A 112,883-nucleotide genomic window follows, 5' to 3' on the forward strand; every position below is an offset into this window, starting at 1 on the left:
TGGATCGCGCCTTGCAGGCTGCGCCGGCTCAAGGCGTGGCCCGTGGCGCCGGCTTTGCCGTGCAGGGCGATAAGCGTGCCACGTTGGAGCTTGCGCTGGCCCACCTGATAGAGCAGGCGGCGCTGCGCCCCGAGGTGATCGCGCTGCCCGCCGTCGGCTCACCGCTGGGTGCGTTGACCATTGACAAAGCCGCCTGCACCATGTGCCTTGGCTGCATCAATGCCTGCCCGGCCGCGGCCTTGCAGGACAACCCGCAAGCGCTGCAGCTGAAGTTCATCGAAAAGAATTGTGTGCAGTGCGGCCTGTGCGCCCAGACCTGTCCTGAGCAGGCCATCACACTCGTGCCGCAGCTGAATCTGACCCCGCAGCGGCGCGAGGCGGTGGTGATCAACGAGATGCAGCCCTATGCCTGCGTGCGCTGCGCCAAGCCCTTTGGCACGTTGAAGGCCATCGAGACCATGCTGGGCAGGCTGGCCGGCCACAGCATGTTCCAGGGGGCCGCACTCGAACGCTTGAAGATGTGCGGCGATTGCCGCGTCATCGACATCTATTCGTCAGACAGCGAAACCAGGATCACGGACCTGTAGTCACCATGGCCATTCCCTTGACCACCGCGCTGGACGAAGAAACCGCCCGGGCCGAACTGTACGGGCTGCTGGCCCTGCTGTATTACGCGGCGCCGTCTGCCGACCTGATGGCGCAGTTGCGCGTGGCAGTTACCGATGCACCCGCTGCCGGTGCCTTTCTGGAGGAGCCCTGGCGCAATCTGGTGGCCGTGGCGCGCGACATGGACGACGCCCAGGTGGTGCAGGAGTACAACACCTTGTTCGGCGGCATGGGCAAGCCCGAGGTGTATTTGTACGGCTCGCATTTCCTCAGCGGCTTTCTGAACGAGCGCCCGCTGGCCGCGCTGCGCAACGATCTGGCCAGACTGGGCCTGCAGCGCGATGAGGCCATGCCGGAAACCGAGGACCACATCGCCTACCTGTGCGAGGTGATGCGCTTTCTGATTGCAGGCGACGACGTTGCCGTGGCCAACCTGACGCGCCAGCGCCAGTTCTTCGCCGCGCACTTGCAGCCCTGGGTGCAGACGCTGTGCGACGACATCACGCGCCATCCCAAGGCCAGGTTCTATGCGGCGCTGGCTGGTTTGACGCAGGGTTTCATGCAGGTCGAAGTGCAGGGCTTTGACATGCTGGCTTAGCGCCCGGGCACGCCCCGCCAGCACGGTTTGCCTAAGCGTTTACCCTAGGCTTTCCGATGCCTTGGTGCCAACTACGCATTGCAGTGCGGGCTGGATTCCAATACAGTTGGCAGGGAATTTGTAACCAGCCGTGCAGTGCCCCCCTTTGTGGAGACCGATATGCAGGACCAGCCAACCCAAGCTTCTCGCCGTGGATTCTTCCTGGCCGCCGGTGTGACCGGGGCCGCAGCCGCCTCGGCAGCCATGCTGGCCAAAGCGCCGGTACTCAACACGCCCGCCGTTGAAGCCTTGCCGCCCCCGCCCGACAAGGGCGGCGGCTACACCTTGAGCGAGCACGTCAAACGGTATTACAAGACCACCCTGGTCTGAACCTTTGCCACCAGCACTCTCCCGTACCTGGAGCGCACCATGTTGTTGACGAGAAAATCAGCTTCCACCGGCCACGCGGCCCAATCGGCCAAATCGCCGTTCGTGCACAGCCTGCACCGCGGCCTGTCGCAGGCCCTGCCCACCATGGACCGTCGCGCCTTCCTGCGCCGCTCCGGCCTGGGTGTGGGTGCCGGGCTGGCGGCTTCGCAGCTCACGCTGGTGAAGAAAGCCAAGGCGGCTGACGGCCCGGCCATAGGCGACGGCAAGATCGAAGTGAAACGCACCGTGTGCACCCACTGCTCGGTGGGCTGCGCGGTGGACGCGGTGGTGGAAAACGGCGTCTGGGTGCGCCAGGAGCCGGTGTTTGATTCGCCCATCAACCTGGGCGCCCATTGCGCCAAGGGCGCCGCGCTGCGCGAGCACGGGCACGGCGAGTTCCGCCTGCGTTACCCGATGAAGCTGGTCAACGGCAAGTACGAGCGCATCAGCTGGGATGTGGCCCTGAACGAGATCACGGCCAAGCTGAACGATTTGCGCAAGGCCAGCGGGCCGGATTCCGTGTATTGGGTGGGCTCCTCCAAGCACAACAACGAGCAGGCCTACCTGCTGCGCAAGTTCGTCAGCTTCTGGGGCAGCAACAACTGCGACCACCAGGCGCGCATCTGCCACTCCACCACGGTGGCCGGCGTGGCCAACACCTGGGGCTACGGTGCGATGACCAATTCGTACAACGACATGCAAAACAGCAAGGTCGCCCTGTACATTGGCTCCAACGCGGCCGAAGCCCATCCGGTGAGCCTGCTGCACATGCTGCATGCGAAGGAAAACGGCACCAAGATGATCGTGGTGGACCCGCGCTTCACCCGCACCGCGGCCAAGGCCGACGAGTACGTCCGCATACGCTCCGGCTCCGACATTCCCTTCCTGTTCGGCCTGCTGTACCACATCTTCAAGAACGGCTGGGAAGACAAGCAGTACATCAACGACCGCGTCTACGGCATGGACAAGGTCAAGGAAGACGTGATGGCCAAGTGGACGCCCGACAAGGTGGAAGAAGCCTGTGGCGTCAAGGAAGCGCAGATGGTCAAGGTGGCCACCTGGCTCAACGAAAACCGCCCAGGCACCATCGTCTGGTGCATGGGCCAGACCCAGCACACCATCGGCAACGCCATGGTTCGCGCCTCCTGCATCTTGCAGCTGGCCCTGGGCAATGTGGGCAAATCTGGCGGCGGCACCAACATCTTCCGCGGCCACGACAACGTGCAGGGCGCCACCGACGTCGGCCCCAACCCCGATTCTCTCCCCGGCTACTACGGCATCGTCGAAGGCTCCTGGAAGCACTTCGCCAAGACCTGGGGCGTGGACTTCGAATGGATCAAGGGCCGCTTTTCCGCGCCGGCCATGATGTCCAAGCCTGGCATCACCGTGTCGCGCTGGATCGACGGCGTGCTGGAAAAGAACGAGCTGATCGACCAGGATTCCAACCTGCGCGGTGTCTTCTTCTGGGGCCACGCGCCCAACTCGCAAACCCGTGGCCTGGAAATGAAACGCGCCATGGACAAGCTGGACTTGCTGGTGGTGGTGGATCCTTACCCATCGGCGACCGCCGCCATGGCGGCCATGCCCGGCAAGCCCGAAGACCTGAATGCCAACCGCGCGGTGTACCTGCTGCCGGCGGCCACCCAGTTCGAGACCAGCGGCTCGGTGACGGCCTCCAACCGCTCGCTGCAATGGCGTGAAAAGGTGATAGACCCGCTGTGGGAAAGCCGCAGTGACCACATGATCATGCACCAATTGGCCGACAAGCTGGGCTTTGGCAAGGAGCTGTCCAAGAACTACAAGATGCAGAAGGTCAAGGGCATGGACGAGCCGGTGCCCGAGGACATCCTGCGGGAGATCAACAAGTGCGTGTGGACCATTGGTTACACCGGCCAGAGCCCCGAGCGGCTGAAGGCGCACATGCGCAACATGAACGTGTTCGACGTCAAGACGCTGAAGGCCACGGCCGGCGCCAAGGACAAGGAAACCGGCTACGACTTCACCGGCGACTATTTCGGCCTGCCCTGGCCTTGCTACGGCACGCCCGAACTCAAACACCCGGGCACGGCCAACCTGTACGACACCTCGCGCCACGTGATGGATGGCGGCGGCAACTTCCGCGCCAATTTCGGCGTCGAGCGCGAAGGCAAGAACCTGTTGGCTGAGGACGGCTCGCATTCGCTGGGCGCCGACATCACCACCGGCTACCCGGAGTTCGACCATGTGCTGTTGAAGAAGCTGGGCTGGTGGGACGACCTGACCGATGCCGAGAAGACCGCCGCCGAAGGCAAGAACTGGAAGACCGACCCGTCGGGCGGCATCATCCGCGTGACCATGAAAGTGCACGGCTGCCACATCTTCGGCAACGCCAAGGCGCGCGCGCTGGTGTGGAATTTCCCCGACGCCATCCCGCAGCACCGCGAGCCGCTGTACGGCAACCGGCCGGACCTGATGGCCAAGTACCCCACCCATGCGGACAAGAAGGCGTTCTGGCGCATGCCCACGCTGTACAAGACGGTGCAGGACAAGAACCTGGCCGACAAGCTGCACGAAAAATTCCCGCTCATCATGACCTCGGGCCGCCTGGTCGAGTACGAGGGCGGTGGTGAGGAAACCCGCTCCAACCCCTGGCTGGCCGAGCTGCAGCAAGAGATGTTCGTGGAAATCAACCCCAAGGTGGCGGCCGAGAAGGGCATACGCAACGGTGAGCGCGCCTGGGTCTCCACCCCCACCGGCGCGCGCCTGAACGTGCAGGCGCTGGTGACCGAGCGCGTGGGGCCGGACACGGTATTCATGCCGTTCCACTTCTCCGGGCGCTGGCAGGGCGCCGACATGCTGGCCTACTACCCGAATGGCGCGGCACCGGTGGTGCGCGGCGAGGCCATCAACACCGCCACCACCTATGGTTACGACAGCGTGACGATGATGCAGGAAACCAAGACGACGATCTGCAACGTCGAAAAGGCATAAGGGGAACACCATGGCAAGAATGAAGTTTGTTTGCGATGCCGAGCGCTGCATCGAATGCAATGGCTGCGTCACCGCCTGCAAAAACGAGCACGAGGTGCCCTGGGGCGTCAACCGCCGCCGTGTGGTGACGCTGAACGACGGCGTGCCGGGCGAGAAATCGATCTCGGTGGCCTGCATGCATTGCAGCGACGCGCCCTGCATGGCAGTCTGCCCGGTCAACTGCTTTTACCGCACCGACGAAGGCGTGGTGCTGCACGACAAGGACGTGTGCATTGGCTGTGGCTACTGCTCCTATGCCTGCCCGTTTGGCGCGCCGCAGTTCCCTTCGCAGGGCACCTTCGGCGTGCGCGGCAAGATGGACAAATGCACCTTCTGCGCCGGCGGCCCCGAGGCCAACGGCAGCCAGGCCGAGTTCGAGAAATACGGCCGCAACCGCCTGGCCGAAGGCAAGCTGCCGGTGTGTGCCGAGATGTGCTCCACCAAGGCGCTGATCGCCGGTGACGGCGATGTGGTGGCCGACATTTTCCGCAACCGCGTGGTCAAGCGCGGCAAGGGGGCCGAGGTGTGGGGCTGGGGCACCGCCTACGGCTCCAAGCAGGCCGGCCAGCCGGGCGTCACGGCGCCGGAGGGCAAGAAGCTATGAAGACCACTGCTGTGTACACGGCCGGCGCTCTGGTGCTGGCGGTTTTGTTGGCAGGTTGCGGCGAACGGGCCCAGACCCTGGGCGCCGGCAGCAAGGATGCGGCACCCAGCACCGGCACCGGCAAACCCTATGCGGTGGCGGGCTGGAAGCCCGGCGACAAGGCCAGTTGGGAGTCGCAGCTGAAGGCGCGCGCGCAGCAGGGCCAGAACGACTACGTTCGCATGAACTGAGCACAGGAGCCGGTGATGAAGCACAAAGCGCTTGCAGTGGTGGTGTTGGCCATGGCCTGCGCGGGCGCGCTGGCCCAGAGCCAGCCCAAGGGTTTGCCGCCTGCCGCTGCGCCGGCCGTCGCCCCGCAACAGCCGCCCGCTGTTGCTGCTGCGCCGGGGGCCATCCAGAGCCAGAACATCATGGACGTCAAGCCGGACGCCGCCAACGACCCCGGTTATGCCGCCCAGAGCAATGCCGAGCGCGCCAAGGTGCAGCCCGGCAACAACGCGCCCATGTGGCGCCAGGTGGGCCAGGGGGTGACCGGTTACAGCAGCCTGCCGGCGATCGAGGCCGGCAACCTGATTCAACCCTTTGTGCAATACCCTGGTTCGCGCCTGACCAACGCCGGCGAAGCCTGGCGCCAGGTCCGCAACGACTGGATCATTCCCTATGGCGGCTCGCTGCTGCTGATCGTGCTGGGTGCCATCGCCCTGTTTTACTGGCGCAAAGGGCCGTTGGGTGCGCATGAGGGCAGACCCACCGGGCGCCGGATAGAGCGCTTCACGCCGTTTGAGCGTTCCGCGCATTGGGCCAACGCGATCGCGTTCTCCATCCTGGCCATCTCCGGCCTGGTGATGGCCTTTGGCAAGTTCTTCTTGCTGCCGGTGATGGGCGCCACGCTGTTTGGCTGGTTGACCTATCTGCTGAAGAATGCCCACAACTTCGCCGGACCGCTGTTCGCGGTGTCGCTGGTGGTGGTGATCGTCACCTTCATCAAGGACAACTTGCCTGGCAAGGGAGACCTCACCTGGATGTTCAAGGCCGGCGGCATGTTCTCGGGCCACGAGGTACCCTCGCACCGCTTCAACGCCGGCGAGAAGGTGGTGTTCTGGGGCGGTGTGCTGTTCCTGGGCCTGATTGTGGTGGCCTCCGGGCTGGTGATGGACAAGCTGATCCCCGGCCTGCTGTACGACCGCGCCACCATGCAGGTCACCCACATGTTCCATGCGGTGGCTGCCATGCTGATGATGGCCATGTTCCTGGGCCACATCTACATGGGCACCATTGGCATGAAGGGCGCCTACCAGGCCATGCGCACCGGCTATGTGGATGAGAGCTGGGCCAAGGAACACCATGAACTGTGGTACGACGACGTCAAGGCCGGCAAGATCCCGGCCCAGCGCAGCGAAACCGAATCCGCCGCCGGCAAACCTGTGGCCCAAGCTTGAGAGGTGATGCCATGAAAAAAACAGTGACCTTGTTGGCTGCCTGCCTGCTGGCTGGCGCCGCCTTTGCCAAACTGCCCGCGTTGAGCGACGAAGCCAAGGCCAAGGCGGCCGAAGCCGCGGCCAAGACCGCCTGGAGCGGCAAGGTCGACACCTACCTGCTGTGCAAGGCCCAGGACAAGGTGGCCGCCGCCTATTTCAAAATGGCCAAGGCCGCCGGCAATGCCACCAAGCCAGCCGCCGCCACGCCGCCCTGCGCCGATCCGGGCGCTTTCGTCTACACCCCCGCACCGCCGCCGGATGCCAAGCCGCTGGAGGCCGCCGGCGCGCATTCGCCGGCCACCACGGCCGCCAGCCCACCCAGTGGCAAGCAGCCGGACGCGGTGGTCAACCCCGCTGGCAAGAAACCCTGATGGGTAATGCGAAACCGGCCCCTTGGGGCCGGTTCTGTTTCGGCGCGCCGGTCAGAGGCGCTTTTCTTCTATCGCCTGCAGTTCCGCCAGCGTGTTGGCGTTGAGGAAGGCGTTGGCGTCGTCCTGCGGGGCGTCAAACGGCACCAGCACGGTCTTGTGCTGGGCGGTCCAGGCGTCTATCTTGCGCCCGCCTGATTGGGTGAAGCGCGTCAGGCTTTCCAGCAGGTCGGCGCGCAGCAGGCAGAACACGGGTTGGGCGCGCACGGCCATGCTGCCGTCGGCACCGGTCTCCGGCGCGGCCACCATGGCGATGTCGGCGTCCTCGTGCGCCAGCGCCTGCGCCAGGCGTGCCACCAAGTCCTGCGGGAACAGCGGTGTGTCACAAGGCACCGTCACCAGATACGGGGTCTCGCAGCGTTCCAGCCCGGTCAGAAAGCCCGCCAAGGGCCCGGCGTAGTCGGCCAGGCCGTCGGGCCACACCGGCGCGCCGAACGACTCGTAGGCCGCCAGGTTGCGGTTGGCGTTGACCATCAGCTGCCCCACCTGGGGTTGCAGCCGCAGCAGCGTGTGCAAGGCCAGCGGCACGCCGTGAAAGCTTTGCAGCCCCTTGTCCACGCCGCCCATGCGCGAGCCCCGGCCGCCAGCCAGGATCAGGCCGGTGATGTCGTGCGGGCCAATCGGCTCGAAAGAGTCGTCATTCATGGTCATCCTCAATGGGCGGCTGCCAGCGGCAGGTTCAGCAGCAGGTTCTGCGGTTTGATTCTGACGCCATTGTCTGCCGTCATGGCCAGCCCCAGGTAGACCGGTTTGCCGCGCACGTCGGCGCGCATGTCCTGCGGCTCTCTGAACTCCAGCCGGAACAGGCTGAGCAGCCTGTGCAGGCGCTCGGGCTCCACCGGCAGGTCCTGGTACAAATCGTTCAGCAAGGCGCTGGCCTGGGCGTCCAGGCCGATGTGCCAGCGCCAGCCGGTGTCGCTCACGTTTTGTTCCGGGCGCACCGTCACGGTCACGCCCATCATGTGCGCCACCCATTTTTCCAGCACGCGCGCCAGCGCCTTCAGGCCCGAGCGCGCATGCGTGAGCTTGAACTGCAGGCCGTGGCCCAGCTCCTGGGTCAGCCCATGGGTCAGGTCCAGCAGGAAGTTGAAGCGCGTGCCCGACGCCAGGTAGCGATCGGCATTGGCATCGCTCAGCACCTGCAGGTTGACGGCGTGCATGGGCGCATTGGCCTGCACCAGCAGGCGGCCGATGTCGCCCAGGCCGCCGGTGTCGCGCATCAGGTCCACCTGCTGCTGATCGCCAGCCAGCACCTGGCCGTCCTGGATGGCGATGCGCTGCGGGCGAAACAGCATTTCGGCAGCTCGCACCTCGTAGGGATCGGGCGCATCGCTCAGCAGGTTGTGCAGGATGGCCTGGACCAGCAGGTCGATGAACAGCGGCGGAATGCTGATGTCGCCACCGCGGAACAGGCGCAGGTAGCAGCCTTCCAGCGTGCCGGCCGCCAGCAGCACGTCGCGGAAAGCCAGGAACATGCGGTAGTTGTCGCGCGCGTCGGGGTCGGTAAGCGTGGCGATGCGCTCGCTCGCCACCGCCAGGGCGGGCGATTGCTGCAATGCATTGTGCAGGCGCCGCTCGGCCGGGCAGGACTCCGGCACCAGGGCCAGCTCAGGTCGCGCCAGCAACAGGCGCAGGTAGTCGTCGCCGGGTTGCAGCCAACCGCGGGCGTCGCGGCGCAGTTGCTGCAAGCCGCTGTCGGGCCAGAAGGTGGGTGGGCTGGCCATCAGCGCGTCAGGGCAGGGGCTGCTTGCGGCATGGTCGTTCTCAGCCCCGCCAGGCGCTGCGGTAGCGCGCCATGGTCAGGCCGTCCATGGCGATGTCCGGCTTGCGGCCCGAGATCAGGTCGGCAATCACCCGGCCGGTGCCGGCGGCCATGGTCCAGCCCAACGTGCCGTGGCCGGTGGCCAGCATCAGGTTGGCATAGGGCGTGGGGCCGATGATGGGGGTGCCGTCCGGCGTCATGGGCCGCAGGCCGCACCAGAAGCTGGCTTGTGACACATCGCCCCCCTTGGGGAACAGGTCGGTCACCACGTGGTTCAGCGTCTCGCGGCGCGGCTCGCGCAGCGCCAGGCTGAAGCCGGCCAGCTCGGCCGTGCCACCGACGCGGATGCGGTCGCCCAGGCGCGTGACCGCCACCTTGTGGGTTTCGTCCATGATGGTGGACTCGGGCGCGAACTGCGCGTCGGTGATGGGCACGGTGATGGAGTAACCCTTCACCGGGTACACCGGGATGTGGATGCCCAGCGGCTTCACCAGCTGCGGCGTGAAGCTGCCGAGTGCCGCCACATAGTGGTCGGCCTGCAGCAGACCGCCGGCAGTGCGCACGCCGGTGATCTTGCCACCGGCAAAGTCCAGGCCGTCAATCTGGGTGTTGAAGTGAAAGCGCACGCCCAGTTCGGTGGCCATCTCGGCCAGCTGGTTGGTGAACTTGAAGCAGTCGCCGGTCTCGTCCCCGGGCAGGCGCAGGGCGCCGACGAACTTGTCTTGCGTCAGCTTCAAGGCCGGCTCCACCTTGGTGAAGCCTTCGCGGTCCAGCACCTCGAAAGGCACCTTGTACTGCTGCAACACCTCCACGTCCTTGGCGATGCCGTCCAGCTGCGCCTGGGTGCGAAACAGCTGCAGCGTGCCCTGGGCACGGTCGTCGTAGGCGATGCGGGTGTCCGCGCGCAGTTGCTTCAGGCAGTCGCGGCTGTATTCGGCGATGGGCACCATGCGGCTCTTGTTCAGCGCATAGGCTTTTTGCGTGCAGTTGGCCAGCATGGCCGCGCCCCAGCGCCACATGGCCGGGTCCAGCAGCGGCCAGATCACCAGCGGGCTGTGCGTCATCATCATCCACTTGATGGCCTTCACCGGCACGCCCGGCCCAGCCCAGGGCGATGAATAACCAGGCGACACCTCGCCGGCATTGCCGAAGCTGGTTTCCAGCGCCGGGCCGCTCTGGCGCTCCAGCACCTCCACCTCGTGGCCCGCCTTGGCCAGGTAGTAGGCGATGGATGTGCCGATGACGCCGCTGCCAAGCACCAGTACTTTCATGTGTGGGGACTCCTGGGGTTGATGGTTCCATGAGGTCATCGGCGCAGCCAACCCCTTGTGCGGGCGGGCCGCCGGTGCCTCTGGCAGAACTTTAACCGGTCCCGGGGTTATGCCCGCCAACCCTGCATTCATGGGGACTTGCGGCTTGCCCGGATAATGGCCGCATGAGCTCAAGCACCGTCACCTTGCCGCCCCTGCCCCTGCTGACGCAGGCGCGCGCGCCGCTGACCTGCGATATCACCGCCATCAACGAGCTGGGCCAGCCGCAGGCGGTGGCCATCCCCGCCGAGCGCGCGCTCACCGTCTACCTGGACAAGCGCGAGCTGGTCACGCTGATGACGCTGGGCGCCGCGCCCGAGCTGCTGGTGCTGGGCTTCCTGCGCAACCAGCGGCTAGTGGGCTCGGCGCACGACATCGCCTCCATCACCGTGGACTGGGAAGTCGGCGCCGCCGCCGTGCGGACGCACGCCGGCGTGGCCGATCTGCAAGCGCGCACCGCCAAGCGCGTGGTCACCACCGGCTGCGGCCAGGGCAGCGTGTTTGGCGACCTGATGGAGGACATCGACAACATCCGCCTGCCACCCAACACGCTGACGCAGGCGCAACTGTATGGCATCGTCAACGCCATGCGGGTCCAGGAAAGCACCTACAAATCGTCCGGCTCGGTGCATGGCTGCGCGCTGTTCCAGGGAGAGCGCATGCTGATGTTTGTGGAAGATGTCGGCCGCCACAACGCCATCGACACCATCGCCGGCTGGTTGTGGATGCAGCAGCCTGATGTGGCCACCGGGGCCGACAAGGTGTTCTACACCACCGGCCGCCTGACCAGTGAGATGGTCATCAAATCGGCGCAGATGGGCGTGCCCATCGTGGTGTCGCGCAGCGGCATCACCCAGATGGGGCGGGAGATCGCCCAGCGCGTGGGCCTGTGCACGGTGGGGCGGGCACTGAACAAACGCTTCCTGTGCTACAGCGCACCTCAGCGGCTGCAATGGCAGCCCGAGCTGGCCGGCGCGCCTGTGGCCAGCAGCGCGGCATGAACACATTCAAGGTGGACTGATGGCGATTTCTCCATGGCTTTTGGGTTGGCGCACGCTGCTGCGCGACCTGCGCTCGGGCGAGTTGCGCCTGCTGGTGGTGGCCGTGGTGCTGGCCGTCGCCGCATTGACGGCCGTGGGCTTCTTCGCCGACCGGCTCAAGGGCGGCCTGCAGCGCGACGCCCGCCAGCTGCTGGGTGGCGACGCCGTGCTGGCCAGCGACAACCCGCCTGCCTCGACGCTGGTGGACCAGGCACGCGCGCTGGGCTTGGCCACGGCCACCACCACGGTGTTTCCCACCATGGCGCGGGCGAAAGAGGAGCAAGGCGGCGCCAGCAAACTGGTGGCGCTGAAGGTGGTGCCCGCCGGTTACCCGCTGCGCGGCAGCCTGACGGTGGCCGCCCAGCCCGGCGGCGCCCAGGGCCTGACGCGCGAGGTGCCGGCCCGGGGTGAAGCCTGGGTGGACGCCGCGCTGCTGGGCGCCCTGGGCCTGCGCATGGGCGACCGCTTGTTGCTGGGTGACAGCGCCTTGCGCATCAGCAAGGTCATCGTCATCGAGCCGGACCGGGGGGCGGGCTTTTTGAATTTCTCGCCGCGCGTGATGATCAACCAGGCCGACGTGGAGGCCACCCACCTGGTGCAACCCGCCAGCCGGCTGACCTACCGGCTGGCAGTGGCCGGCAGCGATGCGGCGGTGACGGCCTTTGTGAAGTCGGCGCAGCAGCAGGTGCAGCAGGGCCAGGTGCGCGGTCTGCGCATCGAATCGCTGGAGGGTGGCCGGCCTGAGATGAGCCAGACCATGGCGCGGGCCGACAAGTTCCTGAGCCTGGTGGCGCTGCTGGCCGCGCTGCTCAGCGCCGTGGCCGTCGCCCTGGCCGCGCGCGGCTTTGCCGCCAACCACCTGGACGACTGCGCCATGCTGCGCGTGCTGGGCCTGAGCCAGCGCAGCATTGCCCTGGCCTACAGCACCGAGTTCACGCTGATCGGCCTGTTTGCCAGCGCCACCGGCGTGCTGCTGGGCTTCGTGGTGCACTACATTTTCGTGCTGCTGTTGGCCGGCCTGGTGGACGCCAGCCTGCCCATGCCCACGCTGTGGCCGGTGGCCTTCGGCATGGGCATGGGGCTGACATTGCTGCTGGCCTTTGGCCTGCCGCCCGTGCTGCAACTGGCGCGCGTGCCACCGCTGCGCGTGATACGCCGCGATGTCGGTGGCCTGAAGCCCGCCAGCCTGGGTGTGCTGGGCGTGGGCGTGGCCGGTTTTGCTGCGCTGTTGCTGGCTGCCAGCAGTGATGTGATGCTGGGGCTGATTGCGGTGGGTGGCTTTGCCGCCGCTGTGCTGCTGTTTGCCGCACTCAGCTGGTTGGCGGTGAAGCTGCTGCGCCTGAGCGTGAACGAGACCACGGCGCCGCGCTGGCTGGTACTGGCCACGCGGCAGATCTCGGCCCGGCCGGCCTATGCGGTGGTGCAGGTCAGCGCGCTGGCGGTGGGCCTGCTGGCGCTGGTGCTGCTGGTGCTGCTGCGCACCGACCTGATAGGCAGCTGGCGCAGCGCCACGCCACCGGACGCACCCAACCGCTTCGTCATCAACATCATGCCCGAGCAGGCCCAGGCTTTCCGCCAGGTGCTGGCCAGCGGTGGCGTGGCCAAGTACGACTGGTTCCCCATGATCCGCGGCCGCCTGGTGGCGGTGAACGGTCAGCCCCGCAGCGCCACCGACTACCCCGATGAGCGGGCCAAGCGTCTTATAGACCGCGAGTTCAACCTGTCGCACAGCGCCACGCTGCCGGCCAACAATGTACTCACCGCTGGCCGCTGGGCCGACAACGAGGCCGGCGCCATCAGCATGGAAGAGGGCATTGCCAAGACGTTGGGCCTGAAGCTGGGTGACCAGCTGCGCTTTGACATTGGCGGCACGTCGGCGGACGCCAAGATCACGTCGCTGCGCAAGGTGGACTGGGGCTCCATGCGGGCCAATTTCTACGCCATGTTCCCGGTGGCCGAGATGGCCGACCTGCCGGCCACCTACATGACGGCCTTCAAGGCGCCGGACACCGCCGGTTTCGACAATGCGCTGGTGCGCCAGTTCCCCAACATCACGGCGGTGGACGCCAGCAGCACGCTGCTGCAGGTGCAGCGCGTGCTGGACCAGGTGGTCAGCGCGGTGGAATTCTTGTTTGGCTTCACGCTGGCGGCCGGCCTGGTGGTGCTGTTTGCCGCCGTCACGGCCACGCGCGAAGAGCGCGCGCGCGAATACGCCATCATGCGCGCGGTGGGGGCCAAAGGCAGCCTGTTGCGTCAGGTGCAGCGCGCCGAGCTGGCTGGCGTCGGCATGCTGGCGGGTTTTTTGGCATCCGCCGTGGCGGCCGTGATTGGTTGGGCGCTGGCCAGCCAGGTGTTTGAGTTCCCCTGGACCATGTCCATCTGGGTGCTGCCGGCCGGTGCCGTGGCCGGCGCCGTGCTGGCGCTGGCCGCCGGCTGGTGGGGCCTGCGGGAGGTGCTGAACCGCCCGGTGGTGCAGACGCTGCGCCGCGCGGCAGAGTGACGCGTGCATGTTTTTGAAGAGGTGAGTTTGCGGCCATGCAGATAGAAGAAAAGTCGGAGCACGCCACGCCGTTTGAGTGGATCGGTGGCGAGGCCCGCGTGAAGGCGCTGGTGGAGCGCTTTTATGACCTGATGGATTTGGAGCCCGGCTACACCGCGCTGCGCGCCGCCCATGGCAACACGCTGCAGGACGCACGCGACAAGCTGTTCTGGTTCCTGTGCGGCTGGCTGGGCGGGCCCAACCACTACACCGACCGTTTCGGCCACCCGATGCTGCGGGCGCGTCACCTGCCGTTCAAGATCGGCATCCTGGAGCGCGACCAGTGGCTGGCGTGCATGGCGCAGGCGATGGTGGAGACCGGTGTACCCGAGGATTTGCAGGCGCGGTTGAAGGCGTCATTTTTTCAGACGGCGGATTGGATGCGCAACCAGGGTGGATGATGCGGCTGGCGCGGCCGTACGGCGCGCGTGCGCGAACCACCCTGTCAATGCGAAGCGACGACCTCAATCCCCCGAATCTGCCCCGCCTTGGCCGCTGACGCCGGCCTGGCATAGCGCTGCGGTGCAAAGCGGTGCAGCAGCTCCGCTTCGCGCGCACGCGCCAGCGCCAGATTGGCGATCTTCACGTGGCCGAAGCCGCGTATGCGCTGGGGCAGCGCGGCGATCTGCGCGGCCAGCAGCTGGTTGTCGGGCGTCAGCTCGGCGGCCAGCTCGTCCAGCCGGGCCTCGAACTCGGCGATTAGCGCGCGCTCCAGCCGGCGCTCCTGGGTGTGGCCGAACAGGTCCAGCACGGTGCCGCGCAGCGCCTTGCCACGCGCCAGCAGCCGCATGGCGGGCATCAGCCAGGGGCCCAGGCGCATCTTGGCGGGGGCCTGGCCGTTCTTGGGGCGGGCCAGCAAGGGCGGCGCCATGTGGAAGCCCAGCTTCAACTCGCCTTCAAACTGCTCGGCCAGCCGGGCGGCGAAGCTGCCGTCGGTGTACAGGCGCGCCACTTCGTACTCATCCTTGTAGCTCATCAGCTTCAGCAGGCTGCGCGCGGCGCTGGTGCTGAAGGGCAGGGCGGGGTCGCCGCCGCCCAATGCGGCTTCCTGGCGCTGGATGGCGCGCAGGCGGCGCTCGAACTGCTGGGCCCAGGCGGAGTTCTGGTACGCGGTCAGGTGGGCCATGCCGCGGGCGATCAGGGCGTCCAGTGACTCGTCTTGCGGCGGTGCGCTGCGCGCGGCGCGCAGCTGCTCCAGCGCTTCGGGGCGCCAGGCGGCCAGGCGGCCCAGGGCCAGCGCCGTGTGGTTGGCCTGCACCGCCACGCCGTTGAGCTCGATGGCACGCGTCAGCGCGGCCAGGCTGACCGGCACCAGGCCAAGCTGCCAGGCGTAGCCCAGTGCCAGGATGTTGGCGCCCACGGTGTCGCCCATGAATTGCTCGCACAGCGCCTGGGCGTCGAAGGTCTGCACCTGCGCGTCGCCGGCCACGAAACGCAGCTTGTGCAGCAGCAGCTCCACCTTCAGGTCGGCATCCGGGTTGCGCATGGACTCGGCCACCGGGTTTTCGTGCAGGTTGGCCAGGATGCGGGTGCGGCCGTGGCGCACGGTTTGCAGCGCCTCGGGCGACGCGCCCACCACGATGTCGCAGGCCAGCACGGCGTCGGCCTGCTGCGTGTCTATGCGCACCTGGTTCAGGCGCTGCGGGGTGTCGGCCAGGCGCACGAAGCTCAGCACCGAGCCGCCCTTTTGCGCAAACCCCATGAAGTCCAGCACGCTGGCGGACTTGCCCTCCAGGTGCGCCGCCATGGCCACCAGCGCGCCCACGGTCACCACGCCGGTGCCGCCGACACCGGTCACCAGCAGGTCATACGGCCCGGTCCAGGTGTGGGCGGCGGGCGTGGGCAATTGCGCTACCAGTTGGTTGAACGCATCCATGCCACCGGCGTCACCTGCGAGGGCGCCCAGTTTTTTGCGCAGGCGCGCGCCGCTGACGCTGACAAAGCTGGGGCAAAAGCCCTTGGCACAGGAGTAGTCCTTGTTGCAGCCGGTCTGGTCGATCTTGCGCTTGCGGCCCAGCGGGGTCTCCTGCGGCAACACGGCCACGCAGTTGCTCTGCACGGTGCAGTCGCCACAGCCTTCGCACACGGCTTCGTTGATGAACATGCGCGTGTCCGGATCGGGCAACAGGCCCTTCTTGCGCCGGCGGCGCTTCTCGGCGGCGCAGGTCTGCTCGTAGATCAGCACGGTCACGCCCTTGATCTCGCGCAACTGGCGCTGCACGGCGTCCAGCTCGGCCCGGTCGTGGAACTCGGTGCCGGCGGGGAAGCGGTTTCGGATGCTGTCGTACTTGTCGATGTCGTCGCTCACCACCACCACCCGCACCACGCCTTCGGACTCCACCTGGCGTGCGATGGCGTCCACGCTGATCACGCCGTCCACCGGCTGGCCGCCTGTCATGGCCACCGCGTCATTGAACAGGATCTTGTAGGTCAGGGTGGCCTTGGCCGCCACCGCCTGGCGTATCGCCAGGTAGCCCGAGTGGTAGTAGGTACCGTCGCCCAGGTTCTGGAACACGTGCGGCGTGCGCGTGAACATGGAGTGCGACACCCAGTCCACCCCTTCGCCGCCCATCTGTATCAGCCCGGCCGTGCTGCGGTCCATCCAGTTGGCCATGAAGTGGCAGCCAATGCCGGCGCGCGCCGTGGAGCCCTCGGGCACCTTGGTGCTGGTGTTGTGCGGGCAGCCGGCGCAGAAGTAGGGCAGGCGCTTGACCGAGTCGCTGGCATTGGCCAGCAGCTCGGGCGGCGTGAAATCGCGCACGTGCTGAAAGTGGTTGTTGAAAGCGGTGTTGCCGGGGAAGTGCTCGCCCAGCCAGTGCGCCACCAGCTCGATCAGGCGCGAGGGCCGCAACTCACCCAGCGCGGACACCAGCGGCTGGCGCGCGCGGTCTTGCTTGCCGACCAGCGCGGGGCGGGTATGGGCCGGCAGGTTGTAGAACAGGTCGCGCATCTGCGCTTCCACCACCGAGCCTTTTTCTTCCACCACCAGGATTTCGCGCAGCCCGGTGGCAAAGCTTTCCATGCGCGTTTGCTCCAGCGGAAAGCTCAGGCCCACCTTGTACAGGCGCACGCCCACGCGCTCCAGGTCTTCCACCGTGATCTCCAGCCGGCGCAGCACCTCCATCAGGTCGTAGTGGGCCTTGCCGCAGGTGACGATGCCCACGCTGGCCTGCGGGCTGGGGATGACCAGGCGGTCCACACTGTTGACGCTGGCAAATGCGGCCACGGCGTTGAGCTTGTCGGTCAGGCGCGATTCGATGCGCAGCGAGGGCAGGTCCGGCCAGCGGTAATGCAGCCCGTCGGCCGGGGCGGTGTAGCCGGTTCTGGCCTGCACCAGCTCGGCGTCGGCCCAGGCGGCGGTGCGGTGGTGGATGGCGTCCAGGTCCACCGTGCTGGCGCTTTCCACCACTTCTGACAGCGCCGCCATGCCCACCCAGGCGCCGCTGAAGCGCGACAACGCGTAGCCATACAGGCCGAACTCCAGGTATTCCGCCACGCTGGCAGGCTGCAGCACCGGCATGCCCCAGGCCATGAAGGCGTGGTCGCTCTGGTGCGGCATGCTGGACGACACGCAGCCATGGTCGTCCCCCGCCACCACCAGCACGCCGCCGTGGGGCGACGAGCCATAGGCATTGCCATGCTTCAGCGCATCGCCCGCGCGGTCCACACCGGGGCCTTTGCCGTACCACATGGCAAACACACCCTCCACCGTGCGCTCGGGGTCGCTCTCCACCCGCTGCGTGCCCAGCACCTGCGTGGCGGCCAGTTCCTCGTTGATGGCCGGCACGAACTTGATGCCGGCATCAAGAAAGCGCGGCCCGGCCTTCCAGATCGCCTGGTCCACCATGCCCAGGGGTGAGCCGCGGTAACCGCTGACAAAGCCCTGCGTGGCCAGGCCACGCTCGCCGTCACGCTGGCGCTGCATCAGCATCAAACGCACCAGCGCCTGGGTGCCAGTGATGTACACCACGCCGCTGGTCGCCCATAAGTTGTCGGCCAGTTGGTAGTCGGGGCGGGCCAGTTTCACAGCGTCGGGCAGCATGATCATGCTTGCATTTTCATTCCGCTTCAGAAGTAAATGATTCCTCTCTATACTGGTGAAACCCCCATTTACCGGAATGCTGTACTCAAAAATGGCCTCAAACGAAGAAACTGTTTCTCTGGATAGTTACTCGCTGCAAATCCTCTTTGAACTGCAGCGCGATTCGCGCCAGACTGTGCAGCAGATCGCCGATGCGGTGGGTCTGTCGGCCACGCCGTGCTGGCGCCGCATCAAGGAGATGGAGGCCGCCGGCGTCATCCGCGGCTACACCGTGGTGGTGGACCGTGAGAAGGTGGGGCTGAACCTGGCCGCTGTGGTCGAGGTCAACATCGACCGCCACAGCGAGTCCCAGGTGCGCGAGTTCGAGCGGGCGGTGGCGGCTTCGCCGCAGATCGTCCAATGCGTGTCGGCCACCGGGCCGTCAGATTACATCCTCACCGTGCTGGTGCCGGACATCAAGCATTACGAGGCTTTCTTGCACGCCACGCTGTTCCAGCTGACGGGTGTCACGCATGTGCGCTCGGCCATTGTGCTGCGGGATGTGAAGGTGGCGTCCACGCTGCCCATTGGGCCGGCGGCTACAGCAACCGCCAAGCGGCCGAAGGCGACGCGGCGGCGCTAGTTCAGCAGGTCAAAACCCCACGGCGGCGCCATCCCGGCGCGGGTCGCTGGCAGCCACATAGCCCTGTGTGCCCGCATCCCCAAGGCGCCAGATGAACTGGCCGGCGCCAAAGTCCTGGTAGCTGTCGCGTATCAGATCCAGGTGGTGCCCACGCGCGCGCAAGCCTTCCACCGTGGCTGCAGGCATGTGCGGCTCGACGTTGATGGTGAGCCCCGTGTCGTAGCGCCAGCGCGGCGCATCGCAGGCGGCCTGCGGGTTCTGGTCGTAGCACAGCATGCGCACCAGGGTCTGCATGTGTCCCTGTGGCTGCATGTTGGCACCCATCACGCCCAAGGCCATCACCGGCTGGCCTTGCTGCGTCAGGAAGCCCGGGATGATGGTGTGGAAAGGCCGCTTGCCCGGTGCCACCACATTGGGGTGGCCGGGGTCCAGCGAGAAGGCGTGGCCGCGGTTCTGCAGGCTCACGCCATAGCCCGGCAATACGACGCCCGAGCCGAAGCCCATGTAGTTGCTCTGGATGAAGCTCACCATCATGCCTTGTTCGTCCGCCGCCGCCAGGTAGATGGTGCCGCCCTTGGCCGGGTTGCCGTGGCCGAACACCTGGGCACGCTGCGGGTTCACCAGGCGGGCGCGCGTGGCCAAGTAGGCGTCGTCCAGCAACTGTTCGGCGTCCAGCGCCATCGCGTGTGGCGCGGCGACGTGTCGGTACACGTCGGCAAATGCCAGCTTCATGGCCTCGATCTGCAGGTGCACCGACTCGGCGCTGTCCGGCCCATGGCGCTTGAAATCCAGCTTTTCCAGAATACCCAGCGCCATCTGCGCAGCCATTCCTTGTCCGTTGGGTGGGATCTCGTGCAGTGTATGGCCGAAGACGTCCTTGGCCAGCGGCACCACCCACTCGCAGTGGTAGGCGGCCAGGTCGGCCTCGGTGAGCGCGCCGCCGTTCGCTGCTGAAAAGCGCGCCAGCGCCGACGCGATCTCGCCGCGGTAAAAGCTCTCGCCCCGGGTCTCGGCAATCAGCCGCAGGCTGTGCGCCGCGTCGGGAAACTTGAACAGTTCGCCCACGGCCGGCGCCCGGCCGTTGGGCAGAAAGGCCTGTGCGAAGCCGGGTTGCGTGGTCAGCTCCTGCAGCACCACAGCCTGCGCCCACTTGCCCTGCACGATGGGCGGCACGGCGTAGCCGCGCTCGGCCATCTCGATGGCAGGTTGCATCAAATCTGCGAACGGCAGCTTGCCAAAGCGTGCGCTCAAGCCCGCCCAGGCGCTGACGGCGCCCGGCACCGTGACCGAGCCCCAGCCGCGCCGGGGGATGTCCTGTGCGCCAAAGTAGCCCGGCGTCCACGCGCCGGGCGCCGTGCCCGAGGCGTTCAGGCCGTGCAGTTGCTGCCCGTCCCACAAGATGCAGAAGGCGTCTGAGCCCAGGCCGTTGCTGCAGGGCTCCACCACTGCCATGCAGGCGGCAGCGGCCACGGCGGCGTCCACCGCGTTGCCGCCCGCGGCCAGCATGCGCAGGCCGGCTTGTGCGGCCAAGGGGTGGGAGGTGGCGACGACGTTGCGCGCGAACAGCGGGCTGCGCAGGCTGGTGTAGCCCGCCTGCCAATTGAAAGGGTTGGCCAAGGTGTGCAAAGGGATGTGCCGCGTGGTGCGCGGCGTTTCAAGTGATGAGGGCCTGCACTTCCACCTCGACCCGCGCGCCGGCATACAGCACCGCCTGCACGCAGGACCGGGCCGGCAGCGCATCGGCCGCAAAGTAAGCGGCGTATTCCTCGTTGAAGGCGGCGAAGTCAGCGAAGTCGGCCAGCCAGACGGTGGCGCGCACCACCTGGTCCAGGCGGGCGCCGCACTCGGCCAGCGTGGCACTGATGCGCTCCAGGACGACCCGGGTCTGCACCCGGATGTCGCCCTCGACGATCTTGAACTGCGCGTCGATGGCCAGCACGCCCGACAGGAACAGGTGCGGCCCGGCGCGCACGGCCTTGGAGAACGGCACCGCCAGCGGTGTCGGGTAGCGGGTGATCATGCGCCAAGCTGGTCCGGAGTCAGAACCGACGCATCACGCTGACCGTTACCGTTCGCGGAGCGCCGCTGGGAGCGGACGGAACCAGGCCGTTGGCGGCGCGTAGCACGAAGTAGTCGCGGTTCTGCACGTTCTTTACCAGCAACTGCGTGTTCCACAGGCCGTCCGCTGAGTCGTAGCCGACCGACAGGTTCAGCAGCCCGTAGCCCGGTTCGCGCAGGATGGCGGCATTGCTGGGGTCGAAGTTGGCGTCGCTCTGGTGGAAGTAGTCGGCCGTCACATAACCTTCGCCGCTGCCTATCGGCATGCCGTAGCGCGCCGACAGCACATAGGTCAACTGCGGCGCGTTGTTGAGCCGGTTACCCGAGGCGTCGTAGGTGTTGACGCCGGCGGTGAAGCGCGGGTCACCGGTGACGAAGGGCACCAGCGCGTTGGGCACCAGCGCGCCGCGGAAGCTGTTGTACTTAGCATCCAGCCAGGTCGCCTTGGCCGACAGCGTGAAGCGCGGGGTCACCTTGGCCTCGGTCTCCAGTTCCAGCCCGCGCACGGTGGCCGTGGCGGCGTTGGCGATCTGCACGTTGCCGGGCGAGATCGCCTGCTGCACCTGCAGGTCGGTGTAATCGTAGTCAAAGGCCGTCAGGTTCAGCAGCAGCTTGCGATCCAGCCACTGGGTCTTGAAGCCGGCTTCCAAGCTCTTCAACTTTTCCGGGTTGAAGCTGATGCCGGCGGCGTTGCTGGCGGCGTAGTTGAAGCCACCGCTCTTGAAACCTTCGGCGTAGGTGGCGTACAGCAGCGCCTGCGGCGAGGCCTTCCAGTTGATGCCCACCTTGGGCGTGAAGGCCGACCAGTCGCGCTCACGTGGATCGGCCGGCCCCGGGTAGATGAACGGAAAGCCCGGCAGCGACGCGCCCAGCGCCGGTGCCGCGCTGTAGTCGTTGCTTGTGTAGCTCTGCTTGAAGCGTTTGGTGTCCTGTGTGTAGCGGCCACCGAACTCCAGGCTGACGCCGTTGTCGAAGTGGTACGAGCCTTGCGCGAACACCGCCTTGGAATTGGCTTCCAAATCGGGTGCGATGTGGTTGTAGACCCGGGTGGTGTACACGGCCGACACGTTGTCGGTGATGTTGTGCTCGCTGATGTAGTAGAGGCCGGCCACGCCATCGAACTGCTTGGAGTTGTAGGTCAGGTTGAACTCCTGACTGAACTGCTTGGCCTTCTCGGCCTGGTAGATCTCCGCGCCCCGGAACTCGCTGGCGTCGGCATCCAGTGACAGCGCGTATTGCGTGTCGCGGTAGGCGGTGATCGAGCGCAGGGTCAGGTTGTCGCTCAGCTTGAACAACACGTCTTGCGCGATGCCGCCGCCGTAGCTGGAGAGGTGGCCCGGAAAGTCCAGCGCCACCTTGTGGTAGCTGCCGATCAGCGAGTTGGTCACTGCAAATACCGGTGGAAAAGGCGGCGTGCGGTAGGGCGCCAGGATGTGGTCGTAGCTCTGCATCGCCTGGTCGATGTTGTAGTAGTCCAGGCGCGTGGTTGCCTCAACGGTGCTGTTGGGTGTCCAGCGGAGTTGCGCGCGCAGGCCCTGGCGGTGTGCGTCGGCCACGCCGGACTTGCCGGCCACCACGTTGTCCTCATACGCGTTGCGGGCCTCGCGGTTGACTGCAATGCTGGCGGCCAAGGTGCCATCCACCAGTGGGCCGCTGGCGAAACCCTCGGTGCGCACCAGGCCGTAGTTGCCAAACGATTGCTTGAACCGCCCCTCGAAATTGGCGCCGGGCGTGATCGAGATGATGTTGACGACGCCGCCCACGGCGTTGCGCCCAAAGGTGGTGCCCTGCGGACCGCGCAGCACCTCGACGCGGTCGACGTCGAAGAAGTCGGAGTATTGCTGGAACGGCCGCGCCAGGTAGACGCCATCCAGCAGCATGGAGACATTGGGGTCGGAGCCGTTGAACACGTTGTTGGTGCCCACGCCGCGTATGTAGATCGACGGACTGGCCGTAACTTCGCCAACCTTCAGACTGGGCGAACTTTGGGCCAGGGCTTGGATGTTGTTGGTGCCGGCCGCGTTGAGCTTGTCGCCGGAAAACACGGAGACCGCGATCGGCGTCGACTGCACCGCCGTGCGGCCCGTCTTGGTCGCGGTGACGTAGACCGTGTCCAGGTTCGCGGGCGCGGCGGGGTCCGGCGTGGCTTGGGCGGTTGCGCCGGCTGCGGCCGCCGATGCGGGCGGCGTGACGACCGCATTGGCCGGACTGCTCTGCGACCAGGCGCCGCCAGGCAGAAAAATGAGGGGGACGGCGAGCAAGGCGAATTTGCCGCGAGAGGGGGTCTTCATCAGTCTTTCCTTTTTGAACATGTCAGAGCGCATGGGGTTTGTGTGTGGCTGGACCATCTGTTTGGGGAATTTATCGACTAAGCATGATCATACATATTTTTGTCACATAGGCAAATTATTTTCCAATTGACTCTAAATTGATCATTGACGTTCTGTCTGGCGCAGCAACGTGGCTGCAACCTCGGGTGCTGCCCTGGTGCTTTGTGGCGCGTTGGGTCTGCGCCGTAGGGTGCTGCTGTTGTAGGGCGTGGCGCGCGGTGGGGGCGGGTCTGGCGGGCGTGGACTGGGATGTTTCCGCCCATTGACCGGTGGTGGGGAACGGGAAACGCTTTACGATGGTGCTTGCGGACGGGTGTTGCGGTTACGCCAAGCAACAGCGCGTCCCCAGGGAGTGAGGTCTCTTTGATACCATTTCTTTTCAATTGAGAGAATAATTTGGCGTACAGGAATTTTTTGGAGTACAATACGAAAATGGGCACTGCGATAACAAACGACTCGACCACTCTGGGGCAGCGTCTCCGGGCGATCAGAAAAGAAAATGGCTGGAAGATTGCTGACGTGGCTCAGATGACTGGCCTGGCCGTGTCCACCATCTCCAAGGTGGAGAACGGGCGGATGTCCCTGACCTACGACAAGCTGACGCAGCTGGCCAGTGGTCTGGGGATGGACCTGGCCGATGTGTTGGCACCCCGTTCGCGCCCCGCGGTGGCGGCGCCGCTGATGGTCACCGGGCGCAGCAGCGTCACCCGCCCCAAGGACTACTACCACATCTCGGCGCGCGACTACGACTACTGGTACCTGAACAGCGATCTGACGCAAAAGGCCATCATCCCCATCCTGGGCGAGACCCGCGCCAAATCCATCGAGGAGTTCGGTGAACTGATCCGCCACGAGGGCGAGGAGTTCCTGTTCGTCCTTGAGGGCAGCGTGCTGGTCTACACGGAGTTCTACAGCCCGGTGCGCCTGGATGTTGGCGACTGCATTTACATCGACAGCACGATGGGGCATGCCTACATCGCGGTGGATTGCGACAAGGCGCGATTCCTTTGCGGTTGCTCCAAGGACGACAAGAGCCACATGGTGCGCACACCTCGGGTCGAGGGGCCTGAGGGCGTTTCCGATGAGGCCCCGAGCGGGCGCAAGCGGGCTGCGCCCGCCCGTGCCAAATCGGCCACGGTGAAGCGCAGGTAGCCGACCGTCGGCAGCTGCAAACACTGGCTTTGCTTCCGAGTTGAGTTTCGTCCGGCAGTGCGTCTTCTTGCGTCATTTCAACGACTTGATCCCATGACCCACTGAATACGGAAGCCGGTGTGAATAACTCAAGATTCGATATGGCCATTGTCGGCGCGGGGATTGCGGGCGCCTCGATGGCGGCCCATCTGCCACCGGCGCTCAAGGTGCTGATTCTCGAAGCCGAGGACGCGCCAGGCTTCCATTCGACCGGCCGTTCGGCCGCGATTTATTCGGGGATCTACGGCAACCAGCTGGTGCGCACGCTGTCGCGCGCCAGCTTCCCGTTCCTGGCTGCACCGTCGGCCGGTTTTTGCGATGTCCCGCTGGTCTCGCCGCGTGGCTTGCTGTTCACGGCCCGTGCCGATCAGATGGGGGCGTTCGAACAGATGCGTGCGCAGCCAGATGTGCGCGCCGCCACCACTGCGCTCACCGGCGAGCAGGTCTGCGCCTTGTGCCCGCGCCTGAAGCCAGGCTATGCCATCCAGGCGCTGTACGAGCGCGGCGGGTACGACATCGATGTGGGCGCGCTGCATGGGGGCTTGCTGCGACAGGCCAGGCGCAATGGCGCACAGTTGATCATGCGCGCCACGGTGACCGCCTTGGTCGCCACCCGGGACAGCTGGCGCATTGCCACGTCGGCCGGAGACTTCGAGGCCACCATTGTGGTCAACGCTGCCGGTGCCTGGGCCGACAAGGTGGCCGGGCTGGCGGGGGCTGCGGCTTGCCGGCTGGAGGCCCGGCAGCGCACCATGGTGCTGATGGACGTGGCCGGCGAACCGCTGCCGCATGACAGCCCGATGGTGGTGGACGTGGAGGAGCAGTTCTATTTCAAACCCGAGTCCGGCGGTGTCTTGCTGTCGCCGGCGGACGAGACGCCGGTGCCACCGGGCGATGTGCAGCCGGAAGAGCTCGCAGTGGCCACCGCCATCGACCGTGTGGAGACCGCCACCACGTTCGCGTTTCGCCGCATGCGCAGTGCCTGGGCGGGCATTCGCTGCTTTGCGCCGGACCGTTCTCCCGTGGTTGGCTTCGATCCTGACGTGCCACGGTTCTTTTGGCTCGCGGGGCAGGGGGGCTATGGCATCCAGACCGCACCAGCGCTGGGCAGGCTGTCCGCGGCCCTGGTGACCGGAGACGCATTGCCCACTGATCTGATGGATGGCGGTGTCACCGTGGGCGAGTTGTCGCCAGCGCGAGCAGAACTTCAAGCCAGGGTTGAAGCGCCATGCTGAGGGTCTTTGCCGCCGGTCTGCAGTGCGAGACCAATACCTACTCGCCGTTTGTTGCTGGCCTGCACGCCTTTGAGGAGGGCGGCATGCTGCGTGGCGCCGAGGCGTTGGCCGGCCAGGGGGCGGACCATGCCGCGGCCCGGCAATGGCAGGTGATGAGCGAACGCGATGGCCATGTTTTCACGCCCAGCTTGTTTGCGCTGGCGCACCCCTCTGGCCCGACAGTCCACGCCACCTACGAGGTCTTGCGCGACGAAATCCTGCGCGATCTGCGGGCCGCCGGCGGTGCGGATGTGGTCTTGCTGTTCCTTCACGGGGCCATGGTGACCACCGAGTGGGTCGATTGCCAGGTGGACCTGGCGTGCCATGTGCGGCGGGTGGTCGGGGATGATGCTGTCATCGGCATCGAGCTGGACCCGCACTGCTACCTGGAGCAGGCGCTGTTGGACGCCGCCGATGTGGTGCTGCTGATGAAGGAGTATCCGCACGATGATTTCGTGGCCACCGCGCAAGACCTGTACCGCATCTGCATCGCAGCCCGGCATGGCGCGGTGAAGCCGGTCTCCGCGCTGTTTGACTGCCGCATGGTGGGCTTCTATCCCACCACGGCCGAGCCCATGGCTAGCTTGGTGGCCGCCATGCGCGCTGCGGAGCAGGAGCCCGGCATGTTGTCGGTCAGCTTCGTGCACGGTTTTCCCTGGGGGGACATGCCTAGTGCCGGCTCGCGGGTGCTGGCGATTGCGGATGGCGATGCCGAGCTGGCCACCGCCACCGCGCGGCGCATCGGCCTGGAGATTTATGGGCACCGGCATGCGCTGCTGCCCAACATCCCGTCGGCGGACGACGCGCTGACCGAAGCGCTGGCGACGCCCGGCCTGGTCGTGATTGCCGACATGGGCGACAACCCCGGCGGCGGTGCGCCGGGGGACAACGTGGCACTGTTGCGCCGCATGCGCGAGCGTGGCATCACCTCGGGCGCCGTGGGTGGCGTGTGGGACCCGATGGTGGCGCAGATGTGCGCCGAGGCGGGTGCGGGCACCAGCCTGCAGTTGCGCCTTGGCGGCAAGACCGGGGCCGCGTCGGGAGAGCCACTGGACGTGCGCGCGATCGTGCGTAGCGTATCCGCCGGACACACGCAGCTGGGACTGGGCGGTTCGACCGTGGCGCTGGGCATGTCTGCCTGGATCGAGGTGGATGACATCCATGTGGTGGTGGTGAGCGTGCGTACGCAGACCTTCGACCCCAGCTTGTTCACGCGGCTCGGTTTGGACCTCAGCGACAGAAAGATCGTCGTTGTCAAATCCAGCCAGCATTTTTATACCCGTTTCCAGCCCATCGCAGCGCGCATTGTCCGGGCGGCGACGCCTGGTGCGTTGAACATGGACTTCGCCCGCCTGGACTACGTACGCAAGCGAGACCAGGGCTACTTCCCCCGCCAACCTGACCCACTGCAAGCGGGGGAAGGTCCCTTTACCTCCTGAACCCTTCAACCGAGAGACAACACAACCATGGACAGCGCGACGGTTCAACCCTCAGAACTCCAGCAGCATTGGCGCCTGCTGGTGGCGGCCACGGTGGGCATGGCATTGGGCATGCCCACGTTGGCGTTGTTCAGCATCGGCATCTTCGCGCCCATATTCTCCAAGGAGTTCGGCTGGCCTTTCGCCGCCATCATGGGGGGGCTGATGTTCGCCTCGGTGCTGATCCTGGCGGTGGGCCCGTGGGTCGGGCGCGTCATCGACAAGCGCGGCGCGCGGTCCGTTGCCGTGTTGTCGCTCGGCGGCCTGGGCCTGGGCTACATGACGTTCGGGCTGGCCAGCGGGTCGCTGGTGCAGTATTACCTGAGCTGGCTGCTGTTTGCCGTGCTGGGCATGGGTGCGACCGCCATCTCGTTTTCCCACGCCATCAACGAGCGCTTCTCCAGGCAACGCGGCATCGCGCTGGGCATCACCCTGGCGGGCTCGGGCATCTACGCCGTGCTGGTGAAGGTGTTGGGTACCTGGCTGATTGCTGCGATCGGCTGGCGCATGACCATGGGCGCGATCGGCGCGCTGCCGCTGCTGGTTGGTATACCGCTGGTGCTGTGGGGGTTCCCCCGCCGTGGGGCGGTGGCGGCTGCGGCCCGCCAAGGCGGCCGGGGCGAAGCCGGCATCGAGCACACTGGCCTGTCGGCGCGGTCGGCCTTCCGCAACCGTGCCTTCTGGTTGATCGCCCTGGCATTTGTGCCCATCGCATTGGCCAATGGCGCGCCCCTGCCCAACATGGAGAACATCCTCAAGACGCTGCGCATCGGCGCGGCCGAGGTGGTCCAGGTCACGTCGCTGATCGGCTTGTCCATCCTGGTTGGGCGGGTGGCGGGGGGCTGGCTGATCGACCATTTCTGGGCCCCGGCTGTGGCCAGCATCCTGCTGGTCTGCGCCGCCGGTGGATGCCTGATCCTGGCGCAGGACCATGTCAGCATGGCGCAGGCCGCGCTGGCCGTGGTGCTGCTGTGCGTGGCAGCCGGCATGGAGTTTGACCTGCTGGCCTTCCTGATCGCGCGCTACATCGGCGTGCGCAGCTACGGCACGGTCTACAGCGTGCTGTTCGGCATGTTCGCCATCGGCGCCGGCGGCGGCCCGGCCCTTCTGGCCCGTGCATTCGACGTCACGGGGAGCTACGCCTCGGGCCTGGTGGCATGTGGTGCGGGCCTGGCCTTGGCGACCATCCCCTTGCTGCTGCTGGGTGCCTACCCCCAGTTCACCGGCGCAACCGGTGCAACCGGCGACCGCCATTCTTGAGCGCTGCCGTCGTGGCAGATGGCCTGAATTTCCAAGGAGTTGACATGACACAGACGCATGGCCGGCTGGCCGGCAAGAATGCATTGATCACTGGCGCATCACGCGGCATCGGCCGCGCGATCGCCGTTGCCTTTGGCCGCGAGGGCGCCAACGTGGCCGTGAACTACGTCAGCGACCAGGCTGCCGCCGACGCCGTGGTCGGCGCGGTGCGGCAAGCCGGCAGCGAAGCTGTGGCGCTGCAGGCCGATACGGTGGACCCCCAAGCACTGCGGCAATTGTTTGCCGACGCTGAGCAGGCCTTTGGCGGCCTGGACATTGTTGTCGTCAACGCCCACCCCGGCTGGGGTGAGGGCGCGCCGACGAAGGTTTCCGAAGCAGACATCGACCAGCAACTGGCCGTGCTGAAGAGCTACATTGTGGCGCTGCAAGAGGCTGGCCGGCGCGTGCGCGACGGCGGTGTAGTGATCTGCATCTCCTCCGGCACCACGCGGCTGGCGGTGCCTCAGCACTGCCTGTATGCGTCCACCAAGCTGGCCATCGAGCAGATGGCGCGGGCGCTGTCGCGCGAGGTGGCGCCGCGCGGCGTGCGCTCGGTGTCGCTGGCGCCGGGTCTGACCAAGACGGACCGCATTGCCGGCTTGAATGTCGGCCCCACAGGCTCGGCACCCGCGCCCAGCGTGGCCACGCCCTTCACCCGCCCGGGCGAGCCGGAAGAGGTGGCGGACGCCGCCGTGTTCCTGGCCTCGGCCGAGGCGCGTTGGGTCAACACCACCACCGTGTACGTCAACGGCGGCGCGGTCTACGCCCAATAACCTTTCACCCCAGCCTGCACACCCGCCCGTTACCCAATGCCCCCATCGCTTGACCTCGCCCCGCTGCTGGATGCGCCCGTTCCCCCGGGCCAGAAGGGTCTGCCGGTGGCGGCCGCCGGCTTGCCGCTGCGTGCCGTAGGACAGCAGGGCTGGCACCTGTTCGATGGCGGTGTTCTGTTTCCGGCTTGCGTCATCCAGCGCAGCGCGCTGGCACACAACCGCGCCACCATGGGCCGCTTTGCCGCAGAGGCGGGTATGCGCCTGGCGCCGCACGGCAAGACCACCATGGCGCCGCAACTGTTTGATCTGCAATTCCAGGATGGCATCTGGGGCCTGACGGCCGCCACGCCGGCGCACCTGATGGTGTACCGCCGCTATGGCGTGCAGCGTATCCTGTATGCGAACCAGCTGGTGGACCCGGTTGGCATCGCCTTTGTGCTGGACGAGATGGCGCACGACCCCGCTTTCGAGTTCATCTGCCTGGTGGACAGCGTGGCCGGCGCGCGCCAGCTGCACGATGCCGTGGCCCAACGCCCCGCAGCGCGCCCGCTGGACGTGTTGATCGAGGTCGGCGTGCAGGGCGCCCGCTGCGGCGTGCGCACCGAGCAGCAGGCTGTGGCGCTGATCGCGGAGGTGGGCCGTATGGCGCCGCACCTCAGGTTGCGGGGTGTGGAGGCGTTCGAAGGGGTGGTTTCCACCGACGCCAGGGGAGCGCAACAGGTGCGCGAACAGTTGGCGGTTGTCCGGGTAGCGGCTGAGACGCTCACCAGCATGCCTTCAGCGGCCGGTGCCGCGCCGCGCCTCATCATCTCTGCCGGCGGGTCGGCCTTCTTGCAACTCGTCGCCAGCGAGCTGGCGACTTGGCCACTGGATGCCGATTACATCCTGCGCAGCGGCTGCTACATCACCAATGACCACGGCATGTACGCCCGGGCGCAGGCGGACCCGGCGCTGCGCGGTGCGGTGTGCCTGGCAGAGGGCTTCAGGCCTGCCCTGGAAGTGTGGGGACAGGTGCTGTCGCGCCCCGAACCGGACCGTATCATTGTCAATGTGGGCAAGCGCGACGTGTCGCACGACATCGAGTTGCCGCGTGCCTTGCACTGGGTACCGGACGGCCAGCGCGTGCCTCTGCCGCTGTCGGGTGCCGAAGTGGTCGGCCTCAACGACCAGCATGCCTGGATCACGCTGCCTGCGGACCACGCGAATCACCCGATAGCCGTCGGCGACCGGGTGGCGCTGGGCTGTTCGCACCCCTGCACCACCTTTGACAAGTGGAAGTACCTGCTGGTCGTGGATGACGACTACCAGATCGTGGACGCCATCGCCACCTGCTTTTGAGTTGGAAGGTGTGCTGTTGGACTACGGAGTATTTGCAGGGATAGGCGTTGTCGCGGGCATCCTGTCCGCTCTGCTGGGCATAGGCGGCGGCCAAGTGCTGGTGCCCTGTCTGCTGGCGGCACTGGGAACGTCACTGTCCGGTGACATGTTGATGAAGACCGTGCTGGCCACTTCACTGGCCACGATTCCCTTCACCGGCGGCTGGACGGCCTACCAGCAATCGCGCGCGGGCAATGTCGACACCGCGAAAGTGGGTCGGCTGGCGCTGGGCGTGGTCGCTGGTGCCTTGCTTGGTGGCTTTGCGGCGCCCTGGGTGCCGGGCGATGTGCTGAAGGCTATCTTCTGCGTTTTCGCCTTCTATGTCAGCCTGCAGATGCTGGCGGGGCGCCACCCCCGGTTCGAGTCCGGCTGGAGCAGCCGCTCGGCCACCATCGCTGGCGCCGCCACCGGGGCGCTGTCTTCCTGGGTGGGTATTGGCGGCGGCGCTGTGGTGGTGCCTTACCTGCTTGCCGTGGGTGAGCCGGTGGCCCGGGCTACGGGCATCTCCTCGGCGGTGGGTGTGGTGGTGGCGGCATCGGCCACGCTGGGTTATGCGTGGAGCGCCTTGGCACAAAGCGTTTCGCTGCCGCACCAACTGGGGTTTGTGCACCTGCCGGCTGCCGCCGGGGTCGTGGGCGGCTCGTTCTTTGGCGTGTTGATCGGCATGCGGCTGGCGCGGGCGGTGCCCACGCTGTGGGTCAAGCGCCTGTTCGCGGTCACGTTGCTGGCCGCCGGCGTGAAGATGGCGCTCAGCCTGGTGGGCTGAGCCGCTACCGCCCCGTCTACAGGTCGATCTCCACTGTGGCGCCCGCCGGGCGCGCGCAGCAGATCAGCGCCTGGCCGGCCTCGGGCGCGACCGGCGGCACAGGGTGATAAGTGACTTCGCCGGCCACCAGCTTGCAACTGCAGCTGTGGCAAGTCCCGGTGCGGCAGGCAAACACCGGCTCCAGGCCCACGGACTCCGCCAGATCCAGCAGCGACAGGCCGTCGTCGGCGTGCCACTGGGCGGTGATGCCGGAGCGGACGAAGCGCACCTGCGCTTGCTCGACGCTACCGCCAGTGCCGGGCTGCCCTGCCGGCGTCACAAACGCTTCAGAATGGATGTAGCCCGGCTTGACGCCCAGTGGCGCCAGCGTGCTGCGCACCATCTGTTCCAACTCACCGGGGCCGCAGATGTAGAACTCGGTCTCTTTGCCGGGCAGCGTTACCTCGCGGGCAAACGGTGCCATCGTGTACGGTGCACCGAGGATCTGCGCCAGCAGTTCCGGCGTGGGCCGGCCTGCATGGTCAAAGTCCACGCCCTGCTTGTCCCCGGGCAGTGGCTGCGTGTAGAAGATGTGCCGTTGCAGGCGGCGCACCTGGCCGAGCGCCTGTTCGGTCTCTTCCCGCAGCGCATGGTGGCGGCTGTTCTTCAGCACCTGCACCCAGATCAACGGCGGCGCGTTGTCTCCGCGCTCGTTGTGCGCTTTCAGCATGGCCAGCATGGGTGTCAGGCCGATGCCACCGCTGACCAGCCCGATGCGCAGAAAACTCGAACGGTTGATGACGAACTGGCCGGCGGGCGGGCGGGCCAGCACGCTGTCGCCCACTGCCATCTGCCGGTGCATGCGCTGCGACGCCGCGCCGCCGTCAATGTGCTTGATGCTCAAGCGGTAGTGGCGCTTGTCCAGGTCCACGTCGCTGATGGTCCAGGGCCGCACCAACTCCGGGCCGTCACCATGCGCAGTCTTGATGGTGAGGAACTGGCCCGCCGCGGGCGGCGCCAGCGGTTCGCCGTCTTGCGGCGTCAGGTAGAAGGAGCGTATGCCTTCGGCTTCGTCTCGGACGGCTGAAATCGTCATCGGTCTCCAACCGCGCCAGCGGCCCACGCGCAGGCGCTCGCGGTCTTCGATCAGTGTGATGCGTTGTCGCACTGAGTGGTTGGCCTTCAGGCCCAGCGCTGGCAGCGCCAGTGTCTTGCGCAGGCGCGGCAGGTCGTCTGGCGACAAGGACAGCAGCAGGCGTGACAACTCGGCCAGCGTGACGTTGCCCGCATCGGCGGGCTCGATGGCCATCCGGTCACCCACTGCGATCTCGCCGGTAGACAGCACTTCCAGGTGGATGCCCACCTTGCCGGACTGCATCATCTTCACCAGCACGGAATCCGGTTGCCCGATGCGCCAAGCCACCTTGAAACAGGGGATGCGTGGTGAGGTCACTCGCAGCACCGCCGAGCCCACGCGCACGATGTCACCCACGCGCAGGCTTTCCTCGTCAATGCCGGTGATGGTCAGGTTTTCGCCCCACCAGGCCCATTGCCAGGCGGCGCGGTCAACGCCCAGCTGTTGCGTCCAATAGTCGTAGTGCTCGGCGTTGAAGGCCAGCAGGTGCTCGCTGTGCACTGCCGTCTGATTGCTTTCCGGACCGTCCGAGACGATCCTCAGCGGCCCCGGAATGGGATCACGCACGATGGAGGTGTCGACCATGCGGCCGTGCATGCTGATCTTGCGCGGCATGGCGCTGCTCAGCGCGATGACCTGCGGGGCACTGTGGTTCATGGCGGGTGGCCGCCCTCGCGGGCGGCGTTGTCAGGTGCGAGGGGCGCTAGCGAGGGCTTCAGGCCTTTTGCTTGGCGGCAGCGGCCTTGCCAGCCAGGCCGTAGAGCGAGGTGTTGCCGTCGAACCAGAAAGTCAGGAACTTCAAGTGTTTGATCTTCCACTGTCCGGCCGACTTCACCGCGTCGATGTGGTAGCGCGCGCCGCAGGAGATGCGGCGTCCGCCCTTGTCGTTATTCAGAAAATGCTCGGCGTAGACGTACGCCTTGGTCTTGGCCGTGTCGCCGCTGACCTCGTGGAACATGTTGCTGACACAGTGCTGCGTGGAATCGAAGCCGGTGATGACCGAGGCCAGGATGGCGATGTAGTTGTCGGCGCCCCGCATCGGTTCGGCAGCATCGTCGGTGGCCACGCCGTGGTCGCTGAAGTCGAACACGGCGTCGTCCACCACCTGCGCGCGGTACAGCGCCCAATCGTGCGTGTCCATGGCGTGCATGCACTTGTAGACCATCTCGTCCAGCGCGCGCTTGTCCAGCAGGATTTGCAGTTCATCGGCCATGTGTTGCTCCAAATCGAAAGGGTAAGGGGGTTACAGGGTCATCGCCAGGTACTGGACCAGATGCGGCGCAAAACGCGCGCTGTCCGTGCCTGGTTCGCCCATGGGCTGGTTGATCCAGAAGTGCGAGGCGCCCAGCGCCTTGTAGGTGCGCACATTGAAGCGCGCCTGCTGCAAGGCGCGTACGAAGGACTCGGATTGCAACGGCAGCACGAACTCGTCGTGCGTGCCCCAGGCGATCAGCGCCGGCAGGCTGTTGCGCGCGTAGCGGATCTGGCGGATGGGCGAGGCATCGAAGTAGATCTGCTGGTCGTCATAGGGCTCGGCGCCCAACAGGTTGCGCACCACGTTGCCGTCCACGCCGGGGTTCAGCGCCAGGTCGTCCTGCCAGTGGCGGAACAGGTCGTACACGCCGTAGGCACCCACCAACGTCTTCACGTGGGCCGGCAGTTGGCCGTGGCCATTGAGGGCCCGCGAGGGCTCGTACTGCGGCTGGTCGCCGGCCAGCGCCGCCAACGCCGCCAAGTGAGCCCCCGCTGAAGCGCCGAACAGGCCGATGCGCTCCGGGTCCAGTGACCAGGCGACGCCTTCCCCGCGCACATGGCGGATGGCGGCCAGCACGTCGCACACCGCTTCTGGGAAGGCCTTGCGCGAAGGGGTGGAGACGCGGTAGTCGATGGCGAACAGCGCGTAGCCGCGCGTGGCCAGGTACTCGCCCCATTCGCGCCAGCCCGAACGCCGGCTGATGCGCCAGGCACCGCCGGGCACGGCAACCAGCACCGGGAAGGGCCCAGGCCCCTCGGGGGCATACAGATCGCCGAGCAACGGGGTACCGGCGGCGCTGGCGTAAGTGATGTTGGGTTGGTGGACGATGGGCATACCGGTGGCTCGGGTTGGGAAGCTTCGCGGCAGTGGCTCAGTCGCCAGCGGCCATGCGCTGCTTGAACAGCTCAACGACACCTTCAGGCGCAACGGGCGAGATGAACACGTCCTGGTTCTGCATCACCAGCGTGATTTCCTTCTCCATGCGCTGCATCATCGCTTTCTCATAGGTGCGCAGCGCGCAGGGGATGTCCGCGTGCCCGCCGGTGGTCAGCGCATCGGCCAGTTCCAGCGCATCCAGCATGGCCAGGTTCACACCCTTGCCGGTGTAAGGGGGCATCACGTGCGCCGCATCGCCTGTGAGCGTCACGTCAGGCTGGGGCTGCCAGGTCTGTATGGGCAGGTGGGTGTAGATCGGCCGGGGGACGAAGTAATCTTCGGACACTTGCAGTATCTCCAGCATCGCGGGCGCCCAGCCGGAGTAGTGTGCCAGCAGCTTGGCACGCACGGACGCGGGGGCCTTGAAGTCAAAGCCTTCGCGCGCAAGCCAGTCCTCCGGCTCGCGCACGCAGGCGTACAGCCGGATCTGCCCACCGTCGTTGCGCTGGCAGATGAACGCGCGGTTGTCGCCCGTCACCATGATGGCGCCATGGCCCACCAGCTTAGACACCGCCGGGTGCTTGTCGTCGGCATTCAGGATGCGGCCTTCGATGAAGGTGATGCCTGAATACTGCGGCCTGGTCTCGCAGACCAGCGGGCGCACCCGGGACCAGGTGCCATCGCAACCGAACACCAGGTCGGCGTGCTCGGTGATGCCTTGTGCAAACCGGAGCTCGAGCCGGCCGTCGGTGCCGCGCGCCAGGGCCTGCAGGTGCCGGCCCCACTGCACGGTGTCGGGTTGCAGCGCGTTGCACAACAGTTCGCGCAGGACACCGCGGTCGATTTCCGGACGGGAGGACTTTTCATCCTTGCGACCGATGTCGATGTACACCTTGCCAAAGCGGTCCAGTACCTTGGTCTCTTGCCCTTCCGGGCGGGAGACGGCGAAAAAGGCGTCCAGCAGGCCAGCCGCCTTCAGCGCCAATTGGCCGGTGGCCTCATGCAGGTCCAGCGATCCACCCTGGTTGCGGGTGGCCATCGATTCGTCGGCGTCATACACGCGCACGCTGGCGCCGCGCATTTGCAGCAGGCGCGCCAATGTCAGGCCGGATGGGCCGCCGCCGACGATGGCGATGCGCTTGTTCTGGAGCAGGGTGTCAGAGGCGGTGGGACGGACGCTCATCAAAAGACCTTTGTGTCGTTGTTTCGTTGAAGGACGGATGGCCAGGCTCAGAGTTGCGCGCTCGGCCGAACCCTGAACCTGTCGTACCAGGCGGACAGCCGTGGGTAACCTTCGGCATAGGGGATTTTCATGCGTTCCCGGCAGGTCTGAAACAGCGGGAACAGCACGATGTCGGCCGTGGTGATGCTGTCGCCGGCCAGGTAGGGGTGGTCGGCAATGTGCGCTTCGAGTGCGGCCAGGTGCTGGTCAACCAGACCCTGCAGCGCGGTGGCCACGGCCGGCACCTGCGTCAGGCGGGCCGCGAAGTAGGGGTGGCTGTGCTGCACGGCGGCGATGGTCACCACGCCCAGATCGCTGGCGATCCGCTCAAGGGCCCGCACGCGCGCCCGCTGCGCGGGCGTGTGTCCGATCAGGCTGGGCTCTGGGTGCAGTTCCTCCAGGTACTCGATGATGGCGGTCGACTCTGGCAGGTGGCTGCCGTCATCCAACTCAAGTACCGGCACCATGCCGGCCGGGTTGATGGCCCGGAACTCCGGGGTCTTCAACTCACCCGACGACAGGTTCATGGCCACCGTCTCAATGGTCAACCCCTTCTCCATCAGGTAGATCGCAACGCGGCGACAGTTGGCGCCCGTGGGGTTGGAATAGAGCTTCATAACTTCCGAATCCTGAAGGAACAACGAACATTGGCTCACCCAGGCCAACCTCACCAAAAACAGTGGTTAGCTGGCATTGCAGCATTCTAACGAATACTTTAGGCTAATTTTTGTTTGATACAAGTATCATACTGCAAAAATATTCCAATACAACATTTTTCCGAGCGCTCATCTGAAGCGTTTGCAATGAGAGCACCATTTTTTGGCTGAAACCAGTTTTGCCCATGACCGCAGTCGGCCGCGCGGGCTGGTCAGTGTGGGGTCGTCAAGCTGGTGGCTCCAAACGGAAATTTCATTCCGACATGGTCGAGAGGGAGCTCTTTGAGTTGCAGCGCGATCCACGCCAGACCGTGCAGCAGATTGCGGATTCGGTGGGTTTGTCAGCCCCTCCCGCACCGCCGAAGCGGGCCAAAACCAGCGGCCGTCGCTAGGGCCGCTGCCGTGAGCGGAGCGGCTGACAGCCCCTCAATACGCCATCGCCGCGCCAGGGCTGCCCGCCGGCTGCGCCGGCGCCGTGCACGCCAGTGTCACCACAAACCGCGCCCCACCCCCCGGCGCGTTGTGCACCTGGATGCGCCCGCCCAGCTGGCGGGTGACGATGTTGTAGACCACGTTCAGCCCCAGGCCCAGGCCGCCGCGGCCGCGGCGGGTGGTGAACAGCGGGTCGAAGATGCGGCCCAGCAGGTCCTCGGGGATCCCCACGCCGTCGTCTTGCACCACCAGCTCCACGGTGTTGTTGTCGGGTGCCAGGTTTGCCTGCACCAGAATGTGGCCGCTGTCGCCGTCTTCCAGTCGCCCCTCGAAGGCATGCACCTGGGCATTGGTGACCAGGTTGCTGACCACCTGGGCCAGCATGTCGGGGTAGCTGAGCATCTGGATATCCGGTGGCACCTGCAGCGTCAGCGTGATGGGCTGGCCGTCCAGGCCGGCGCGCAGCACGCCGGTCACGCGTCGCAGCACTTCGTCCAGCGCGAAATCCTTGCGCTGCTCGTTGCCGGTATGGGCCGCTGCCTGCTTGAAGCGCGTCACATGGTCGGCCGCCAGCATCAGCGAACGCTCCAGCACCTGGCAGGCCTGGGCAGTGTCACTCAAGAAGCTGTCCAGCGCCGAGCGTTTCAGGCCGCCATCGACCAGCACGCGCTGCAGGCCGGCCACGCGCTCGCCCAGTGCGCTGCCTATGGTCAGCGCGTTGCCTATGGGCGTGTTCAACTCGTGTGCCACGCCGGCCACCATGCGGCCCAGGCCAGCCAGCTTCTCGCTCTCGATCAGGTCGAATTGGGTCTGGCGCAAATCGCTCAGCGTCACCGACAGCGTGGCGTTCGCCGCCGACAGCTCGCGGGTGCGCCCGGCCACGCGCGCTTCCAGCACGCCGGCGTGCTGGGCCAGTGCGTCCTCGGCGCGGCGGCGCTCTTCGTTCTCCACCAGCAAGTTGCGGTTGGCGGTGTGCAGCTCGCCCAGCAGCGCAGCCAGCGCCTGGCGGGTGTTGTCCAGGCTGTTGCCCACGCGGCCCAGCTCGTCGTTGCGCTGCCACACAAAGGGCTGCTTCAGCCGGCCCGCCGCCAGCGCCTCGGACTGCGCCACCAGTTGCTCAATGGGTTGCGACAGCCGCTTGTGCAGCACAAAGAAGATCAGCAGCAGCGCCGCCAGCGTGGTTGCCGCCGTACGCCAGAAAAAGCGCCCTTGCGCCGCCGCGATGCCCTGGGCCACGCTGGCGTCGCTGATGTCCAGCCGCACCTCGCCCAGGGCGCGGCCGGCCTGGCTGATTTTGCGCGCCACGCTGATGCCGCCAGGCGCCACCGGGCGCTTGTTTTCCATGAACACGTCGCCGCTGGGCACCTGGGTCACCACAATGCGGGTCACCCGGGGGTCTTCCATGATGGTTTCCACCAGTGGCTTGCCAAAGCTGGGCGCCAGTTGCCACAGCGGCTCGCGCAGCGCCACGGCCAGCATGTCGGCGTAGCGGTTGGCGTCACGCTGCAATTCGTCTGACAGCGTGACCTTGACTTCGGCCGTTTCGTATTCCAGCGCCAGCCAGCCGGGCACCAGCAGCCCCAGCAGCAGCGCGCCCAGCAGCACGTAGCGCAGCGACAGGTTTCTGAAAAACGCGGCCATCACGTCCCCGTCCTGCCCTCAGCCCGGCGCCAGCAGCACCACCAGTGCACCGGCGCCGCCCTCGGCTGGGCGGGCCTGCACGAAGGCCAGCACCTGGTTCTTTTGCACCAGCCAGCTGTGCACCTTCGATTTCAGCACCGGCGCCTTGCCCTCCGAGCCCAGGCCCTTGCCGTGCACCACGCGCACGCAACGCAGGCCTTGCTTGTGTGCCTCGCGTATGAAGCCGCTGAGCGCCTCGCGCGCCTGTTCGCTGCGCAGGCCGTGCAGGTCCAGCTGGCGCTGTATGGTCCAGTCGCCGCGGCGCAGCTTGCGCGTCACGTCGGGGCCGATGCCGGGGCGGCGAAAGCTCAGGTCTTCGTCAACGTCCAGCAGCGTGCCGGCGTCAAAGGCGTCGCTGATGGCTTCAACCAGCACCGCCTGGTCGTCGCGCTGCTGCTGGACAGGTACCGGCCGCGGCGCGCTTTTCTGCAGTGACGCGCGCGCCGGCCCGGCCAGCGGCCGCACCACGCCCACGGCGCGGGCGAACATGTCCTGCTCGGCCGCCTGGCGGCGCGCCAGCAGCGCCTGCTCGGCGGCGGCTTGCGCCTGGGCCTTGGCGCGCGCTTCGATCTCGCGTTTGACCTGCTTCAGGTCGGCCAGCGTGCGCAGCTTGTCGGTCACAGCAGGCCCTCTTCGGCAAACGACAGCGCGCGCCCCGGTGCCACGATGATGTGGTCCAGCACGCGCACGTCCACCAGCGCCAGCGCGGCGCGCAGTTTTTGCGTCAACGCCTCGTCCGAACTGGAGGGCCGCACCTGGCCCGTGGGGTGGTTGTGCGCCAGCACCACCGCGCTGGCGCCATGGTGCAGCGCGCGCAGCACCAGCTCGCGCGGGTAGACCTGGGTCTGGTTCAGCGTGCCGCGGAACAACTCCTCCAGGCACAACAGACGGTGGCCGGCGTCCAGAAACAGTGCGGCAAACACCTCGTGCGGCCGGTTGCCCAGATGCAGTTGCAGGTACGCCTTCAGCGCCTGCGGCGTTTCGAACACGGTGCGCTCTTTCAACTGCTGGGCCATGGCACGGCGCGCCAGCTCCAGCACCGCCACCAGCTCTGCGCGCTTGGCGGGGCCGCCCAGGCCTTTGACACGTTTGAGGTCGTCGGCGGTGGTGTTCAGCAGCCCGGCCATGCCGTCGAAGCTGTCCAGCAGCTCCTGCGCCAGTTGCAGCACGCTTTTGCCCGCCATGCCGGTGCGCAGCAGCAGCGCCAGCAGCTCGGCGTCGCTCAGGGCGCTGGGGCCGCGTGCCAGGAGCTTTTCGCGCGGGCGGGCATCGGGGGGGAGGTCTTTCAGGGGCATGGCGGCTGGGAATACCGGGACATCCGACAATCGGGTGGTGGCAGAGCCCATTTGTCGCGCAAATGGGGTCTGTCCTGCAAGGTTTTTACAATGGCAATTATCGAGAGTTTTATGCAAGCCCAGGAATCCACCCTCCCCATTGTTCAGCCCGGCTCGTTTTTGACGCTGCATTACCGCCTGTCCGGCCCCGGGGGGGACCTGGTCAACACCTTTGGCGGCAAGCCGGCCACGCTGTCGCTGGGCACCGGTGAGCTGTCGCCCGGCATCGAGGAGCACCTGCTGGGCCTGCCCGAGGGCACCCACACCACCATGGCATTGCCCGCCGGCGCCGCCTTTGGCGAGCGCAACCCCGACATGCGACAGTGGGTGGCGCGCAAGCTGCTGAGCGACATGGGCGACCCCGACGCGCAATACCACGTGGGCGACGTGGTGCAGTTCCCCACGCCCGATGGGCGCGGCAACTTCGCCGGCGCGGTGCTGCAGGTGGGTGGCGGTGGCGAGCAGGGGGACGGCATTTTGTTCGACTTCAACCACCCGCTGGCCGGCCAGCCGGTGACGCTGGAAGTGCACGTGATCGGGGTGCTGTGATGACCGCCATCAGCACGACCACCGGCCCCCAGGACATCCTGCTGGCCGAGCCGCGCGGCTTTTGCGCCGGGGTGGACCGCGCCATCGAGATCGTGGAGCGGGCGCTGGCCAAGTTTGGCGCGCCCATTTACGTGCGCCATGAGATCGTGCACAACACCTATGTGGTCAACGACCTGAAGGCCAAGGGCGCCATCTTCATCGAAGACCTGGCCGATGTGCCGCCGGGCGCCACGCTGGTGTTTTCGGCCCACGGTGTCAGCCGCGCCGTGCAGGAGGAAGCGCGCGCGCGGGGTTTCCAGATTTTCGACGCCACCTGTCCGCTGGTGACCAAGGTGCATGTGGAAGTGGCCAAGCTGCACAAGGAAGGCTACGAGTTCATCATGATCGGCCACAAGGGCCACCCCGAGGTGGAAGGCACCATGGGCCAGCTCGACAGCGGCATCCACCTGGTGGAGGAAGTGGCCGATGTGGCCCTCATCCAGCCGTCACAGACCGAGCGCCTGGCGGTGGTGACGCAGACCACGCTGAGCGTGGACGATTCGGCCGAGATCGCCGCCGCCGTCAAAGCCCGCTTCCCCAACATCCGCGCGCCCAAGCAGCAGGACATCTGCTACGCCACCCAGAACCGCCAGGACGCGGTGAAGCTGCTCAGCCCGCAGGTGGACATTGTCATTGTGGTGGGCAGCCCCACCAGCTCCAACAGCAACCGGCTGCGCGAGCTGGCGGACAAGCTGGGCACCACCAGCTACATGGTGGACAGTGCTGAGGAATTGCAGGCCGAGTGGTTCGAAGGCCGCCAGCGCGTGGGCCTGACGGCCGGCGCCTCGGCACCGGAGATCCTGGTGCGCCAGGTGATCGACCGCATCAAGGCGCTGGGTGCGGTGTCGGTGCGCAAGATGGATGGCATCGAGGAAACCGTCAAGTTCCCTCTGCCCAAGGGGCTGCGGATGGACGGGCTGTCTGCCTTTGCAGGCTCCTCCAGTTCCTGAGCCTTCTCGCCGCTCTCTTTCCTAGACCGGCCTGCCCACTAGGCCGGCCATGCCCAAAACTACAATTGCTGCCATGCTAGACATCAATCTGCTCCGCAAAGACCTGGACTCGGTGGTGCGCCGCCTGGAAACGCGCAAAAAGCCCCAAGCCTTCCTGAACGTGGAATCCTTCACTGCGCTGGAAGCCGAGCGCAAGACCATCCAGACCCGCACCGAAGAGCTGCAGGCCAGGCGCAACGCCCTGAGCAAGCAGATCGGCCAGTTGAAGGCCAAAGGCCCTGCGGGCGCGGCCGAGGCCGACGCCGCCATGGCCGAGGTGGCCGGCCTGAAGGGGGAGCTGGAAGCCTCCGCCGCCCGGCTGGAGCAGATCCAGGCCGAACTGCAGGCGCTGCTGCTGGGTGTGCCCAACCTGCCGCACGACAGCGTGCCGGTGGGCGCCGACGAGGCCGGCAATGTGGTGGTGCGCACCTGGGGCACGCCGAAGGCGGTGGACTTTGCCGTCAAGGACCACGTGGACGTGGGCACGCCGCTGGGGCTGGACTTTGACATGGGCGTCAAGCTCACCGGCGCGCGCTTCACGGTGATGAAGGGCCAGCTGGCCCGGCTGCACCGCGCGCTGGCGGCTTTCATGCTGGACACCCAGACCGGCGAGCACGGCTACACCGAGTGCTACACGCCCTACATCGTCAACGGCGACACGCTGCGCGGCACCGGCCAGCTGCCCAAGTTCGAGGGCGATCTGTTCGCCGCCAAGAAGGGTGGCCAGGAGGGCGAGGCGCAGCCCGACCACACGGCGCTGTACCTGATCCCCACCAGCGAGGTCACGCTGACCAATTTCGTGCGTGATGTGGTGGTGCCCGAGGCTGAGTTGCCAATCAAGCTGACGGCGCACACGCCTTGCTTCCGGTCTGAAGCCGGCAGCTATGGCCGCGACACGCGCGGCATGATACGCCAGCACCAGTTCGACAAGGTGGAGATGGTGCAGATCGCACACCCGGACCACAGCTATGCCGCTCTCGAAGACATGGTGGGCCACGCCGAGGCCATCCTGCAAAAGCTGGGCCTGCCCTACCGCGTGATGTCGCTGTGCACGGGCGACATGGGCCCCAGCTCAGCCAAGACCTATGACCTGGAGGTGTGGCTGCCGGCGCAAAACACCTACCGTGAGATCAGCTCCATCTCTAATTGCGAGGCCTTCCAGGCCCGACGCCTGCAGGCGCGCTTCAAGAACGCCCAGGGCAAGAACGAACTGGTGCATACCCTGAACGGCTCTGGCCTGGCCGTCGGCCGCACGCTGGTGGCGGTGCTGGAGAACTACCAGAATGCCGACGGCTCGGTGACGGTGCCGCCAGCGCTGGTGCCCTACATGGGTGGCGTGGCGCTGCTGAAGCCCTGAGCCTCTAAGCGTTTCTTCAGCGCTTCAGCGGGCGCTTGCCCAGCGGCGCAGCCTGCGTGGGGGCGTCAAAGTCTGAATGCAGATCAGCCGCGCGGGTGGTGTCGTCGAAGCCGGAGCCGCCCGGCAGCGGTGCATGCCGCGTGGGGAGGTCGAAATCCGACAGCAGCGGTGAATACTCGGTGGGGGCGTCGAAATCGCCCTTGCGGGGCTCCAAGCCTTCCAGCGGCGCCGGCACGGTAGCGCCAAAGCCGTCATCCGGCTGTGGCCGGCGTGGCTTGCGGTTGTCGGCCTCATTGAACAGTGCCCAGACGGATTCGGTGTCGCTTTCATGCGCTTCAGGCACCGGTATCGGGTCGTGGTGGTCGTACAGGTGATGCGTCTGCGGAGGCGGCTGTTTGCTTTCGGACGCGGCGTTGTTGGCCGCATCCTGGTCAGATGGGGGGGTCTTCGCCGATGGTTTCATGTCCAAAAAAGCCTCTATAAGCAGCTATGTGCCCCCAAAGGGCAGGGCCAGCGCGGCCCTGGTGCCAGTTTAGCCCAAGATGCTGCTCAAGGTGGAGTGCCGGCTGCGGGCCAAAGTTCCGGGCGGTGACGGCCTGAGGCAATTGTTTGCAATTGGGTAGAAACTGTAAATCTGATTGAAGAGGTTCAATCCGGGCCCCTGTTCTGCCGATGGAGAGGGTATGCAGATCAGCAACCTGTCCTCTTCTTCCTCCACATCGGCGAGCGGTTCCGGCAGCGACATCGCCGCGCTGCAAAAGCAACTCGCCAAGCTGCAGCAGCAGTTGAAGGACGTGGCCACTTCCACCACGCTGGACGCCAAGGCCAAGCAGCAGCAGGTGGAGTTGCTGCAACAGCAAATCCAGGCGGTGCAGGCCCAGATACAGGCTTTGCAAAACAGGCACCAGCTGGAACAGCAGCGCAAGCAGCAGGCAGCCGAGGCGCAGCGGCAAAATGAGGCGCCGCAGGTCAAGCCTGCGGGCGCGGTGGCGGGTTCTCTGTTGGATACCTACGCCTGAGGCGGGGCAGGTATAAAAGGGTTGCTGGCGGAGAAGGTGGGATTCGAACCCACGGTAGGGTCGCCCCTACGCCTGATTTCGAGTCAGGTACATTCGACCACTCTGCCACTTCTCCGTGTGGGTAGGCCAGCGAACTTGGCATTCTAGCAGAAGGCTGCCAGGCCCCCGAACACCGTCCTTTGGCTTGCTATCATTCAAGGTTCGCGTCCACCGGCGCGAACTGCTGCGATTTTCCAGCGCTCACCGGCGCAACCCACCCCCCACGAGGACACAGATGAAGCGTGTTTTTGGTTTTGCATTGTCCTGGCTGCTCGCGCTCAGCGCGGTTGCCGCCACCGACACCTCATCCCTGCCGATGCGCCTGCCGGCGGGCATCAACCCCACCGCCTACCAGCTGGCGCTGACGGTGGACCCCACCCAGCCCACGCACAGCGGCGAAGCCACCATCTCCCTAGATGTGCAAAAGGCCGGCCAGGTGGTGCGGCTCAACGCCCGGGACATCACCATCAGCTCGGCCGTGCTGGAAGCCGGTGGCGCCAAGTTCACCGCCAAGCCCAACCAGCGCACGCCTGACTTGCTGGACCTGGAATTCGACAAGCCCTTCCCCGCCGGCAAGGCCCAGCTGAAGCTGGTGTTCACCGGTCGCATCGAGGACAAGGACAGCGCCGGTCTGTTCCGCCAGAAGGAGGGCAGCGACTGGTATGCCTTCACGCAGTTCGAGGACATCAGCGCCCGGCGTGCCTTCCCGTCGTTCGACGAGCCGAGCTGGAAGACCCCCTTCACGCTGTCGCTGACCATTCCCGAGAAGCTGACCGCCGTGGCCAGCACGCCCATGGTGAAAGAAACGCCGCTGGGCAATGGCCAAAAGCGCGTCGATTTCCTGACCACCAAGCCGCTGCCCACCTACCTGCTGGCCTTCGGCATCGGCCCGTTTGACATCCTGGACGGCGGCACGGCCGGTGCCAAGAAGACGCCGGTGCGCTTCATCACGCCGCGCGGTCGCGGTGCCGAGGCCACTTACGCCGCCAAGATGACGCCGGCCATCATCGACAAGCTGGAAGCCTATTTCGGCATGCCCTACCCGTTCGAGAAGCTGGACGTGATGGCGCTGCCCATCACGTTGAACTTCACCGCCATGGAAAACCCTGGCCTGGTGACCTTCTCGTCGCTCAGCATCCTGTCCAAGCCGGGTGAGGAATCGGTGCGTTTCCGCCGCACGCTGGTGTCGGTGCAGGCGCATGAGCTGGCCCACATGTGGTTTGGCGACTACGTCACCATGGCCTGGTGGGATGACCTGTGGCTGAACGAATCCTTCGCCTCCTGGATGGGCGACAAGATCACCGCGCAGGTGTCGCCCGAGACCGCCGCCGTCAGCACGGTGCCGGGTTCGCGAGCCTGGGCCATGCAGGTGGACCGTTTGCTGTCCACCACCGCCATCCACCAGAAGGTAGCGAGCAACCAAGACCTGAACGGCCAGAACCCCGCCATTCGTTACGGCAAGGGCCAGTCGGTGCTGGCGATGTTCGAAACCTGGATGGGCGAGGCCAAGTTCCAGGCCGGCGTGCGCCGCTACATGGCCAAGCACGCCTGGGCCAACGCCACCGGCGACGACTTTGTGGCCGCCATGACGCAGGGTGATGCCGAGCTGAATGCAGCCTTCAAGAGCTTCATCTACCAGCCCGGCATTCCGCGCCTGAGCGTGTCACTGGTGTGCGACGGCAAGCCGGTGTTGAAGCTCAGCCAGTCACGTTTTCTGCCCAAGGGTGTGCAGGCACCGGGCGCCTCCAAGTGGGGGGTGCCGGTGACGGTGCGCACGCCGGCCGGCACCGCGCAGCTGCTGTTGAAAGAAAGCGCCGGCCAGTTGGCGCTGCCGGGCGACACATGCCCGGCCTGGGTGCAGGCCAATGTCAACGGTTCGGGCTACTACCGCACGGTGTACGCACCTGGCCAGCTGGCCAAGCTGATGGCCACCGCAAACCTGCCGGCCAACGAGCTGCTGGCCGGCCTGGATGACGCGCAGGCGCTGACCGAATCGGGCGACCTGCCGGTGGCTGACGCGCTGGCCATGGCGGCGCGCCAGGCCGCCCACCCGCAGCGCGAGGTGGTGGATGCGGCCCTGACCATCGTCGCCCGCATTGACACCATGGTGGAGCCTGCCGAGCGCCCCGCCTACGCCGCGCTGTGGCAGCGTGCCTATGGCGACAAGGCCCGCAAGCTGGGCCTGCTGGAGCGCCCCGGCGACACCGACGACGACCGGTTGAATCGCAGTAGCTGGGTGGGCCTGATGGCCGACGTGGGCCAGGACAAGCAGCTGCGCGAGCAAGCCAAGGCGCTGGCGCAAAAGTGGCTGCAGGACCGCAGCGCGCTGCCCGCCGCCAACCGCAGCCTGGTGCTGCGCACCGCCGCGCTGGAGGGTGACCGGGCCTACTTTGACGCGCTGGTGAAAGCCGTGCTGAACAACCCCGACCGGCGCGAGCGCGCCGACATCTACGGCGCCCTGGGCAACTTCCGTTCGCCCGAACTGGCCGCGGCCGGCCGCCAGCTGTGGCTGGCGCCTGAGCACGACATCCGCGAAGTGATGAACGCCGCCCGCACCCGCAGCGGCGGCAGTGCGGCGCGCGAGGGCATGTTCACCTTTGTGACCACCAACTTCGACGCGCTGGCCGCGCGCATGTACAAGGACGCGCCGGCCGGCTTCCCGCGCTACTTCATGGGCATGTGCACCACGGCCCAAGCCGATGCGGTGGACAAGTTCTTCGGCCCGCTGGCCGGCAAGTACGAAGGCGGCCCTGCCGCGTTGCAGCAGTCGCTGGAGTCCATACGCCTGTGCGCCAGCTACCGCGACACGCAGTACGCCAGCCTGAAGGCCTACCTGGCCCAGCCCTGAGCAGGCCCAGGTCCATGCAAAAGGCCAGCCGCAAGGCTGGCCTTTTTTGTTGCCGGGGCTGCGTTACTGCGCGGCTTCCAGCAACTGCTGCAGTGCTGCCTGCACGTCGGCCGGGCTGACGCCGTCAGGCGGCGGCATGTGGGCTGCGGCGGCCGGGTCGCGCTGCAGTTGCGCGATCATTGCGCCGGCCTCCTTGGGCGCTGCAAAGCCGGGGCTTTGCAGCAGCAGGCGGCCGGTGGCATCGACAAACTTGAAATAAAACTTGCCATCGCTTTCGCGGTACTGCTTGAAGCTGGGCAACGCCGCCTTGGCGGCCTTGGTCGCTTTCGCCGGCCCTGCGGCATCGGCCAGGCTGCGCAGGCCTACGGCGTGGCGCAGCCGGGCGATGAAGGGCTGCGACAGCGCCTGCGCACGCTGGGCGCCCGCCAGCAATATCGCCTCCACCTCGGCCGGGTTGGCCATCAGCGCCTCGTAGCGGGCGCGCAGGGGCGCCACCTCGCGGTCAATGCGCTCGAACAGCGTCTGCTTGGCATCCGCCCACGAGATGCCGGCCGCAAAGGCGGCGCGCAGCGCGGTGGTTTCCTCAGCGCTGGCAAAGGCCTCGTAGATCTGGAACAGCGCCGAGCCTTCCGTCTCCTTGGGCTCGCCGGGCGCGCGTGAATCGGTTTTGATGCCGGCGATCAGCTTGCGCAACTGCTCGCGCGGCGTGAACAGCGGAATGGTGTTGTCGTAGCTTTTGCTCATCTTGCGGCCGTCCAGGCCGGGCAGCAGGGCCACGGTTTCTTCGATGGCCGCCTCGGGCAGCACAAAGTGCTCGCCATAGCGGTGGTTGAAGCTGGCGGCGATGTCGCGCGCCATCTCGATGTGCTGCACCTGGTCGCGCCCCACCGGCACCTTGTGGGCGTTGAACATCAGGATGTCCGCCGCCATCAGCACCGGGTACATGAACAGGCCGGCGGTGACATCCGCATCGGTGTCGGCACCGGCGGCCACGTTCTTGTCCACCGCCGCCTTGTAGGCGTGTGCCCGGTTGAGCACGCCTTTGCCGGTGACGCAGGTCAGCAGCCAGGTCAGCTCCGGAATGCCGGCGATGTCGGACTGGCGGTAAAACACCACGTGCGCAGGGTTCAGCCCCAGCGCCAGCCAGCAGGCCGCGATTTCCAGCGTGGAGCGGCGCACGCGCTCGGGATCATCGGTCTTGATCAGCGCGTGGTAGTCGGCCAGGAAATAGAAATGTTCGGTGCCGGCGGTCCGGCTGGCCTGCACGGCCGGGCGCAGCGCGCCCACGTAATTGCCCAGGTGGGGCATGCCGGAGGGGGTGACACCGGTGAGGAAGCGTGTGACTGGCGGGGTGGGGCGCAATGTGACGGACGAGGAGCTCATGGGCCAATTTTAGGCCCGATGCCTGCGCTGGCTCAGCCCAGCAACAGCCGCCACGGCAGCGCGGCGATACCGACCACGAATTCGCCCAGGCCCATCATGGGGCGCATCCACAGGTCCAGCAGGTTCACCGGCGTGTAGCGGCCGATCACGATCAGACCCAGCACGATGAAGATGCCCCAGGGCTCCACACGGGAGACGGCGATGGCCTGCCGCATGGGCAGCAGCCCCACCAGCACCCGCCCGCCGTCCAGCGGCGGCAGCGGAAACAGGTTGAAGGCGAACATGCCCATGTTGACCAGCAGGCCGGCCTGGCACATCAGCAGGAAGAAGGCCTCTTGCGTGCCCAGTTTGTGCAGCAGCACCAGTAACATGACCCAAAACAGCGCCATCACCAGGTTGGCCAGCGGGCCAGCCAGCGCCACCCAGACCATCTGCTGCTTGGGCTTGTGCAGGTTGCCAAAACGGACTGGCACCGGCTTGGCGTAACCGAACGGGATGCCGATACTGAGGTACAGCAACAACGGCATCACGATGGTGCCCATCAGGTCGATGTGCTTGAAGGGGTTCAGCGTGACCCGCCCCAGCCGCCAGGCGGTGTCGTCGCCGAAATGGCGCGCCACGTAACCGTGGGCCGCCTCGTGCACGGTGATAGCGAACAGCACCGGCAGGGCGAAGATCAGGATGTTCTGGATGACTTGGGAGTCCACGGCGTTGACTTATTGTTGGCGTACGGTTGGGCAAAGGGTTGGCGGGTCTCACAGCCCCAGCGCTTCCAGCGGCCCGGCGCCTTCGCGCACCACCACCGGCTCGTCGCCGGTGAAATCGACCACGGTGGTGGCCTGGCGCGGACAGGCGCCGGCGTCCAGCACGCCGGCGATCTGGCGTTCGTAGCGCTCGCGTATCAGTTGCGCGTCGTTCAGCGGCTCGGTCTCACCGGGGGCGATCAGCGTGGTGGCGAGCAGCGGCGCATTGTGCAGCGCCAGCAGCTCTTGCAAGGCCTTGTGGCGGGGCACGCGCAGCCCAATGGTCTTGCGCTGCGGGTGCGACAGGCGGCGCGGCACCTCCTTGGAAGCCTCCAGGATGAAGGTGTAGGGCCCGGGCGTGGCGGATTTCAGCAGCCGGTACTGGCGGTTGTCCACCCGCGCGTAGTTGGCCAGCTCGCTCAAGTCGCGGCACAGCAGCGTCAGGTGGTGCTTGTCGTCGACGCCGCGTATGCGCCGCAGGGTGTCGGCGGCGGTTTTGTCGTCCAGGTGGCAGGCCAGGGCGTAGCTGGAGTCGGTGGGCAGCGCCAGCACGCCGCCCTGGTCCAGCAGCGCCACGGCCTGCTTCAGCAGCCGCGCCTGCGGGTTGTCGGGGTGGATGTCAAAGTACTGGGCCATGGGGATTCAGTTGGGGGCGAAGCCGGGCAAAGCAAGCACAGCCGCGCCGCTGCGGCAACAGGGAACGGACATGGGTTTACTGGATGCGCCCGGCCAGCAACTGCCACACGGGCGTCAGCTTGTCGGAGAGTGGCGGCAAGGTGCCCAGGTCGACATGGCTTTCGGTAGGGCTGTGGAAATCGCTGCCGCGCGAGGCTGCCAGGCCAAACTCCAGTGCCGCGTCGCCATAGGTGATGTATTCGGCCGGCGTGTGGCTGCCGGTCACCACCTCCAGCCCTTGGCCGCCATGGGCCTTGAATTCGCTGAACAGCGCGTATTCCTCGTTGGCGGTGAACTTGTAGCGCGCCGGGTGCGCCACCACCGCCAAGCCGCCGGCCTCGGTGATCCATCGCACCGCGTCGGCCAACGTGGCCCAGCGGTGCGGCACAAAGCCGGGCTTGCCCTCGGTCAGGTACTTGCGGAACACGTCGCCGGTTTCCTTGCACACGCCGCTTTCGACCAGAAAACGGGCGAAATGGGTGCGCGAAATCAATTCGGGGTTGCCCACATACTTCAGCGCGCCCTCGTAGGCGTCGTGTATGCCCACCTTGGCCAGGCCGTCGGACATTTCTTGCGCCCGCTGGCCACGCCCGCCACGGGTCTGCCGCAGGCCTTGGGCCAAATTGCTGTCGTCGGCGTCGAAACCCAGGCCCACGATGTGCACGGTCTGGCCGGCAAAGGTGACGGAGATCTCCACGCCGGTCAGGTAACGCATGCCCAGCGCCTTGGCGGCGGCGGCGGCGCGGTGCTGGCCGCCGATCTCGTCGTGGTCGGTCAGCGACCACAATTGCACGCCGTTGGCATGGGCGCGCGTGGCCAGGGCCTCGGGCGTCAGGGTGCCGTCTGACACAACGGAGTGGCAGTGCAGGTCGGCGTTCAGGATGGAGGGCACCGGCTGATTTTACCTGGGCACCCAAAACCAGCCGACAAAAGAGGCTACAGTGGCGGACAACAACCCCCCGCTCACCATGCTTGACGCCATCCCGCGAAGTCTCACGGCCGACGAATCCACGCTGGGCCAGTACATCCCGCCGATCTACCACTACAACATGCTCAATGACCAGGCGCGCATGGGCGCCTTTGAGCAGGCGATTCAACTGGTGGTGCAGCCCGGCGACCAGGTGCTGGAACTGGGTGGCGGCACCGCTGTGCTGTCCTGGTTCGCGGCACGCTGCGGCGCCAGCGTGCTGTGCGTGGAGCGCAACCCGGCGCTGGTGGCGCAGGCCCGGCGCTTCCTGGCCATGAACCCCCATGGGGAGCGCGTCACGGTGGTGGAAGCTGATGCCATGGACTACCTGCCGCCGCATCCGGTGCAGGTGGTGGTGTGCGAGATGCTGCACGTGGGCATGCTGCGCGAGAAGCAACTTGCCGTCATCGAGGGTTTCAAGCAGCGCTACCTGGCGCGCTTTGGTGCGCCATTGCCGCGTTTTGTGCCCGAGGCCTATTTCAACGCGGTGCAGCCGGTGGCCCAGGCGTATGACTTCCATGGCTACCGGGCGCCTGTGCCGCTGTTCCAAGACCCGCTGACCCAGCAGCCGCGCACCGTGCAAATGGGCATGCCGATGATCTACCAGCACGGCAGCTACGAGCAGCCGCTGGCCATGGACTGCGGCTGGCAGGGCGAGCTGATCTTTTCCCAGACCGGCGAGGTCAACGCGCTGCGTTTCATCACCAAGAATGTGGTGGCGGTGGACCTGGCGGGCCAGCGCAGTGTGGATTGGTTCAACCAGTACCTGGTGGTGCCGCTGGTGCAGACCGTGCCGGTGCGGCCAGGCGACAAGGCCCTGGTGCGCTTTGCCTACCGCGCCGGTGATGCGGTGGAGGTGCTGCAGCCGGAGCTTGAACTGCTGGGTTGACGTGCGGAGCGTAGGGGTTGTTTTGCCGCCGGGCCGCCCCAAGGCAAAACGTGGCCCCCTTGGGGGGCAGCGACGACACGAAGTGCGGAGCGTGGGGGCTATATCTCCGCGCCTTCGATCAGGAACTTTACCTTCCGCACGCCCTGCCACTCGTCCGCATCCAAGCGGAACGCCAGCACCACCCTGCTGGGCAAAGGCTCGGTGTGGCCAAACCAGATGCCGTCCACCGGCTGGCCTTGGTGCTTCAGCTTCAGCGACAGGTGGCGTTCGCCGACGATGCGTTGTGACAGCACCTCCAGCTCCTCGCTGAAGGTGGGCGGCGCGAAGCCCTGGCCCCAGACCTCTTTGTGCAACGTGTCCACCAGGTCCACGCGTCGGTAGTCGGGGTGCAGCGGGCCGTCGGTGTCCATGCGGCGGGTCAGCGTGGCGGCATCCAGCCATTCCTGCGCCACAGCCTGCAAACCGGCCTCGAATTGCTCAAAGCGCTCCTGCGCGATGGTGCAGCCAGCCGCCATCGCATGGCCGCCAAAGCGCAGCAGCACGCCGGGGTGGCGCTTGCTGACCAGGTCCAGCGCGTCGCGCAGGTGAAAGCCGGCAATCGAGCGGCCCGAGCCCTTGAGCTCATGTTCCTTGCCCGGCGCCCTGCTGCGCGCGAACACAAAAGTGGGGCGGTGCAGCTTGTCTTTGATGCGCCCGGCCACGATGCCCACCACGCCTTCATGGAAGTCGGGGTCGAACACGCTGACGGCCGGCGGTGCCTCGCTGCCCTCTAGGAACAGCGTCTCGGCCAGCGCGAAGGCCTGGTCGCGCATGTCGCCTTCGATGTCGCGCCGCTCGCGGTTGATGCCGTCCAGCAACCGGGCCAGCTCATCCGCGCGGGCTGGGTCATCGGTCAGCAGGCATTCAATGCCCAGCGTCATGTCGCTCAGGCGGCCGGCGGCGTTGACGCGCGGGCCCAAGGCAAAGCCGAAGTCAAACGTGGTGGCCGCCTGCGCCTTGCGGCCGCTGGCGGTAAACAGCGCCGCCATGCCGGCCGGCATGGCCTGGGCGCGCACGCGCCTCAACCCTTGCGCCACCAGGCGGCGGTTGTTGGCGTCCAGCTTCACCACGTCGGCCACGGTGCCCAGCGCCACCAGGGGCAGCAGCGCGTCCAGCTTGGGTTGGTTGTCCAGGGTGAAGACGCCGCGCTGGCGCAGCTCGCCGCGCAGCGCCAGCAGCGTGTAGAACATCACCCCCACGCCGGCCATGCTCTTGCTCTGAAAGTCGCAGCCCGGCTGGTTGGGGTTGACGATGACGTCGGCCTCGGGCAACTCGGGGGCCGGCAGGTGGTGGTCGGTCACCAGCACCTGCAGGCCCAGCGCCTTGGCCTGCGCTACCCCTTCCAGGCTGGCGATGCCATTGTCCACGGTGATCAGCACGTCGGCGCCGCTGTCCTTCACGCGGAGGGCAATGGGCGGGGTCAGGCCATAGCCGTCCACCACGCGGTCGGGCACCAGGTAACCCACCCGTTGCGCGCCCAGCATGCGCAGGCCGCGCACGCCCACCGCACAGGCGGTGGCGCCATCGCAGTCGTAGTCGGCCACGACGCACAGCACCTTGTTGGCGGCAATGGCATCGGCCAGCAGCACGGCGGCCTGTTGCACCCCCTTGAGGCCGCTGGGCGGCAGCAGCCGGCCCAAGCCTTCGTCCAGCTCGTCCTTGCTCTGCACGCCGCGCGCGGCGTACAGGCGGGCCAGCAGCGGGTGCACGCCGGCCTGTTCCAGTGCCCAGGCGGCGCGCGGCGGCACATCGCGCACGTTGATCTTCATCACAGCGCCTCCAGCTGGCTCAGCAGCGTGGGCTGGCGCCAACTGCTGGCCAGCTTGGCCAGCCAGCCCTGCCTGGCGGGCTGCCAGGTGCGGGCCTGGCGCTCGCCGCACAGTGTCAGCGTGGCGGCGTGGCCTTGCTCCGTTTGCTGCAGCAGTTGCCGGCATTCCTGCGCATCCAACGCTTGCCAGGCCTGGCGCCAGGCCGGCCAGTCACCGCGCAAAGCCGGTTGGACCAGGCCGCGCGGTGTCAACGGTGCCTCAGCTGCGGCGGGCTGCCAGCCTTCAGGCAGGGCCCCGGCGCCGCTGACCCAGAAGCTGTTCACCGGTGGCAGGCCCTGCTGCTGGCGCGCGTCGGTCAACGGGTGGGTGTAGAGCAGCATCTGCATCTCGCTTTGCAGCCGGCGCAATGTGGTCGCCTGGGTGGCGGCGGGCATCCAGGCGGCGATGTCGCGGCCGGCCACCCGGTCCAGCGAGGCGCTGGGCAGGTCGCGGAACACCTCGCCGCGCGCCAGCCAGCGCGCCGGCGTGTCCAGCGTCAGTGTGATGCCGTCTTCCTCAAAAAAAGGGCGCATCGCCTCCAGCAACGTGCCGGCCTGCGCGGCGTTGAGGTGCAGCTGCTGCGGGTCGCTCATCAGGATGTGGTCGCGCGCCACCTGCCAGCTGGCGGGGGTGATCCAGGCGCAGGCCGTTCCGGGGGGCTCGCCGGCTTGCGTGGCCTGCCAGGCCGCCCAGGGGATGTGGCCATCACGGTCGTCCAGGCCCAGCGCGCGGGCCAGCACCCGCTCGTGGGGGGGTGACCAGCTGCTGGCGTCACCCTGCACACTGTCCACCGGTGCCATGTGGCGCAGCAACTGGGTCAGGTGGGGCAATGGCAAGCCGTCCAATGCGGCGCGGCACCCCGGGTCGTCAGAAAACGCGAACGCGATCAACACATGCATGCAGGCATTGTCCCGCAATGGCCGGGGGGCAGCCGGGGCCACGACGATTTGCCGTCACAATCGGTGACAGTTGGCGTGCCGCCCGGGTGGCCGCGTTCGCGAATAATCGCTTGTCCTGTTTGTTTGGCTTGAAGATGCAGATTCCGTATGAAATGCTGGTGGGTTGGCGCTACACGCGCGCCGGCCGCGGCACGCGGCGCAATGGCTTCATCTCCTTCATCTCCGGGGTGTCCATGCTGGGCATCGCGCTGGGGGTGGCGGCGCTGATCATTGTGCTCAGCGTGATGAACGGCTTCCAGAAGGAGGTGCGCGACCGCATGCTGGGCGTGGTCTCGCACATCGAGATCTACCCGCCCAATGGCACGGCACTGCCTGACCCGGCCAAGACCCTGGCCGAAGCGCGCAGCAACGCGCAGGTGGTGGGTGCCGCCCCCTTCATTGCCGCACAGGCCTTGCTGGCGCGCGGTGAGGACATGAAAGGCGCCATCGTGCGCGGCATCGACCCGGCGCAGGAGCCCCAGGTGACCGACCTGGCCATGAGCCTGAAGGACACGGCATTGGCGCGGCTGAAGGCTGGCGGGTTCGGCATCGTGCTGGGCGGCGAGTTGGCGCGGTCCATGGGCGTGCGTGAGGGAGACAAGGTGACGCTGGTGGCCCCCAGCGGCCAGGTGACGCCGGCCGGTGTGATGCCGCGCCTGAAGCAGATGACGGTGGTCGGCCTGTTCGACTCCGGCCACTACGAGTACGACTCGGCACTGGCCATGGTCCACATTGACGACGCGGCCAAGATTTTCCGCGTCGAGGGCCCCACCGGCCTGCGGCTGAAGTTGCGCGACCTGCAATTGGCGCGCGAAGTGCGGGCCCAATTGGCCGTCAAACTGTCGGGTGAACTGCTGGTGCGCGACTGGACGCAGCAGAACCGCACCTGGTTCTCCGCCGTGCAGTTGGAAAAGCGCATGATGTTCATCATCCTGACGCTGATCGTCGCCGTGGCCGCCTTCAACCTGGTCAGCACGCTGGTGATGACGGTGACCGACAAGCGCGCTGACATCGCCATCCTGCGCACGCTGGGCGCCAGCCCGCGCTCCATCATGGGCGTGTTCGTGGTGCAGGGCGCCATGGTGGGGGTGATAGGCACGCTGTCGGGGCTGCTGCTGGGCCTGGGCATCGCCTACAACATCGACGTCATCGTGCCGGCGCTGGAGCGGCTGCTGAACACCAGCTTCCTGCCGCGCGACATCTATTTGATCAGCCGCATGCCCAGTGACCCGCAGCAGGCCGATATCCTGCCCATCGCGGTGATCTCGCTGGTGCTGGCCTTCCTGGCCACGCTGTACCCCAGTTGGCGCGCCAGCCGCGTCAACCCTGCCGAGGCGCTGCGCTATGAGTGAGGTCAACACCAACAAGGTCGTGCTGCAGGCCCAGGGCTTGGGCAAGCGCTTCACCGAAGGCCCGCTGGACGTGCAAGTGCTGCAGGGCGTGGATTTGCAGGTGCACGCCGGCGAAACGCTGGCCATTGTGGGCGCCTCCGGTTCCGGCAAGAGCACGCTGCTGCACCTGCTGGGCGGGTTGGACGCGCCCAGCAGCGGCAGCGTGACGCTGCACGGCCAGGCGCTGGCGGCGCTGAGCCCGGCCCAGCAGGGCCAGCTTCGCAACCGGCACCTGGGCTTCGTCTACCAATTCCACCACCTGCTGCCCGAGTTCACGGCGCAGGAGAACGTGGCCATGCCGCTGTGGATGCGCCGCATGCCCCGCTCCGAGGCTGCTGCTGTGGCCGCCGACATACTGGCCGCCGTGGGCCTGAAAGAGCGCATGGCGCACCGGCCGTCCGAGTTGTCCGGCGGCGAGCGCCAGCGCGTGGCCATTGCCCGCGCGTTGGTGACGCGACCCGACTGCGTGCTGGCCGACGAGCCCACCGGCAACCTGGACCGCGGCACGTCTGACGGCGTGTTTGAGCTGATGCTGGAGCTCGCCCGCGCCCATGGCACGGCTTTTGTACTGGTCACGCACGACGAAGGCCTGGCCGCGCGCTGCCAGCGCCGGCTGCGGTTGGTGCAAGGGCAATTGAGGCCGGAATAAAATAAGGCCAACACGCTGGCCACAACGTGCACGGCGCTCGATTGAACCTATGACGGACCCCACAACCACCGGTTTCACCACCGACATCGTGCACGGCGACCGGCGCTTCGGCGCCGAGCATGGCGCCACGCGCAAGCCCATCCACAGTTCGGTGCAGTATGGGTTTGAGCGCGTGGAAGACCTGATAGGCGTGTTCCAGGGCACGCTCAAAGGCGGCTTCAACTATGCCCGCCAGGGCACACCCACCACCGCCGCGCTGGAGGCCAAGATCACGCAGATGGAGCAGGGCCTGGGCTCGGTGTGCTTTGCCACCGGCATGGCCGCCATCAGCGCCATCTTCTTCACCTTGCTGCGCGCCGGTGACCACATCGTCTCCAGCCGCTACGTGTTTGGCAACACCAACAGCCTGTTTGGCACGCTGCGCGACCTCAGCGTGGGTGTGGCCATGGTGGACGCCACGGCCGTGGCCAATGTGGAGGCCGCCATCCTGCCGCGCACCCGCATGGTGTTCGTCGAAACCGTAGCCAACCCCGGCACCCAGGTGCCCGACCTGGTGGCCATTGGCGAGCTGTGCCGCCACCGTGGGCTGCTGTTCGTGGTGGACAACACCATCACCTCACCGGTGCTGTTCCGCCCCAAGGCGGTGGGCGCCGGGCTGGTGGTCAACTCGCTGACCAAGACCATTGCCGGCCACGGCGCGGCGCTGGGCGGCGCTGTCACCGACACCGGCCTGTTCGACTGGCAGGCCTACCCCAACATCTTCCCCGCCTACCGCAAGGGCGACGCCCGCCAGTGGGGCCTGCAGCAGGTCCGCAAGAAGGGCCTGCGCGACATGGGCGGCTCGCTGTCGTCCGAGCAGGCGCACCAGATTGCGATTGGCGCCGAGACGCTTGCGCTGCGCGTGGCGCACAGCAGTGCCACCGCGCTGGCGTTGGCCAGGTTCCTGGAAGGGCACAAGGCAATCGCCCGCGTCAACTACCCATGGCTGGAAAGCCACCCGCAGCACGCGCTGGCGCGCCAGCTGTTTGGCGCCGGTTCGTGGTTGATGTCCTTCGAGCTGCACGACCTGGACGCCTGCCTGGCCTTCATCAACCGATTGCGCGTGCCCATCACCGCCACCGGCATGGGCGACACCCGCACGCTGATCATCCCGGTGGCGCCCACCATCTTCTGGGAAGCCGGTGCCGAGGTGCGCGCCAGCATGGGCATTGGCGACGGCATGGTGCGGTTGTCCGTGGGGCTGGAAGACAGCGCCGACCTGCTGGCGGATTTCGAGCAGGCGCTGGGTTGAGCATCGCCCTCGAACGCACGGACACAGTGAGACGTCATTGGCGAGATCATGCCGACGCGGCACTCGGCTCCGCGGCTGTCCCCCGGCCCTTCGGGCCTCCTCCTTGATGCCGCTGCGCCGAGTGCCGCATCGACCTGATCGGCGAACCTGGCTTGCATGCTGGTGTTCCCGAATACAAGCGTTGCGTATGCCAATTCACCCGATGTCGCTGGGGTGCGTGACGTAGCGAAATCAAGGAGGAGGGCCGCAGGCCCGGGGGACATTCGCGGAGTCACGCGCACCAGCGGCGTCGGCAGCGAACAAGCCAGGCTCACTTGCACACGCGCATCAGCGGCGTCGGCAACCGCCAACAGATCACCCGCCCTTGTGCACCACGGTGTTCTCGATCCGCCGGTCCGGGATGAACCAGGTCAGCGCCACCAGCACGTACAGCCCCAATGCCAGCTGCGGCCACCAGCAGCCCAGCACGATGGCCAGCAGGTAGATCACCGGGGACAGCTTGCCTTTCCAGTCGCCGCCCACCGCCTTCTTCAGCACCGAGTCCGGCCCTTGCGATTTAATGATGGTCTGCTGCAAGATCCAATAGGCGATGGCGGACATGAACAGCACCACGCCGTAGGCCACGGTGGGTGCGCTGGTGAAGTGGTTTTCGCCCATCCAGCCGGTGGTGAAAGGCACCAGCGACAGCCAGAACAGCAGGTGCAGGTTGGCCCACAGCACGCCGCCGGTCACCTGGTGCACGGCGTGCAGCATGTGGTGGTGGTTGTTCCAGTAGATGCCCACGTAGGCGAAGCTCAGCACGTAGCTGAGGAACACCGGCAGCAAGGGCTTCAAGGCGTCCACCGTTTCGCCATGCGGCACCTTCAGCTCCAGCACCATGATGGTGATGATGATCGCCAGCACGCCGTCGCTGAAGGCTTCAAGCCGGGTCTTTCCCATGGGGCGGTGCTCCGAAAACAGTTCAGCAAAAGAATAGCATGGGCGAAGGGCTATCGGCTGGCGGATAGACTTCAGCATGCGCTGGATAGACACCCATTGCCACCTGGACGCGCCCGAGTTCGCGTCCGACCGGCCCGCCATGCGTGCGCGCGCCGCCGCGCAGGGGGTGGTGCATTGCGTGATCCCGGCGGTGGGCGTGGTCAACTTCGACACCGTGCGCGAACTGGCCCATGCCCTGGGCGACAGCTACGCGCTGGGCATACACCCGTTGCTGGTGAAGCAGTCGCGCGACGAGGATTTGCAGGCGCTGGACGAGCAACTGACGGCGCACCGCGACGATCCCCGCCTGGTGGCGGTGGGCGAGATCGGGCTGGATTACTTCATTGAGGAACTGAAGACCGGTCCGCTGGCCCAACGCCAGGAGCATTTCTACCGCGAGCAACTGAAGCTGGCGCGCAGGCATGGCCTGCCAGTGCTGCTTCATGTGCGCCGCTCCGCCGACCGCTTGCTCAAGGGCCTGCGAGACATGGTGGGCCGCGGCGATCAGGGCGAGCGCTGGCACGGCATTGCCCATGCCTTCAACGGCAGCGACCAGCAGGCCCGGGCCTTTGTGGACCTGGGCTTCAAGCTGGGCTTTGGCGGCGCCATGACGTACGAGCGGGCGTTGCAGCTGCGCCATCTGGCTGCCACCTTGCCGTTGGAGACGCTGGTGCTGGAGACCGACGCGCCCGACATCCCGCCGCACTGGCTGTACCGCACCGCAGAGCAGCGCACCGCCGGTGAGCCGCAGGGCCGCAACGAGCCGGCCGAGTTGCCGCGCATCGGGGCCGAGCTGGCCGCGCTGCGCGGCATCACGCCTGACGCCTTGGCCCAGGCCAGCACGGCCAACGCCTGCGCCGCGCTGCCCCGGCTGAGTGCGCTGCTGGTATAAATGCTGCAATGCCACGCAAACCCACCCACGAACTGCCGGAGGTGAATTTCTCCGACGAAGGCCCGCTGCGCCACATGCACTTGGGCAGCATCTGGATACAGGGCTCCATGCTGGTGGACGCGCCGCTGGTGCTGGTGCACGACTACATACAGCGCATGATGGCCTGGCTGCTGTTCGTCGACCCCACCAGCGCCGGCACGCGCCAGGCCATGCAGCTGGGCCTGGGCGCCGGCTCGCTGACCAAGTATTGCAGCAAGGTGTTGCGCATGCGCACCACCGCCATCGAGTTGAACCCTCAGGTACTGGCGGCCTGCCACCACTGGTTCAAGCTGCCGCGCGACAACACCCGGCTGCAGGTGGTGCTGGCCGACGCCGCGCAGGAGATCCAGAAACCCCAATGGTGGGGCACGGTGGACGCCTTGCAGGTGGATTTGTACGACCAGGAGGCCGCCGCGCCGGTGCTGGACAGCGCAGAGTTCTACCAACATTGCCGCCGCCTGCTGACCGAGGACGGCTGCATGACGGTCAACCTGTTTGGCAGCGCGTCCAGCTATCCGCGCAGCGTGGAGAAGATTGCCGCCGCGTTTGGCGAAGATGCGGTCTGGGCCTTCAAGCCCACGCGCGAGGGCAACACCGTGGTACTGGCCCAGCGCCAGGCTGGCGCGCCCAAGCGGGCGCTGATGACGCAGCGCGCCGAATACATTGCCGAGCAATGGGGTTTGCCCGCCGCCAAGTGGTTGCGCATTTTCAAGCCGGTGGCGGCATGAGCGTTGTTGCGCAGACCGTAGGCCCAGGCCACCGAACACTGTGAGAGAGACATGAGCACCCCCATCAAATCCAAGGCGTTGCACAAGGGCAGTCATTCCGGCCCGGTGCACTGGCGGCTGCTGGTGGAATGGCTGCGCGCCGATGGCGTGATCAGCGAGGAAGAAGCGCAGCGCACCATCGCCCGCTGCTCGCAGGCCGAAAGCGCCCAGCACCCGCTGGTGCGCCTGGCCAGCGTGGCCATGCGCCGCGCCAGCGACGAGAAGCCGCTGGACCTGGAGCTGCTGACGCAGTGGCTGGCTGGCCACTGCGGCCTGAGCTACCTGCGCATCGACCCGCTGAAGGTGGATGTGGGCAAGGTGTCCGACACCATGAGCGCCGCCTATGCCGAACGCCACAAGATACTGCCGGTGCAACTCAACGCCTCCGAGGTGGTGGTGGCCACGGCCGAGCCCTTCATCACCGGCTGGGTGGACGAGGTGGAGCGGCAAACCCGCCGCACCGTGCGCCGGGTGGTCAGCAACCCGCAGGACATCCACCGTTACACCGCCGAGTTCTTCGCCTTGGCCAAGTCGGTGCGGGCGGCGCAAAAGGCCGGCGGCAACGCCGGCGGCGCCAGTTTTGAGCAACTGGTGGAATTGGGCAAGAGCAACAAGCAGCTCGACGCCAATGACCAGGGCGTGGTGCAGGTGGTGGACTGGCTGTGGCAATACGCCTTCGACCAGCGCGCCAGCGACATCCACCTGGAGCCGCGGCGCGAGCAGGGGGTGATCCGCTTCCGCATCGACGGCGTGCTGCACCCGGTGTACCAGATGCCCATGGGCGTACTCAACGCCATGACGGCGCGCATCAAGTTGCTGGGACGCATGGACGTGGTGGAAAAGCGCCGCCCACAGGACGGCCGCATCAAGACGCGCAACCCGCGCGGCGATGAGATCGAGATGCGCATCTCCACGCTGCCCACCGCGTTTGGCGAGAAGATGGTGATGCGCATCTTCGACCCCGACAACGCCGTCAAGGACCTGGATGCGCTGGGCTTTGCCGCGCACGATGCGCAGCGCTGGGAAGCGCTGGTCAAGCGCCCCTACGGCATCCTGCTGGTCACCGGTCCCACCGGCTCGGGCAAGACCACCACGCTGTACTCCACGCTCAAGCGGGTGGCCACTGAGGAGGTGAATGTCAGCACGGTGGAAGACCCGATTGAAATGATCGAGCCGGCCTTCAACCAGACGCAGGTGCAGCCGCAGCTGGACTTCAATTTCCCGGAAGGCCTGCGCGCGCTGATGCGCCAGGACCCCGACATCATCATGGTGGGCGAAATCCGCGACCTGGTCACGGCCGAGATGGCGGTGCAGGCCGCGTTGACGGGCCACCTGGTGTTCTCCACGCTGCACACCAATGATGCGCCCTCGGCCATCACCCGGCTGCAGGAGCTGGGCATACCGCCTTACCTGATCAACGCCACCGTGCTGGGCGTGCTGGCCCAGCGACTGGTTCGCACGCTGTGCAAGCAGTGCAAGCAGCCCGATGAGGCGGCGCAACGCGAAACGCTGGCCGAGATGGTCAAGCCCTGGCAACTGAGTGGCAGCTACAAGCCGTTCAAGCCGGTGGGCTGTGTGGATTGCCGCATGACCGGTTTCATGGGCCGCATGGGCCTGTACGAGTTGTTGGTGATGTCCGAGGCCGCCAAGGCCAGGATCACCAAGGACACCAACGTGGACGCGTTGCGCAAGCAGTGCATTGCCGACGGCATGCGTCCGCTGCGCCTGGCCGGCGCGTTGCGTGTGGCCGAGGGCCTGACGGTGGCTGAAGAGGTGCTGGCGGCCACGCCGCCGCTGCAATAAGCTGCCGCGAGGGCCGTCGGGCGATGCACCTGTTGGGTGCGCCTGGCCGGCGTCTGTAGGTGAAATCCACAGGTTGTTACAGCCTCCCAGCCGTTAACAATGGGTTGACAATAGGGGGTTTGTGTTTGTCGAGGAGACGTGTGTTGTGAACATCAAGAGCCAAAAGGACTTTTTCTCCGGTCTGCTGTACACGGCAGCTGGCGTGGCCTTCGCGTGGGGGGCCACCACCTACACGGTGGGCAATGGCGCCCGCATGGGGCCGGGCTATTTCCCGCTGATGCTGGGCGTGCTGCTGGCAGTGCTGGGTAGCGTCATCATGTTCAAGGCGCTGGTGGTAGAAACCGAGGATGGCGACAAGGTCGGCAACTGGGCCTGGCGTCCGGTGGGCTTCATCGTTGCCGCCAACTTGGGCTTTGGCGTCCTGCTCGGCGGTTTGCCCAGCATTGGCCTGCCCAGCATGGGCCTGATCGTGGCCATTTACGCGCTGACACTGATCGCGGCCTTTGCGGCCAGCACCTTCAAGCTGAAGGAGGTGCTGATCCTGGCCAGCATCCTGGCCGTGGGGAGTTACCTGGTGTTCATCAAGTTGTTGAAATTGCAGTTGCAGGTCTGGCCGGCCATGCTCGGTACTTAAGGAGGCCACCATGGATCTGATTGCCAATCTGTCGTTGGGCTTTGGCGTGGCCTTCACGCCAATGAACCTGCTGTACGCCTTCACCGGTTGCATGCTGGGCACGCTGATCGGGGTGTTGCCCGGCATCGGCCCGGTGGCCACCATCGCCATGCTGTTGCCGGCCACCTTCGCGCTGCCGCCGGTGTCGGCACTGATCATGCTCGCCGGCATTTACTACGGTGCGCAATACGGTGGCTCCACCACCGCCATCCTGGTCAACCTGCCGGGCGAATCGTCCTCTGTGGTCACCTGCATAGACGGTTACCAGATGGCGCGTCAGGGTCGCGCCGGTCCGGCGCTGGCCGCTGCCGGCCTGGGTTCGTTCTTTGCCGGCTGCGTGGGCACGCTGCTGTTGGCGGCTTTTGCCCCGGCGCTGACCGAGCTGGCCTTCAAGTTCGGCCCGGCCGAGTATTTCTCGTTGATGGTGCTGGGCCTGATCGGCGCCGTGGTGCTGGCTTCGGGTTCGCTGCTCAAGGCCATTGCCATGATTGTGCTGGGCCTGTTGCTGGGCCTGGTGGGTACCGACGTCAACTCGGGCGTGGCGCGCTACAGCTTTGACATCCCCGAGCTGACCGACGGCATAGGCTTCGTGGTCATTGCCATGGGCGTGTTCGGCTATGGCGAAATCATCGCCAACCTAGCACGGCCCGAGGAACACCGCGAGGTGTTCACGGCCAAGGTGCAAGGCCTGTGGCCGACCAAGGAGGATTTCAAGAACATGCTGCCGGCCGTGCTGCGCGGCACCACGCTGGGCTCGGTGCTGGGCATCCTGCCCGGCGGCGGCGCACTGCTGGCCTCCTTCGCTGCCTACGCGCTGGAAAAGAAGGTCAAGGCGAAGCCGGGCGAAATTCCGTTCGGCAAGGGCAACATCCGCGGTGTGGCAGCCCCCGAGTCGGCCAACAACGCCGGTGCGCAGACCTCCTTCATCCCCTTGCTGACGCTGGGCATACCGCCCAACGCCGTGATGGCGCTGATGGTGGGTGCCATGACCATCCACAACATCCAGCCCGGCCCGCAGGTGATGACCAGCAACCCTGCGCTGTTCTGGGGCCTGATCGCCTCGATGTGGATTGGCAACCTGATGCTGATCATCCTGAACCTGCCGCTGATCGGCATGTGGATCAAACTGCTGACCGTGCCCTACCGCTGGCTGTTCCCCGCCATCGTGCTGTTCTGCGCCATTGGCGTGTACACCACCAACAACAACACCTTCGACATCTGGATGGTGGCTGCCTTCGGCTTCGTGGGCTACCTGTTCCACAAGCTGGGCATGGAGCCGGCGCCGCTGCTGCTGGGCTTCATCCTGGGGCCGATGATGGAAGAAAACCTGCGCCGCGCGCTGCTGTTGTCGCGCGGCGACTGGAGCGTGCTGGTCACGCGGCCGCTGTCGGCCGGCCTGCTGGTTGCCGCTGCGCTGCTGTTGGTCATCGTGCTGCTGCCGGCCGTCAAGTCCAAGCGCGAAGAGGCGTTTGTGGAGGATTAGGGCGCGCCTGCCTTTACCCAGAACGGCACCCGAGCGGTGCCGTTTTTGCGCCTGCTCAAGCATGGATAATGCCTGGGAACACCCGGCTACACCCAACACAGCCCGCTGAAAGCTTCCCACATGGCCGCCTTCGACTACCGCAACCCCTATGCGACCACCCGCACGCCGGTGTTCGCGCGCAACATCGTCTCCACCTCGCACCCGCTGGCGGCCCAGGCCGGCCTGCAGATGCTCAAACAAGGTGGCAATGCGGTGGACGCGGCAATAGCCGCCGCCGCCGCGATGACGGTGCTGGAGCCGGTCAGCAACGGCCTGGGCAGCGATGCGTTCTGTATCCTGTGGGACGGCAAGGAACTGCACGGCCTGAACGCTTCCGGCCGCGCGCCGGCCGCTTGGACGCCGGATTACTTTCGCAGCAAACACGGCGCCGCGGCCACGCCACCCAAGCGTGGGCTGGATTCGGTGACCGTGCCGGGTGCTGTCAGTGGCTGGGTGACCATGAGCGAACGTTTTGGCAAGCTGCCGTTTGCCGACCTGCTGGCACCGGCGATGGAGATCGCCGAGCGCGGCTACTTCGTGCCGCCCATCATCCAGTTGAAATGGGCCGCACCGGTGGAGGAGTTGAAGGTACAGCCCGGCTTTGCCCAGGCTTTCCTGCCGCGCGGGCGTGCGCCTGAGGTGGGTGAACTGTTCCAGTTCAAGGCGGCGGCGCGCGCGTTGCGCGCCATTGCTCAGACCAAAGGCGCGGCTTTCTACCAGGGCGAGATCGCGCAAGCGCTGGAGCGCTTCTCGCGCGAGCACGGTGGCGCGCTGACGGCAGCCGACATGGCGGCGCACCGGCCGGAGTGGGTACAGACCATCCAGAAGAACTACCGGGGCCATACGCTGCATGAAATCCCGCCCAACGGCCAGGGCATTGCCGCGTTGATGGCCCTGGGCATGCTGGACCGCTTCGACATTGGCAGCCTGCCGGTGGACAGCGTGCAGTCCCAGCACCTGCAGATCGAGGCCATGAAGCTGGCCTTTGCCGACACCTACCGCTACGTGTCCGAGCGCAGCACCATGGAGGTGAGCACCGACCAGATGCTCAGCGACGCCTATTTGGCCGAGCGCGCGAAGCTGATCGACCCCAGGCGCGCGCAAACCTTCGAAGCCGGCACGCCCAACGACCCGCACCGGCGCGGCGGCACCATCTACCTGACGGCGGCCGATGCCTCGGGCATGATGGTCAGCTTCATCCAGAGCAACTACATGGGCTTCGGCTCGGGCTGCGTGGAGCCCACGTTTGGCATCAGCCTGCAAAACCGCGGCCACGGCTTCAGCCTGCAGCCGGGCAGTCCCAATGTGGTGGCGCCGGGCAAGCGGCCCTTCCACACCATCATCCCGGCCTTCCTGACCAAGGATGGCGCGCCCGTGATGAGCTTTGGCGTCATGGGCGGCAACATGCAGCCGCAGGGCCATCTGCAGACGCTGGTGCGCATGCTGGACTACGGCCAGGCGCCGCAGACCGCCTGTGACGCGCCGCGCTGGCGCTTCAACAGCGCGTTGGAGATCAACGTCGAGGCCGGCATGGCCGGCAACACCGTACAGGGCCTGCGCGACCTGGGCCACCACATGGCGGTGATCAATGACTCGTACCAGGACTTCGGCGCCGGCCAGTTCATCTGGCGGCTGGGCGACTGGGCGGGCGGCGATGCTGACCAGCGCGGCTATGTGGCCGCCAGCGATGCACGGCGTGATGGGGCGGCGGTAGGTTACTGACCTACGCCGGTCAGCGACTGGTCCGCGCCCAACTCAGTCCAGCTGAGGTTTCCAGCCCAGGCGCTTGAGCAATCCCATCGCCGCATGCGGTGCCTTCTCCTTGGCGCCGCTGATGAAGTACATGAACACATCGCGCGGCGCCGCCTTGGCCGTCGTGTCAGTCTCCACCAGCGGCAGGCCGCTGGGCTGGCCGCCTTCGTTCCACAGTTTGCCGCACTGTGCCAACTGGTCCAGTTCCTCCGGTGTGCAGCCCTCGGGCAGCGCGCTGTCGGTGCGCATCATGCGGGTGTAGACGAAGTCGGCCGTCACGTCGGCGATGGGCGGGTAGTCGTCCGAGTCAGTGAACACGGTGCCGGCGTTGTACTTGCGCGCCAGCGCCAGGTAGTCGGCGCAGCGGAAGCTGTCGTTGCGCACATCCATCACATGGCGCAGCTTGAAACCGCCCACGCTGGAGGGCAGCAGCTTCAGGAAGGCCTCGAAATCCACCGGGTCGAACTTCTTCGTCGGTGCAAATTGCCACAGCACCGGCCCCAGCTTGTGCGCCAGCTCGGCCAGGCCACTGTCCACGAACTTGGCCACCGATTCGCCCGCCTCGGCCAGCACGCGCCGGTTGGTGGTGAATTTGTTGGCCTTCAGTGAAAACATGAAATCGTCCGGCGTCTCGTCGCGCCACTTGGCGAAGGTCTTGGGCGTGAAGGTGCTGTAGTAGGTGCCGTTGACCTCGATGGCGCTGAGGTGCCGGCTGGCGTATTGCAATTCGCGCGCATGCGGCCAGCCCTTGGGGTAGAAGTTGTCGCGCCAGGGCTCGAAGGTCCAGCCGCCTATGCCCACGCGTATGCGGGGGGCGGTGTCTGCCGTTGCGTTGCTCATGCTCAGCTGCTCCTTGTCCAAGGTGTTGGGATGACAGGACGCCATGGTAGCGTTTCTGACCGTCAGCCGTTGGCAGGATCATTGTTGAATCCAGTTCAACAATGGGTTCACTTTGGACGCCACCCGGTCCAGTTTTCGGGCCTACAGTTGCAACCTGTGTGAATTGGAGCATGACATGAAGACGTACAAGATAGCCACCATCCCCGGCGACGGCATCGGCAAGGAAGTGGTGCCTGCCGGCCAGCAGGTGCTGCAGGCGCTGGCCAGTGCCGGCGCCGCGTTCAGGTTTGAATTCGAGAACTTCGACTGGGGTGGCGACTGGTACCGTGCCCATGGCGAGATGATGCCGGCAGATGGCCTGGACGCGCTGCGCGGCAAGGACGCCATCCTGTTCGGTTCGGCCGGCGACCCGCACATCCCCGACCACATCACGCTGTGGGGCCTGCGGCTGAAGATCTGCCAGGGGTTCGATCAATACGCCAATGTGCGGCCGACCCGCATCCTGCCCGGCATCGACGCGCCGCTGAAGCGCTGCGGCCCGAAAGACCTGGACTGGGTCATCGTGCGCGAAAACTCCGAGGGCGAATACGCCGGTGTCGGCGGCCGTGCCCACCAGGGCCACCCGATCGAGGTGGCCACCGACGTCTCCATGATGACCCGCGCCGGCGTGGAGCGCATCATGCGCTATGCCTTCCGCCTGGCGCAGTCGCGCCCGCGCAAGCTGCTGACGGTGGTGACCAAGAGCAATGCGCAGCGCCACGCGATGGTGATGTGGGACGAGATCGCCGTTGAAATCAGCAAGGAGTTTCCAGACGTCACCTGGGACAAGGAGCTGGTGGACGCCGCCACCGCCCGCATGGTCAATCGCCCGGCCACGCTGGACACGCTGGTGGCCACCAACCTGCACGCCGACATCTTGAGTGACCTGGCTGCTGCGCTGGCTGGCAGCCTGGGCATTGCGCCCACCGGCAATATCGACCCTGAGCGGCGCTACCCCAGCATGTTTGAGCCCATTCACGGCTCGGCCTTCGACATCATGGGCAAGGGCCTGGCCAACCCGGTGGGCACCTTCTGGAGCTGCGTGATGCTGCTGGAGCACCTGGGTGAGCCGGCCGCCGCGCAGCGGCTGATGGCGGCCATAGAACAGGTCACGGCCAACCCCGCCCTGCACACCGGTGACCTGGGTGGCAAGGCCACCACCGAGCAGGTGACGCGCGCGGTGTGCCAGTTGCTGGCCTAGGCCACGTACCCAACGACAACAAGTACAGGAGACAACCCGATGACCACAACCACTCCCGGCCGCTTCCGCTCTGGCCGCCGCCACTGGCTGGGCGCCGCGCTGGCCCTGGCCGGCGCCCTGGCTGCAGGCCCGCTCGCCGCCCAGACCTGGCCCAGCCGCCCCGTGATGCTGGTGGTGCCCTTCGCCCCCGGCGGCACCACCGACGTGCTGGCCCGCGCCTTGGCCGAAAAACTGACCACCGCCCTCGGCCAGCCAGTGCTGGTGGAAAACCGCGGCGGCGCTGGTGCCACCATCGGCGCTGACTACGTGGCCAAGGCCAAGCCCGACGGCTACACGCTGCTGATGGGCGCGGTGCACCACACCATCGCCACCAGCGTGTACAAGAAGCTGCCTTATGACTTCCAGAAGAGCTTCACACCCATCACCACGGTGGCGCTGGTGCCCAATGTGCTGGTCATCAACGCCAACACGCCGGCCAAGACGGTGGCCGAGTTGATCGCGCTGGGCAAGGCCACGCCGGGCAAGCTGTCCTTCGGCTCCAACGGCGCCGGCACCGCCCAGCACCTGATAGGCGCGCAGTTCTCGGGCATGGCCGGTGTGGAACTGCTGCACGTGCCCTACAAGGGCAGCGCCCCGCTGACCACCGACCTGCTGGGCGGCCAGGTCAGCATGTCTTTCGACACCGTGACGCCGGTGCTGCAGCAGATCAAGGTCGGCAAGCTGCGCGCGCTGGCCGTCACCACCGGCAAACGCTCGTCCGCGCTGCCCGACGTGCCCACGCTGGCCGAAAGCGGCATGAAGGGGTTTGACCTGGGCACCTGGTTTGGCGTGCTGGCGCCTGTGGGCACGCCGCTGGATGTGGTGGCGCGGCTGAATGCCGAGATGGTGAAGATCATCCAGTCGCCCGGCTTCAAGCGCGGCATGGAAGAAATCGGCGCTGAACCGATAGGCAACACGCCGCAGCAGATGGCGCAGCAGATCGCCGACGACACGGTGCGTTTTGCCCGCCTGGTGAAAGACAACAACGTGGTGCTGGAATAGCACCTGGCTGTCTGGTTGCCCGGCTGCCCGGCTGGCCGGCGCCGCCAATCCCGGGCGGCGGCACGGCCTACCGCCTTGCGGTGACAATGGACCTTGCCGCCCATGAGTTCAGCCGCCAGCCCTTCGCACCCACCCCTCGCCTCTGGCCTGATCCTGGCCACTTTGGGCGCCATTGCCTTCAGCGGCAAGGCCATCATCGTCAAGCTGGCCTACCGCTACGGCGTGGACGCGGTGACGCTGATCATGTACCGCATGCTGTTTGCGCTGCCGCTGTTCGCGCTGATGGCCTGGTGGGCCAGCCGGGGCAAGCCGGCGCTGTCGCGCAAGGACTGGTTGGGCGTGTTGTGGCTGGGGCTGACCGGCTATTACCTGGCCAGCTTTCTGGACTTTGCAGGTCTCGCCTACGTCACGGCCTCGCTGGAGCGGCTGATCCTCTACCTGAACCCGACCGTGGTGCTGCTGCTGGGCCTGGTGCTGTACAAGCGGCGCATCACCGCCATGCAGGCGCTGGGCATGGGCATCAGCTACAGCGGCGTGCTGCTGGTGTTTGGCCACGAGATCCAGCTGGCCGGCAGCAACGTCGCGCTAGGCTCGCTGCTGGTGTTCCTGAGCGCGGTCAGCTATGCGCTGTACCTGGTGTACAGCGGGGAGATGGTGCGCCGCCTGGGCTCACTGCGCCTGGTGGGGCTGGCCACCAGCGTGGCCTGCGTGCTGTGCATTGCGCAATTTGTGCTGCTGCGCCCGATGAGCGCGATGGCGGTGGCGCCGCAGGTGATCTGGCTGTCGGTGCTGAACGCCACGCTGTGCACCGCCGTGCCGGTGCTGATGGTGATGATGGCCATAGAGCGCATAGGCGCCACCATGGCGGCGCAGACCGGCATGGTGGGCCCCATGTCCACCATCCTGATGGGCGTGCTGATCCTGGGCGAGCCGTTCACGGCGTGGATTGCCGCCGGCACCGTGCTGGTGATTGCCGGCATCTTCGTCTTTACACGGGGTGGGCCGCGCCCAGCGGCTTGAAAGGCCAAGCCGGAAAACAAAAGGGAGCCTTCAGGCTCCCTTTTTGTTGGGGTCGGTGAGGACCGAGGCTCAGGAACCCGAGCGCACCAGGCGCACGTAGTTGGCGCCGGCGCGGGTGTTGCCGAAGGCCTTGCCATTGCCCATGTCCACCAGCCAGTGGTTCAGGTTGTCGGTGGCTTCCGGGCGCAGCGCCCAGGTCAGCTTGAGCGGCGTGGCGGGGAAGCTGACCTTGTCCAGGCTCTTTTTCTTGCCGTTCTTGTCCAGCAGGCCGGCCAGCTCGTCCTTGGTGGGCAGGCGCCAGTTGCCGCCCTTGGTCATGTCCTTGGCGTCGGCCAGCTTCAGCTTGGTGGCCTTGCCGCCGCAGGTCTTGCCGTCCCACTTCATGCCTTCGACGCAGCGCTTCCACACCAGCTTGGTGGTGCTGTCGGTCACCTCCTGGCCGTCGGCCGACACGGTGAAACGGGACTGCGCCTGGGCGGGCAAGGCGGCGGCAAGCGCCAGCACGGCAGCGGCGGTCAGCGAAACTTGGCGAAACGAAGGCATGGAAACGCTCCAAAAAAGAAAGGAGAAAAAGGGTGCAAAAACAGCAGCCAGCAGTATACGGCCAAGGCCTGCTGGTTTTCAGGTCCGGGAGGCCGGGCGGGCGTCCGCAGCGGGCCGGTTGGCGGCCCACAACCCACCCATGCACAGCAGCATGCCGGCCAGCGACAGCCAGGTGGGCCGCCAGCCCTCCAGCGCGGCCGAAATCAGCAAAGCCAGCACGGGGATCACCAGGCCGGTTAGCGCAGCGCGGCCGGCGCCCTGGCGCTGGGCCAGTTTGAAATACAGCAAAAAGGCCACCACCGAGCCCATGGCACTCAGGTACAGCAGTGCCAGCCAGTAGCTGGGGCGCGGGTCCACATGAAAGGGCAGGCCCAAGGCGGCGCCAGCCACCAGCATCAGCAGCGTGCCGTAGCCCATGCTCCAGGCCAGCACCGGCACCAGGCCGGCGCCCTGGCGCGTCATGCGCAGGGTCAGCATGTTGCCCACCGTGGCAAAGGTGATGGCGCACAGGCCCAGCGCCACGCCCAGCGGCGCGCCGGCCTTGGCGCGGGTGCTGGCGATGTCGGGCCAAAAGATCAGCGCCACCCCTACCACGCCCACCAGCGCGGCCAGCACGAAGCGCCGGGTGATGGGCTGGCCGAACATCAGTGCGCCGCCCAGCGCATTGGTAAACACCATCAGCGAAAACAGCACCGCCACCAAGCCCGAGGCCAGGTGGCGCTCAGCCTCGTAGGTGCTCATGTAGTTCAGGCCGAACTGCACCGCGCCGGCCACCGCTGCCCAGCCATGCGCCCGGCCCGACAGGCCCAGGCTTTCGCCGCGCCACAGCGCGAAGGCAAACAGCATCAGGCTGGCCAGGCCGAAGCGGGTGGCCACCGAATACAGCACCGGCAGATCGCCCAGCTGGAACAGGATCACATGCCAGGTGGTGGCCCAGATCAGCGTGGGGCCCCAGAACAGAAGACGGTCGGACATCAGGGTGAGCTTGTTTTTTGTAAACTGCCGGCAACACGGCCAGGGCGGCCAGGCAGGCTCGGGGCGGTTGGCTCCCGGGCCACATTGTCGCCCCTGGCTGGTGCGCCGTGAGCCGGGTGGGCCTGGTTTGTGGGGCGGATGTGTGCAGAATGCGCACAGGAAGCCGTGGGCAGACGTATTTTTCGGGAGCAGCCTCAATGCAGATCAACATCCGGCGACGCCACAGCCTGGGCCTGCTGGCCGCAGCGGGCCTGGCGCCTCACACGCTGTGGGCGCAGGCTGCCCCGGCTTTCAGCGAGGCCGTGCTGGCCCAGGCCGCCGCGCTGCGCGACATCGCCGCCAAAGACACCCAGGGCTACCGCCTGGTGGATTCGTTGGTGACCGAGATCGGTGCCCGCCCCGTGGGCTCGGCCAATTACGCGCGCGCGGTGGACTGGGCGTTGGCGCAACTGCGCGCCATGGGGTTTGCCAACGTGCGCGCCGAGGCCATGCCGGCCACCGCCTGGCGCCAGGGCGCCGTCAGCGCCGAGATCACCGGCCCCTTTCCGCAGCGCCTGGTGGCCGTGGCGCTGGGCAACAGCGTGGGCACGCCCGCCGGTGGCCTGGAGGCCGAGGTGGCTTACTACGACAGCCTGGAAGCGCTGAAGGGCGACACCAGCGAGCGCGCCAAGGGCCGCATCGTCTTCATCAACCAGAAGATGGAGCGCCATAAGGACGGCCGCGGTTACGGTGTCGCCGTGGTGGCCCGCACCGCCGGCGCGGTGGAGGCGGCGAAGAAGGGCGCCGTGGCGGTGGTGATACGTTCCATAGGCACTGACCGCGATCGCGTGGCCCACACTGGTGCCATGCGCTACGACCTGCAGGTCAAGCAGATCCCGGCGATGGCGGTGTCGGTGCCCGACGCCGAGCTGGTGGGCCGCATGCAGCGGCTGGGCCGCCCGCTGGTGATGCGCCTGACCCTGCAGACCGAGACCGGTGTGGCGGTGACCTCGCACAACGTCATCGCCGAAGTGCCCGGCACCGACCTGGCTGACGAGGTGGTGATGATTGGCGGTCACCTGGACTCCTGGCACGTGGGCCAGGGCGCGGTGGACGATGGCGCCGGCGTGGCCATCGTGGCGGCTGCCGCCAAGCAGGTGCTGGACTTTGGCAAGCCGCTACGCCGCACGCTGCGCGTGGTGATGTTCGCCAACGAGGAAAACGGCCTGGAAGGCGCCCGCGCCTATGCCGAACGCTACAAGCCGGTGCGCCACCAGTTGGTGGGTGAATCGGACTTTGGCGCTGGCCGCATCTGGCGCTTGCGCAGCAAGGTGCCCCTGCACGCCGTGCCGGCGCTGCAACAGATCGCCAGGGTGTTGGCGCCACTGGGTGTGGAAACCGGTGACAACGACGGCCGTGGCGGCTCGGACGTGGGCTTCGGCGCCCGCGCCTACAACTGGCCGGTGGTGGATCTGACGCAGGATGGCACTGACTACTTTGACTGGCACCACACCGACAACGACACGCTGGACAAGATAGACCCGGCCGCGATATCGCAGAACGTAGCAGCTTGGGCAGTGACCAGCTTCCTGGCGGCGCAGTCAGCGCAGCGGTTTTTCAGCGGCTGAGCAGAAGGCCGGTTTTGCCGCTGGGCCGCCCCAAGGCAAAACGCGGCCCCCTCGGGGGCAGGACGGACACGAAGTGCCGGACGCGGGGGCCATCAAGGCATCACCAGCAACTGGATGCCGGACGACTGCTGCGGCGTGTGGTACACGCGCTGCGTGGCCTTGACGAAGTCGCTGGCCTTGGCCAGCGGGATGCGCACGAAGGTCTGCGGGTTGCGGTCCACCAGCGGGAACCAGGACGATTGCACCTGCACCATGATGCGGTGGCCGCGCCGGAAGGTGTGGTGGATGTCGGGCATGCTGAACTCCAAGGCTTCTACCTGGTTGGGCACCATGGCCTGCGGGGTGCTGAAGCCACGGCGGAACTTGGCGCGGAACGGCTCGCCGCGCACCAGCATCTGGTAGCCGGCCATCACCTGCGGCGCCGGTTGCACGTCGCGCGGCCGCGCGGCCTGCTCGTTGCCCGTTGCGGGCGTGCTCATGTCGGACGGGAACACGTCGATCAGCTTGACGACGAAGTCGCTGTCGGTGCCGCTGGTGGACACGAACAGCCGCGGTGACACCGGCCCGGCCACGGTGACGTCGGCCTCCAGCACCTCGGTCTGGTAGACCAGCACGTCGGGGCGGCTGGCGGCAAAGCGCTGGTCGTCCACCAGGTAGTCGCGCGGCACGCCGGTGGTCACCGCGCGGGTGTAGGGCACCGGTTTGGCCGGGTCGCTGGTGTACTCGTCATAGGCGTCGCCACCCGTGCCGCCGCCTGGTGCGCTCCACTTCAGGGCATGGCCTGCGGCCAGGTACAACGTGCGCGGTTTGGCCTGCTGCGGCGGCCAGACCGGGTAATGGCGCCACACATTGGTGCCGGTTTCGAACACCATGGCTTCGGACAGCCTTGCGCCGTCCTTGTCCTTCAGGTATTTCTCGAAAAAGGGCAGCAGGATGTTCTTGCGGAATTCCTCGCCGGTCTTGCTGGCGAAGCTGACGTAACCCATGCGCGCACCGTCGTTGCCAGACCAGCCGCCGTGTGACCACGGGCCCATCACCAGCGCGTTGAAGCCGATGTTGGGGTTGTTCTTCTTGATCGCGCGGTAGGTCGACAGCGGGCCTTGCAGGTCTTCGGCGTCGAACCAGCCGCCCACCGTCAGCACCGCGGCCTTGATGTTCTTCAGGTGCGGCGCCAGGTTACGCGCCTGCCAGTAGGCGTTGTAGCTGTCGTTCTTCACCTGGTCGGCAAACAGGCCCTGCTGCTCCTTGTCCACCAGCTTGACGATGTCGGCCAGCGTGCCGGCACTCAGGAAGAACTCGTAACCATCGGCGGTGGCGTAGTCAAACGGCACACGGACCTTGGCCGGCGGCACAGGCGCGTTCTGCTGCTTGAAGGAGGTGTAGAAGCCAAAGTTGGCCGCCAGCATGAAGGCGCCGTTGTGGTAGGCGTCGTCACCCAGAAACAGGTCGGTCATGGGCGCCTGCGGCGAGGCAGCCTTGATAGCCGGGTGGCTGTCGATGACGCTGGCCGCCGCATAGAAGCCGGGGTAGGAGATGCCCCAGATGCCGACCTTGCCGTTGTGGCCGCTCACGTGCGTCAACAGCCATTCGACCGTGTCGTACATGTCGCTGCTCTCATCCACGTCCTTGGGGCCTTTGCCCTCCTTGTGCGGCGTCATCTCGATGAACGTGCCTTCGGACTGGTAACGTCCACGCACGTCCTGGTTGACGAAGATGTATCCGGCCCTGGCGAAAGCCACGGTGGAGGGGCCGATCTGGCGCGGAAATTCGTCCACACCATAGGGCGCTACGCTGTAGGGCGTGCGGTTGACCAGGAAGGGATAGGTGCGGGTGGCGTCCTTGGGTACCAACACCTGGGTGAACAGGTGCTTGCCGTCGCGCATGGGGATGCGGTATTCGTACTTGGTGTAGTGCTCGCGCAGGTTGTAGTCGGGCTCGGCGGGTGCGGCGCTCTGGGCCAGCGCGGCGGTGCTGCCGGCCAGCAGCCCAAGGCTAAAATAAAACGCAATAAGTCTGCGCATGCAAAGAAATCCGGAAACAGTGGGGGGCTATGATGGTAGTTGCCCCATTTTAGGGCGGGGATATGGTGGCTCAGGGTGCCGGCGCCGCGTCTGTGGTGCTGCTGTGACGGCTGTCACCCCGGCGGCATGGCCTTGCCTTGCTTGAACCCCGTGTACCCGTGACAATAGGATTCCATGGCTACCCTTGATCCCCAGCAAACCGCGATGGCTGCCGAGAACGAGCCGGAACCCACCACGCGCCGCATGGCGGGCGCCGTGGCCACGCCACCCGCCATGGCGGTGCTGTTTGCCGACATTGCCGGCAGCACCAAGCTGTACGACACCTTTGGGGACACCCAGGCCAAGCTGATGGTGGACGAATGCATCAGCATCATGCGCGCCATCGTGGCCCAGTATGGCGGGCGCGTCATCAAGACCATAGGCGACGAAGTGATGTGCGTGCTGCCCGATGCCGACAGCGGCTGCCTGGCCGCCACCGACATGCAGCTGAAGATCATGGCGCTGCCGGTGATGTCGGGCGTCAAGCGCTCGATACGCGTGGGTTTCCACTATGGCCCGGTGATCCACGAGAACAACGACGTCTTCGGCGACACGGTGAACCTGGCCGCCCGCATGGCCGGCCTGGCCAAGGGCATGCAGATCATCACCACGCTGGCCACGGTGGAGAAGATGGCGCCCATGCTGCGCGCCTCCACTCGCAAGATCGCCGCGCTGTCGGTCAAGGGCAAGGGCGACGATGTGGATGTGTGCGAGGTGATCTGGCAGGCCGGCGAAGAGCTGACCATGGCCACGCCGTCCATCCTCTCAGCCAACAAGCCCATCAAGCTGGAGCTGACGCACAACGCCGGCGAGCTGGTGGTGGACCAGCCCAACAGCGGTATCGTGCTGGGCCGCGACGCCAGCTGCCAGATCGTGGTGGCCGACCGCATGGCCTCGCGCCAGCACGCCCGCATCGAGCGCCGGCGCGACAAGTTCTTTCTGATCGACCAGAGCACCAACGGCACCTTTGTCACCTTTGACGGCGAGTCCGAGGTGACGCTGCGCCGCGAAGAGGTGATGCTGCGCGGCCAGGGCCGCATCGTCTTCGGCCACAGCATCGCGGAGTCCAGCGAGGACGTGGTCAAGTTCGTCGTGCGCGGCTGAGCCGCCGGCGGCCGCAAGGCCCCCAACAAAAAAGCCGGCTGATGCCGGCTTTTTGATTTGGCGCAGGCCCTGCCTCAGGTGCTGGCGCCCTTGGCCGCCTTCAGCAGCGCCTTGCCGCGCGCGTCCGGTGCATTCAGCAGGCCGGCCGGGGCGCCACCTTCCAGCTTGGCGCGCACGGCTGCCTGGGCGCAGGCGGCGGAAAAGCTGGCGTTGACGTCGGTGGCGGTGGCACCACTCATGGTGAAGCAGGCCTGGCCCAGCTTGGTGTTCAGGGGCTTGAGCACGGCGTCCTGCACGATGTCGCTGGCGCTGCCATCGGCCAGTTGCAGCTGGTACTTGCCGTTGCCCAGCAACTGCGCGTCCAGCACCTGGCGCACGCTGCGCAGTTCGCGCAGCAGCAGCTTGCCGGCCTCGGCGTCGGGCAGGCCTTGCACGTTGAAGTTGATCTTCTGCGTGCTGAAGTTGAAGTGCTCGAGGAAGAAGTTCTTCGAGAACTCGTCGCCCATCAGCTTGCCAATGTCTGCCAGCGCCTCTTCGTCGTTCTTCCAGCTCTTGTCCTTGGGAATCACCGTGTTCAGGTAGATCTCCTCGCCGGTGGCCTTGTCGATAGCCTTCACGGTCCAAGACGTCAGCAGCGTCTTGCTGAACTGCATGCCCTGGATGGTGATGGGCCGCGGCAGTAGCGCGGCCTCGCCGATGATCTGGAAGTCGGCCGTTTTGGCATTGGGGCCGGTCTTGGTGTCGCCCTCGTTGGACCAGACACGGAAGCCAAAGGACTTGACGCGCTCCTTGACGATGTTTTCGGCGATGACCGAGCGGTTGGGCGGCAGCACGTTGTCGGACGAGCGCACCGTCATCTGGATCGCCACCTTGGGGTCGCCATTGTTGCGGATGAAGCTGATGCGCTCCTCCTTGGACAGCTGGTTCAGCGACTTTTGCACGTCGCGCACCTTGATCACCGCGCGCGTTTCGGCCTCCACCAGGCCGTTCTTGGCAGTTACCGGGGCCTCTTCCTGCACCGTGGTCTTGATGAAGTTGCCCGATTGCGAGAACAGTTTCTGCTCCAGCATGGCGTAGTTCTTGTCCAGCGAGCCCTTGTCTACATACAGCGCGGTGGCTTTTTCCACCAACTGGCGCTTGGCGTCGGCGCGGGCTGTTTCCTGCGCATTCGGGTCCTTGGGGTCGGCCAGGCCGACGGCGCTGATGGTGATGGTGCCGTTGTCCTGCTCGGGTGCGGCGGCAACCACCGGTGCGGGGGCAGGGGCTGGTGCGGGCGCGCCAGCGGCCGGTGGCGCCGTTGCGGCGGTCTGGGGGGCATTGGCGGCACTGCCGCCACCGCCTTTGTTCATCATCACGTAACCGGCGCCCCCCAGCACCGCCACGGCGACCAGGCCGCCAATAGCCAGCACGGCGGGCGACAGCGGTTTGGAAGGGGCGGGCGATGGCGCTGCGGAAGCGGACGGCGAGGGGATGGGGCCGGGCGGGGGCACCAGCGGCGGCGGTGCCACCGGGCCGGGCGTCGGCGTGCCGAACATGGGCGCGGATGCGGCGGCAGGCGCCGGCTTCACCACGGTGTTGACCAGCGTGGCGTCGGCACTGCCCGGCGTGGGGGTGACCACGGTGGGGTCGTTGTTGTTGCTGGCCGCCTGGCCGGCCACGGCCGCCTTGATGGCGTTGGCGAATTCCTGCGCGTTCTGGTAGCGCTCGTCGGGGTTCTTGGCCATGGCCTTCTTGACCACGCTGTCGAAGGCCGGTGGCAGCGCCACATTCAGCATGCTGGGTGCCAGCGGCTCTTCGCGCAGCACCTTGTACATGATGGTGGTGGTGTTGCCGGTGAACGGCTTTTCGCCAGTCAGGAACTGGTACAGGATGACGCCGCACGAGAAGATGTCGCTGCGCCCGTCCACCGTCTGGCCCATGAACTGCTCGGGCGACATGTAGGACGGCGTGCCCATCACCGTGCCAGCCTGTGTCAGCTCGGATTTTTCCACCCGGGCGATGCCGAAGTCCGCCACCTTGATGGCGCCGCCGTCCAGCACCATCACATTGGCCGGCTTCATGTCGCGGTGCACCACGCCATTGGCGTGCGCGTGCGCCAGCGCACCCAGCATCTCGCCCATGATGCGGTCCACTTCCTTCAGCGGGAAGCGCTCATTGGCCTCGAAAAAGTCGCGCAGCTCGCGGCCCTTGATGAATTCCATCGCGATGTAGGCCACACGCTGGCCGGCATCCACGGGTGAGTCGGCGGGGGCTGCCACCATGGTGCGGTCGTCTTCCGCCACCACCTCGCCGTAGTCGTAGATGGCCACGATGTGCGGGTGGTTCAGCCGCCCGGCGGCCTGCGCCTCACGCTTGAAGCGCGCCAGGATGCTGGCGGCCTCTTCGCCGCTCAGTTGCGCCGGCAGGATGGTCTTGATGGCCACCGTGCGTTCGATGACGGGGTCGAAGCCCTCATAGACCACGCCCATTGCGCCCTTGCCCAGCTCGCGCCGGATCAGGTACTTGCCCAGCTTCGTGAATGCCGCCATGTGGTGCTACCCCCGCGTGGGCCGGCTCGCCGCCGGCCCTTGTTGTTGCTTTTTGCGTGAAGCCGATCAGGGCTTACTTGTATTTCGAGTCGATGTCCCACACGGCGGTTTGCACCAGGCGTTGCACCATGGTGTCCAGCTTCACGCCGCCCGAGGCGCCCTGGGAAATGCCCATCACGCTGGTTTGCTTGGAACCCAGCTCCATCTTCAGTTCCTTGTAGCCGTTGGCCACCTGCTCGGTGGTGTTGGCGTCCATGATCTTGTAGCGCAGGCCGATCAGCCACACACCGGTGTTTTCCGACGTCTGCACCGTGCTGGCCACCGTGCCGATGGTGCTGCCGCCGGTGAAGCGGCCCAGCAGGCCGCCGATGGCGGCGCCGTTGACGCCCTGGTTGGCGCTGGCCACGTGCTCAGCCTTCAGGATGTCGAACTTCAGGATCCACTTGGTGGTCTTCAGCTTGCCCACCTGCATGGTCTTGCGCGCGGCATTCGGGTCGCCCAGGTTGTAGGCCACCGCGATCTCGTTCATCAACGACCCCAGGTTGGAGCGCTCCAGCACCGGGAAGTTGGCGTTCGACAACTCGATTTCGGCAAAGTCGGCGATGTTGTTGGGGCCGAACTTCTGCAGGAAGGTGGCGTCACTGGCCTTGATTTCGCCGGGGATGACGATCAGCGCCGGGCCGCGCTTGCCCTTGTTGGCGTATTCGATCTCCTTGTAGATGCCCTGGTCGGCCGCCGCATTGGCGGTGTTGGACGTGCTGCTGCCGGCATTTGGCGACGCATTGCCGAAGGTGGGTTGCGCCTGCGCGCTGCCGCAGAAAGCCGCCACGGCCAGCAGGGCGGTCAGTGCCGCGCCCTTGAAAGAAACGCTCTGTATGCTCATGATGTTCACCCCTTAAGAAAAGATTTCCACAACAACAAGTTCCCTGGCGGCGCTTCAACGCGAACGCTGGCAGTAGTCGCTGTACAACTGCGCCACCACCTCATCGGCCTTTTCGCCAATCAGCGTCAGTGCCATACCCGACACGTCGGCCCCGGCGTAGCTGGCATTCTCGGCCGTGGCCTGCGACACCGTCTTGCCATTGGCCGTGGTCAGCGTGAAGTTCATGCGGATGTTGACCTGGTTGACGTTGACCATGGCGTTGCGGTAGGCCTGCGTGGTGATCAACCCGCGCAGGATGTACTGCGCGGCCATTTTTGAGGAGGCGGCCATGGCCGCATCGGCGTCGTTCTTGAAATAGGCGTCGATGACGGCCTGCTTGACCTGGGCCTGGATCTGGGCCTGCGTGTAGGTCTTCAAGCCCAGGTTCCTCAGCCGCTGGTTGATGGCCTCGGCGTGCGAGCCGTAGGTGGACTGGTTGGCGACGATGAAGCCGTTGCGCTCCTCGCCCAGCAGCACCATGATCTTCTGGTTCTTGATCTTGGCCTTGCAGGGTGTGTCCAGCATGAACTGCACGTCGGCCTTCTTCTGCGCCTCGCGCTCCTTCTCGGCGGCGGCGTTGGCGTCGTCGTTGGAGAACTTGAAGCCTTGCGCATGGGCAGGCCCCACCAGGGCCAGGGCGGCAAACAGTACGATCCAGGGCGCGCGCGACAAAATCATGGTTGAATGTCCGTCAGGTGGTGGCCAGCCGTGGGCAGTGCCTCAGCAGGCCCTGTCCTACTTTACAGGTCTTTACAGTCCAATTCATTATAGGGAGCGCTTGTGACGCCCCAGCTATGATGATTGGTGAATGGCCCATGTGGCCAACTCATCACAACATGCCAACAGGTGATTGTTATGGATTTGGGTATTTCAGGCAAATGGGCGCTGGTCTGCGGCGCCAGCAAGGGGCTGGGCCTGGGCTGCGCCCAGGCGCTGGCGGCTGAAGGGGTCAACGTGGTGATGGTGGCACGCGGCCAGGAGGCCTTGCAGGCCGCCACGGCGGCCATCGCGGCCGCCACCGGCGTGCAGGCACTGCCGGTGGCGGCGGACATCACCACCGAGGCGGGGCGCGCGGCGGTGTTCGCCCTCAGGCTGGACTACGACATCGTGGTGACCAATGCCGGCGGCCCCCCGCCGGGTGATTTCCGCGATTGGGACCGCGACGTCTGGATCAAGGCCATGGACGCCAACATGCTGGCGCCCATCGCGCTGATCCAGGCCACGGTGGACGGCATGGCCGAACGCGGCTTTGGCCGCATCGTCAACATCACCTCCAGCGCGGTGAAGGCACCCATTGCCATCCTGGGACTGTCCAACGGCGCGCGCAGCGGGCTGACCGGCTTTGTGGCCGGCGTGGCGCGCAGCGACCTGGCCGGCAAGGGCGTGACGATCAACAACCTGCTGCCCGGCGCCTTCGACACCGACCGCCTGCGCGGCAACCTGCAGGCCAACGCGCAAAAGAGCGGCCAAACGGTGGAAGCCACCGCCGACGCGCGGCGCAAAGGCATCCCGGTGCGCCGCTTTGGCACGGCGGATGAATTCGGTGCCATCTGCGCCTTCCTGTGCAGCCGGCATGCCGGCTACATCACCGGGCAGAACGTGCTGGCGGATGGCGGGGCCTACCCAGGCACTTTTTAGCCAGCAGGTTCTAGCGCCGCGAGCACACCACGATGCCACCGGCGATCAGCACGAACGACAGCGCGTGGTACAGCTGCGGCGTCTCGCCCAGGAAGGCCGAGGACATCAGCGCCGCCACCAGCGGCGTCAGGTTGGCGAAGAAGCCGGCCAGCGTGGGGCCGGCGGCGGCCACACCGGCGCCCCAGCAGCGGTAGGCGATCAACGCTGGCCCCACGGCCACAAACACCAGGGCGATGGCCAGCGGCCAGCCCCACACCACCGGTTGCGTGCCCCAGGCCCATTCGCCAGCGGCGAACAAGGCCGACCAGACCAGGCCGAAAGCGATCTGGCCCATCAGGAAATAGGCCCAGTTGCCGCGCAGTTCGGCCGGTTCCTTGGGGCGGGCCAGCATCCAGCTGTAAAACGCCCAGCCGATCACCGCGGCCAGCACGTACAAGTCCCCCGGCACCAGCTGCATCTGCATCAGCACCGCCCATTGGCCCCGGCACAACACCAGCAGCACGCCGCTGATGGACAGCGCCGCGCCCAGCACCTGGCGGCGTGACACCCGCTCGTCAAAAAACAGCCAGCCTATGCCCAGCATCCAGATCGGCATGGAGGCGGCCACCAGCGTCACGTTCATGGGGGTGGAGGTTTTCAGCGCCAGGTATTGCAGCGCGTTGTACACCCCCACGCTCAGCAGCCCCAGCACCGAAAAGCGCCGCCAGTGCGCCCACAGCAGGCTGCCTGGGCGCAGCACGGCGCCCGCCAGCGGCAGCAGAAAGACAAAGGCCAGTGCCCAGCGCAGCAGGTTCAGCAGCATGGGCGGCACCAGCGGTGACATCATGCGGCCCACCACCGCATTGCCGGCCCACAGCACCGGCGGAATCAGCAGGAACACCAGGGTACGGGGCGACAGACGGGGCTGGGACATGCCCGGCACTTTAGCAGCGGCCCGCGCGGCGGGTGTCGCGGGTGCAGCAAGCCCGGACAATCCGTGGCACCATGTCGGTCTTGGCCACGAACGACCGACAACAGGAAAGAGCAGACCCATGAGCAAGATCACCGGCAGAGCCGTGCGCATCGACCAGCACGGCGGTCCCGAGCAGCTGAAACTGGTCCAGGTGGAGGTGGGTGATCCGGGGCCGGGTGAAATCCGCATACGCCACAAGGCGGTGGGGCTGAACTTCATCGACGTCTACCAGCGCACCGGCCTGTACCCGTTTGCCATGCCGCTGACATTGGGCATGGAAGCCTCTGGTGTGGTGGAAGCCGTGGGCGAGGGCGTCAGCCATCTGCGGGTGGGGGACCGCGCCGCCTATGCCAGCAACCCGCCCGGCAGCTACAGCGACCTGCGTGTCATGCCGGCCAAGACGGTGTGCAAACTGCCCGATGCCATCTCGTTCGAGACCGGCGCGGCCATGATGCTCAAGGGCCTGACCGCCCAGTACCTGCTGAAACGCACGCTGCCGCAGGGCGGCTTGCAGGCCGGCGACCACGTGCTGTTCCATGCCGCCGCCGGCGGCGTGGGGCTGATTGCCTGCCAATGGGCCAAGGCACTTGGCCTGCAACTGATAGGCACGGCAGGGTCGGACGCCAAATGCGCGCTGGCACGCGAACTGGGTGCGGCGCATGTGATCAACTACAACACCGAGGACTTTGCGGCCCGGGTGAAGGAAATCACCGGTGGCAAGGGCGTCAAGGTGGTGTACGACTCGGTGGGCAAGGACACCTTCGACAAGTCGCTGGATTGCCTGCAGCCGTTCGGCTTGATGGCCTGCTTCGGCAACGCCTCGGGTCCGGTGGCGCCGTTCGCGCCCGGCATTCTGGCGCCCAAGGGGTCCATCTACGTGACGCGCCAGACGCTGTTCACCCACATCGCCACCCGCGAGCGCACGCAGCAGATGGCAGATGACCTGTTTGCCATGGTCACCAGTGGCCAGGTGCAGATCCGCATCGACCAGCGTTACCCGCTGGAGCAGGCGCAGCAGGCGCACATCGCCCTGGAAGCGCGCAAGACCACCGGCTGCACCATCCTGACGCTGTGAGCGGGCTGACACCGGATATCCCGGTCTCATTGAGCCCGCAATGGCTGGAGACACTGCGCCAGGCGGTGGGCGCCACGCCGCGCCGCCCGCGCACGCCACTGCTGGCGGGCGACAGCGTCATCGGCTCGGTCGAACCCGATTTGTTCGCCGATCTGGCGTTGCCCTTGCTGCCCGACGGGCGGCCGGTGCTGCAAGCGCGGGCTTCCGGCGGCTGGCAGGTGCAAGGTGAGTTGACGGCCAGCCTGGCCTTGCTGGCCCGCGCCCTGCATACCGCTGGCCTGGCCGGCGCCTGGCGTGATGAACTGCTGGCCGTGACCGATACCGCCGGCCAACGGCTGGGCGCCATCGAGCGGGGTGCCGTGCGGCCGCTGGGCCTGGCGACGCAGGCCGTGCACCTGGTGGGTTGGGGGCCGGAAGGCGGGCCGGACAGCGGCCCCGATTTCCGCGTCTGGGTACAGCAGCGCGCATGGGACAAGGCCAGCGAGCCTGGCCTGTGGGACACGCTGATGGGCGGCATGGTGGCCGCTGAAGACAGCCCGTCCAGCGCGTTGGAGCGCGAAACCTGGGAAGAGGCCGGCCTCAAGCTTGACCAGCTGAGCGGCCTGCGCCACGGCGGAGCGGTGAACCTGCGCCGCCCCTCCGGCAGCGGCGGCCGGGCCTACATGGTGGAGCACATTGACTGGTTCAGCTGCACCGTGCCGCAGGGGCTGGTGCCGGTGAACCAGGACGGCGAGGTGCAGCAGTTCCAGTTGCTGGGGCGCGCCGAGTTGTACAAGCGGCTGGAGCGCTACGAGTTCACCGTGGAAGCCGCCTGCGTGCTGGTGGCGGCTTTGGGGTTGAACGACTGAGCGGCTTCACGTCCGCCATCGTTGCTATCAAAAGGGTAGCTATATTGGTTTGAGGCGTTACAGCGCCCGCTGCCGCCAGGCCAGCGCAGCGCCCAGCCACAGCGCGCCAGTCGAGAACAGCAGGCCCTTGGCCAAGCCGCCTGGGCCGTCGGCAATCCAGCCCACGATGGTGGGCCCGACAATCTGCCCAAAGGCGAACACCACGGTGAAGGCGCTGATGCCGGCCGTCCAGCCCGAGGGGGGCAGGTTGTGCCGCACCAGCGCGGTGGTGGAGGCCACCACCGACAGGAAAACGCCGCCAAACAGCACGCCGGACGCCAGCGCGATGGCGCCGCCAGCGCCCAGCACCGGCAGCAGGCAGGCCAGCCCAGCCAGCGCGGTCAACAGCGCCAGCGGCTGGCCACCCCGGTAACGGTCCAGCAAGCCGGCCCACAGGCGCGAAGACAGCAGCACCGCCACGCCCAGTGCGGCGTAGAACAGCGTCACCATGGGCGCACTGGCGCCTTGGTCGCGCAGCAGCGCGATGACGAAGGTCATGTAGCCGATGTAGCCGACGCCGAACATGAAATAGCCCGACAGGCCCCAGGCGAAATCGCGCCAGGCAAACGCGCGCCGCTCAGCAGGCGTGGGCGCCTGGGCCGTCACGGCCGGCGGTGGCAAATGCTGCAACACCCGTGCCGGCCAGATCAGCACGGCGGTTGCCAGGCCGCAGGCCAGCGCCAGCGCCCACCAGGCCCAGACCCAGCCGTGCGGCTGGCTGGCGGCGGCCTGCAGCACCGCCGGCACCGCCAGCGCCGACGCCACGATACCCAGGCCGGTACCACCGTAATACAGGCCCAGCAGCAAGCCACCGCGTGCCGGCTGCTGGGCTGCCAGCCGGGCCGCCAGCAAGCCACCGGCGATGAAGACGAACGCACTGGCCAGACCGGCCAGCAAACGCTGCAGCAGCAAGAAGCCGGCATCCACCGACACGCCGCTCAGCGCCATGAACACACTGGCCAGCACCGACCCCCCCACCAACAGCCGGGTGGGCGCGATACGCCGCATCAAGAGGGGTGTGACCAGCGCGCCCAGCAGGTAACCCAGCGCGTTGGCGGTGTTCATCGCGCCCGCCAGCGTGTAGGACCAGCCCATGTCGGCACGCATGGCCGGCAGCAGCAGTGCATAGGCAAAGCGGGTGATGCCCAGTGATACCGCTGCCCCCAGCGACAGGGCCAGGGCCAACCGGAACAGGGGCAGGTGGCCCGGCAGCGGGGGCTGCGGCGTGTCGGCGGCCAGGGTGGTCATGCGTGTACTGTGCCCCAAAGGCGCGCGTGCCGCTTCGTCCGGCACCGAAGCACGGTGTGCTTCAGGCCGCGGCGGCGATCAGGTCCACTTCCACCGGCGCGTTTTTGGGCAGCTGGTACACCCCCACCGAGGTGCGGGTGTGGGCCCCAGCGGTGGGCCCCAGCACCGTGTGCAGCACCTCGGAGGCGGCATCGGCCACCTCGCTTTGCTGCGTGAAATCGGGGGCCGATTGCACATACACGCCCAGCTTCAATGCCTGTACCACGTTGTCCAGCGAGCCCAGCGACTGCTTCAGCAGCACCAGCGCGCGCAGCGCGCACACCTTGGCGACTTTCTGGGCGTCCGCCAGCGGCACGTCGGCGCCCACGCGGCCGGTCACCACCAGCGCGCTGCCCACGCGCGGCACCTGGCCGCTGACATAGACGGTGTCGCCGTGGCGCACGGTGGAGACGTAGTTGCCGCCGATCTTGATTTCGCCGCTGAAGTCGTAGCCCAGCGCGGCAGCGATGTCGTTGAAGCGGGATTGGCGGGTGGATTCCATGGTGTGAGGTGCGAGTGAGGTTGAAAGAGTCTGGCAGGGCGAGGCTCAGGCCGCGTGCTGGCTATTCTGGTGGTGGCGCAGTGTGTCGGCGTCCACCAGGTCGCGTATCGCCTGCAGCAGCGGATGGGTGCCCGTGTGGCGCTGGCCATACTGCAGGTTGAAGCCGTAATCGAAATCCGGCGGATTGGCGCCCTGGTTGTGCTGCAGGATGGTTTCCAGCTTGTCCAGGCCCTTGACGATGCGCGCTTCGGGGCTGGCCGCCTGGACGTACTCGTCCCACAGCGCCAGGAAGTCGTCGTGCACCGGCTGCGGCAAGGGGCCGAGCAGTGTCAGCAGGTCAGCGCGCTCGCGTGCCGCCTTGTCGGGCATGTTGACTTGGTGGATGGCCGGAATGTCGCCGTGGATGGCCTCGCCCAGGTCGTGCAGCACGCAGATTTTCAGCAGTTTGCAAAAGTCCAGCCCCGGCAGTTCGCGCTCGAACACCATCGCCAGCAGGCACAGGCGCCAGGTGTGTTCGGCGGTGCTTTCCTGGCGGCCATTGGAGGTGCGCGCGCTGCGCAGCACGTTCTTCAGCCGCTCGGCCTCGCGCAGGAAGGCCAGGCTGCCCTGTAGCGCTTGCATGTCCATCGTGACGCTATTGTGCCGGTGTGTCCAAAGTCCTGGCGCCGGCCAGGAAAGAAGCGGTGTGGATGCGCCCTTCGCGCACCTGGTAGATGGCCACCAGCTCCACCCGGCCCGTGCCCTCGGGGAAGGTGCGGCTGATGTCCTCGTAGTCGATCACGGTGTCGCCCATCACGCAGCGCCTGACCAGCCGGGCATGCAGGTTGGGTTCGGCAAAGCGCAGCGCGAAGCGCTCGCGCATCTGCGCATGCCCCGTCGCCACCAGCGTGGCCGGGTGCTCGTACTGCCGGGCATCTTCGGCATAGGTGGCCAGCAGCGCGTCCAGGTCCTTGGCGTTGTAGGCCTCCAGCTGGCGCTGCACGACGATCTCGGGCGAAGGGTGCTGGCTCATGGCGACAGTGAGGCTCAAGGCCGTGCGATGTCCATCAACGCCAGCAGCCGCGCCAGCCGCATCCAGGCCACGGTGGCCACGGCCACCTGCGCCAGCAGCATGCCCAGCACGAACCAGAACGGGCCCAGCTGCGGCAGCGCCACGCGCAGCGCGGTGACGGCCAGCGCCAGCGCCAGGCCGATCAGGCTGATGCCCAGGTAGTGGCCCAGCACCGCCAGCACGCGGCTTTTCAGCATCCTGCAGCCGCGCCACCAGGCCTTGATGGCCGAGGGCCGGCGGCTGTACACCGCCAGCTGCGCGCGCCCGGCATCCACCGTCACCAGCGCCAGCAGCAGCAGCACGGCCAGCAGGATGCGTGCGCCCAGCAGCGCGGTGTCGGCGTCGGACTCCAGGATGGCGCGTGCGCCATATTCCTTTGCCGCCTTGGTGGCCGCGCCGCCGATGGAGGCGGTGATGCCCAGCACCACGAAGCCCCACAGCAGCATGCGGAACATGCGCGCGTATTCCTGCACGCCACCGGCCAGCAGGCGGGCAAAGCCCAACGGCTGGTCGGCGCGCGCGGCAGCCACCACGGCGCCATTGAGCAGCGGCGACAGCAGCAGCGTGACGGCCAGCGCGGCGAAGCCAGCGGTGCTCAAGGCCAGGCTGTTGTCGCCCAGCTTGCTCATCAGGTCACCAATGGCCCAGACGTCCAGCTGCTTGGCCAACTCAGAAGCGTGCAGGTTGTAGTCCAGCTGGGCAGACAGCAGTTGCCAGAATGGTGCTGCCAGCAGTGCGGTGGGGATCAGCATGGCCGCCACCCACAGCAGCAGCAGGCGCCACTGCAGGGCCACGGCGCTGGCGCGCTTGAAGGTGCTGGCGCGCAAGGGGTTTTGCGTGAGGATCATAGGGTGGCAATCAAGGAAGCGATGACTTGGACCAGGGCGGCAAACTGGCTGCCCCAGCGTTGCGAGGCGCTGCGTTCGGCCTTCAGCGTGCGGCTGTCGTCCAGCTTGCTGGCGTCCAGGAAGTGCATGCGCTGGCCGTCCAGCTCAGCGGACACCGCCTTCACCGGTTTGACCCAGCTGTAGCGCGCCCAGTTGTCGCTGTTGTCCCACTGCACGGTTTCGCTGCTGCCGTCGGTGAACTTCACCACCAGCGTCTGCGGCACGGCGGCGCCGCGCCGGCGCAGCGTCACCGTGGTGCGGTAGGGGAAGAGGCCGGGCTCGGTGTCCTTGGCGTCCGGGTGGGCCTTTTTCCAGGCTTCCCGGGCCTCTTCCACCTTTTTGTCGGTCTGTTTCTCGCTCTCTTCCGTCCAGGCGCCGTCCTTGCCCTGCGCGGTGCCGGCCAACGGCAGCACTTCCTTGCTGCTGAACTTGCCTATGCTGTCGTCCACCTTCTGCGTGGCATACACCTGCTGGGCGAACACCGCCTTCACCACCTCGGGCTTGCCCGACACCTCGGCCAGCGTGTCGCGCAGGTCGGCGATGCTGGGGTGGCGGAACTTCCAGCGCGCGTAGTAGGCCAGGAAGGCCTTTTCCATCACCGGCTTGGTCAGGCGCTCTTCCAGGTCGCGCATCGTCGTGGCGGTGCGTGAGTACACGCTGCCGTAACCGCCGCTGCTCAGCCGGTCCCAGGAGTTGTGGCCCAGCGCATCCTGCGGGTCGGTGCGGTCAGCGCCCAGGCGCGAAATGTCGAAATGGCTGAGCGCCACGTCGATGCCCAGAGCGCGCAGCCAGCCCGGCATGGGGTGCAGGCGCTGGTCGCGTTCGCGCAGCATGCGTGAATTCCAGTACTCGTTCAGGCCCTCGTCCAGCATGGGTTCCTCGAACTCGTTGGAGCCCAGGATGCCGTAGAAATAACCATGGCCGAACTCGTGGATGGTGACGAAGTCCAGCAGGTAGGAGCCCAGCGAATCCGGCTTGAAGTTGGAAACGTTGTCCGCTGTGAAGAAGGTGGGGTATTCCATGCCGCCGGCCTCGCCGGCGTTGTGCGGCGGGATCACCGCTGTCACCGTCTTGTAGGGGTAGGGGCCCAGCGTCTTGGAGAAGTAGGCCAGCGAATCGATGGTGGCCTTCAGCACCGGCGCCGCGTTCGATTCGTATTCCGGCGGGTACAGCACCTTGACCTTCACCGTCGGGCTGCCTGGGCCCTTGTACTCGCCCTCCAGCGGCTTGGCGGTGCGGTTGTCGGCGGTCCAGGCGAAATCATGCACGTCGCCCTGCACGAAGCGGTACGTCAGCTTGCCGTCCTTTTCCACCGGCGCGCCCTGCTCCTCGCCGGTGGCGCCCACGGTGTAGCCCTTGGGCACGGTCAGCGACACGTCGAAGTTGCCGTAGTCGGCATAGAACTCGCTGTGCAGGTGGAACTCATGCGCGTTCCAGCGCGGCGCGGTGGCGCCACGCTCGCCCGGCAGCTCCAGCACGGCGATCTTGGGGAACCACTGGCCCACCAGGTGGAAACTGCCGAAGTAGCCGGTGCGGGCGATCACGCGCGGCAGCTGGGCGTTGAACGTGATGTCCAGCGTGGTGCTTTCGCCAGCCGGCACCGGCTGCGGCAGGTCCAGCCGCACCACGGTGTGGTCGGTCTCCGGGCCGCCATCGGGGTGCACGAACAGCCACGGCACGGCGGCGCCGCCCTGGCTCACCTTGCTCATGTGGATGTGGCCCCACTCGCCGTCTTTGATGGGCACATCGCTGCGGAAGCTGAAGCCGCGCGTGCGCTGCTCGCTCATGAAGGTGCTGCCGTAGCTCTCAAAAGCGTTCAGGTACAGGTGCAGGTAGACCGACGAGACGGCCTGCTTGCTGCGGTTGCGCCAGGTCAGCTTCTGCTGGCCGTCCAGCGTGTGCTTGACCGGGTCCAGGCTGGCGCTGATCTGGTAGTTGACCACACGGTCCGACAGCGTGGGCTCGGTGCCGGTGCGCGGGCCGCCCCAGGCATCAGGCGCGCTGGCCTGGCTGACGGCGGCTGCATCGGGGCCTGCCAGCGCGATGCCGTCGGCCGGCGGTGGCGGCGGCTTGGGCGCGGCGGCCACGGTGGCTGCCGGCGGGGCAGGGGCATCGGCCCACAGGCTGACACTGGCAGCGATGCCGGCCAAGGCCAGGCTCGCGATGCCCAGTGCCCGCAGGCTAAAGGGAGAGACGGTCATTCAATGCTCCATGGGGTGAACAGAAGTGCCGGGTGCGTTTTTTTCTTTCCCGGCGGTGCGGGAATGCTACGCGAAAACGGCCCATGGGCTGGGCCGGTCCGTCGGCGTATGTGGCAGTCCGTCGCAAACCAACGCGTCCGACGCCGCCAGAGGGGCGCCGGAACCCCACCGGCGCAGGCGAACAGGGGCTAGTGCGCCCGTTTCACCCGCAGCAGCTCGTCCAGGATCAGGCAGGCCGCGCCCACGGTGATGGCGCTGTCGGCGATGTTGAAGGCCGGGAAGTGCATGGCGCGCCAGTGGAAATCCAGGAAATCCACCACATAGCCGTACATCACCCGGTCCAGCACGTTGCCCAAAGCGCCGCCCAGGATGCAGGCCAGTGCGAAGCAAAACAGCTTTTGCCCGGGGTGCTTCTTCAGCATCACCACGATGAACACCGCCGCGACCAGGCCTATGCCGGTGAACAGCCAGCGCTGCCAACCGGCGCTGTCGCGCAGGAAGGAAAACGCTGCGCCGGTGTTGTGCACCCGCACCACGTTGAAGAAGCTGGTGACCACCGTGGCATCGCCCAGGTTGTAGTAACCCAGGATCAGCACCTTGGTGAACTGGTCGGCCAGCAGCATGATGGCGGCCACGCCCAACCACACCAGCATGCGCGGTGCACCACCGCCAGCGCCAGGCGATGGGCCACTGAAGCCGCCACCGCCGCCGCCCTTGGCGCCGCCGCGTCCCGCCGGGGGTTTGCCGCCGGTGGCCATCAGGCGAAGGCCCGGGCTTCGCCGGCACCAAACAGGTTGCTGGTGCAGCGGCCGCACAGCGTGGGGTGGGCTGCGTCAACGCCCACGTCCAGCCGGTAGTGCCAGCAGCGCTCGCATTTGGCATCATTTGAGGCGCTGACTTGTATGGCCAGCTCGGCACCGGCTTGCAAGCCCAGCACCGAGGTGATGAAGACGAACTTGGCGTCGTCCCCCAGGCTGGCCAGCAGCGCGTGGTCTTCGGCCGGCACGGTCAGCGTCACATTGGCCTGCAGGCTGGAACCCACCTTGCCATCGGCACGCAGCGCCTCGATGTCCTTGTTCACCGCGTCGCGCAGCTCGCGCAGGCGCTGCCATTTGGCCAGCAGCGCGGCGTCGGGCGCGTCCAGCTTCAGGTAGTGGTCCATGAAGATGGATTCGCGCGTGGCGGCCGGCGTCTTGCCCACGGCGCCCAGCAGGCCCCAGGCCTCTTCGGCGGTGAAGCTCAGGAACGGCGACATCCAGCGCAGCATGGCCTGGGTGATGGTCCACAGCGCGGTTTGCGCCGAGCGGCGCGCCAGCGACTTCGGGCCCGTGGTGTACAGCCGGTCCTTCAGCACGTCCAGGTAGAACGAGCCCAGGTCCTCCGAGCAGTAGATCTGCAGCTTGGCCACCACCGGATGGAACTCGTAGACCTGGTAGTGCGCCAGGATGTCGGCCTGCAGTTGCGCCGCTCGGCTGAGCGCATAGCGGTCGATCTCCAGCATCTGGTCCAGTGGCACGCTGTCGGTGGCGGGGTCGAAATCGCTGGTGTTGGCGAGCAGGAACTTCAACGTGTTGCGCACGCGGCGGTAGGTGTCGACCACGCGGGCCAGGATCTTGTCGTCACCGGCGATGTCGCCGGAGTAGTCGCTGGCGGCCACCCACAGGCGGATGATCTCGGCGCCCAGCTTTTTGCCGGTCTCTTGCGGGTCCACGCCATTGCCCATGGACTTGCTCATCTTGCGGCCCTGGCTGTCCACCGTGAAGCCGTGCGTCAGCAGGCCCTTGTAGGGCGCGCGGCCGTACATGGCGCAGGCGGTCAGCAGCGACGAGTGGAACCAGCCGCGGTGCTGGTCGTGGCCTTCCAGGTACAGGTCGGCCTCCGGCCCGCTGGCATGGCCACTGCCGGGGTGCGAACCCTTCAGCACCGTGGTGTGCGTGGTGCCGGAATCGAACCACACCTCCAGGATGTCGGTGCTCTTGGTGTACTGCGGTGCATCTTCGGTGCCCAGGATGGCTTCTACCGTGGCCTTGCTCCAGGCTTCCACGCCGCCTTGCTCCACCATGTCGGCCGCGATGTCCAGGATCTCCATGGTGCGCGGGTGCAGCTCGCCGCTGTCCTTGTGCAGGAACAAGGGCAGCGGCACGCCCCAGCTGCGCTGGCGGCTGATGCACCAGTCTGGCCGGCCGGCGATCATGTCGCGCAGGCGGGTTTTGCCGTTTTCGGGGTAGAACGACGTCTCTTCGATCGCATCCAGCGCCATCTGGCGCAGCGTTTTGGGCGCCTTGTCCTTGGTGAACACGCCTTCGCCCTCGTCCATGCGGATGAACCACTGGGCGGCGGCGCGGTAGATCACCGGCGTCTTGTGGCGCCAGCAGTGCGGGTAGCTGTGCGTGATGTCCTGGGTGGCGAACAGCCGCCCGGCGTCGCGCAGCGTGTTGATGATGACCGGCGCGGCTTTCCAGATGTGCTGGCCGCCAAACAGGGGGAAATCCGCCGCGTAGGCGCCGTTGCCCTGCACCGGGTTCAGGATGTCGTCATAAGCCAAGCCGTGGGCCACGCAGCTGTTGAAGTCGTCCACGCCGTAGGCGGGCGACGAGTGCACCAGACCGGTACCGTCATCCGCCGTGGCGTAGTCGGCCAGGTAGATGGGCGACAGGCGGTCATAGCCCTTGTCCACCTGGCTCAAGGGGTGCTGGAAGTTGATCAGCTCCAGGTTCTTGCCCAGCGTGGTGGCCACCACGTGGCCGGTCAGTTGGTAGCGCTCCAGGCATTTTTCGACCAGGCTTTCGGCCAGCAGCAACAGGCCGCGCGGCGTGTCCACCAGCGCGTAGGTCAGTTCTGGGTTCAGGTTCAGCGCCTGGTTGGCGGGGATGGTCCAGGCGGTGGTGGTCCAGATGACGGCGAAGGCGTCCTTGTCCAGTTTCGGCAGCCCGAAGGCGGCGGCCAGCTTGGCCGGCTCGGCGCACAAAAAGCCCACGTCCAGCGTCTGCGACTTCTTGTCGGCGTACTCGATCTCGAACTCGGCCAGCGAGGAGCCGCAATCGAAGCACCAGTAGACGGGCTTCAGGCCACGGTAGACGAAGCCACGCTCCACCACCCGCTTGAAGGCGCGGATTTCTTCCGCCTCGTTCTTGAAATCCATGGTGCGGTAGGGGTGGTCCCAGTCGCCCAGCACGCCCAGGCGCTTGAAGTCGGCGCGCTGCAAATCGATCTGCTCGGTGGCGTAGGCGCGGCTCTTGGCCTGCATCTCGTCGCGCGGCAGGTTGCGGCCGAATTTCTTTTCGATGGCGTTCTCGATCGGCAGGCCATGGCAGTCCCAGCCGGGGATGTAGGCGGCGTCGAACCCTTCCAGTTGGCGCGCCTTGACGATCATGTCCTTCAGGATCTTGTTGACCGCGTGGCCCATGTGGATCTGGCCATTGGCATACGGCGGGCCGTCGTGCAGCACGAATTTCGGCGCATTGACGCGGGCGTCGCGCAGCTTCTTGTAGATGCCTTTGTCTTCCCAGTCCTTCACCCAGCCGGGCTCGCGCTTGGGCAGGTCGCCGCGCATCGGGAAGGGCGTGTCCGGCAGGTTCAGGGTGCTGCGGTAATCGGTGGTGTCGGTCATGGTGGGCTCAATGGTCTTGTTCGCCGCCTGGCAGCGAAGGTTAGTCCGGAAGGGTGGGGGAAGGCGAAGAAACCCGGCGCAGGGCCTCTTGCGGGTTCTTCCGGCTAAATTCGGTCGCGCGTGGTCTGGCGATGGGTTTCGGCGTGCATGGAGGATGCGATGGTGGCCAAAAAGGCGCGCGCATCTTCGCAGTCCTTGGCAATGCCTGTCTTCAGCGCATCCAGACTGTCGTATTTCAGCTCGTCGTGCAGTTTGTGCAGTAGCTCCACACGGACGATTTTACCGTAGGCGCCGTCCTGGCCCAGGCCGGCGGGCCATTGCAGGCAATGGGTCTCCAGCAGCACCCGCCCGCCGTTGACATCCTGCGGGTCCAGCGAGGGCCGCACACCCAGGTTGGCCACGCCGGGCAAGGGCTGCTCCGCCAGGCCATGCACCTGCACCACGAAGATGCCGCTGGCGGCCGGTTTCCAGTGCGCAAAGCGCAGGTTGATGGTGGAAAAGCCCAGCTCGCGCCCCAGCTTGCGGCCATGCACCACATGGCCGGAAATGCGGTAGGGCCGACCCAGCAGCCGCGCCACATCCGCCATGCGGCCTTGGCCCAGCGCTTCGCGCACGGCCGAGCTGGAGACGCGCAGGCCGTGCACTTCATAGCTGTTCATGCGGGCGACGTCGAAGCCTTGGGTGGCGCCGGATGCGTCCAGCATGGCGTAGTCACCGGCGCGCTTGGCGCCGAAGCGGAAATCGTCACCCACCAGGATGTATTTGGCCCCCAGCCCCTTGACCAGCACGTCGCTGATGAAGGCTTCTGGCGCCAGGCCAGCCAGTTTGGCGTTGAACGGCAGCACCACCGTCTGGTCCACGCCGGCACGGGCCAACTCGGTCAGTTTGTCGCGCAGCGTGCCCACGCGGGCCGGTGCCAGCTCGGGCTTGTGCATGACACCTGCAAAGTAGTCGCGCGGATGCGGCTCGAAGGTCATGGCGCAACACGGCACGCCGCGCTGCTGCGCCTCGCCCTTCAGCAGCGCCAGCATGGCCTGGTGGCCGCGGTGCACACCGTCGAAGTTGCCAATGGTCAGCGCGCAGGCCGGTGCGATGCCGGGGTGGTGGAAACCGCGAAAGACCTTCATGCTGCGAAAAAATGGTTGGGCAAGACTGCCGTTGATATGGTTTTGATAGCGGGTTGTGCCCGCGCACCAACAGCCGCAAGCCCCCAAGATACATGTTTGTCACAAAAACAGGGTATATTGTGACTGAAGCGCGCGCCCCCAGGTCTGGCCTGGGGACATGCAAGAGACTTGAGCTTTCCGTGGCAGTGGTTGTTCAACCGTTTGTTGGAGGCGTATTTGAAGGTCTTGAAGTTGTCGGCCCAAGGGCTGCCGCAATCCTGGATTTCACTGGAACAGGCGGTGATTCATTACGCCGCTGGAGAAGTGCGCTGGGAATCGGGCGGCGAGGTGGCGGTGTTCCACGGCGGCTACAACGCCGTCACCGGCAGGCAGTCGGTGATTGCCGTCAACAGCATCATCGGCACCAAGGGCGTGCCCAACATCAACCCGTTCGACCTGCGCCCCGGCCTGACCAACAGCAAGCTGTTCGTGCGCGACCGCAACGTCTGCGCCTATTGCGGCGACCATTTCCACGAAGAGTCGCTGACGCGTGAGCACATCATCCCGTTTGCGCAAAACGGCATTGATACCTGGATGAACGTGGTCACCGCCTGCCGCGCCTGCAACCACCGCAAGAGCAGCCGTACGCCCGAGCAAGCCAACATGCCGCTGCTCTATGCACCCTATGTGCCCAGCCTGTGGGAAGACTTCATCCTGCGCAACCGCCGCATCCTGGCGGACCAGATGGAGTTTTTGATGGCGCATGTGCCGCGGTCGTCGCGGCTGCTGGACTCGTAGCTTTTCTGGTTTGACTTGCCGCTGAACGCGATGTTTGGTTGGCGGGATCATGCCGTCACGGCACTCAGCTCCGTGGCTGTCCCCCGGCCTGCGGCCTCCTCCTTGATGCCACTGCGCTGAATGCCATGACGACCTGATCTTGCCAATGTGATGGGCGTGCCAACGCCGCGCCTGCCAACGTGTCCGGTGTCGCTGGAGCGTGTGGCGGAGCGAAATCAAGGAGGAGGGCCGAAGGCCCGAGGGACATTCGCGTAGCCACGCGCACCAGCGGCATCGGCAACCGAAAACGCGTCACGAGTGGCGGAGCTGAATTTGGAATTCAGTACGTCAACTCCAGCATCACCACATGCCCCTGCGCGGCCGGCCAGGTCTGGCCAACCAGCTTTTCGCCGTTGAACTCGGCAGTGATGGTGCGCAACTCGGCCTTGTCCAGCTTCAGCCTGGAGCTGGCCACGCCGGCACCGCTGGGCGGCACGCCGGGCGGGATGGGTTGGCCGTCGAAACTCATCTTGTCGCGCTGGGCATCGAAGTAGCCGCGCGGGCGGATGAAGGTGACGACCGCGCCGGCCGTTTTGTCGGCATCGGGCAGGCGTTCGGTGCGCAGGTTGATGTTGTTGCTGGCGCGTGGGAAGCCTGAGCGGTACACATGGGTGACGGCGTAGCCGGGCGCGCTGATGACGAATTCATAGGCCTGGCCGGCCTGGGCCGCGAACGGGCCCCACAGGCCGTCGGCGGCGATGGTCTTGCGGTGCACCGCTTCACCCTGGCGTTTGCCGGTGGCCGGGTCGGCGGCGTACACCACCAGTTCAGCGCCCGGCAGGGGCAGGTTGTTGCCGAAATTGCCCGATGCCGGGTCTTCGGAGCGCAGCCCCAGGCCGGTGAGCTTGCCGTTGAGTGTGATGGGGCCGCTCTGTGGCGCGATGGCCTGCGGGCCGTTGCTGGCGGGCTCGCGCCCGGTGATGAAGCGGTAGGCGGCGGCAAAGGCGGGGGCCGAGAACGAGGTTTCGCGGTGGTCTATACCGGCGATGACGATGTTGGTGGCGCCTTTGAGCTCCGGGCCTTTGGCGTCGATATTGGTGGGCTTGCCTTTCTGGCCTATCCACAGGCCGTCGGGCTGAGCGAACTTGTCGTTGTTGTCGGAACGCACCGTCAGCCACCGTACCGGGCCGGTCACCTCGTCACCGCTGGCGTTCTTGGGTGCATTCAGCGCCTTCAGGAAGGGGCCGGTGCCGGCGAACTCGCTGCCCTCGTTCTGCCCGGCAACGGCCCATACGCCGTGGTTGGGGGTGCCGCCCAGCACCACCTGGCTGACCTTGGCGCTGCCGCCGCCGTTGGCGATGTAGTTGCGAATGGTGTTGCCGGCGCGCGAGTTGCCCAGCAGCACCACCTGGCTGGCGCCGGTGGCAGCCAGTGCCTTGTCCACCTCGGCGCTGAGCCAGGCCAGACTGTCGGCGGTGGAACTGCGCCCAGGCTGCGGCTTGCCGTCGTCATCGCGCGCCTGCGGGTAGGGCTGGTCCAATGCGATCAGGCGCTCCATCGGCCAGCCGTTGCTGGCAAAGCGCCACTGCGTGGTCTGCCAGTTGGCGCCGTTGTCGCCATTGCCGTGCACGAACACGATCACTGGCGCCTGTTGCAGCGAGGGCGATGAGGCGGGTGCGGCGCAGCCGGCCAATAAGGCGGCGCTGGCCAACAGCGACAAAAGCAGGCGGCGGTTCAGCATGGTGGTCGGTCTCCAAAAAAAAGCGCGGCCCCTCGGGGCCGCGTTGCAGGGTTGTGCGCGATGCTCGCTTCAGGCAAACACGCCGGTCGTCGTGTCCTTCATGCCCTTGGACACTTCACCCAGATGGTGCAGCGTGTCGCCAAAGACCATTTCCATTTCGGTCAGCTTCTTGAAGTAGTGGCTGCCGATGTACTCGTCCGTCACGCCAATGCCGCCGTGCATCTGCACCGAAGCCTGGCCGATGAAGCGCATGGAGTTGCCGATCTGGTACTTGGCACGCGCCATGGCCATGCGGCGCTCGGCTGGGGGGGCGTTCAGCTTCAGCGACGCGTAATAGCTCATGGAGCGGGCCAGCTCCAGCTGCATCTTCATGTCGGCGGCGCGGTGGCGCAGCGCCTGGAAGCTGCTGATGACGACGCCGAACTGCTTGCGCGTGTTCAGGTACTCGGCGGTCAGCGCCATGGTCTTGTCCATCACGCCCACCGCTTCGGCGCAGGTGGCGGCAATGCCGATGTCCACCGCATGCTCCAGCGCCGTCAGGCCGTCCAGCGTCACCAGGCTGGCATTGGCGCCTTGCAGCACCAGCTCGGCGGCGCGGCTGCCGTCTTGCGTGCCGTAGCCGCGCGCGGCCACGCCAGACGCGCTGGCTTCCACCAGGAACAGCGCAATCTGGCCGTTGGCCTTGGCTGGCACCAGGAAGGCCTGGGCCTTGTCACCCACCGGCACCACGCTTTTGTGGCCGCTCACGGTCCAGCCGTCGCCGGCCTGCACGGCGGTGGCCTTGCATTGGTCCAGCTTGTAGCGGGCAGCGCGCTCTTGGTAGGCCAGCACCACCAGCGCCTCGCCGCTGGCGATCTTCGGCAGCCACTGGGCCTTCAGCGCTTCGGGCGCATAGCCTGACAGCACGCCCCCGGCGATCAGCGTCTGCGCAAAGGGCTCCAACACCATGCCCTTGCCCAGCTCTTCCATCACCACCATGGCCTCCACCGGGCCCATGCCCAGGCCACCCTGGTCTTCTGGGATGTACAGGCCGCACAGGCCCAGCTCAGCGATCTGGCCATAGGCCTCTGCCGAGTAGCCGCCGGCCTTGACGATGGCGCGATGGCGCTCGAAGCTGTAGCCCTTGTCCACCCACTTGCGCACGGCGTCACGCAGTTGTTCCTGGTCGTCGGAGAAGTCGAAATCCATTTAAGTCACCTGTTTGTTCGTGTTGTGGCTTAGCCCAGGACGACCTGGGAAACGATGTTGCGCTGCACTTCATTCGAGCCGCCGTAGATGGTGGTCTTGCGCATGTTGAAGTAGGTGCTGGCCAGCGGCGCGCAGTGGGCGGCGCCCACGTGGTCGCCTTGCCAGCCGGCTTCCATCGCCTCGCGTATCAGCGGCAGCGCGAAGGGGCCGGCGGCCAGCATCATCAGCTCGCTGTAGCGCTGCTGGATCTCGCTGCCGCGAATCTTCAGCAGGCCGGCAATGTCCAGTGACTGCTTGCCGGACTTTTCGGCCGCCAGCACGCGCAGCACCAGCATTTCCAGCGCCACCACGTCCACTTCCAGCTTGGCGATCTCGTCGCGGAAACGCAGGTCATCGTACACGCCCTCGGCCTTGGCGATGCGCTTCAGCCGTTCCAGCTCGCGCTTGGCGCGGTTCACGTCGGCGATGTTCGTGCGTTCGTGGCTGAGCAGGTGCTTGGCATAAGTCCAGCCCTTGTTCTCTTCGCCAATCAGGTTCTCGGCCGGCACTTCCACGTTGTCGAAGAACACCTCGTTGACCTCTGCATCGCCGTCGAGCAGCACGATGGGGCGAACGGTGACGCCAGGCGACTTCATGTCGATCAGCAGGAAGCTGATGCCGGTCTGCGGCTTGCCTTCGCTGCTGGTGCGCACCAGGCAGAAGATCCATTCGCCGTACTGGCCCAGCGTGGTCCAGGTCTTCTGGCCATTGACGATGTACTTGTCACCCTTGCGCTCGGCGCGGGTCTTCAGCGAGGCCAGGTCCGAGCCGGAACCCGGTTCGCTGTAGCCCTGGCTCCACCACACCTCGCCACTGGCGATGCCGGGCAGGAAGCGCGCTTGCTGCTCGGCGTTGCCATAAGCCATGATGACCGGGGCCACCATCACCGGGCCGAAGGGGATGATGCGCGGCGCGCCGGCCAACGCGCATTCTTCTTCGAACAAATGCTTTTGAATCGATGTCCAGCCGGGGCCGCCAAACTGCTTGGGCCAGCCGTAACCCAGCCAGCCTTTCTTGCCCAGGATCTTGGCCCAGCCCTGCATGTCCTCACGCGTCAGCTTCAGCGCGTTGTGCACTTTGTGGGACAGCTCCTTGGGCAGGCTGGCTGCCACCCAACTGCGAACCTCTTCGCGGAATTTCTGCTCTTCAGGCGTGAATGCCAGATCCATGACAAGTCTCCAAACGGCCGTTGACGGCCTGCTGATAAGAAAAAAATGGCAAAAAATGGGCGGTCAAATCCGCCTGCAACCCGTTTTTTAGCACGGTCGTTCGTTTATTCCTGTCCAGCCGGCGACATGCCCAGCTCGGTGCAGAGTTTGGCCACTGTCTGGCGCAGGCTGGCCACCTCGGCCTCCAGTGCCTGCACCCGCTGCGCCAGCGGGCCGGCGGCATCGGCCACGTTGGCGCCCATTGCGCGGTTGGTGGGCGCAAACTGCGCTGCATCCACCGGGCCGCACAGCAGGTGCATCCAGCGCTGTTCGCGTTCGCCCGGCGCGCGCGGCAGCTTGACCACCAGCGCGCCGCCCTTGTCGGCCGCACGGTCCTGCAGCTCTTCCAGAAAAGCCTCTACCGACGAGATGTCGGCAAAGCGGTACCAGCGCTCTGCATTCAACCGCAATTCGCCGGCGGTCTGCGGGCCGCGCAGCATCAGCAAGCCCAGCAGCACGGCGGATTGTTCGGGCACGCCGATGCCGCGCTGGAAGTTGTGCTCGAAGCGCGCGGCGCGCCCGCCGCTGCTCTGGCGCACCAGTTGCAGCGACTGCAGGTTGTCCAGCGCCTGCAACACTTCGGGCTCGCCCAATTCCATCAAGGGCTCGCGGCTGGTCTTCTGGTTGCAGCCAGACAGCAGGCTGTTCAGCGTCAGCGGGTAGCTGTCGGGCACGGTGCGAGCTTTTTCCATCAGCGTGGCCAGCACGCGGGCTTCCACAGCGGTCAGCGCGGTTGGGGTGGTGGGAGAGGGCGCGTTCATAATCCGGCCATCTTAGTGCGCCGGCATGGCCTGTTGGCAAAAGACATTGTGAAGAACATCGTGATCCTGATTTCCGGCGGCGGCTCCAACATGGCGGCCATCGTCAAGGTGGCGCAGCGCGACGGCTGGGACCGGCGCTATGGCGCGCGGGTGGCGGCCGTCATCAGCAACCGGGCCGATGCCAAGGGGCTGCTCTTTGCCCGCGAGCAAGGCATTGCCACCGGCGTGCTGGACCACAAGGCCTTCGCCAGTCGCGAGGTGTTTGACGAGGCGCTGGCCGCCTTGATCGACAGCCACGCGCCGACGCTAGTGGTGCTGGCCGGCTTCATGCGCATTCTGACGCCGGCTTTCGTCGCCCGCTACGCCGGCCGGCTGTTGAACATCCACCCCTCGCTGCTGCCGGCTTTTCCCGGCCTGCACACCCACCAGCGGGCGTTGGACGCCGGCTGCCAACAGGCCGGCGCCACCGTGCACCAGGTCACCGCCGACCTGGACCACGGCCCCATCCTGGCCCAGGCCGTGGTGCCGGTGCTGCCAGGCGACAGTGCTGACACGCTGGCCGCGCGCGTGCTGACGCAGGAACACCTGATTTACCCGCGCGCCATTGCGGGCTTGCTTGCGCAAGCGCCCTAAATCCCCGCCGGGCCGCCACAAGGGGATTTGCGGCCTCCTCGGGGGGCAGGACGGACACGAAGTGCCGGACGTGGGGGCCCTAAGCAACCGGCGTATCGTCTGCCACCTTGGCAAAGCGTTGCTGGCGAATGCCGGCGATCACCACCTCTTCCATGAACATGGCCGCCGGCCGCACCCACAGGCCGTGGGCGCCGTACAACGCGCGGTACAGCGTCATGGGCTCCAGCGTCTCGCTGTGGCGCACTGTGCCCAGCACGTCGTACAACATGCCCTTGTAGTGGCGGTAGCGGCCGGGCGGGGTTTCGATCAAAGGGGGCAGGTCATGGTCGGTGGCGCTCATACCCTGGATTGTGCCCAATGAGACAATCGGGCCATGCACCCGAAAGCCCTGTTGGATGGCTGCGCCGAATTGGTGCGGCTCAGCCTGATGTTTGACCACCCCACCGACGCCGTCGTGTCGCGGTTCTTCCGCGAACAACGCAGCTATGGCCCGCGCGAGCGCGCCACGCTGACCGACACCGTCTACAACGTGCTGCGCAAGAAGCAGTTTTACGAGTATCTGGCCCGCTCGGGCAGTGGCGCCAAGGAGCGCCGCATGGCCATCCTGGGCTTTGCCGGCCCAGTGGATTTCCTCAAAAGCGCCTTGAGCGACAGCGAAAAGCAATGGCTGGACGCCTGCCTGCAGGTCAAGGACACCGAGCTGATGGACCGGCACCGCCACAACCTGCCGGACTGGCTGGTGGTGCCCTTGAAGGCCCAGCTGGGCGATGAAGGCTTTTGGCAGCTCTCCCAGGCACTGGAACAGCCAGCGGGGCTGGACCTGCGCGTCAACGTGCTGAACGCCAAACGCGAACAGGTGCAGCAAGATCTGGCCAAGGGCGGCCTGAAGGCCCAACCCACGCCGTATTCCCCCTGGGGCCTGCGCATTGCCGGCAAACCGGCGCTGAACAAGCTGGACGCCTTCCTGAGCGGCGCCATCGAGGTGCAGGACGAGGGCTCGCAGTTGTTGGCGCTGCTGACAGACGCGAAGCGCGGCGAGATGGTGGTGGATTTTTGCGCCGGCGCCGGCGGCAAGACGCTGGCGCTGGGCGCCTCCATGCGCAACACCGGTCGGCTGTACGCCTTTGACACCTCGGGGCACCGGCTGGAGGCGCTGAAGCCCCGGCTGGCGCGCAGCGGCCTGTCCAACGTGCACCCGGTGGCCATTGCCCATGAGCGTGATGACCGCATCAAGCGCCTGGCCGGCAAGATAGACCGCGTGCTGGTGGATGCACCCTGCTCCGGCCTGGGCACGCTGCGGCGCAGCCCGGATTTGAAGTGGCGCCAGACGCCGCAGACGGTGGAAGAACTGGCCAAGCTGCAAGCCGCCATCCTGCAAAGCGCCGCCCGCCTGTTGAAGCCCGGCGGCCGGTTGGTGTATGCCACCTGCAGCCTGCTGCCGCAGGAAAACGAGGCCGTGGCCGACGCTTTCAGCGCAGCGCACCCGGATTTCGTGCCATTGGAAGTGGGCGACGTGCTGGACGGGCTGAAACTGGGTGAATCTGTGGCCAAACTGTGTCGCGGTGGCGAGTCAGGGCACTTGTATTTGCGCCTTTGGCCCCATTTGCATGGCACGGACGGTTTTTTCGCCGCAATTTGGCAGAAGAAATAAGATTTTGGTGAAAAATGACCGGTTTTGAGGCAAATCAAGAATTTGTCGCCCGCCCGTAAGGGGTAGGCCTTAAAATTGGGGGAACGGACGCCGGGCCGCGATGTCTGACAGTCAGCCGTTGCCTCCGTAGGCCGTTTCCTACTTTCTCTATTTTCTTTCGAGAGATTTACTTTCATGTTGTTACCTGACTGGGCGGTGCTGAACGCCGCCGTCGAGTGGTTGTCCCATGGCATGTGGGACCTGGCTTGGTGGCAGATGGTGCTGGTCCTGCTGGCTTTGACGCACGTGACGATGATCAGCGTCACCGTCTACCTGCACCGCCACCAGGCGCACCGTTCGCTGGACCTGCACCCTATCGCCTCGCACTTTTTCCGCTTGTGGCTGTGGCTGACAAGCGGCATGGTGACCAAGGAGTGGGCCGCCATCCACCGTAAGCACCACGCCAAGTGCGAGCAGGCCGACGACCCGCACAGCCCCCACGTGCACGGCATCAAGATGGTGCTGACGCAGGGTGCCGAGCTGTACCGCAAGGAGTCGAAAAATGCCGATACCCTGGCCCGCTACGGCCACGGCACGCCGGACGACTGGATCGAGCGCAACCTGTACACCCGCTACTCCTGGCAGGGCGTGGGCCTGATGCTGATTCTGGACCTGGCGCTGTTCGGCGCTGGCGGTCTGGCCATCTGGGCCGTCCAAATGGCCTGGACGCCCATCACCGCTGCCGGCATCATCAACGGTGCCGCCCACTACTGGGGTTACCGCAATTTTGAGGCGCAAGACGCCAGCACCAACATCTCGCCCTGGGGCATCATCATTGCCGGCGAAGAGTTGCACAACAACCACCACACCTACCCGACGTCGGCCAAGCTGTCGGTCAAGCCGTACGAGTTTGACATCGGCTGGATGTACATCTGCATCATGAGCGCCTTGGGCCTGGCCAAGGTCAAGAAGACGCCGCCCAAGCTGGCCTATGGCGATGTGCGACCGGTGGCCGACGAGAAAACGCTGGAGGCGCTGATCGCCAACCGCTACGAGATCATGGCCCGCTACGCCAAGGGCATGCGCCAGGCCCGCCGTGAAGAATTTGCCACCTCGAAGGCCAGCGTGGACACCGCCGTGGTGAAGACCGCCAAGCGCTGGATGCACCGCGACACAGAAAAGGTGCCGGCTCACGCCCACCAAAACCTGGAAAAAGCCCGTGCCGCCTTCCCGTCGCTGGACAAGATGGTGACCATGCGCGAAGAACTGCGCCAGATGTGGCTGAACACCTCGCACTCGCGCGAGCACCTGATCGCCGAACTGCAAGCCTGGTGCCACCGCGCCGAGGCCAGCGGTGTGGCCGCGCTGCAAGAGTTCTCGCTGCGGTTGCGTGCTGCACGTGCCTGAGTATTTCCGGCGCTGAATGCAAAAGCCCGCTTCGTGCGGGCTTTTTCTTTGGCTCTGGGGTGGGCACCGGGCATGCGGCCAACGAGGAAGCCTCACGCCTGTGCTATTTCGTTAACCGGGGAGCGGCGTGCCAGCCTGAAAATTGGCTAAGGGCCCCATGTGCAACCTGGGAAGGCCAATTTTCAGGCTGGCGCGCTACGGAGACGCGTCAACGCAAAAGGGCTATTTCTTACCGTCGTTCTTCAGGCTCAGGAAGTCGCCGCCTTCACCCAGTGACAACAGCCCGGCGGCCGAATAGATGCCCAGCTTGGCGCGGGTGTCCACGATGTCCAGGTTGCGCATGGTCAGTTGGCCGATGCGGTCGGCCGGGGAGAAGACGGACTCGCCCTTCTCCATCGTCAGCCGGTCGGGGTGGTAGGTCAGGTTGGGCGACTCGGTGTTCAGCAGCGAATAATCGTTGCCGCGGCGCAGCTCCACCGTCACCTCGCCGGTGATGGCGCGCGCCACCCAGCGCTGCGCGGTTTCGCGCAGCATGATGGCTTGCGGGTCGAACCAGCGGCCCTGGTACAGCAGGCGGCCCAGCTTACGGCCGTTGTCGCGGTACTGCTCAATCGTGTCTTCGTTGTGGATGCCGGTCACCAGCCGCTCGTAGGCGATGAACAGCAGCGCCAGGCCCGGGGCCTCGTAGATGCCGCGGCTCTTGGCTTCGATGATACGGTTCTCGATCTGGTCGCTCATGCCCAGGCCGTGGCGGCCGCCGATTTTGTTGGCTTCCAGGATCAGCGCCGCCAAGTCGGGGTAGGCCACGCCGTTCAGCGCCACTGGGCGGCCTTCCTCGAAGCGCACCGTCACCGTCTCGGCCTTGACCTGCACGTCGTCGCGCCAGAACGCCACGCCCATGATGGGCTGCACGATCTTGATGCCGCTGTTCAGGTGCTCCAGGTCTTTGGCCTCGTGCGTGGCGCCCAGCATGTTGGAATCGGTGGAGTAGGCCTTCTCGGCCGACATCTTGTAGCCAAAACCGGCCTTGGTCATGAAGGCCGACATCTCAGCCCGGCCGCCCAGCTCGTCGATGAAGGCCTGGTCCAGCCAGGGCTTGTAGATCTTCAACGCCGGGTTGGTCAGCAGGCCATAGCGGTAAAAGCGCTCGATGTCGTTGCCCTTGAAGGTGCTGCCGTCGCCCCAGATGTTGACGTCGTCTTCCTTCATCGCCGCCACCAGCATGGTTCCGGTCACGGCGCGGCCCAGCGGCGTGGTGTTGAAGTAGGTCACGCCGGCGGTGGAGATGTGGAAGGCACCGCTTTGCAGCGCCGCAATCCCCTCGGCGGCGAGCTGCTGGCGGCAGTCGATCAGCCGCGCTCTTTCGGCGCCGTACTGCATGGCCTTGCGCGGGATGTCGTCATAGTCCGCTTCGTCGGGCTGGCCCAGGTTGGCGGTGTAGGCATAGGGGATGGCGCCCTTGTTGCGCATCCAGTGCAGCGCGGCGCTGGTGTCCAGGCCGCCGGAAAAGGCGATGCCGACCTTCTGGCCGGCGGGAATCTGTTGCAGGATGGTGTTGCTCATGGGGGATACGCTGGTGCGGCTGCGGTTGGAACGGGGGGAAATCAGCCGAAATGGCAGATGTAGTGGTAGCTGTCGGCCACGCGGATGTCAAAGCTGCTGTTGCCCGGCACGCTAAAACGTTCGCCGGCGCCCGAAGCCACCCAGCGGTCGGTACCGGCCAGCCGGTATTCGCAGGCGCCAGCCACGCATTCCATGATCTCCGGCGCGCCTGTGCTGAAGGTCAGCGTGGCGGGCAGCACCACGCCTACCGATTTCTTCGTGCCGTCGGCCAGTTCAATGGTGTGGCTGACGCACTTGCCGTCGAAATAGACGTTGGCTTTGGTGGCGACGCTGACGTTGGGGACTTGGGTGGTGGCGGGCGCGGACATGGGCGGGCAGGGCTGTAGATGACTAAGGTGGAACCCTAGATTCTAATTTGCCGGCTCGCGCCGGCCCAAGCGGCCTGCCTGGCGGCTCTATCTGACCCTTCAGGCCATGAAACCCAGGTTGGTGTTGGAGAAGTTCTTCAAATTGGGCAGCACCAGGGCCTGGTCCGTGGCCGAGACGCCAAACCAGGTGCCCAGCGTGGCCGCGAACTGGTCCACCGACAGGCTGGGCAGCAAGCGGCCCTGGCCGACGTCGTCCGCGCCGTTGTTGCCCAGCACCGGCGCCGTACCCACATACGACCTGCCTTGCACCGCGCCACCCATCACGAACTGCATGCTGCCCCAGCCGTGGTCGGAGCCGTCGGTGTTGCTCAGCAGCGTGCGGCCGAAGTCCGAGCCGGTGAAGGTGGTCACCGAGTCCGAAACGCCCAGCGCCCCCATGGCCAGGTAGAAGGACGCCAGCGCATTGCCCAGCGTGGTCATCAGGCCCGGGTGCACGGAGGTCAGGCTGTTGTGGGTGTCAAAGCCGCCCAGCGACACCATGAACACCTGGCGCTTGGCGCCCAGCGTGTTGCGCGCGGCAATCAGCTTGGCCACCATCTTCAACTGGTCGCCCAGCCCGGTGCTGGGGAACACCGAGGTCATGGACACGCCGGCCAGTGCCTTCGTGATCTGGTCATTGGCGTCTATGGAGCGCTTGGACACGCGTGCGTATTCGTTCTCCAGCAGTTGGGTGCTGGGCGTGGTCATCAGCTTGGACAGCGCGGCCGAGCAGGCGCTGGAGCCGAACAGGTTGCTCTTGATGCCGTTGACCGGCACCGAGCCGCTGCTGCTGACCTGGTATTGCACTGCGTCGCGGCCGGACAGGTAGACCGCGTTGCCCGTCACGCTGATGCAGGTGAAGGTGGAGGTGGCGTTGCTGGCCTCGAACAGGTCACCCAGCCGCCCACCCCAGCCCGACACCGCGCCCTCGGGCGACGAGGCCTGCCAGAACGACTGCTGGTCGTTGTGCGAGAACAGCTTGGGCGGCAGCATCTGCTGGCTGCTGTATTGGGCCTTGCTGGTGGGGCGTATCAGCGTGCCGATGTTGAGCAGCACCGCCATCTTGCCGGCGTCGAAGATCGGCAGCAGCGGCGCCAGCCCGGGCGCCAACGCGAACTGGCGCGCGTTGGGCAGCGCGGTGGCCGGGTTCAGCAGCGTGGCCGCCAGCATGCTGCGGTCTATCGCCAGGTTGCTGCGGTAGCTGTTGTAGGCGTTGTAGTTGGTGGCGTCGTAGGGTACCAGCGTGTTGGCGTAGTCGTTGCCGCCATACAGGAACACGCACACCAGGGCCTTGTAGTCGGTGGCGGTGGCGGCGGCCGCCTCGCCCATGGCGGCCAGGTTCAGCGCCCAGGGCGTGGCACCGGCCGCCAGTGACAGCGCGGCGCCGCGCTTCAGGAAGGCCCGGCGCGAGGCGTTGCTGGGATCCACGCGGAAGAGGGGATTCATGAGCGTTCCAATCAGTTGGGGACAGAGCTGCGCTGCGCTACGGCCTGTCTCGCAAGTTCATCATTTTTGCGCAATGTACGCCGGCGACGCCATCACCAGGGTGATCGCCGCATAAATGCGGTTGTTCCGCCCTGCGTCGGTGGTGACGGCGATGGTGTCCAACGCGGTTTTCAGGGCGGCCAGTGTGGCGGCCGGAATCTGGTTGGCCGCCAGCACCAAGTTCAGCTCGGCCAGCAGCGCAGCTGAGTCGCCGACCAGGAACACCAGGCTGCCGTAGTTGCCCTTGACGTCGTTGATGCCGGTGCCGCTGATGGCCTTCTGCATGAAGTTCACATAGGCTGCCACGGTGGATTCGTCGGTGATCTCCAGCTCCGGCGCCAGTAGCTTCTGCGCTGCCAGCGCACCGTCGGGCGGCGCATAGCCCGGGTGGAAGAAATTGAACACCGTGGGGGCGCGCATCGGGCTTTGACCCAGCTTGGTGGAGGGGTCTGACAGGTCGCCCACTGCCCAGACGTCGGACGGCGACGTGGCGTTGAAGGCGCGCGCCCAGTTCAGGAAGCGGATCATGGGCTCGCGCAACTTGCCGAAGCTGCTCCCCGCGGCCACCGTCATGTCGCGCGCTTCGGCATCCAGCAGGATGGCTTTGATCACGGCCTTCAGGTCGCCCCGCACACCAGCGCCGTTGTTGGCGAACACCGTGGCCACGCGCTGCACATACGCCGGGCTGGGGTTGCTGGTGACCAGCCGCTGTATCAATTGCTGGCTGATGAAGGGCGGCAGCGAGGCGTGGGCGTACAGCGTGTCCAGCGCGATCTTCAGCGCTGCCGGCGCCGCGGTGTTGGCAGGGATGGTGACACCCAGAAAGGTCTTGATGCCGGTCTCGTACTGGTTCCTGGCCGACTGCACCAGGTTGCGTTTCTGGATGTCGGGCGGGTAGGGCGAGGTCAGGCCAGAGGTGTCGTAGTCCCAGCCGGTGAAGACGCGCGCCAGCCCGCTGACGTCGGCCTGCACATAGGTCTCCACCGGGTTGCCGTTGACCAGTTGGAGCGTGCCGTCCATGTTCAGCTTTTGCAGGCCAATGGTGAACAGCTGCATCAGCTCGCGGGCGTAGTTCTCGTCCGGCTGGCTGCCGGTGGTGGTGTTGGCCTTGGCATTGCCGCGGTAGGTCAGGTAGACGCCCATGGCCGGGCTCAGCGTGACCTGGTCCAGCAACGTGCGGTAGTTGCCGAAGGCGTTGTTTTCCAGGATGTCCAGGTAGTGCGCCACGGAGAACTGGCGCCACGAGGCGTTGATGCCCAGCACCGACACCACCAGGATTTCCGACAGCGCCAGCGTCACCCGCTGGCGCAGCGTGTCGGGGCTGGTGATCAGCTTGCGCCACAGGCTGTTGTTCAGGCCCTGCTCGCCGTTCATGTAGGCGGCGTCGCCATAGCCGTGGGCCAGCAGCCAGTCGTAGTGGCTCTGGGTCTGCGGCATGGCCATCTGCGCGTCGATCCAGGCGCCGTAGGTGCTGGACTGCAGCGCGGTGATGTCGGCTTTGACAGGCCCCAGAGATGCCTGCGCCAGGAAGCGCGCTGCCTCGGTGGCATTGGTGGGCGCCAGGTACGGGTTGGTGATGCCGCAGCTGGTGGGGTACAGCGTACAGGCGTAATCTTGCAGCATGCCGAACTGCGTCAGCGCGCCGCCGGTGATGGCACCCATCACATACACCTTGCCGTCGGTGGTGACGCCCAGCAGGTTCCAGGTGCCGTTGGCCAGTGGGTAGAAACGGTAGACGTAGCTGAGGCCGCCGCCTGAACCATTCAGCGTCTGCTGCGGACCGGGGAACAGCGTGGGCAGCGTGGTTTCGGCCCAGTTCATCAGCGCGTCGGGCGTCACCGTTTGCGCGGCGCGTATCTGCACCTGGGCGGCTTGCTGGCGGGGGGCGTTGGCGATCAGCGTGTCGGACACCGTGGCGCTGTCAAACGGCAGGCTCCGCGCTTGCGTGGGCAGGATGGCGGGGGTTACGCTGTCGCCACCACCCCCGCAGGCGGCTAGAGCGGCGCTGGCCAGGCCGGCGGCCGACCAGGACCACAGCGCTTGCGTGGGTTGCGGGTCTGTCGATGCGACAGGCGCGGGGCTGTCCGCAGCGGCAGGTGTGCCGGTCGCAGGCCCAGTGGCAGTGCGCTGCGACGGGCGCTGCGAATCGAGGCTGACATCCATGTGCGGACCTCTTGTTGGTGGAGCGTTGGCGAAAGCTGGCGAGATGCCTGGAAGTATGTCACCAAGCAACGCGGTCCATTCGGGCGGCCTGAGGTCGTGGGGGTAAGGTTTTGTAACAAATTGCCGGTTTGGCCACTTATTTTTGGCCGCCGGCAATGCGCTGGGCCCAGACGGCCTCGTCAAAGCCCACGGTGTAACGGCCGCCACCCCAATCCATCACCGGGCGCTTGATGACGGAGGGGACCTCCAGCATCAGTGCGCGGGCTGTTGGCGCGTCGGTCACACCGGCCTGCTGCTCAGGCGTCAGCTTGCGCCACATGGTGCCCTTGCGGTTCAGCAGTTTTTCCCAGCCCACAGCGTCCAGCCAGCGGTCGATGTCGGGCTGCGGTACGCCTTGCTTCTTGAAGTCGTGAAACTGGTGTTCTACGTGATGCTCGGTCAGCCAGGTACGCGCCTTCTTGACGGTGTCGCAGTTGGGGATGCCGTGCAGGGTAATGGATGGTGTCGTGCTCATACCCACCATCATAGGCACCTGCTGCCTGTCTCCTTCTCCGGCGGCCGGTGCAACTAGGGCGTCTGTGCTTGTGGGCTGCCGACGGTTCAATTGGCGCGCGTTGCGCAGGAATGCCGGCACGCCCACCACGTTCGCAGGATCAGGTCGATGCGGCATTCGGCGCAGCGGCATCAAGGAGGAGGGCCGCAGGCCCGGGGGACAGCCGCGGAGCCGAGTGCCGCGTCGGCATGATCTAGCCAACCAAGCATGATGACCACGCAGCGCAAACACAAAAGCCGACGAAGCTCGCTGGCTTGGCGGTCTGGGCGACAATGCGCGCGCTATGAAGACACTTTCCGACTGGCTGGCGCACTGCGAGCGCCTGCATCCCACCACCATCGACATGGGCCTGGCACGCGTGGGCGAGGTGGCGCGACGCATGGACATCCGGTTCGCCTGCCCGGTGTTCACCGTGGCCGGTACCAATGGCAAGGGCTCTACTTGCGCGATGCTGGAGAGCATCCTGCTGCAGGCCGGTTACCGGGTGGGGGTGTACAGCTCGCCGCACCTGGTGCATTTTGAGGAACGGTTGCGTCTGCAAGGGCAGATGGTGGAGGCTGCTGTGCTGGTGGAGGCTTTCGCGCGTGTGGAAGCGGCGCGCGCCGAGGTCTCGCTGACCTATTACGAGTTCTCCACACTGGCCATCATGGACGTGCTGATGCGCCAGAACCTGGACGCGGTGGTGTTGGAGGTGGGCCTGGGCGGCCGGCTGGACGCCACCAACATCATCGATGCCGACTGCGCCATCATCACCAGCATCGACCTGGACCACATGGAGCTGCTGGGACCGGACCGCGAGAGCATTGGCCGTGAGAAGGCTGGCATCATGCGCGCCGGGCGGCCGGTGATCGTCAGCGACCCGGTGCCGCCCGACAGCATCCTGCAGCGCGCCGAGGAACTGGGCGCCGACCTGTGGCGCCATGGGCGTGATTTCAACTACAGCGGTGACCCGCAGCAGTGGGGCTGGGCCGGCCGTGGCCGTCGTTACAGCGGACTGGCGTACCCGGCGCTGCGGGGCGCCAACCAGCTGGTCAACGCTTCGGGCGTGTTGGCGGCACTGGCCGCCCTGCGCGAACGCCTGCCGGTGACGGCGCAGGCGGTGCGCAACGGGCTGGCCATGGTGGAGTTGCCCGGGCGCTTCCAGATCGTGCCGGGCCAGCCGGCGCTGGTGCTGGACGTGGCGCACAACCCGCACTCGGTGGCGGCGCTGGCGCTGAACCTGGACGCCATGGGCTTTTACCCCTGCACCCATGGCGTGTTCGGCGCCATGGCCGACAAGGATCTGGCGCCGATGTTCGCCCGCATAGGCCCGCTGGTGGACAAGTGGTATTTCACCGACCTGCCCACGCCGCGCGCGGCCAGCGCGGCCGACCTGATGCAGCGCTGGCAGGCCGCGGGAGTGCGCGCCGGCACCAGTGCCAGCACCCATGCGGACCCCCGCGCCGCGCTGCAGGCAGCCATCGCCGCCGCAGACCCGGCTGATAGAATTGTCGTCTTTGGCTCGTTCTACACGGTGGGTGGCGTGTTGCAGGACGGTTTGCCCCGTCTGGACGCCAAACATCTGAATTCCTGACCGCTCAATCCATGGCTTTTTTCAAGTTTCGCAACGCCGGTGACGAGTCTCCCGCCGCACCCCAGCCCGGCGAAAGCGTGGAGGTGTTGCGCCGGCGTGCGCGGCACCGGTTGATCGGGGCGACGGTGCTGGTGCTGGTGGCCGTGCTGGGCTTTCCGCTGATCTTTGACAAGCAGCCGCGCCCGATTCCGGTGGACATTCCCATCGACATCCCGGACAAGAACAAGACCAAGCCGCTGGCCATTCCCTCTGCGCCCGCTGCCCCGGTGGCCGAGGCCGCCTCGGGCAGCACGCCGCCAGCCACCGTGGCGGCTTCCACCAGCGTGGCGGCGGCTGCGCCCAAGCCGGCAGTCACCTTGCCAGCGACGCCCCAGGTGTCGTCCGGCAAGGTGGGTGGCGCGGCCCCCGAGGCACCCGCCACCCAGCTGGCCGCTGCTTCTGCCTCTGACAAGCCCGCACCCAAGGCGGAGCCCGCCAAGCCTGAACCAGCCAAGCCCGAGGCCGCCAAGCCAGCGGTCAAGGCCGAGGCCAAGCCGGCCGACAAGCCTGCGCCCGTCAAGGCCGACGAAGCCGCCCGTGCGCAGGCGCTGCTGGAAGGCCGGTCGGCGCCGGCCGCTGCCAACGTCGCCGCCGGAGCAGCGGCAGCGCCAGCCTCGGCCGGTGCTGAAGAGCGCTTCATCGTGCAGGTGGGCGCCTTCGCTGACGCCGCCAAGGTGCGCGACACGCGCCAGAAGCTGGAGCGCGCCGGTTTGAAGACCTTCACCCAGGTGGCCAAGACGCCCGAGGGCGAGCGCACCCGGGTGCGCCTGGGGCCGTTTGCCAAGCGTGCCGAGGCCGAGGCCGCCGCGCAGAAGGTCAAGAAGCTTGATATGCCGGCCGCCATCCTCACGTTGTAAAGAGGGGGCGGCGATGCCGGTGCTGGATTGGATTTTGCTCGGCGTGCTGGGTGCCTCGTTCCTGCTGGGGGCCTGGCGCGGCCTGGTCTACGAGGTGTTGTCGGTGCTGGTGTGGGTGGCTGCCTTCCTGCTGGCGCAGTGGTTCGCACCCGAGGTGGCAGCGCACATCACGGTGGGCGGCAT

At 66.4% G+C, this 112,883-nt stretch carries 100 protein-coding genes and 1 tRNA gene (2 of these 101 running past the window's edge); 50 read left to right on the forward strand and 51 right to left on the reverse strand.

Translation table 11 applies throughout. The annotated features are described in order from the left end of the window. The 8 genes from AC1DX2_RS16575 to AC1DX2_RS16610 form a co-directional block, all read left to right on the forward strand. On the forward strand, positions 1-587 hold the final stretch of the coding sequence (locus tag AC1DX2_RS16575; protein WP_477197453.1) for a 4Fe-4S dicluster domain-containing protein. Its footprint begins 1,489 nt before the window's first position; only the last 587 of its 2,076 coding nucleotides appear in the window; the start codon falls outside the window, past its left edge; it ends in the stop codon at positions 585-587. Between the two features lie 5 nt (positions 588-592). Beyond that, positions 593-1,204, forward strand: a complete 612-nt coding sequence (locus tag AC1DX2_RS16580; RefSeq protein WP_477197454.1) for a TorD/DmsD family molecular chaperone — start codon at positions 593-595, stop codon at positions 1,202-1,204. Between the two features lie 159 nt (positions 1,205-1,363). Further along, positions 1,364-1,573 (forward strand): formate dehydrogenase, encoded by a 210-nt coding sequence (locus AC1DX2_RS16585; protein ID WP_477197455.1) that lies wholly within the window; start codon positions 1,364-1,366, stop codon positions 1,571-1,573. A gap of 39 nt (positions 1,574-1,612) precedes the next feature. Further along, positions 1,613-4,582, forward strand: a complete 2,970-nt coding sequence (locus AC1DX2_RS16590; RefSeq protein WP_477197456.1) for a formate dehydrogenase subunit alpha — start codon at positions 1,613-1,615, stop codon at positions 4,580-4,582. Positions 4,583-4,592: 10 nt separating this feature from the next. Next, positions 4,593-5,225, forward strand: coding sequence for a formate dehydrogenase FDH3 subunit beta (gene fdh3B, locus AC1DX2_RS16595; RefSeq protein WP_477197457.1), 633 nt, complete (start codon positions 4,593-4,595; stop codon positions 5,223-5,225). Next, positions 5,222-5,455: a hypothetical protein gene (locus AC1DX2_RS16600; RefSeq protein WP_477197458.1), complete on the forward strand. Its 234-nt coding sequence runs from the start codon at positions 5,222-5,224 to the stop codon at positions 5,453-5,455. The genes fdh3B and AC1DX2_RS16600 overlap by 4 nt, the downstream gene beginning before the upstream one ends. A 15-nt stretch (positions 5,456-5,470) precedes the next feature. Beyond that, positions 5,471-6,664: a formate dehydrogenase subunit gamma gene (locus tag AC1DX2_RS16605; protein WP_477197459.1), complete on the forward strand. Its 1,194-nt coding sequence runs from the start codon at positions 5,471-5,473 to the stop codon at positions 6,662-6,664. Positions 6,665-6,675: 11 nt separating this feature from the next. After that, positions 6,676-7,074, forward strand: a complete 399-nt coding sequence (locus tag AC1DX2_RS16610) for a hypothetical protein (RefSeq protein ID WP_477197460.1) — start codon at positions 6,676-6,678, stop codon at positions 7,072-7,074. 51 nt (positions 7,075-7,125) lie between these two features. Here the strand turns inward: AC1DX2_RS16610 and mobA are convergent, their stop codons facing one another. Genes mobA through AC1DX2_RS16625 form a run of 3 tightly spaced genes read right to left on the reverse strand, consistent with a single transcriptional unit; the run spans position 7,126 to position 10,164 of the window. Continuing rightward, on the reverse strand, positions 7,126-7,776 hold the full coding sequence (gene mobA, locus AC1DX2_RS16615) for a molybdenum cofactor guanylyltransferase MobA (RefSeq protein ID WP_477197461.1): 651 nt from the start codon (positions 7,774-7,776) through the stop codon (positions 7,126-7,128). 8 nt (positions 7,777-7,784) lie between these two features. Continuing rightward, entirely contained in the window at positions 7,785-8,855 is a 1,071-nt protein-coding gene (locus AC1DX2_RS16620; RefSeq protein WP_477197462.1) for a DUF6352 family protein, read from the reverse strand. A 40-nt stretch (positions 8,856-8,895) separates the two neighbouring features. Next, the gene (locus AC1DX2_RS16625; RefSeq protein ID WP_477197463.1) at positions 8,896-10,164 is read right to left on the reverse strand and encodes a D-amino acid dehydrogenase; all 1,269 of its coding nucleotides are present in this window, start codon (positions 10,162-10,164) and stop codon (positions 8,896-8,898) included. A gap of 164 nt (positions 10,165-10,328) precedes the next feature. On the opposite strand from AC1DX2_RS16625, the gene AC1DX2_RS16630 reads away from it, so the two are divergent. From AC1DX2_RS16630 to AC1DX2_RS16640, 3 genes are read left to right on the forward strand one after another with little or no spacing between them, the layout of a single operon-like run. Continuing rightward, complete coding sequence (locus AC1DX2_RS16630; protein WP_477197464.1) at positions 10,329-11,204, forward strand: formate dehydrogenase accessory sulfurtransferase FdhD; 876 nt, start codon at positions 10,329-10,331, stop codon at positions 11,202-11,204. A gap of 19 nt (positions 11,205-11,223) precedes the next feature. After that, positions 11,224-13,743 carry an ABC transporter permease gene (locus AC1DX2_RS16635; protein WP_477197465.1) on the forward strand — a complete coding sequence of 840 codons (2,520 nt, stop codon included), beginning with the start codon at positions 11,224-11,226 and terminating at the stop codon, positions 13,741-13,743. Positions 13,744-13,778: 35 nt separating this feature from the next. Beyond that, positions 13,779-14,183: a group II truncated hemoglobin gene (locus tag AC1DX2_RS16640; protein ID WP_477197466.1), complete on the forward strand. Its 405-nt coding sequence runs from the start codon at positions 13,779-13,781 to the stop codon at positions 14,181-14,183. Between the two features lie 44 nt (positions 14,184-14,227). On the opposite strand, the gene AC1DX2_RS16645 is transcribed toward AC1DX2_RS16640, so the two are convergent. Further along, on the reverse strand, positions 14,228-17,830 hold the full coding sequence (locus AC1DX2_RS16645; RefSeq protein WP_477197467.1) for an indolepyruvate ferredoxin oxidoreductase family protein: 3,603 nt from the start codon (positions 17,828-17,830) through the stop codon (positions 14,228-14,230). A gap of 85 nt (positions 17,831-17,915) precedes the next feature. Between AC1DX2_RS16645 and AC1DX2_RS16650 the strand changes: the two genes are divergently transcribed. Next, positions 17,916-18,446, forward strand: coding sequence for an Lrp/AsnC family transcriptional regulator (locus AC1DX2_RS16650; RefSeq protein WP_477197468.1), 531 nt, complete (start codon positions 17,916-17,918; stop codon positions 18,444-18,446). Positions 18,447-18,455: 9 nt separating this feature from the next. Here AC1DX2_RS16650 and AC1DX2_RS16655 read toward each other — a convergent pair whose 3' ends face one another. From AC1DX2_RS16655 to AC1DX2_RS16665, 3 genes are read right to left on the reverse strand one after another with little or no spacing between them, the layout of a single operon-like run. Beyond that, entirely contained in the window at positions 18,456-20,063 is a 1,608-nt protein-coding gene (locus AC1DX2_RS16655) for a gamma-glutamyltransferase family protein (RefSeq protein ID WP_477197469.1), read from the reverse strand. A 37-nt stretch (positions 20,064-20,100) separates the two neighbouring features. Next, positions 20,101-20,466: a RidA family protein gene (locus AC1DX2_RS16660; RefSeq protein ID WP_477197470.1), complete on the reverse strand. Its 366-nt coding sequence runs from the start codon at positions 20,464-20,466 to the stop codon at positions 20,101-20,103. Between the two features lie 19 nt (positions 20,467-20,485). Beyond that, positions 20,486-22,795 carry a TonB-dependent receptor gene (locus tag AC1DX2_RS16665; RefSeq protein WP_477197471.1) on the reverse strand — a complete coding sequence of 770 codons (2,310 nt, stop codon included), beginning with the start codon at positions 22,793-22,795 and terminating at the stop codon, positions 20,486-20,488. A 471-nt stretch (positions 22,796-23,266) separates the two neighbouring features. On the opposite strand from AC1DX2_RS16665, the gene AC1DX2_RS16670 reads away from it, so the two are divergent. The 7 genes from AC1DX2_RS16670 (at position 23,267) to AC1DX2_RS16700 (ending at position 30,992) form a co-directional block, all read left to right on the forward strand. Next, positions 23,267-23,986: a helix-turn-helix domain-containing protein gene (locus AC1DX2_RS16670; protein WP_477197472.1), complete on the forward strand. Its 720-nt coding sequence runs from the start codon at positions 23,267-23,269 to the stop codon at positions 23,984-23,986. Between the two features lie 140 nt (positions 23,987-24,126). After that, positions 24,127-25,260, forward strand: coding sequence for an NAD(P)/FAD-dependent oxidoreductase (locus tag AC1DX2_RS16675; RefSeq protein WP_477197473.1), 1,134 nt, complete (start codon positions 24,127-24,129; stop codon positions 25,258-25,260). Continuing rightward, positions 25,254-26,738, forward strand: a complete 1,485-nt coding sequence (locus AC1DX2_RS16680) for a M81 family metallopeptidase (protein ID WP_477197474.1) — start codon at positions 25,254-25,256, stop codon at positions 26,736-26,738. Before AC1DX2_RS16675 ends, AC1DX2_RS16680 begins: the two co-directional genes overlap by 7 nt. A 27-nt stretch (positions 26,739-26,765) precedes the next feature. Further along, positions 26,766-28,037: an MFS transporter gene (locus AC1DX2_RS16685; RefSeq protein WP_477197475.1), complete on the forward strand. Its 1,272-nt coding sequence runs from the start codon at positions 26,766-26,768 to the stop codon at positions 28,035-28,037. A gap of 44 nt (positions 28,038-28,081) precedes the next feature. Continuing rightward, positions 28,082-28,849 (forward strand): SDR family oxidoreductase, encoded by a 768-nt coding sequence (locus tag AC1DX2_RS16690; RefSeq protein ID WP_477197476.1) that lies wholly within the window; start codon positions 28,082-28,084, stop codon positions 28,847-28,849. Between the two features lie 36 nt (positions 28,850-28,885). Then, the gene (locus AC1DX2_RS16695) at positions 28,886-30,187 is read left to right on the forward strand and encodes an amino acid deaminase (protein ID WP_477197477.1); all 1,302 of its coding nucleotides are present in this window, start codon (positions 28,886-28,888) and stop codon (positions 30,185-30,187) included. Positions 30,188-30,197: 10 nt separating this feature from the next. After that, complete coding sequence (locus AC1DX2_RS16700) at positions 30,198-30,992, forward strand: sulfite exporter TauE/SafE family protein (protein WP_477197478.1); 795 nt, start codon at positions 30,198-30,200, stop codon at positions 30,990-30,992. 16 nt (positions 30,993-31,008) lie between these two features. Here AC1DX2_RS16700 and AC1DX2_RS16705 read toward each other — a convergent pair whose 3' ends face one another. Genes AC1DX2_RS16705 through AC1DX2_RS16725 form a run of 5 tightly spaced genes read right to left on the reverse strand, consistent with a single transcriptional unit; the run spans position 31,009 to position 36,076 of the window. Further along, the gene (locus AC1DX2_RS16705; protein WP_477197479.1) at positions 31,009-32,763 is read right to left on the reverse strand and encodes an MOSC domain-containing protein; all 1,755 of its coding nucleotides are present in this window, start codon (positions 32,761-32,763) and stop codon (positions 31,009-31,011) included. Between the two features lie 58 nt (positions 32,764-32,821). Continuing rightward, complete coding sequence (locus AC1DX2_RS16710) at positions 32,822-33,319, reverse strand: nuclear transport factor 2 family protein (protein ID WP_477197480.1); 498 nt, start codon at positions 33,317-33,319, stop codon at positions 32,822-32,824. Between the two features lie 30 nt (positions 33,320-33,349). Continuing rightward, positions 33,350-34,195 carry an alpha/beta hydrolase family protein gene (locus AC1DX2_RS16715; protein WP_477197481.1) on the reverse strand — a complete coding sequence of 282 codons (846 nt, stop codon included), beginning with the start codon at positions 34,193-34,195 and terminating at the stop codon, positions 33,350-33,352. Between the two features lie 37 nt (positions 34,196-34,232). Next, positions 34,233-35,420, reverse strand: a complete 1,188-nt coding sequence (locus AC1DX2_RS16720; protein ID WP_477197482.1) for an FAD-dependent oxidoreductase — start codon at positions 35,418-35,420, stop codon at positions 34,233-34,235. Between the two features lie 47 nt (positions 35,421-35,467). After that, the gene (locus AC1DX2_RS16725; protein ID WP_477197483.1) at positions 35,468-36,076 is read right to left on the reverse strand and encodes a glutathione S-transferase family protein; all 609 of its coding nucleotides are present in this window, start codon (positions 36,074-36,076) and stop codon (positions 35,468-35,470) included. 302 nt (positions 36,077-36,378) lie between these two features. Here AC1DX2_RS16725 and AC1DX2_RS16730 point away from each other — a divergent pair, with 302 nt between their 5' ends. After that, entirely contained in the window at positions 36,379-36,507 is a 129-nt protein-coding gene (locus AC1DX2_RS16730; RefSeq protein ID WP_477197714.1) for a winged helix-turn-helix domain-containing protein, read from the forward strand. Between the two features lie 34 nt (positions 36,508-36,541). Here the strand turns inward: AC1DX2_RS16730 and AC1DX2_RS16735 are convergent, their stop codons facing one another. From AC1DX2_RS16735 to radC, 3 genes are read right to left on the reverse strand one after another with little or no spacing between them, the layout of a single operon-like run. After that, the gene (locus AC1DX2_RS16735) at positions 36,542-38,188 is read right to left on the reverse strand and encodes a sensor histidine kinase (protein ID WP_477197484.1); all 1,647 of its coding nucleotides are present in this window, start codon (positions 38,186-38,188) and stop codon (positions 36,542-36,544) included. An 18-nt stretch (positions 38,189-38,206) separates the two neighbouring features. Then, complete coding sequence (locus AC1DX2_RS16740) at positions 38,207-38,848, reverse strand: Smr/MutS family protein (protein ID WP_477197485.1); 642 nt, start codon at positions 38,846-38,848, stop codon at positions 38,207-38,209. After that, entirely contained in the window at positions 38,845-39,522 is a 678-nt protein-coding gene (gene radC, locus AC1DX2_RS16745; RefSeq protein WP_477197486.1) for a RadC family protein, read from the reverse strand. The genes AC1DX2_RS16740 and radC overlap by 4 nt, the downstream gene beginning before the upstream one ends. Before the next feature lie 111 nt (positions 39,523-39,633). On the opposite strand from radC, the gene AC1DX2_RS16750 reads away from it, so the two are divergent. From AC1DX2_RS16750 to serS, 3 genes are all read left to right on the forward strand, one after another. Continuing rightward, positions 39,634-40,110, forward strand: coding sequence for an FKBP-type peptidyl-prolyl cis-trans isomerase (locus AC1DX2_RS16750; protein WP_477197487.1), 477 nt, complete (start codon positions 39,634-39,636; stop codon positions 40,108-40,110). Next, positions 40,110-41,099, forward strand: a complete 990-nt coding sequence (gene ispH / locus AC1DX2_RS16755; protein ID WP_477197488.1) for a 4-hydroxy-3-methylbut-2-enyl diphosphate reductase — start codon at positions 40,110-40,112, stop codon at positions 41,097-41,099. Before AC1DX2_RS16750 ends, ispH begins: the two co-directional genes overlap by 1 nt. 73 nt (positions 41,100-41,172) lie before the next feature. Continuing rightward, positions 41,173-42,495 carry a serine--tRNA ligase gene (serS, locus tag AC1DX2_RS16760; protein ID WP_477197489.1) on the forward strand — a complete coding sequence of 441 codons (1,323 nt, stop codon included), beginning with the start codon at positions 41,173-41,175 and terminating at the stop codon, positions 42,493-42,495. A 16-nt stretch (positions 42,496-42,511) separates the two neighbouring features. Here the strand turns inward: serS and AC1DX2_RS16765 are convergent, their stop codons facing one another. After that, on the reverse strand, positions 42,512-42,958 hold the full coding sequence (locus AC1DX2_RS16765; protein ID WP_477197490.1) for a hypothetical protein: 447 nt from the start codon (positions 42,956-42,958) through the stop codon (positions 42,512-42,514). A 220-nt stretch (positions 42,959-43,178) separates the two neighbouring features. Between AC1DX2_RS16765 and AC1DX2_RS16770 the strand changes: the two genes are divergently transcribed. Continuing rightward, positions 43,179-43,514, forward strand: a complete 336-nt coding sequence (locus AC1DX2_RS16770) for a FlxA-like family protein (RefSeq protein ID WP_477197491.1) — start codon at positions 43,179-43,181, stop codon at positions 43,512-43,514. Between the two features lie 25 nt (positions 43,515-43,539). Here the strand turns inward: AC1DX2_RS16770 and AC1DX2_RS16775 are convergent. Next, a tRNA-Ser gene (locus AC1DX2_RS16775) sits at positions 43,540-43,629 on the reverse strand. 159 nt (positions 43,630-43,788) lie between these two features. Here AC1DX2_RS16775 and AC1DX2_RS16780 point away from each other — a divergent pair. Continuing rightward, positions 43,789-46,401, forward strand: a complete 2,613-nt coding sequence (locus tag AC1DX2_RS16780) for a M1 family metallopeptidase (RefSeq protein WP_477197492.1) — start codon at positions 43,789-43,791, stop codon at positions 46,399-46,401. Between the two features lie 63 nt (positions 46,402-46,464). Here the strand turns inward: AC1DX2_RS16780 and AC1DX2_RS16785 are convergent, their stop codons facing one another. The 4 genes from AC1DX2_RS16785 to AC1DX2_RS16800 form a co-directional block, all read right to left on the reverse strand. Continuing rightward, a complete protein-coding gene (locus AC1DX2_RS16785) occupies positions 46,465-47,784 on the reverse strand; it encodes a tryptophan--tRNA ligase (protein ID WP_477197493.1) in 1,320 nt (439 codons plus the stop codon). A 32-nt stretch (positions 47,785-47,816) separates the two neighbouring features. Further along, on the reverse strand, positions 47,817-48,491 hold the full coding sequence (locus AC1DX2_RS16790) for a site-2 protease family protein (RefSeq protein WP_477197494.1): 675 nt from the start codon (positions 48,489-48,491) through the stop codon (positions 47,817-47,819). A gap of 48 nt (positions 48,492-48,539) precedes the next feature. Next, positions 48,540-49,163, reverse strand: coding sequence for an L-threonylcarbamoyladenylate synthase (locus AC1DX2_RS16795; RefSeq protein WP_477197495.1), 624 nt, complete (start codon positions 49,161-49,163; stop codon positions 48,540-48,542). A gap of 76 nt (positions 49,164-49,239) precedes the next feature. Then, positions 49,240-50,094, reverse strand: a complete 855-nt coding sequence (locus AC1DX2_RS16800; protein ID WP_477197496.1) for a 3',5'-nucleoside bisphosphate phosphatase — start codon at positions 50,092-50,094, stop codon at positions 49,240-49,242. A gap of 76 nt (positions 50,095-50,170) precedes the next feature. Between AC1DX2_RS16800 and AC1DX2_RS16805 the strand changes: the two genes are divergently transcribed. Further along, positions 50,171-51,058: a class I SAM-dependent methyltransferase gene (locus AC1DX2_RS16805; protein WP_477197497.1), complete on the forward strand. Its 888-nt coding sequence runs from the start codon at positions 50,171-50,173 to the stop codon at positions 51,056-51,058. A 98-nt stretch (positions 51,059-51,156) separates the two neighbouring features. Here the strand turns inward: AC1DX2_RS16805 and recJ are convergent, their stop codons facing one another. Both recJ and AC1DX2_RS16815 read right to left on the reverse strand, forming a co-directional pair. Continuing rightward, positions 51,157-52,866 (reverse strand): single-stranded-DNA-specific exonuclease RecJ, encoded by a 1,710-nt coding sequence (gene recJ, locus AC1DX2_RS16810; RefSeq protein WP_477197498.1) that lies wholly within the window; start codon positions 52,864-52,866, stop codon positions 51,157-51,159. Then, positions 52,866-53,804, reverse strand: coding sequence for a phosphoglycerate mutase (locus AC1DX2_RS16815; RefSeq protein ID WP_477197499.1), 939 nt, complete (start codon positions 53,802-53,804; stop codon positions 52,866-52,868). Before AC1DX2_RS16815 ends, recJ begins: the two co-directional genes overlap by 1 nt. A gap of 134 nt (positions 53,805-53,938) precedes the next feature. Here AC1DX2_RS16815 and AC1DX2_RS16820 point away from each other — a divergent pair, with 134 nt between their 5' ends. The 3 genes from AC1DX2_RS16820 to AC1DX2_RS16830 are packed head-to-tail and all read left to right on the forward strand — an operon-like array spanning position 53,939 to position 57,174. Then, positions 53,939-55,195, forward strand: a complete 1,257-nt coding sequence (locus AC1DX2_RS16820) for a lipoprotein-releasing ABC transporter permease subunit (RefSeq protein ID WP_477197715.1) — start codon at positions 53,939-53,941, stop codon at positions 55,193-55,195. After that, the gene (lolD, locus tag AC1DX2_RS16825; RefSeq protein ID WP_477197500.1) at positions 55,188-55,883 is read left to right on the forward strand and encodes a lipoprotein-releasing ABC transporter ATP-binding protein LolD; all 696 of its coding nucleotides are present in this window, start codon (positions 55,188-55,190) and stop codon (positions 55,881-55,883) included. The genes AC1DX2_RS16820 and lolD overlap by 8 nt, the downstream gene beginning before the upstream one ends. A 49-nt stretch (positions 55,884-55,932) precedes the next feature. Continuing rightward, positions 55,933-57,174 carry a cystathionine gamma-synthase family protein gene (locus AC1DX2_RS16830; protein ID WP_477197501.1) on the forward strand — a complete coding sequence of 414 codons (1,242 nt, stop codon included), beginning with the start codon at positions 55,933-55,935 and terminating at the stop codon, positions 57,172-57,174. Between the two features lie 354 nt (positions 57,175-57,528). Here the strand turns inward: AC1DX2_RS16830 and AC1DX2_RS16835 are convergent, their stop codons facing one another. Further along, positions 57,529-58,113: a TMEM175 family protein gene (locus AC1DX2_RS16835; protein WP_477197502.1), complete on the reverse strand. Its 585-nt coding sequence runs from the start codon at positions 58,111-58,113 to the stop codon at positions 57,529-57,531. Between the two features lie 76 nt (positions 58,114-58,189). On the opposite strand from AC1DX2_RS16835, the gene AC1DX2_RS16840 reads away from it, so the two are divergent. From AC1DX2_RS16840 to AC1DX2_RS16865, 6 genes are all read left to right on the forward strand, one after another. Continuing rightward, a complete protein-coding gene (locus tag AC1DX2_RS16840; protein ID WP_477197503.1) occupies positions 58,190-59,044 on the forward strand; it encodes a TatD family hydrolase in 855 nt (284 codons plus the stop codon). Between the two features lie 8 nt (positions 59,045-59,052). Next, positions 59,053-59,811 carry a spermidine synthase gene (locus tag AC1DX2_RS16845; protein ID WP_477197504.1) on the forward strand — a complete coding sequence of 253 codons (759 nt, stop codon included), beginning with the start codon at positions 59,053-59,055 and terminating at the stop codon, positions 59,809-59,811. A gap of 51 nt (positions 59,812-59,862) precedes the next feature. After that, the gene (gene tfpB / locus AC1DX2_RS16850) at positions 59,863-61,653 is read left to right on the forward strand and encodes a type IV pilus assembly ATPase TfpB (protein ID WP_477197505.1); all 1,791 of its coding nucleotides are present in this window, start codon (positions 59,863-59,865) and stop codon (positions 61,651-61,653) included. Positions 61,654-61,798: 145 nt separating this feature from the next. Next, positions 61,799-62,287, forward strand: a complete 489-nt coding sequence (locus tag AC1DX2_RS16855; RefSeq protein WP_477197506.1) for a tripartite tricarboxylate transporter TctB family protein — start codon at positions 61,799-61,801, stop codon at positions 62,285-62,287. 10 nt (positions 62,288-62,297) lie between these two features. Next, positions 62,298-63,809, forward strand: coding sequence for a tripartite tricarboxylate transporter permease (locus AC1DX2_RS16860; protein WP_477197507.1), 1,512 nt, complete (start codon positions 62,298-62,300; stop codon positions 63,807-63,809). 120 nt (positions 63,810-63,929) lie between these two features. Then, positions 63,930-65,570, forward strand: a complete 1,641-nt coding sequence (locus tag AC1DX2_RS16865; protein WP_477197508.1) for a gamma-glutamyltransferase family protein — start codon at positions 63,930-63,932, stop codon at positions 65,568-65,570. A 33-nt stretch (positions 65,571-65,603) separates the two neighbouring features. Here AC1DX2_RS16865 and AC1DX2_RS16870 read toward each other — a convergent pair whose 3' ends face one another. Next, a complete protein-coding gene (locus AC1DX2_RS16870) occupies positions 65,604-66,440 on the reverse strand; it encodes a DUF72 domain-containing protein (RefSeq protein ID WP_477197509.1) in 837 nt (278 codons plus the stop codon). A gap of 175 nt (positions 66,441-66,615) precedes the next feature. Here AC1DX2_RS16870 and AC1DX2_RS16875 point away from each other — a divergent pair, with 175 nt between their 5' ends. From AC1DX2_RS16875 to AC1DX2_RS16885, 3 genes are all read left to right on the forward strand, one after another. Beyond that, positions 66,616-67,680: a tartrate dehydrogenase gene (locus tag AC1DX2_RS16875; protein WP_477197510.1), complete on the forward strand. Its 1,065-nt coding sequence runs from the start codon at positions 66,616-66,618 to the stop codon at positions 67,678-67,680. A gap of 39 nt (positions 67,681-67,719) precedes the next feature. Beyond that, complete coding sequence (locus tag AC1DX2_RS16880; protein WP_477197511.1) at positions 67,720-68,721, forward strand: tripartite tricarboxylate transporter substrate binding protein; 1,002 nt, start codon at positions 67,720-67,722, stop codon at positions 68,719-68,721. 102 nt (positions 68,722-68,823) lie between these two features. After that, a complete protein-coding gene (locus AC1DX2_RS16885) occupies positions 68,824-69,741 on the forward strand; it encodes a DMT family transporter (protein WP_477197512.1) in 918 nt (305 codons plus the stop codon). Between the two features lie 69 nt (positions 69,742-69,810). Here AC1DX2_RS16885 and AC1DX2_RS16890 read toward each other — a convergent pair whose 3' ends face one another. Further along, the gene (locus AC1DX2_RS16890; protein ID WP_477197513.1) at positions 69,811-70,284 is read right to left on the reverse strand and encodes an Lcl C-terminal domain-containing protein; all 474 of its coding nucleotides are present in this window, start codon (positions 70,282-70,284) and stop codon (positions 69,811-69,813) included. A 78-nt stretch (positions 70,285-70,362) separates the two neighbouring features. Next, positions 70,363-71,259, reverse strand: coding sequence for a DMT family transporter (locus AC1DX2_RS16895; RefSeq protein WP_477197514.1), 897 nt, complete (start codon positions 71,257-71,259; stop codon positions 70,363-70,365). A 197-nt stretch (positions 71,260-71,456) separates the two neighbouring features. Here AC1DX2_RS16895 and AC1DX2_RS16900 point away from each other — a divergent pair, with 197 nt between their 5' ends. After that, entirely contained in the window at positions 71,457-72,866 is a 1,410-nt protein-coding gene (locus tag AC1DX2_RS16900) for a M20/M25/M40 family metallo-hydrolase (protein ID WP_477197515.1), read from the forward strand. Between the two features lie 92 nt (positions 72,867-72,958). On the opposite strand, the gene AC1DX2_RS16905 is transcribed toward AC1DX2_RS16900, so the two are convergent. Next, positions 72,959-74,887, reverse strand: coding sequence for a CocE/NonD family hydrolase (locus tag AC1DX2_RS16905; RefSeq protein WP_477197516.1), 1,929 nt, complete (start codon positions 74,885-74,887; stop codon positions 72,959-72,961). Between the two features lie 174 nt (positions 74,888-75,061). Here AC1DX2_RS16905 and AC1DX2_RS16910 point away from each other — a divergent pair, with 174 nt between their 5' ends. Beyond that, positions 75,062-76,030, forward strand: a complete 969-nt coding sequence (locus AC1DX2_RS16910) for an adenylate/guanylate cyclase domain-containing protein (RefSeq protein ID WP_477197517.1) — start codon at positions 75,062-75,064, stop codon at positions 76,028-76,030. Between the two features lie 74 nt (positions 76,031-76,104). On the opposite strand, the gene AC1DX2_RS16915 is transcribed toward AC1DX2_RS16910, so the two are convergent. From AC1DX2_RS16915 to AC1DX2_RS16925, 3 genes are all read right to left on the reverse strand, one after another. After that, a complete protein-coding gene (locus AC1DX2_RS16915) occupies positions 76,105-78,558 on the reverse strand; it encodes a serine/threonine protein kinase (protein WP_477197518.1) in 2,454 nt (817 codons plus the stop codon). Positions 78,559-78,631: 73 nt separating this feature from the next. After that, positions 78,632-79,441: a hypothetical protein gene (locus AC1DX2_RS16920; protein ID WP_477197519.1), complete on the reverse strand. Its 810-nt coding sequence runs from the start codon at positions 79,439-79,441 to the stop codon at positions 78,632-78,634. Positions 79,442-79,495: 54 nt separating this feature from the next. Continuing rightward, positions 79,496-80,158: a hypothetical protein gene (locus tag AC1DX2_RS16925; RefSeq protein ID WP_477197520.1), complete on the reverse strand. Its 663-nt coding sequence runs from the start codon at positions 80,156-80,158 to the stop codon at positions 79,496-79,498. A 177-nt stretch (positions 80,159-80,335) separates the two neighbouring features. Between AC1DX2_RS16925 and AC1DX2_RS16930 the strand changes: the two genes are divergently transcribed. Next, positions 80,336-81,118, forward strand: coding sequence for an SDR family oxidoreductase (locus AC1DX2_RS16930; protein ID WP_477197521.1), 783 nt, complete (start codon positions 80,336-80,338; stop codon positions 81,116-81,118). Between the two features lie 10 nt (positions 81,119-81,128). Here the strand turns inward: AC1DX2_RS16930 and AC1DX2_RS16935 are convergent, their stop codons facing one another. Then, on the reverse strand, positions 81,129-82,031 hold the full coding sequence (locus tag AC1DX2_RS16935) for a DMT family transporter (RefSeq protein WP_477197522.1): 903 nt from the start codon (positions 82,029-82,031) through the stop codon (positions 81,129-81,131). A 118-nt stretch (positions 82,032-82,149) separates the two neighbouring features. On the opposite strand from AC1DX2_RS16935, the gene AC1DX2_RS16940 reads away from it, so the two are divergent. Together AC1DX2_RS16940 and AC1DX2_RS16945 are read left to right on the forward strand one after the other, a co-directional pair. Next, complete coding sequence (locus AC1DX2_RS16940) at positions 82,150-83,145, forward strand: quinone oxidoreductase family protein (RefSeq protein ID WP_477197523.1); 996 nt, start codon at positions 82,150-82,152, stop codon at positions 83,143-83,145. Continuing rightward, complete coding sequence (locus AC1DX2_RS16945) at positions 83,142-83,993, forward strand: NUDIX hydrolase (RefSeq protein ID WP_477197524.1); 852 nt, start codon at positions 83,142-83,144, stop codon at positions 83,991-83,993. The genes AC1DX2_RS16940 and AC1DX2_RS16945 overlap by 4 nt, the downstream gene beginning before the upstream one ends. Positions 83,994-84,050: 57 nt before the next feature. Here the strand turns inward: AC1DX2_RS16945 and AC1DX2_RS16950 are convergent, their stop codons facing one another. From AC1DX2_RS16950 to AC1DX2_RS16990, 9 genes are all read right to left on the reverse strand, one after another. Next, positions 84,051-85,280, reverse strand: coding sequence for a YbfB/YjiJ family MFS transporter (locus AC1DX2_RS16950; RefSeq protein ID WP_477197525.1), 1,230 nt, complete (start codon positions 85,278-85,280; stop codon positions 84,051-84,053). 61 nt (positions 85,281-85,341) lie between these two features. After that, on the reverse strand, positions 85,342-85,821 hold the full coding sequence (locus tag AC1DX2_RS16955) for a RidA family protein (protein WP_477197526.1): 480 nt from the start codon (positions 85,819-85,821) through the stop codon (positions 85,342-85,344). A 45-nt stretch (positions 85,822-85,866) separates the two neighbouring features. Continuing rightward, complete coding sequence (locus AC1DX2_RS16960; RefSeq protein WP_477197527.1) at positions 85,867-86,448, reverse strand: HD domain-containing protein; 582 nt, start codon at positions 86,446-86,448, stop codon at positions 85,867-85,869. A 7-nt stretch (positions 86,449-86,455) separates the two neighbouring features. Continuing rightward, a complete protein-coding gene (locus AC1DX2_RS16965) occupies positions 86,456-86,833 on the reverse strand; it encodes a nuclear transport factor 2 family protein (protein WP_477197528.1) in 378 nt (125 codons plus the stop codon). A 14-nt stretch (positions 86,834-86,847) separates the two neighbouring features. Beyond that, complete coding sequence (locus AC1DX2_RS16970) at positions 86,848-87,720, reverse strand: hypothetical protein (RefSeq protein WP_477197529.1); 873 nt, start codon at positions 87,718-87,720, stop codon at positions 86,848-86,850. Continuing rightward, entirely contained in the window at positions 87,717-89,960 is a 2,244-nt protein-coding gene (locus tag AC1DX2_RS16975; RefSeq protein ID WP_477197530.1) for a M1 family metallopeptidase, read from the reverse strand. Before AC1DX2_RS16975 ends, AC1DX2_RS16970 begins: the two co-directional genes overlap by 4 nt. A 188-nt stretch (positions 89,961-90,148) precedes the next feature. After that, a complete protein-coding gene (lspA, locus tag AC1DX2_RS16980) occupies positions 90,149-90,718 on the reverse strand; it encodes a signal peptidase II (RefSeq protein ID WP_477197531.1) in 570 nt (189 codons plus the stop codon). Then, positions 90,718-93,570 carry an isoleucine--tRNA ligase gene (ileS, locus tag AC1DX2_RS16985; RefSeq protein WP_477197532.1) on the reverse strand — a complete coding sequence of 951 codons (2,853 nt, stop codon included), beginning with the start codon at positions 93,568-93,570 and terminating at the stop codon, positions 90,718-90,720. Before ileS ends, lspA begins: the two co-directional genes overlap by 1 nt. Before the next feature lie 104 nt (positions 93,571-93,674). Then, complete coding sequence (locus tag AC1DX2_RS16990; protein ID WP_477197533.1) at positions 93,675-94,697, reverse strand: bifunctional riboflavin kinase/FAD synthetase; 1,023 nt, start codon at positions 94,695-94,697, stop codon at positions 93,675-93,677. Between the two features lie 216 nt (positions 94,698-94,913). Between AC1DX2_RS16990 and AC1DX2_RS16995 the strand changes: the two genes are divergently transcribed. Then, a complete protein-coding gene (locus AC1DX2_RS16995) occupies positions 94,914-95,474 on the forward strand; it encodes an HNH endonuclease (protein WP_477197534.1) in 561 nt (186 codons plus the stop codon). A gap of 319 nt (positions 95,475-95,793) precedes the next feature. On the opposite strand, the gene AC1DX2_RS17000 is transcribed toward AC1DX2_RS16995, so the two are convergent. The 4 genes from AC1DX2_RS17000 to AC1DX2_RS17015 all read right to left on the reverse strand — a co-directional run bounded on the left by AC1DX2_RS17000 (position 95,794) and on the right by AC1DX2_RS17015 (position 100,390). Next, positions 95,794-97,194 carry an alpha/beta fold hydrolase gene (locus AC1DX2_RS17000; RefSeq protein ID WP_477197535.1) on the reverse strand — a complete coding sequence of 467 codons (1,401 nt, stop codon included), beginning with the start codon at positions 97,192-97,194 and terminating at the stop codon, positions 95,794-95,796. Positions 97,195-97,263: 69 nt separating this feature from the next. Next, positions 97,264-98,382 (reverse strand): acyl-CoA dehydrogenase family protein, encoded by a 1,119-nt coding sequence (locus AC1DX2_RS17005; protein WP_477197536.1) that lies wholly within the window; start codon positions 98,380-98,382, stop codon positions 97,264-97,266. Between the two features lie 29 nt (positions 98,383-98,411). Beyond that, on the reverse strand, positions 98,412-99,590 hold the full coding sequence (locus AC1DX2_RS17010) for an acyl-CoA dehydrogenase family protein (protein ID WP_477197537.1): 1,179 nt from the start codon (positions 99,588-99,590) through the stop codon (positions 98,412-98,414). A gap of 104 nt (positions 99,591-99,694) precedes the next feature. Next, on the reverse strand, positions 99,695-100,390 hold the full coding sequence (locus AC1DX2_RS17015; RefSeq protein ID WP_477197538.1) for a YceH family protein: 696 nt from the start codon (positions 100,388-100,390) through the stop codon (positions 99,695-99,697). A gap of 48 nt (positions 100,391-100,438) precedes the next feature. On the opposite strand from AC1DX2_RS17015, the gene purN reads away from it, so the two are divergent. Continuing rightward, positions 100,439-101,023 (forward strand): phosphoribosylglycinamide formyltransferase, encoded by a 585-nt coding sequence (gene purN, locus AC1DX2_RS17020; RefSeq protein WP_477197716.1) that lies wholly within the window; start codon positions 100,439-100,441, stop codon positions 101,021-101,023. A gap of 79 nt (positions 101,024-101,102) precedes the next feature. Here purN and AC1DX2_RS17025 read toward each other — a convergent pair whose 3' ends face one another. Continuing rightward, on the reverse strand, positions 101,103-101,363 hold the full coding sequence (locus AC1DX2_RS17025) for a DUF1653 domain-containing protein (RefSeq protein WP_477197539.1): 261 nt from the start codon (positions 101,361-101,363) through the stop codon (positions 101,103-101,105). Positions 101,364-101,396: 33 nt separating this feature from the next. Here AC1DX2_RS17025 and AC1DX2_RS17030 point away from each other — a divergent pair, with 33 nt between their 5' ends. Together AC1DX2_RS17030 and AC1DX2_RS17035 are read left to right on the forward strand one after the other, a co-directional pair. Then, positions 101,397-102,674 carry an RsmB/NOP family class I SAM-dependent RNA methyltransferase gene (locus AC1DX2_RS17030; RefSeq protein ID WP_477197540.1) on the forward strand — a complete coding sequence of 426 codons (1,278 nt, stop codon included), beginning with the start codon at positions 101,397-101,399 and terminating at the stop codon, positions 102,672-102,674. A 174-nt stretch (positions 102,675-102,848) separates the two neighbouring features. Further along, positions 102,849-104,060 carry a DesA family fatty acid desaturase gene (locus AC1DX2_RS17035; RefSeq protein ID WP_477197541.1) on the forward strand — a complete coding sequence of 404 codons (1,212 nt, stop codon included), beginning with the start codon at positions 102,849-102,851 and terminating at the stop codon, positions 104,058-104,060. Positions 104,061-104,282: 222 nt separating this feature from the next. On the opposite strand, the gene argG is transcribed toward AC1DX2_RS17035, so the two are convergent. The 5 genes from argG to AC1DX2_RS17060 form a co-directional block, all read right to left on the reverse strand. Then, the gene (gene argG, locus AC1DX2_RS17040; RefSeq protein WP_477197542.1) at positions 104,283-105,623 is read right to left on the reverse strand and encodes an argininosuccinate synthase; all 1,341 of its coding nucleotides are present in this window, start codon (positions 105,621-105,623) and stop codon (positions 104,283-104,285) included. A 41-nt stretch (positions 105,624-105,664) separates the two neighbouring features. After that, positions 105,665-105,991: a pyrimidine/purine nucleoside phosphorylase gene (gene ppnP, locus AC1DX2_RS17045; RefSeq protein WP_477197543.1), complete on the reverse strand. Its 327-nt coding sequence runs from the start codon at positions 105,989-105,991 to the stop codon at positions 105,665-105,667. A 99-nt stretch (positions 105,992-106,090) separates the two neighbouring features. Further along, positions 106,091-107,476, reverse strand: coding sequence for a DUF1501 domain-containing protein (locus AC1DX2_RS17050; RefSeq protein WP_477197544.1), 1,386 nt, complete (start codon positions 107,474-107,476; stop codon positions 106,091-106,093). Between the two features lie 60 nt (positions 107,477-107,536). Next, positions 107,537-109,678, reverse strand: coding sequence for a DUF1800 domain-containing protein (locus AC1DX2_RS17055; RefSeq protein WP_477197545.1), 2,142 nt, complete (start codon positions 109,676-109,678; stop codon positions 107,537-107,539). A gap of 136 nt (positions 109,679-109,814) precedes the next feature. Next, positions 109,815-110,192: an ArsC family reductase gene (locus tag AC1DX2_RS17060; protein ID WP_477197546.1), complete on the reverse strand. Its 378-nt coding sequence runs from the start codon at positions 110,190-110,192 to the stop codon at positions 109,815-109,817. Between the two features lie 322 nt (positions 110,193-110,514). Here AC1DX2_RS17060 and folC point away from each other — a divergent pair, with 322 nt between their 5' ends. The 3 genes in view from folC to AC1DX2_RS17075 are tightly spaced (at most 13 nt apart) and all read left to right on the forward strand, a layout consistent with a single transcriptional unit that may run on beyond the window. Further along, complete coding sequence (gene folC, locus AC1DX2_RS17065; RefSeq protein ID WP_477197547.1) at positions 110,515-111,804, forward strand: bifunctional tetrahydrofolate synthase/dihydrofolate synthase; 1,290 nt, start codon at positions 110,515-110,517, stop codon at positions 111,802-111,804. Between the two features lie 11 nt (positions 111,805-111,815). Then, entirely contained in the window at positions 111,816-112,700 is an 885-nt protein-coding gene (locus AC1DX2_RS17070; RefSeq protein ID WP_477197548.1) for an SPOR domain-containing protein, read from the forward strand. Between the two features lie 13 nt (positions 112,701-112,713). Then, positions 112,714-112,883 carry the 5' end (the start) of a CvpA family protein gene (locus AC1DX2_RS17075; protein WP_477197549.1) on the forward strand. Its footprint extends 316 nt past the window's final position, so only the first 170 of its 486 coding nucleotides appear in the window; its start codon is at positions 112,714-112,716; its stop codon lies beyond the right edge, outside the window.

Source organism: Hylemonella sp. P2_B10 (assembly GCF_056404875.1).

Coding starts and splice junctions, on each gene's coding strand:
- AC1DX2_RS16580 (WP_477197454.1), top strand. CDS start 593: ATGGCCATTCCCTTGACCACCGCGCTGGACGAAGAAACCGCCCGGGCC.
- AC1DX2_RS16585 (WP_477197455.1), top strand. CDS start 1,364: ATGCAGGACCAGCCAACCCAAGCTTCTCGCCGTGGATTCTTCCTGGCC.
- AC1DX2_RS16590 (WP_477197456.1), top strand. CDS start 1,613: ATGTTGTTGACGAGAAAATCAGCTTCCACCGGCCACGCGGCCCAATCG.
- fdh3B (WP_477197457.1), top strand. CDS start 4,593: ATGGCAAGAATGAAGTTTGTTTGCGATGCCGAGCGCTGCATCGAATGC.
- AC1DX2_RS16600 (WP_477197458.1), top strand. CDS start 5,222: ATGAAGACCACTGCTGTGTACACGGCCGGCGCTCTGGTGCTGGCGGTT.
- AC1DX2_RS16605 (WP_477197459.1), top strand. CDS start 5,471: ATGAAGCACAAAGCGCTTGCAGTGGTGGTGTTGGCCATGGCCTGCGCG.
- AC1DX2_RS16610 (WP_477197460.1), top strand. CDS start 6,676: ATGAAAAAAACAGTGACCTTGTTGGCTGCCTGCCTGCTGGCTGGCGCC.
- mobA (WP_477197461.1), bottom strand. CDS start 7,776: ATGAATGACGACTCTTTCGAGCCGATTGGCCCGCACGACATCACCGGC.
- AC1DX2_RS16620 (WP_477197462.1), bottom strand. CDS start 8,855: ATGGCCAGCCCACCCACCTTCTGGCCCGACAGCGGCTTGCAGCAACTG.
- AC1DX2_RS16625 (WP_477197463.1), bottom strand. CDS start 10,164: ATGAAAGTACTGGTGCTTGGCAGCGGCGTCATCGGCACATCCATCGCC.
- AC1DX2_RS16630 (WP_477197464.1), top strand. CDS start 10,329: ATGAGCTCAAGCACCGTCACCTTGCCGCCCCTGCCCCTGCTGACGCAG.
- AC1DX2_RS16635 (WP_477197465.1), top strand. CDS start 11,224: ATGGCGATTTCTCCATGGCTTTTGGGTTGGCGCACGCTGCTGCGCGAC.
- AC1DX2_RS16640 (WP_477197466.1), top strand. CDS start 13,779: ATGCAGATAGAAGAAAAGTCGGAGCACGCCACGCCGTTTGAGTGGATC.
- AC1DX2_RS16645 (WP_477197467.1), bottom strand. CDS start 17,830: ATGATCATGCTGCCCGACGCTGTGAAACTGGCCCGCCCCGACTACCAA.
- AC1DX2_RS16650 (WP_477197468.1), top strand. CDS start 17,916: ATGGCCTCAAACGAAGAAACTGTTTCTCTGGATAGTTACTCGCTGCAA.
- AC1DX2_RS16660 (WP_477197470.1), bottom strand. CDS start 20,466: ATGATCACCCGCTACCCGACACCGCTGGCGGTGCCGTTCTCCAAGGCC.
- AC1DX2_RS16665 (WP_477197471.1), bottom strand. CDS start 22,795: ATGAAGACCCCCTCTCGCGGCAAATTCGCCTTGCTCGCCGTCCCCCTC.
- AC1DX2_RS16670 (WP_477197472.1), top strand. CDS start 23,267: ATGGGCACTGCGATAACAAACGACTCGACCACTCTGGGGCAGCGTCTC.
- AC1DX2_RS16675 (WP_477197473.1), top strand. CDS start 24,127: ATGGCCATTGTCGGCGCGGGGATTGCGGGCGCCTCGATGGCGGCCCAT.
- AC1DX2_RS16680 (WP_477197474.1), top strand. CDS start 25,254: ATGCTGAGGGTCTTTGCCGCCGGTCTGCAGTGCGAGACCAATACCTAC.
- AC1DX2_RS16685 (WP_477197475.1), top strand. CDS start 26,766: ATGGACAGCGCGACGGTTCAACCCTCAGAACTCCAGCAGCATTGGCGC.
- AC1DX2_RS16690 (WP_477197476.1), top strand. CDS start 28,082: ATGACACAGACGCATGGCCGGCTGGCCGGCAAGAATGCATTGATCACT.
- AC1DX2_RS16695 (WP_477197477.1), top strand. CDS start 28,886: ATGCCCCCATCGCTTGACCTCGCCCCGCTGCTGGATGCGCCCGTTCCC.
- AC1DX2_RS16705 (WP_477197479.1), bottom strand. CDS start 32,763: ATGAACCACAGTGCCCCGCAGGTCATCGCGCTGAGCAGCGCCATGCCG.
- AC1DX2_RS16710 (WP_477197480.1), bottom strand. CDS start 33,319: ATGGCCGATGAACTGCAAATCCTGCTGGACAAGCGCGCGCTGGACGAG.
- AC1DX2_RS16715 (WP_477197481.1), bottom strand. CDS start 34,195: ATGCCCATCGTCCACCAACCCAACATCACTTACGCCAGCGCCGCCGGT.
- AC1DX2_RS16720 (WP_477197482.1), bottom strand. CDS start 35,420: ATGAGCGTCCGTCCCACCGCCTCTGACACCCTGCTCCAGAACAAGCGC.
- AC1DX2_RS16725 (WP_477197483.1), bottom strand. CDS start 36,076: ATGAAGCTCTATTCCAACCCCACGGGCGCCAACTGTCGCCGCGTTGCG.
- AC1DX2_RS16730 (WP_477197714.1), top strand. CDS start 36,379: ATGGTCGAGAGGGAGCTCTTTGAGTTGCAGCGCGATCCACGCCAGACC.
- AC1DX2_RS16735 (WP_477197484.1), bottom strand. CDS start 38,188: ATGGCCGCGTTTTTCAGAAACCTGTCGCTGCGCTACGTGCTGCTGGGC.
- radC (WP_477197486.1), bottom strand. CDS start 39,522: ATGCCCCTGAAAGACCTCCCCCCCGATGCCCGCCCGCGCGAAAAGCTC.
- AC1DX2_RS16750 (WP_477197487.1), top strand. CDS start 39,634: ATGCAAGCCCAGGAATCCACCCTCCCCATTGTTCAGCCCGGCTCGTTT.
- ispH (WP_477197488.1), top strand. CDS start 40,110: ATGACCGCCATCAGCACGACCACCGGCCCCCAGGACATCCTGCTGGCC.
- serS (WP_477197489.1), top strand. CDS start 41,173: ATGCTAGACATCAATCTGCTCCGCAAAGACCTGGACTCGGTGGTGCGC.
- AC1DX2_RS16765 (WP_477197490.1), bottom strand. CDS start 42,958: ATGAAACCATCGGCGAAGACCCCCCCATCTGACCAGGATGCGGCCAAC.
- AC1DX2_RS16770 (WP_477197491.1), top strand. CDS start 43,179: ATGCAGATCAGCAACCTGTCCTCTTCTTCCTCCACATCGGCGAGCGGT.
- AC1DX2_RS16780 (WP_477197492.1), top strand. CDS start 43,789: ATGAAGCGTGTTTTTGGTTTTGCATTGTCCTGGCTGCTCGCGCTCAGC.
- AC1DX2_RS16785 (WP_477197493.1), bottom strand. CDS start 47,784: ATGAGCTCCTCGTCCGTCACATTGCGCCCCACCCCGCCAGTCACACGC.
- AC1DX2_RS16795 (WP_477197495.1), bottom strand. CDS start 49,163: ATGGCCCAGTACTTTGACATCCACCCCGACAACCCGCAGGCGCGGCTG.
- AC1DX2_RS16805 (WP_477197497.1), top strand. CDS start 50,171: ATGCTTGACGCCATCCCGCGAAGTCTCACGGCCGACGAATCCACGCTG.
- recJ (WP_477197498.1), bottom strand. CDS start 52,866: ATGAAGATCAACGTGCGCGATGTGCCGCCGCGCGCCGCCTGGGCACTG.
- AC1DX2_RS16815 (WP_477197499.1), bottom strand. CDS start 53,804: ATGCATGTGTTGATCGCGTTCGCGTTTTCTGACGACCCGGGGTGCCGC.
- AC1DX2_RS16820 (WP_477197715.1), top strand. CDS start 53,939: ATGCAGATTCCGTATGAAATGCTGGTGGGTTGGCGCTACACGCGCGCC.
- lolD (WP_477197500.1), top strand. CDS start 55,188: ATGAGTGAGGTCAACACCAACAAGGTCGTGCTGCAGGCCCAGGGCTTG.
- AC1DX2_RS16830 (WP_477197501.1), top strand. CDS start 55,933: ATGACGGACCCCACAACCACCGGTTTCACCACCGACATCGTGCACGGC.
- AC1DX2_RS16835 (WP_477197502.1), bottom strand. CDS start 58,113: ATGGGAAAGACCCGGCTTGAAGCCTTCAGCGACGGCGTGCTGGCGATC.
- AC1DX2_RS16840 (WP_477197503.1), top strand. CDS start 58,190: ATGCGCTGGATAGACACCCATTGCCACCTGGACGCGCCCGAGTTCGCG.
- AC1DX2_RS16845 (WP_477197504.1), top strand. CDS start 59,053: ATGCCACGCAAACCCACCCACGAACTGCCGGAGGTGAATTTCTCCGAC.
- tfpB (WP_477197505.1), top strand. CDS start 59,863: ATGAGCACCCCCATCAAATCCAAGGCGTTGCACAAGGGCAGTCATTCC.
- AC1DX2_RS16860 (WP_477197507.1), top strand. CDS start 62,298: ATGGATCTGATTGCCAATCTGTCGTTGGGCTTTGGCGTGGCCTTCACG.
- AC1DX2_RS16865 (WP_477197508.1), top strand. CDS start 63,930: ATGGCCGCCTTCGACTACCGCAACCCCTATGCGACCACCCGCACGCCG.
- AC1DX2_RS16870 (WP_477197509.1), bottom strand. CDS start 66,440: ATGAGCAACGCAACGGCAGACACCGCCCCCCGCATACGCGTGGGCATA.
- AC1DX2_RS16875 (WP_477197510.1), top strand. CDS start 66,616: ATGAAGACGTACAAGATAGCCACCATCCCCGGCGACGGCATCGGCAAG.
- AC1DX2_RS16880 (WP_477197511.1), top strand. CDS start 67,720: ATGACCACAACCACTCCCGGCCGCTTCCGCTCTGGCCGCCGCCACTGG.
- AC1DX2_RS16885 (WP_477197512.1), top strand. CDS start 68,824: ATGAGTTCAGCCGCCAGCCCTTCGCACCCACCCCTCGCCTCTGGCCTG.
- AC1DX2_RS16890 (WP_477197513.1), bottom strand. CDS start 70,284: ATGCCTTCGTTTCGCCAAGTTTCGCTGACCGCCGCTGCCGTGCTGGCG.
- AC1DX2_RS16895 (WP_477197514.1), bottom strand. CDS start 71,259: ATGTCCGACCGTCTTCTGTTCTGGGGCCCCACGCTGATCTGGGCCACC.
- AC1DX2_RS16900 (WP_477197515.1), top strand. CDS start 71,457: ATGCAGATCAACATCCGGCGACGCCACAGCCTGGGCCTGCTGGCCGCA.
- AC1DX2_RS16905 (WP_477197516.1), bottom strand. CDS start 74,887: ATGCGCAGACTTATTGCGTTTTATTTTAGCCTTGGGCTGCTGGCCGGC.
- AC1DX2_RS16910 (WP_477197517.1), top strand. CDS start 75,062: ATGGCTACCCTTGATCCCCAGCAAACCGCGATGGCTGCCGAGAACGAG.
- AC1DX2_RS16915 (WP_477197518.1), bottom strand. CDS start 78,558: ATGGCGGCATTCACGAAGCTGGGCAAGTACCTGATCCGGCGCGAGCTG.
- AC1DX2_RS16920 (WP_477197519.1), bottom strand. CDS start 79,441: ATGAGCATACAGAGCGTTTCTTTCAAGGGCGCGGCACTGACCGCCCTG.
- AC1DX2_RS16925 (WP_477197520.1), bottom strand. CDS start 80,158: ATGATTTTGTCGCGCGCGCCCTGGATCGTACTGTTTGCCGCCCTGGCC.
- AC1DX2_RS16930 (WP_477197521.1), top strand. CDS start 80,336: ATGGATTTGGGTATTTCAGGCAAATGGGCGCTGGTCTGCGGCGCCAGC.
- AC1DX2_RS16935 (WP_477197522.1), bottom strand. CDS start 82,031: ATGTCCCAGCCCCGTCTGTCGCCCCGTACCCTGGTGTTCCTGCTGATT.
- AC1DX2_RS16940 (WP_477197523.1), top strand. CDS start 82,150: ATGAGCAAGATCACCGGCAGAGCCGTGCGCATCGACCAGCACGGCGGT.
- AC1DX2_RS16950 (WP_477197525.1), bottom strand. CDS start 85,280: ATGACCACCCTGGCCGCCGACACGCCGCAGCCCCCGCTGCCGGGCCAC.
- AC1DX2_RS16955 (WP_477197526.1), bottom strand. CDS start 85,821: ATGGAATCCACCCGCCAATCCCGCTTCAACGACATCGCTGCCGCGCTG.
- AC1DX2_RS16960 (WP_477197527.1), bottom strand. CDS start 86,448: ATGGACATGCAAGCGCTACAGGGCAGCCTGGCCTTCCTGCGCGAGGCC.
- AC1DX2_RS16965 (WP_477197528.1), bottom strand. CDS start 86,833: ATGAGCCAGCACCCTTCGCCCGAGATCGTCGTGCAGCGCCAGCTGGAG.
- AC1DX2_RS16970 (WP_477197529.1), bottom strand. CDS start 87,720: ATGATCCTCACGCAAAACCCCTTGCGCGCCAGCACCTTCAAGCGCGCC.
- AC1DX2_RS16975 (WP_477197530.1), bottom strand. CDS start 89,960: ATGACCGTCTCTCCCTTTAGCCTGCGGGCACTGGGCATCGCGAGCCTG.
- lspA (WP_477197531.1), bottom strand. CDS start 90,718: ATGGCCACCGGCGGCAAACCCCCGGCGGGACGCGGCGGCGCCAAGGGC.
- ileS (WP_477197532.1), bottom strand. CDS start 93,570: ATGACCGACACCACCGATTACCGCAGCACCCTGAACCTGCCGGACACG.
- AC1DX2_RS16990 (WP_477197533.1), bottom strand. CDS start 94,697: ATGAAGGTCTTTCGCGGTTTCCACCACCCCGGCATCGCACCGGCCTGC.
- AC1DX2_RS17000 (WP_477197535.1), bottom strand. CDS start 97,194: ATGCTGAACCGCCGCCTGCTTTTGTCGCTGTTGGCCAGCGCCGCCTTA.
- AC1DX2_RS17005 (WP_477197536.1), bottom strand. CDS start 98,382: ATGGATTTCGACTTCTCCGACGACCAGGAACAACTGCGTGACGCCGTG.
- AC1DX2_RS17010 (WP_477197537.1), bottom strand. CDS start 99,590: ATGGATCTGGCATTCACGCCTGAAGAGCAGAAATTCCGCGAAGAGGTT.
- AC1DX2_RS17015 (WP_477197538.1), bottom strand. CDS start 100,390: ATGAACGCGCCCTCTCCCACCACCCCAACCGCGCTGACCGCTGTGGAA.
- AC1DX2_RS17025 (WP_477197539.1), bottom strand. CDS start 101,363: ATGAGCGCCACCGACCATGACCTGCCCCCTTTGATCGAAACCCCGCCC.
- AC1DX2_RS17030 (WP_477197540.1), top strand. CDS start 101,397: ATGCACCCGAAAGCCCTGTTGGATGGCTGCGCCGAATTGGTGCGGCTC.
- AC1DX2_RS17035 (WP_477197541.1), top strand. CDS start 102,849: ATGTTGTTACCTGACTGGGCGGTGCTGAACGCCGCCGTCGAGTGGTTG.
- argG (WP_477197542.1), bottom strand. CDS start 105,623: ATGAGCAACACCATCCTGCAACAGATTCCCGCCGGCCAGAAGGTCGGC.
- ppnP (WP_477197543.1), bottom strand. CDS start 105,991: ATGTCCGCGCCCGCCACCACCCAAGTCCCCAACGTCAGCGTCGCCACC.
- AC1DX2_RS17050 (WP_477197544.1), bottom strand. CDS start 107,476: ATGAATCCCCTCTTCCGCGTGGATCCCAGCAACGCCTCGCGCCGGGCC.
- AC1DX2_RS17055 (WP_477197545.1), bottom strand. CDS start 109,678: ATGGATGTCAGCCTCGATTCGCAGCGCCCGTCGCAGCGCACTGCCACT.
- AC1DX2_RS17060 (WP_477197546.1), bottom strand. CDS start 110,192: ATGAGCACGACACCATCCATTACCCTGCACGGCATCCCCAACTGCGAC.
- folC (WP_477197547.1), top strand. CDS start 110,515: ATGAAGACACTTTCCGACTGGCTGGCGCACTGCGAGCGCCTGCATCCC.
- AC1DX2_RS17070 (WP_477197548.1), top strand. CDS start 111,816: ATGGCTTTTTTCAAGTTTCGCAACGCCGGTGACGAGTCTCCCGCCGCA.